General features: G+C 71.5%; 113 protein-coding genes, 1 pseudogene and 2 riboswitches (1 of these 116 cut by a window edge). Of the genes and pseudogenes, 46 read left to right on the top strand and 68 right to left on the bottom strand.

Translation table 11 applies throughout. From position 1 onward, the window contains the following. Positions 1–493, top strand: the 3' portion of a protein-coding gene (locus ACFC0G_RS05450) for a pirin family protein (RefSeq protein WP_376397602.1). Its footprint begins 470 nt before the window's first position; 493 of the gene's 963 nt are visible here — the last part of the coding sequence; the start codon falls outside the window, past its left edge; it ends in the stop codon at positions 491–493. Between the two features lie 82 nt (positions 494–575). Further along, complete coding sequence (locus tag ACFC0G_RS05445; protein ID WP_376397599.1) at positions 576–1682, top strand: AI-2E family transporter; 1107 nt, start codon at positions 576–578, stop codon at positions 1680–1682. Here the strand turns inward: ACFC0G_RS05445 and ACFC0G_RS05440 are convergent. Next, positions 1679–2494 (bottom strand): MBL fold metallo-hydrolase, encoded by an 816-nt coding sequence (locus tag ACFC0G_RS05440; protein ID WP_376397596.1) that lies wholly within the window; start codon positions 2492–2494, stop codon positions 1679–1681. The two genes, ACFC0G_RS05445 and ACFC0G_RS05440, sit on opposite strands and share 4 nt — an antisense overlap. A 192-nt stretch (positions 2495–2686) precedes the next feature. After that, positions 2687–4804: a SpoIIE family protein phosphatase gene (locus ACFC0G_RS05435; RefSeq protein WP_376397593.1), complete on the bottom strand. Its 2118-nt coding sequence runs from the start codon at positions 4802–4804 to the stop codon at positions 2687–2689. 185 nt (positions 4805–4989) lie between these two features. Between ACFC0G_RS05435 and aspS the strand changes: the two genes are divergently transcribed. Next, the gene (gene aspS, locus ACFC0G_RS05430) at positions 4990–6816 is read left to right on the top strand and encodes an aspartate--tRNA ligase (RefSeq protein WP_376397590.1); all 1827 of its coding nucleotides are present in this window, start codon (positions 4990–4992) and stop codon (positions 6814–6816) included. 327 nt (positions 6817–7143) lie between these two features. Here the strand turns inward: aspS and ACFC0G_RS05425 are convergent, their stop codons facing one another. From ACFC0G_RS05425 to ACFC0G_RS05400, 6 genes are all read right to left on the bottom strand, one after another. Further along, positions 7144–7677, bottom strand: coding sequence for an SMI1/KNR4 family protein (locus ACFC0G_RS05425; RefSeq protein WP_376397588.1), 534 nt, complete (start codon positions 7675–7677; stop codon positions 7144–7146). A 680-nt stretch (positions 7678–8357) separates the two neighbouring features. Further along, positions 8358–8720 (bottom strand): DUF6086 family protein, encoded by a 363-nt coding sequence (locus ACFC0G_RS05420; RefSeq protein ID WP_376397585.1) that lies wholly within the window; start codon positions 8718–8720, stop codon positions 8358–8360. After that, positions 8717–13369, bottom strand: coding sequence for a putative T7SS-secreted protein (locus ACFC0G_RS05415; protein WP_376397583.1), 4653 nt, complete (start codon positions 13367–13369; stop codon positions 8717–8719). Before ACFC0G_RS05415 ends, ACFC0G_RS05420 begins: the two co-directional genes overlap by 4 nt. Further along, the gene (locus tag ACFC0G_RS05410; protein ID WP_376397580.1) at positions 13369–14016 is read right to left on the bottom strand and encodes a hypothetical protein; all 648 of its coding nucleotides are present in this window, start codon (positions 14014–14016) and stop codon (positions 13369–13371) included. The genes ACFC0G_RS05415 and ACFC0G_RS05410 overlap by 1 nt, the downstream gene beginning before the upstream one ends. Further along, entirely contained in the window at positions 14013–14600 is a 588-nt protein-coding gene (locus ACFC0G_RS05405; protein WP_376397577.1) for an SseB family protein, read from the bottom strand. Before ACFC0G_RS05405 ends, ACFC0G_RS05410 begins: the two co-directional genes overlap by 4 nt. A gap of 150 nt (positions 14601–14750) precedes the next feature. Continuing rightward, positions 14751–15347 (bottom strand): TetR/AcrR family transcriptional regulator, encoded by a 597-nt coding sequence (locus ACFC0G_RS05400; protein ID WP_376397574.1) that lies wholly within the window; start codon positions 15345–15347, stop codon positions 14751–14753. A gap of 76 nt (positions 15348–15423) precedes the next feature. Here ACFC0G_RS05400 and ACFC0G_RS05395 point away from each other — a divergent pair, with 76 nt between their 5' ends. From ACFC0G_RS05395 to ACFC0G_RS05385, 3 genes are read left to right on the top strand one after another with little or no spacing between them, the layout of a single operon-like run. Continuing rightward, on the top strand, positions 15424–16116 hold the full coding sequence (locus tag ACFC0G_RS05395) for an NAD(P)-dependent oxidoreductase (protein ID WP_376397571.1): 693 nt from the start codon (positions 15424–15426) through the stop codon (positions 16114–16116). A gap of 32 nt (positions 16117–16148) precedes the next feature. After that, positions 16149–16520: a pyridoxamine 5'-phosphate oxidase family protein gene (locus ACFC0G_RS05390; RefSeq protein WP_376398430.1), complete on the top strand. Its 372-nt coding sequence runs from the start codon at positions 16149–16151 to the stop codon at positions 16518–16520. Between the two features lie 53 nt (positions 16521–16573). Further along, the gene (locus ACFC0G_RS05385; RefSeq protein WP_376397569.1) at positions 16574–17485 is read left to right on the top strand and encodes a haloalkane dehalogenase; all 912 of its coding nucleotides are present in this window, start codon (positions 16574–16576) and stop codon (positions 17483–17485) included. Between the two features lie 81 nt (positions 17486–17566). Here ACFC0G_RS05385 and ACFC0G_RS05380 read toward each other — a convergent pair whose 3' ends face one another. Both ACFC0G_RS05380 and ACFC0G_RS05375 read right to left on the bottom strand, forming a co-directional pair. Then, complete coding sequence (locus tag ACFC0G_RS05380) at positions 17567–18439, bottom strand: helix-turn-helix domain-containing protein (protein WP_376397566.1); 873 nt, start codon at positions 18437–18439, stop codon at positions 17567–17569. 311 nt (positions 18440–18750) lie between these two features. Then, on the bottom strand, positions 18751–19182 hold the full coding sequence (locus ACFC0G_RS05375) for an ATP-binding protein (protein ID WP_376397563.1): 432 nt from the start codon (positions 19180–19182) through the stop codon (positions 18751–18753). A gap of 154 nt (positions 19183–19336) precedes the next feature. On the opposite strand from ACFC0G_RS05375, the gene ACFC0G_RS05370 reads away from it, so the two are divergent. Together ACFC0G_RS05370 and ACFC0G_RS05365 are read left to right on the top strand one after the other, a co-directional pair. After that, the gene (locus ACFC0G_RS05370; protein WP_376397560.1) at positions 19337–20212 is read left to right on the top strand and encodes a helix-turn-helix domain-containing protein; all 876 of its coding nucleotides are present in this window, start codon (positions 19337–19339) and stop codon (positions 20210–20212) included. Then, the gene (locus ACFC0G_RS05365) at positions 20209–20472 is read left to right on the top strand and encodes a DUF397 domain-containing protein (protein ID WP_376397557.1); all 264 of its coding nucleotides are present in this window, start codon (positions 20209–20211) and stop codon (positions 20470–20472) included. Before ACFC0G_RS05370 ends, ACFC0G_RS05365 begins: the two co-directional genes overlap by 4 nt. A 101-nt stretch (positions 20473–20573) precedes the next feature. On the opposite strand, the gene ACFC0G_RS05360 is transcribed toward ACFC0G_RS05365, so the two are convergent. From ACFC0G_RS05360 to ACFC0G_RS05350, 3 genes are all read right to left on the bottom strand, one after another. After that, on the bottom strand, positions 20574–21236 hold the full coding sequence (locus tag ACFC0G_RS05360) for a hypothetical protein (RefSeq protein WP_376397554.1): 663 nt from the start codon (positions 21234–21236) through the stop codon (positions 20574–20576). A gap of 81 nt (positions 21237–21317) precedes the next feature. Then, the gene (locus tag ACFC0G_RS05355) at positions 21318–21476 is read right to left on the bottom strand and encodes a hypothetical protein (protein ID WP_376397551.1); all 159 of its coding nucleotides are present in this window, start codon (positions 21474–21476) and stop codon (positions 21318–21320) included. Continuing rightward, positions 21473–21709 (bottom strand): hypothetical protein, encoded by a 237-nt coding sequence (locus ACFC0G_RS05350; protein WP_376397548.1) that lies wholly within the window; start codon positions 21707–21709, stop codon positions 21473–21475. Before ACFC0G_RS05350 ends, ACFC0G_RS05355 begins: the two co-directional genes overlap by 4 nt. Positions 21710–21780: 71 nt before the next feature. On the opposite strand from ACFC0G_RS05350, the gene ACFC0G_RS05345 reads away from it, so the two are divergent. Both ACFC0G_RS05345 and ACFC0G_RS05340 read left to right on the top strand, forming a co-directional pair. Further along, entirely contained in the window at positions 21781–22425 is a 645-nt protein-coding gene (locus ACFC0G_RS05345; protein ID WP_376397545.1) for a TetR/AcrR family transcriptional regulator, read from the top strand. 109 nt (positions 22426–22534) lie between these two features. Then, complete coding sequence (locus ACFC0G_RS05340) at positions 22535–23515, top strand: intradiol ring-cleavage dioxygenase (protein WP_376397542.1); 981 nt, start codon at positions 22535–22537, stop codon at positions 23513–23515. Here ACFC0G_RS05340 and ACFC0G_RS05335 read toward each other — a convergent pair. Then, positions 23512–24099: a DinB family protein gene (locus tag ACFC0G_RS05335; protein ID WP_376397539.1), complete on the bottom strand. Its 588-nt coding sequence runs from the start codon at positions 24097–24099 to the stop codon at positions 23512–23514. The two genes, ACFC0G_RS05340 and ACFC0G_RS05335, sit on opposite strands and share 4 nt — an antisense overlap. A 75-nt stretch (positions 24100–24174) precedes the next feature. Continuing rightward, positions 24175–24471 carry a hypothetical protein gene (locus ACFC0G_RS05330; RefSeq protein WP_376397536.1) on the bottom strand — a complete coding sequence of 99 codons (297 nt, stop codon included), beginning with the start codon at positions 24469–24471 and terminating at the stop codon, positions 24175–24177. A 154-nt stretch (positions 24472–24625) separates the two neighbouring features. On the opposite strand from ACFC0G_RS05330, the gene ACFC0G_RS05325 reads away from it, so the two are divergent. Then, positions 24626–25138, top strand: a complete 513-nt coding sequence (locus tag ACFC0G_RS05325; RefSeq protein WP_376397533.1) for a hypothetical protein — start codon at positions 24626–24628, stop codon at positions 25136–25138. Positions 25139–25223: 85 nt separating this feature from the next. Here ACFC0G_RS05325 and ACFC0G_RS05320 read toward each other — a convergent pair whose 3' ends face one another. Then, positions 25224–25655 (bottom strand): VOC family protein, encoded by a 432-nt coding sequence (locus ACFC0G_RS05320; protein WP_376397530.1) that lies wholly within the window; start codon positions 25653–25655, stop codon positions 25224–25226. Between the two features lie 227 nt (positions 25656–25882). Here ACFC0G_RS05320 and ACFC0G_RS05315 point away from each other — a divergent pair, with 227 nt between their 5' ends. Then, positions 25883–26236: a DoxX family protein gene (locus ACFC0G_RS05315; RefSeq protein ID WP_376397527.1), complete on the top strand. Its 354-nt coding sequence runs from the start codon at positions 25883–25885 to the stop codon at positions 26234–26236. Between the two features lie 67 nt (positions 26237–26303). On the opposite strand, the gene metG is transcribed toward ACFC0G_RS05315, so the two are convergent. Then, a complete protein-coding gene (metG, locus tag ACFC0G_RS05310; protein WP_376397524.1) occupies positions 26304–27911 on the bottom strand; it encodes a methionine--tRNA ligase in 1608 nt (535 codons plus the stop codon). Between the two features lie 112 nt (positions 27912–28023). Here metG and ACFC0G_RS05305 point away from each other — a divergent pair, with 112 nt between their 5' ends. After that, positions 28024–28833 (top strand): response regulator transcription factor, encoded by an 810-nt coding sequence (locus ACFC0G_RS05305; RefSeq protein WP_376397522.1) that lies wholly within the window; start codon positions 28024–28026, stop codon positions 28831–28833. Continuing rightward, positions 28830–29936 carry a sensor histidine kinase gene (locus ACFC0G_RS05300; protein ID WP_376397519.1) on the top strand — a complete coding sequence of 369 codons (1107 nt, stop codon included), beginning with the start codon at positions 28830–28832 and terminating at the stop codon, positions 29934–29936. The genes ACFC0G_RS05305 and ACFC0G_RS05300 overlap by 4 nt, the downstream gene beginning before the upstream one ends. On the opposite strand, the gene ACFC0G_RS05295 is transcribed toward ACFC0G_RS05300, so the two are convergent. Further along, complete coding sequence (locus tag ACFC0G_RS05295) at positions 29933–31588, bottom strand: VWA domain-containing protein (RefSeq protein WP_376397516.1); 1656 nt, start codon at positions 31586–31588, stop codon at positions 29933–29935. The two genes, ACFC0G_RS05300 and ACFC0G_RS05295, sit on opposite strands and share 4 nt — an antisense overlap. 272 nt (positions 31589–31860) lie before the next feature. Between ACFC0G_RS05295 and ACFC0G_RS05290 the strand changes: the two genes are divergently transcribed. Next, positions 31861–33915 (top strand): PhoX family phosphatase, encoded by a 2055-nt coding sequence (locus tag ACFC0G_RS05290; RefSeq protein WP_376398427.1) that lies wholly within the window; start codon positions 31861–31863, stop codon positions 33913–33915. A gap of 31 nt (positions 33916–33946) precedes the next feature. Here ACFC0G_RS05290 and ACFC0G_RS05285 read toward each other — a convergent pair whose 3' ends face one another. The 4 genes from ACFC0G_RS05285 to ACFC0G_RS05270 form a co-directional block, all read right to left on the bottom strand. Beyond that, positions 33947–34936, bottom strand: coding sequence for a hypothetical protein (locus ACFC0G_RS05285; protein WP_376397513.1), 990 nt, complete (start codon positions 34934–34936; stop codon positions 33947–33949). 53 nt (positions 34937–34989) lie between these two features. Next, the gene (locus ACFC0G_RS05280; protein WP_376397510.1) at positions 34990–36468 is read right to left on the bottom strand and encodes an APC family permease; all 1479 of its coding nucleotides are present in this window, start codon (positions 36466–36468) and stop codon (positions 34990–34992) included. Positions 36469–36749: 281 nt separating this feature from the next. After that, a complete protein-coding gene (locus ACFC0G_RS05275) occupies positions 36750–38705 on the bottom strand; it encodes an FUSC family protein (RefSeq protein WP_376397507.1) in 1956 nt (651 codons plus the stop codon). A gap of 163 nt (positions 38706–38868) precedes the next feature. Then, positions 38869–39387 (bottom strand): hypothetical protein, encoded by a 519-nt coding sequence (locus ACFC0G_RS05270; protein WP_376397504.1) that lies wholly within the window; start codon positions 39385–39387, stop codon positions 38869–38871. Between the two features lie 181 nt (positions 39388–39568). On the opposite strand from ACFC0G_RS05270, the gene ACFC0G_RS05265 reads away from it, so the two are divergent. After that, positions 39569–39772 carry a hypothetical protein gene (locus ACFC0G_RS05265; RefSeq protein WP_376397501.1) on the top strand — a complete coding sequence of 68 codons (204 nt, stop codon included), beginning with the start codon at positions 39569–39571 and terminating at the stop codon, positions 39770–39772. A gap of 1 nt (position 39773) precedes the next feature. Here the strand turns inward: ACFC0G_RS05265 and ACFC0G_RS05260 are convergent, their stop codons facing one another. The 5 genes from ACFC0G_RS05260 to ACFC0G_RS05240 are packed head-to-tail and all read right to left on the bottom strand — an operon-like array spanning position 39774 to position 42787. Further along, positions 39774–40016 carry a DUF2630 family protein gene (locus tag ACFC0G_RS05260; protein ID WP_376397499.1) on the bottom strand — a complete coding sequence of 81 codons (243 nt, stop codon included), beginning with the start codon at positions 40014–40016 and terminating at the stop codon, positions 39774–39776. A gap of 18 nt (positions 40017–40034) precedes the next feature. Continuing rightward, the gene (locus ACFC0G_RS05255; RefSeq protein ID WP_376397496.1) at positions 40035–41066 is read right to left on the bottom strand and encodes an endonuclease/exonuclease/phosphatase family protein; all 1032 of its coding nucleotides are present in this window, start codon (positions 41064–41066) and stop codon (positions 40035–40037) included. 5 nt (positions 41067–41071) lie between these two features. Next, the gene (locus ACFC0G_RS05250) at positions 41072–41503 is read right to left on the bottom strand and encodes a hypothetical protein (RefSeq protein ID WP_376397494.1); all 432 of its coding nucleotides are present in this window, start codon (positions 41501–41503) and stop codon (positions 41072–41074) included. 11 nt (positions 41504–41514) lie between these two features. Beyond that, entirely contained in the window at positions 41515–41940 is a 426-nt protein-coding gene (locus tag ACFC0G_RS05245) for a hypothetical protein (RefSeq protein ID WP_376397491.1), read from the bottom strand. A 37-nt stretch (positions 41941–41977) separates the two neighbouring features. Continuing rightward, complete coding sequence (locus ACFC0G_RS05240) at positions 41978–42787, bottom strand: alpha/beta fold hydrolase (RefSeq protein ID WP_376397488.1); 810 nt, start codon at positions 42785–42787, stop codon at positions 41978–41980. A 77-nt stretch (positions 42788–42864) separates the two neighbouring features. On the opposite strand from ACFC0G_RS05240, the gene ACFC0G_RS05235 reads away from it, so the two are divergent. The 5 genes from ACFC0G_RS05235 to ACFC0G_RS05215 all read left to right on the top strand — a co-directional run bounded on the left by ACFC0G_RS05235 (position 42865) and on the right by ACFC0G_RS05215 (position 47043). Further along, a complete protein-coding gene (locus ACFC0G_RS05235) occupies positions 42865–44301 on the top strand; it encodes a PLP-dependent aminotransferase family protein (RefSeq protein WP_376397485.1) in 1437 nt (478 codons plus the stop codon). 68 nt (positions 44302–44369) lie between these two features. Next, positions 44370–44843, top strand: a complete 474-nt coding sequence (locus tag ACFC0G_RS05230) for an RrF2 family transcriptional regulator (RefSeq protein ID WP_376398424.1) — start codon at positions 44370–44372, stop codon at positions 44841–44843. Between the two features lie 48 nt (positions 44844–44891). Then, positions 44892–46094: an MFS transporter gene (locus ACFC0G_RS05225; RefSeq protein ID WP_376397482.1), complete on the top strand. Its 1203-nt coding sequence runs from the start codon at positions 44892–44894 to the stop codon at positions 46092–46094. Then, on the top strand, positions 46091–46528 hold the full coding sequence (locus ACFC0G_RS05220) for a RidA family protein (protein WP_376397479.1): 438 nt from the start codon (positions 46091–46093) through the stop codon (positions 46526–46528). Before ACFC0G_RS05225 ends, ACFC0G_RS05220 begins: the two co-directional genes overlap by 4 nt. A 92-nt stretch (positions 46529–46620) precedes the next feature. Beyond that, positions 46621–47043, top strand: a complete 423-nt coding sequence (locus tag ACFC0G_RS05215) for a hypothetical protein (protein ID WP_376397476.1) — start codon at positions 46621–46623, stop codon at positions 47041–47043. Here the strand turns inward: ACFC0G_RS05215 and ACFC0G_RS05210 are convergent. Beyond that, complete coding sequence (locus ACFC0G_RS05210; RefSeq protein WP_376397473.1) at positions 47001–47561, bottom strand: hypothetical protein; 561 nt, start codon at positions 47559–47561, stop codon at positions 47001–47003. The genes ACFC0G_RS05215 and ACFC0G_RS05210 overlap by 43 nt on opposite strands. Before the next feature lie 174 nt (positions 47562–47735). Here ACFC0G_RS05210 and ACFC0G_RS05205 point away from each other — a divergent pair, with 174 nt between their 5' ends. Next, a complete protein-coding gene (locus ACFC0G_RS05205) occupies positions 47736–48707 on the top strand; it encodes an ATP-binding cassette domain-containing protein (RefSeq protein ID WP_376397470.1) in 972 nt (323 codons plus the stop codon). Continuing rightward, positions 48704–49579, top strand: coding sequence for an ABC transporter permease (locus ACFC0G_RS05200; RefSeq protein WP_376397467.1), 876 nt, complete (start codon positions 48704–48706; stop codon positions 49577–49579). Before ACFC0G_RS05205 ends, ACFC0G_RS05200 begins: the two co-directional genes overlap by 4 nt. 85 nt (positions 49580–49664) lie before the next feature. Here the strand turns inward: ACFC0G_RS05200 and ACFC0G_RS05195 are convergent, their stop codons facing one another. The 4 genes from ACFC0G_RS05195 to ACFC0G_RS05180 all read right to left on the bottom strand — a co-directional run bounded on the left by ACFC0G_RS05195 (position 49665) and on the right by ACFC0G_RS05180 (position 52254). Beyond that, positions 49665–50036: a VOC family protein gene (locus ACFC0G_RS05195; protein WP_376397464.1), complete on the bottom strand. Its 372-nt coding sequence runs from the start codon at positions 50034–50036 to the stop codon at positions 49665–49667. Positions 50037–50041: 5 nt separating this feature from the next. Beyond that, complete coding sequence (locus ACFC0G_RS05190; RefSeq protein WP_376397461.1) at positions 50042–50470, bottom strand: universal stress protein; 429 nt, start codon at positions 50468–50470, stop codon at positions 50042–50044. A gap of 70 nt (positions 50471–50540) precedes the next feature. Then, on the bottom strand, positions 50541–51164 hold the full coding sequence (locus tag ACFC0G_RS05185) for an FMN reductase (protein WP_376397458.1): 624 nt from the start codon (positions 51162–51164) through the stop codon (positions 50541–50543). A gap of 4 nt (positions 51165–51168) precedes the next feature. Beyond that, on the bottom strand, positions 51169–52254 hold the full coding sequence (locus tag ACFC0G_RS05180; RefSeq protein WP_376398420.1) for an LLM class flavin-dependent oxidoreductase: 1086 nt from the start codon (positions 52252–52254) through the stop codon (positions 51169–51171). Positions 52255–52422: 168 nt separating this feature from the next. Here ACFC0G_RS05180 and ACFC0G_RS05175 point away from each other — a divergent pair, with 168 nt between their 5' ends. From ACFC0G_RS05175 to cobM, 3 genes are read left to right on the top strand one after another with little or no spacing between them, the layout of a single operon-like run. Continuing rightward, positions 52423–52563: a DUF6126 family protein gene (locus tag ACFC0G_RS05175; RefSeq protein WP_376397455.1), complete on the top strand. Its 141-nt coding sequence runs from the start codon at positions 52423–52425 to the stop codon at positions 52561–52563. A gap of 43 nt (positions 52564–52606) precedes the next feature. Beyond that, positions 52607–53842: a precorrin-6y C5,15-methyltransferase (decarboxylating) subunit CbiE gene (cbiE, locus tag ACFC0G_RS05170; protein WP_376397453.1), complete on the top strand. Its 1236-nt coding sequence runs from the start codon at positions 52607–52609 to the stop codon at positions 53840–53842. Next, positions 53839–54588 carry a precorrin-4 C(11)-methyltransferase gene (gene cobM, locus ACFC0G_RS05165; RefSeq protein WP_376397450.1) on the top strand — a complete coding sequence of 250 codons (750 nt, stop codon included), beginning with the start codon at positions 53839–53841 and terminating at the stop codon, positions 54586–54588. Before cbiE ends, cobM begins: the two co-directional genes overlap by 4 nt. Before the next feature lie 91 nt (positions 54589–54679). Here cobM and ACFC0G_RS05160 read toward each other — a convergent pair whose 3' ends face one another. Continuing rightward, positions 54680–54754, bottom strand: coding sequence for a 50S ribosomal protein bL37 (locus ACFC0G_RS05160; protein ID WP_015034725.1), 75 nt, complete (start codon positions 54752–54754; stop codon positions 54680–54682). Positions 54755–54881: 127 nt separating this feature from the next. On the opposite strand from ACFC0G_RS05160, the gene ACFC0G_RS05155 reads away from it, so the two are divergent. Beyond that, entirely contained in the window at positions 54882–55529 is a 648-nt protein-coding gene (locus tag ACFC0G_RS05155; RefSeq protein ID WP_376398418.1) for a hypothetical protein, read from the top strand. 10 nt (positions 55530–55539) lie between these two features. Here the strand turns inward: ACFC0G_RS05155 and ACFC0G_RS05150 are convergent, their stop codons facing one another. Next, complete coding sequence (locus ACFC0G_RS05150; RefSeq protein ID WP_376397447.1) at positions 55540–56112, bottom strand: GNAT family N-acetyltransferase; 573 nt, start codon at positions 56110–56112, stop codon at positions 55540–55542. 42 nt (positions 56113–56154) lie between these two features. Then, the gene (locus ACFC0G_RS05145) at positions 56155–57342 is read right to left on the bottom strand and encodes a cobalt-precorrin-5B (C(1))-methyltransferase (protein WP_376398416.1); all 1188 of its coding nucleotides are present in this window, start codon (positions 57340–57342) and stop codon (positions 56155–56157) included. Positions 57343–57390: 48 nt separating this feature from the next. Between ACFC0G_RS05145 and ACFC0G_RS05140 the strand changes: the two genes are divergently transcribed. Beyond that, a complete protein-coding gene (locus ACFC0G_RS05140; RefSeq protein ID WP_376398413.1) occupies positions 57391–58131 on the top strand; it encodes a cobalt-precorrin-6A reductase in 741 nt (246 codons plus the stop codon). A gap of 2 nt (positions 58132–58133) precedes the next feature. On the opposite strand, the gene ACFC0G_RS05135 is transcribed toward ACFC0G_RS05140, so the two are convergent. The 4 genes from ACFC0G_RS05135 to ACFC0G_RS05120 all read right to left on the bottom strand — a co-directional run bounded on the left by ACFC0G_RS05135 (position 58134) and on the right by ACFC0G_RS05120 (position 63392). Further along, positions 58134–59543 (bottom strand): fibronectin type III domain-containing protein, encoded by a 1410-nt coding sequence (locus ACFC0G_RS05135; RefSeq protein ID WP_376397444.1) that lies wholly within the window; start codon positions 59541–59543, stop codon positions 58134–58136. A gap of 314 nt (positions 59544–59857) precedes the next feature. Continuing rightward, positions 59858–61360: a precorrin-3B C(17)-methyltransferase gene (gene cobJ, locus ACFC0G_RS05130; protein ID WP_376397441.1), complete on the bottom strand. Its 1503-nt coding sequence runs from the start codon at positions 61358–61360 to the stop codon at positions 59858–59860. Then, on the bottom strand, positions 61357–62010 hold the full coding sequence (locus tag ACFC0G_RS05125) for a precorrin-8X methylmutase (protein ID WP_376397438.1): 654 nt from the start codon (positions 62008–62010) through the stop codon (positions 61357–61359). The genes cobJ and ACFC0G_RS05125 overlap by 4 nt, the downstream gene beginning before the upstream one ends. After that, complete coding sequence (locus tag ACFC0G_RS05120) at positions 62007–63392, bottom strand: cobalamin biosynthesis protein CobG (protein WP_376398410.1); 1386 nt, start codon at positions 63390–63392, stop codon at positions 62007–62009. The genes ACFC0G_RS05125 and ACFC0G_RS05120 overlap by 4 nt, the downstream gene beginning before the upstream one ends. 79 nt (positions 63393–63471) lie before the next feature. Then, positions 63472–63605: riboswitch (cobalamin riboswitch) on the top strand. Between the two features lie 40 nt (positions 63606–63645). Between ACFC0G_RS05120 and cobN the strand changes: the two genes are divergently transcribed. After that, positions 63646–67320: a cobaltochelatase subunit CobN gene (gene cobN / locus ACFC0G_RS05115; protein WP_376397435.1), complete on the top strand. Its 3675-nt coding sequence runs from the start codon at positions 63646–63648 to the stop codon at positions 67318–67320. Between the two features lie 95 nt (positions 67321–67415). On the opposite strand, the gene ACFC0G_RS05110 is transcribed toward cobN, so the two are convergent. Continuing rightward, on the bottom strand, positions 67416–67763 hold the full coding sequence (locus ACFC0G_RS05110; protein ID WP_376397432.1) for a DoxX family protein: 348 nt from the start codon (positions 67761–67763) through the stop codon (positions 67416–67418). A gap of 92 nt (positions 67764–67855) precedes the next feature. On the opposite strand from ACFC0G_RS05110, the gene ACFC0G_RS05105 reads away from it, so the two are divergent. Beyond that, the gene (locus tag ACFC0G_RS05105; RefSeq protein ID WP_376397429.1) at positions 67856–68293 is read left to right on the top strand and encodes a MarR family winged helix-turn-helix transcriptional regulator; all 438 of its coding nucleotides are present in this window, start codon (positions 67856–67858) and stop codon (positions 68291–68293) included. Positions 68294–68381: 88 nt separating this feature from the next. Here the strand turns inward: ACFC0G_RS05105 and ACFC0G_RS05100 are convergent, their stop codons facing one another. Further along, a complete protein-coding gene (locus ACFC0G_RS05100) occupies positions 68382–69362 on the bottom strand; it encodes a nucleoside hydrolase (protein WP_376397426.1) in 981 nt (326 codons plus the stop codon). 48 nt (positions 69363–69410) lie between these two features. Continuing rightward, the gene (locus ACFC0G_RS05095) at positions 69411–70415 is read right to left on the bottom strand and encodes a S8 family peptidase (protein WP_376397423.1); all 1005 of its coding nucleotides are present in this window, start codon (positions 70413–70415) and stop codon (positions 69411–69413) included. A gap of 121 nt (positions 70416–70536) precedes the next feature. Between ACFC0G_RS05095 and ACFC0G_RS05090 the strand changes: the two genes are divergently transcribed. Continuing rightward, on the top strand, positions 70537–71502 hold the full coding sequence (locus ACFC0G_RS05090) for a DUF1648 domain-containing protein (protein ID WP_376397420.1): 966 nt from the start codon (positions 70537–70539) through the stop codon (positions 71500–71502). A 2-nt stretch (positions 71503–71504) separates the two neighbouring features. Then, positions 71505–71861, top strand: coding sequence for a GntR family transcriptional regulator (locus ACFC0G_RS05085; RefSeq protein WP_056653345.1), 357 nt, complete (start codon positions 71505–71507; stop codon positions 71859–71861). Positions 71862–71964: 103 nt separating this feature from the next. Here the strand turns inward: ACFC0G_RS05085 and ACFC0G_RS05080 are convergent, their stop codons facing one another. Then, a complete protein-coding gene (locus ACFC0G_RS05080; RefSeq protein ID WP_376397416.1) occupies positions 71965–72579 on the bottom strand; it encodes a histidine phosphatase family protein in 615 nt (204 codons plus the stop codon). Between the two features lie 197 nt (positions 72580–72776). After that, a riboswitch (cobalamin riboswitch) is annotated at positions 72777–72852 on the top strand. A gap of 59 nt (positions 72853–72911) precedes the next feature. On the opposite strand from ACFC0G_RS05080, the gene ACFC0G_RS05075 reads away from it, so the two are divergent. Then, positions 72912–73139, top strand: a complete 228-nt coding sequence (locus ACFC0G_RS05075; protein WP_376397413.1) for a CbtB-domain containing protein — start codon at positions 72912–72914, stop codon at positions 73137–73139. A 23-nt stretch (positions 73140–73162) separates the two neighbouring features. Next, entirely contained in the window at positions 73163–73960 is a 798-nt protein-coding gene (locus ACFC0G_RS05070) for a CbtA family protein (RefSeq protein ID WP_376397410.1), read from the top strand. Positions 73961–74013: 53 nt separating this feature from the next. Here the strand turns inward: ACFC0G_RS05070 and ACFC0G_RS05065 are convergent, their stop codons facing one another. Continuing rightward, positions 74014–74976: a D-2-hydroxyacid dehydrogenase family protein gene (locus ACFC0G_RS05065; RefSeq protein WP_376397407.1), complete on the bottom strand. Its 963-nt coding sequence runs from the start codon at positions 74974–74976 to the stop codon at positions 74014–74016. 74 nt (positions 74977–75050) lie between these two features. Here ACFC0G_RS05065 and ACFC0G_RS05060 point away from each other — a divergent pair, with 74 nt between their 5' ends. Then, positions 75051–76451, top strand: a complete 1401-nt coding sequence (locus ACFC0G_RS05060; RefSeq protein ID WP_376397404.1) for a hypothetical protein — start codon at positions 75051–75053, stop codon at positions 76449–76451. Between the two features lie 46 nt (positions 76452–76497). On the opposite strand, the gene ACFC0G_RS05055 is transcribed toward ACFC0G_RS05060, so the two are convergent. The 3 genes from ACFC0G_RS05055 to ACFC0G_RS05045 form a co-directional block, all read right to left on the bottom strand. After that, a complete protein-coding gene (locus ACFC0G_RS05055) occupies positions 76498–76938 on the bottom strand; it encodes a hypothetical protein (protein WP_376397402.1) in 441 nt (146 codons plus the stop codon). Continuing rightward, on the bottom strand, positions 76935–78425 hold the full coding sequence (locus ACFC0G_RS05050; protein ID WP_376397399.1) for an APC family permease: 1491 nt from the start codon (positions 78423–78425) through the stop codon (positions 76935–76937). The genes ACFC0G_RS05055 and ACFC0G_RS05050 overlap by 4 nt, the downstream gene beginning before the upstream one ends. 259 nt (positions 78426–78684) lie before the next feature. Continuing rightward, complete coding sequence (locus ACFC0G_RS05045) at positions 78685–79599, bottom strand: helix-turn-helix domain-containing protein (RefSeq protein ID WP_376398408.1); 915 nt, start codon at positions 79597–79599, stop codon at positions 78685–78687. Between the two features lie 164 nt (positions 79600–79763). Between ACFC0G_RS05045 and ACFC0G_RS05040 the strand changes: the two genes are divergently transcribed. Next, positions 79764–80366 carry an MBL fold metallo-hydrolase gene (locus tag ACFC0G_RS05040; RefSeq protein ID WP_150160163.1) on the top strand — a complete coding sequence of 201 codons (603 nt, stop codon included), beginning with the start codon at positions 79764–79766 and terminating at the stop codon, positions 80364–80366. 195 nt (positions 80367–80561) lie between these two features. On the opposite strand, the gene ACFC0G_RS05035 is transcribed toward ACFC0G_RS05040, so the two are convergent. The 3 genes from ACFC0G_RS05035 to ACFC0G_RS05025 form a co-directional block, all read right to left on the bottom strand. Then, positions 80562–80750, bottom strand: coding sequence for an antitoxin (locus ACFC0G_RS05035; RefSeq protein WP_376397395.1), 189 nt, complete (start codon positions 80748–80750; stop codon positions 80562–80564). Positions 80751–80762: 12 nt separating this feature from the next. Next, entirely contained in the window at positions 80763–81443 is a 681-nt protein-coding gene (locus tag ACFC0G_RS05030) for a DUF1214 domain-containing protein (RefSeq protein WP_376397392.1), read from the bottom strand. 71 nt (positions 81444–81514) lie between these two features. Next, complete coding sequence (locus tag ACFC0G_RS05025) at positions 81515–82186, bottom strand: DNA-binding response regulator (protein WP_376397389.1); 672 nt, start codon at positions 82184–82186, stop codon at positions 81515–81517. A 57-nt stretch (positions 82187–82243) separates the two neighbouring features. Here ACFC0G_RS05025 and ACFC0G_RS05020 point away from each other — a divergent pair, with 57 nt between their 5' ends. Beyond that, complete coding sequence (locus tag ACFC0G_RS05020) at positions 82244–83137, top strand: aldo/keto reductase (protein WP_376397386.1); 894 nt, start codon at positions 82244–82246, stop codon at positions 83135–83137. A gap of 168 nt (positions 83138–83305) precedes the next feature. Beyond that, a complete protein-coding gene (locus tag ACFC0G_RS05015; RefSeq protein ID WP_376397383.1) occupies positions 83306–83641 on the top strand; it encodes a YnfA family protein in 336 nt (111 codons plus the stop codon). Between the two features lie 18 nt (positions 83642–83659). On the opposite strand, the gene ACFC0G_RS05010 is transcribed toward ACFC0G_RS05015, so the two are convergent. Then, positions 83660–84973, bottom strand: a complete 1314-nt coding sequence (locus tag ACFC0G_RS05010; RefSeq protein WP_376397380.1) for a hypothetical protein — start codon at positions 84971–84973, stop codon at positions 83660–83662. A 60-nt stretch (positions 84974–85033) separates the two neighbouring features. On the opposite strand from ACFC0G_RS05010, the gene ACFC0G_RS05005 reads away from it, so the two are divergent. Next, entirely contained in the window at positions 85034–85870 is an 837-nt protein-coding gene (locus ACFC0G_RS05005; protein ID WP_376397377.1) for a hypothetical protein, read from the top strand. 24 nt (positions 85871–85894) lie between these two features. On the opposite strand, the gene ACFC0G_RS05000 is transcribed toward ACFC0G_RS05005, so the two are convergent. Both ACFC0G_RS05000 and ACFC0G_RS04995 read right to left on the bottom strand, forming a co-directional pair. Further along, positions 85895–86224, bottom strand: coding sequence for a hypothetical protein (locus ACFC0G_RS05000; protein ID WP_376398405.1), 330 nt, complete (start codon positions 86222–86224; stop codon positions 85895–85897). A 431-nt stretch (positions 86225–86655) separates the two neighbouring features. Next, the gene (locus tag ACFC0G_RS04995) at positions 86656–87855 is read right to left on the bottom strand and encodes a PP2C family protein-serine/threonine phosphatase (protein ID WP_376397374.1); all 1200 of its coding nucleotides are present in this window, start codon (positions 87853–87855) and stop codon (positions 86656–86658) included. Positions 87856–88132: 277 nt separating this feature from the next. On the opposite strand from ACFC0G_RS04995, the gene ACFC0G_RS04990 reads away from it, so the two are divergent. Further along, on the top strand, positions 88133–89554 hold the full coding sequence (locus tag ACFC0G_RS04990) for a DUF1254 domain-containing protein (RefSeq protein WP_376397371.1): 1422 nt from the start codon (positions 88133–88135) through the stop codon (positions 89552–89554). Positions 89555–89926: 372 nt separating this feature from the next. On the opposite strand, the gene ACFC0G_RS04985 is transcribed toward ACFC0G_RS04990, so the two are convergent. Then, entirely contained in the window at positions 89927–90172 is a 246-nt protein-coding gene (locus tag ACFC0G_RS04985) for a hypothetical protein (RefSeq protein WP_376397368.1), read from the bottom strand. Positions 90173–90176: 4 nt separating this feature from the next. Beyond that, entirely contained in the window at positions 90177–90728 is a 552-nt protein-coding gene (locus tag ACFC0G_RS04980) for a DUF5994 family protein (protein ID WP_376397366.1), read from the bottom strand. A 349-nt stretch (positions 90729–91077) separates the two neighbouring features. Between ACFC0G_RS04980 and ACFC0G_RS04975 the strand changes: the two genes are divergently transcribed. Genes ACFC0G_RS04975 through ACFC0G_RS04965 form a run of 3 tightly spaced genes read left to right on the top strand, consistent with a single transcriptional unit; the run spans position 91078 to position 92126 of the window. Then, positions 91078–91572, top strand: coding sequence for a DUF5994 family protein (locus tag ACFC0G_RS04975; RefSeq protein ID WP_376397364.1), 495 nt, complete (start codon positions 91078–91080; stop codon positions 91570–91572). Continuing rightward, positions 91569–91925, top strand: a complete 357-nt coding sequence (locus ACFC0G_RS04970) for a PRC-barrel domain-containing protein (RefSeq protein ID WP_376397361.1) — start codon at positions 91569–91571, stop codon at positions 91923–91925. Before ACFC0G_RS04975 ends, ACFC0G_RS04970 begins: the two co-directional genes overlap by 4 nt. A gap of 30 nt (positions 91926–91955) precedes the next feature. Next, entirely contained in the window at positions 91956–92126 is a 171-nt protein-coding gene (locus ACFC0G_RS04965) for a hypothetical protein (protein ID WP_376397358.1), read from the top strand. A 43-nt stretch (positions 92127–92169) separates the two neighbouring features. On the opposite strand, the gene ACFC0G_RS04960 is transcribed toward ACFC0G_RS04965, so the two are convergent. The 6 genes from ACFC0G_RS04960 to ACFC0G_RS04935 all read right to left on the bottom strand — a co-directional run bounded on the left by ACFC0G_RS04960 (position 92170) and on the right by ACFC0G_RS04935 (position 97343). Continuing rightward, positions 92170–92508 carry a MerR family transcriptional regulator gene (locus ACFC0G_RS04960; protein ID WP_376397355.1) on the bottom strand — a complete coding sequence of 113 codons (339 nt, stop codon included), beginning with the start codon at positions 92506–92508 and terminating at the stop codon, positions 92170–92172. A gap of 737 nt (positions 92509–93245) precedes the next feature. Further along, positions 93246–93557, bottom strand: coding sequence for an SCO5918 family protein (locus tag ACFC0G_RS04955; RefSeq protein ID WP_376397352.1), 312 nt, complete (start codon positions 93555–93557; stop codon positions 93246–93248). A 205-nt stretch (positions 93558–93762) separates the two neighbouring features. Next, entirely contained in the window at positions 93763–95265 is a 1503-nt protein-coding gene (locus tag ACFC0G_RS04950) for a DEAD/DEAH box helicase (protein WP_376397349.1), read from the bottom strand. Positions 95266–95490: 225 nt separating this feature from the next. Then, positions 95491–95694, bottom strand: coding sequence for a cold-shock protein (locus ACFC0G_RS04945; protein WP_020133169.1), 204 nt, complete (start codon positions 95692–95694; stop codon positions 95491–95493). A gap of 787 nt (positions 95695–96481) precedes the next feature. Continuing rightward, complete coding sequence (locus ACFC0G_RS04940; RefSeq protein WP_376397346.1) at positions 96482–96871, bottom strand: VOC family protein; 390 nt, start codon at positions 96869–96871, stop codon at positions 96482–96484. 100 nt (positions 96872–96971) lie between these two features. After that, positions 96972–97343 carry a DUF1206 domain-containing protein gene (locus ACFC0G_RS04935; protein ID WP_376397343.1) on the bottom strand — a complete coding sequence of 124 codons (372 nt, stop codon included), beginning with the start codon at positions 97341–97343 and terminating at the stop codon, positions 96972–96974. 432 nt (positions 97344–97775) lie between these two features. On the opposite strand from ACFC0G_RS04935, the gene ACFC0G_RS04930 reads away from it, so the two are divergent. Then, complete coding sequence (locus ACFC0G_RS04930) at positions 97776–98561, top strand: hemolysin III family protein (RefSeq protein ID WP_376397340.1); 786 nt, start codon at positions 97776–97778, stop codon at positions 98559–98561. Positions 98562–98629: 68 nt separating this feature from the next. On the opposite strand, the gene ACFC0G_RS04925 is transcribed toward ACFC0G_RS04930, so the two are convergent. Further along, positions 98630–98974 carry a PRC-barrel domain containing protein gene (locus ACFC0G_RS04925; protein ID WP_376397337.1) on the bottom strand — a complete coding sequence of 115 codons (345 nt, stop codon included), beginning with the start codon at positions 98972–98974 and terminating at the stop codon, positions 98630–98632. Between the two features lie 62 nt (positions 98975–99036). Further along, a complete protein-coding gene (locus tag ACFC0G_RS04920) occupies positions 99037–99375 on the bottom strand; it encodes a MerR family transcriptional regulator (protein WP_190133573.1) in 339 nt (112 codons plus the stop codon). A 630-nt stretch (positions 99376–100005) separates the two neighbouring features. Here ACFC0G_RS04920 and ACFC0G_RS04915 point away from each other — a divergent pair. Beyond that, a pseudogene (locus ACFC0G_RS04915) lies at positions 100006–100197 on the top strand (ATP-binding protein); the annotation flags it as partial. A 48-nt stretch (positions 100198–100245) separates the two neighbouring features. Next, positions 100246–100605 (top strand): hypothetical protein, encoded by a 360-nt coding sequence (locus ACFC0G_RS04910; RefSeq protein WP_141303456.1) that lies wholly within the window; start codon positions 100246–100248, stop codon positions 100603–100605. Between the two features lie 102 nt (positions 100606–100707). On the opposite strand, the gene ACFC0G_RS04905 is transcribed toward ACFC0G_RS04910, so the two are convergent. The 5 genes from ACFC0G_RS04905 to ACFC0G_RS04885 all read right to left on the bottom strand — a co-directional run bounded on the left by ACFC0G_RS04905 (position 100708) and on the right by ACFC0G_RS04885 (position 108363). Further along, positions 100708–101019 (bottom strand): SCO5918 family protein, encoded by a 312-nt coding sequence (locus tag ACFC0G_RS04905; RefSeq protein ID WP_376397331.1) that lies wholly within the window; start codon positions 101017–101019, stop codon positions 100708–100710. A 52-nt stretch (positions 101020–101071) separates the two neighbouring features. After that, on the bottom strand, positions 101072–101476 hold the full coding sequence (locus tag ACFC0G_RS04900; RefSeq protein WP_376397326.1) for a CBS domain-containing protein: 405 nt from the start codon (positions 101474–101476) through the stop codon (positions 101072–101074). A gap of 46 nt (positions 101477–101522) precedes the next feature. Further along, complete coding sequence (locus tag ACFC0G_RS04895) at positions 101523–103037, bottom strand: DEAD/DEAH box helicase (RefSeq protein ID WP_376397323.1); 1515 nt, start codon at positions 103035–103037, stop codon at positions 101523–101525. Between the two features lie 309 nt (positions 103038–103346). Then, the gene (locus tag ACFC0G_RS04890) at positions 103347–103550 is read right to left on the bottom strand and encodes a cold-shock protein (RefSeq protein WP_030647895.1); all 204 of its coding nucleotides are present in this window, start codon (positions 103548–103550) and stop codon (positions 103347–103349) included. A gap of 1795 nt (positions 103551–105345) precedes the next feature. Continuing rightward, the gene (locus ACFC0G_RS04885; RefSeq protein ID WP_376397320.1) at positions 105346–108363 is read right to left on the bottom strand and encodes a CHAT domain-containing protein; all 3018 of its coding nucleotides are present in this window, start codon (positions 108361–108363) and stop codon (positions 105346–105348) included. Between the last annotated feature and the right edge of the window lie 247 nt (positions 108364–108610).

The following is a 108610-nucleotide window of genomic DNA, read 5'->3' as shown; positions in this document are numbered from 1 at the left end:
CCGCTACCAGGACATCCGCGGCGGCCAGGTCCAGCTGCTCACCTCCCCCGACGGCGGCGCGCTGCTCCGCGTCATCGCGGGCGAGCTCGACGGCCACGACGGCCCCGGCATCACCCACACCCCGATCACGATGATCCACGCCACCCTGCGGCCCGGCGCCGAGATCAGCCTGCCGTGGCGCGAGGACTTCAACGGCCTCGCGTACGTCCTCGCCGGCCGCGGCACCGTCGGCGCCGAGCGCCGGCCCGTCCACACGGGCCAGACCGCCGTCTTCGGCAAGGGCGGCGCGCTCACGGTCCGCGCGGACGAGAAGCAGGACGGCCACACGCCGGACCTGGAGGTCGTGCTCCTGGGCGGGCAGCCGATCCGCGAGCCCATGGCGCACTACGGCCCGTTCGTCATGAACACCCAGGCCGAACTCCGCCAGGCCTTCGAGGACTTCCAGGCGGGCCGGCTCGGCACGATCCCGGCCGTCCACGGCATGGGGGAGTAGTACACAGCCCGTGTTGACGGGCCGTCACCCGTACGGCCGTCAGCGCGCGACGACACGCCGACGGGCGTGGTCCGGTGGACGGGTGCAGACGACCCGAGCGCTCCTCCCCGAACCCGCCCGTCGCTTCGCCGCCTGGTGTGTCGTCCTGCTGCTCGCCGCGGGGGTCTTCGCCATCGGGATCTGGCTGTGCGTCGTCTTCCAGACGGCCGTCACCCCCGTCCTGCTCGCGATCCTCGGCACCGCGCTCCTCGGGCCGCTCTACCGGCGGCTCCTGCGCATGAAGGTGCGGAAGTCGCTCGCCGCCGGACTCACCGTCGTCGCCGTCGTCGCGGTGGTCGGCGGAGCCACGTACATCGTCGTCCTCGCGCTCATCGACACCGGCGACCAGATCATCGCCTCGCTGCGGCAGGCCGCCGCCGACATCGCGCAGCACCTCGGCGCCGCCGGGACCTCCCTCGACGACCTCGCCAAGAACGCCGAGGGCCTCCTCAAGCAGTTCGGCGGCACCGCCGCCTCCGGGGTGATCAGCGGGCTCAGCGTCGTCGCCCAGATGCTCGCCACCGCCGTCCTCGCCCTGCTCCTCATCTTCTTCTTCCTGAAGGACTCCGACCGGGCCGCCGGCGCCCTGCGCTCCCTCGCCCCCCGCGCCACCGGCGACACCGTCGAGGCCATGGCCCGACGGGCCTTCGAGGCCGTCGAGGGATACATGCGCGGCACGACCTTCGTCGCCCTCGTCGACGCCGTCATCATCGGCGCCGGACTGCTCGTCCTCTCCGTGCCCGGCGCGGTGGGACTCGCCGCGCTCGTCTTCGTCACCGCCTACATCCCGTACCTCGGCGCCTTCCTCTCCGGCGCCGTCGCCGTCCTCGTCGCCCTCGCCGACCGGGGCTTCGTCATCGCGCTGTGGGTGCTCGGCATCGTCCTCGCCGTCCAGGTCCTGGAGGGGAACGTCCTCCAGCCCTTCGTGCAGAGCAAGACCGTGCAGATGCACCCGGCCGCCGTCATGCTCGCGATCACGGCGGGCGCGTCCGTCGCGGGCATCCTGGGCATGCTCCTCGCCGTACCGCTGACCGCCGCCGCGACCGGGGTCCTCGGCGAACTGCGCGCGCGGTACGGGGCGCCCCGCGAGGCGCCCGAGGAGAGCAGCCCTCAGGGCGTATCCGACCCTGATCCGCCGGACAGGCCCTAAGCGGCCGCCATCCCGCCCGGCTCGAACGAGGCCAGCATCTGCTCGAGGGCCGCCTGGTCGGGCCCCACGAACGGGTCGGAGTCCGGGGCCATCGCGATCGTCTCCAGCATCCGGCCGGTCATCCGCACGGCCGGCGGCAGATGCGTGCACAGCACGATCTCCGGGTTCATCTCCCGCAGCGGCGCGATCGTCGCCCGGTACTTCTCCGCGTCCACGAGGTGCACCCACGGGCTGTCGAGCGTCGCCCACAGCAGCTGCGCCCGCCGCAGCTCCTCCGGCTTCAGGTCGCCCGCGTGCCCGCTCTCGGCGATCTCGACGCTCGGCATCGGGCCGCCGAAGCAGTCGGAGCTGAAGCAGATCCGGGTCCGGTCGTCGTAGAAGCCGACGGTCGCGGGGTTGTCGAAGAGCGGCGGCCGGAAGGCGTGCAGGGTGCGGTCGCCGACGTCGAGGGACTCGCCCGGGTTGAGGAAGTACACCCGGTCCATGGGCAGGGCCCGCTCGGTCATCATGATGCCGAAGCCGACGAAGGTCGTGACCACACGCGCGTCCGGGGCCGAGTCGAGCAGGTCGAAGATCCCGCCCGTGTGGTCGCGGTCGGGGTGGGTGAGCCAGATCCAGCGCACGTCCGCCGGGTCCATGATCCCGCCGAGCGCCGCGACGAAGTCACGGTCCGCGACGGAGAGACCGGTGTCGACGACGACCGGTTCGGCGGCGGTGAGGACGAAGGCGTTGACGGGGATGTGGCCGACCCCCGGTGCTTCGAGGCTGTCGGCCAGCACGGTGGTGTCACTGCCGACCTTGTGGATGTCCATGGCACGCTCCGTGGTCCCCCCGGCGGCCGTACTACACCAGTCTGCGCCGTACGAGGGGGCCGCGCGCGGCGTACGAGGGGGCCGCGCGGGCCGTACGAGGGGGCCGCGTGCGCCGTACGAGGGAGCCACGCGCGCCGTACGAGGGAGCCGCGTGCGCCGTACGGCCCACAGCGGGCAGGGCCCAGAGCCGACCTACCCGCAGCAGCCCTGCCCCGACGGCGGCTCGTTCAGCTCGAACCAGATCGACTTGCCCTCGCCCCGCGGGTCGAAGCCCCACGCGTCCGCCAGCATCTCCATCAGGAGCAGCCCGCGGCCGCTCGACGCCATCTCGCCCGGGTGCCGCTTGTGCGGCAGCTCGTCGCTCTGGTCGGAGACCTCGACGCGCAGCCGCCGCGACTCCTCGCCGCAGGCGACCTCGGCGACCAGGAGCGCGTCGCCGTCCGTGTGGACGAGGACGTTGGTGACCATCTCCGAGACCATGAGCACGGCCGAGTCGAGCTGGTCCTCGTCCTTCCAGTCGTGCAGGAGCTGGCGCAGCTGCTCGCGCGCCTCGGCGATCCGCTCCGGCTCCGCCTGGGCGATGGTCATCAGGGTCCGGCGCGGGGCCTCCGGCAGCGCGCCCCCGGGCCGGCGGGAGAGCAGCAGGACCGCGATGTCGTCCTCGCGGCGGTCGGCGAGCGGGCCCGTCGTGTGGTGCGAGCCGGGGCCGTGGACGGCCTCGACGAGGGTGTCGGCGAGCTGCTCCAGGTCCTCGCCGTCGTGGGACTCCAGGAGCGTCCTGACCCGCTCCCAGCCGGTGTCCAGGTCGTGCCCGCCGGTCTCCAGGAGGCCGTCGGTGCAGATCATCAGGGTCTCGCCGGGTTCCAGGGTGAGCCGGGTCGTGGGGTAGTCGGTGTCGGGGTCGATGCCGAGGGGCAGGCCGCCGGCCGTGGGCCTGAGGAGAACCGTTCCGTCGTTCATCCGTACGGCCGGGTCCGGATGCCCGGCCCGGGCGATGTCGACCGTGCCCGTCTCCAGGTCGACCTCCAGGTAGAGGCAGGTCGCGAAGCGCGGGCCGACGTTCTCCCCGTCGTCCCCGTCCGTGATCCCGTACAGGAAGCGCGAGGCGCGCGACAGCACCGCGTCCGGCCGGTGGCCCTCGGAGGCGTACGCGCGCAGGGCGATCCGCAGCTGCCCCATCAGGCCCGCGGCCCGCACGTCGTGGCCCTGGACGTCGCCGATGACGAGGGCGATGCGCCCGGCGCCGCGCCCGCCGGCGCGGGTGGTGCCGCCGGGCAGCCGGATCATGTCGTACCAGTCGCCGCCGACCTGGAGCCCGCCGCCGGTCGGCACGTACCGGGCGGCGACCTGGATGCCGGGGATGCCGGGGCCGAGGACCGGCATCATCGTCCGCTGGAGGCCGAGCGACAGCTCGCGCTCCGACTCGGCCACCCCGGCGCGCGCGAGGGCCTGCGCGAGCATCCGCGCGACCGTCGTGAGCACCGAGCGCTCGTCGGGCGTGAAGGCGACCGGGTGCTTGAAGGCGGCCATCCAGGCGCCCATCGTGCGCCCGGCGACGACGAGCGGCACGAACGCCCAGGAGCGGCGGCCGAAGCGCTGGGCGAGCGGCCAGGTGGTGGGGTACCGGCGCAGGTACTCCTCCGGCGTCGGCAGATAGATCGCGCGCCCGGTCCGTACGACGGCAGCCGCCGGGTAGTCGGTGTCGAGCGCCATCGACGAGAACGGCCCCTCGTCGCCCTGGCTGTGCCCGTGGTGGCCGATGACGGTCAGCCGGTCGCCGGCCACGCCGAAGACGGCGAGCCCGTCCGGCGAGAAGCCGGGCATCGACAGGGAGGCCGCCACCCGCAGCACCTCGGCCGTCGAGCGGGCCTCCGCGAGGGCCCGTCCCGCGTCGAGGAGGAAGGCCTCGCGGGAGCGGCGCCAGTCGCCGGTGATCGGGGTGTGCGCGGCGGTGCCGGGCTGCTGCTCGGCGACTTCCTGGAGGGTGCCGACGAGCTGGTAGTCGTTGCCCTCGATGAGGGGCTTGGACCTGCTCCGTACGGTACGGATCACCCGGCCGTGCTCGTCCATGATCCGCAGCCGGGCCTCGGCGAGGGTGCCCTCGGCGACGGCCAGATTGACGACCCCGTCGATCTCGTTCCAGTCGACCGGGTGAAATCGCGAGCGTACGGCCGCCTCGGTGAGCTGCACCGATGCGGCGGGCAGCCCGAGCAGCCGGGCCGCCTCGGCGTCGAGCGAGACGATCCCGGACGCGTTGTCCCAGCGCCACAGGCCGGTCGCGATCGCGGCCAGGACGTCCTCGGTGCGCATTGCCCTACTTTATGAATATCGGACAGCAGGTCGCCACTGAGAGTATTCGAAAAGGGATCATGGGGCGGCCGGTACCCTGGGTGCGTCTGTCGGCGTGTTCCTGTGACTTGCGTCCCGTAAGTGACGGGCGTGCGACGACGGCGCCCCATCCCAAGATCCCGATCCCGAAGACTGGATGAACGACGATGCATCGGTACAGGTCCCACACCTGCGGCGAGCTCCGCGCCTCTGACGTCGGCACCGACGTCCGGCTGAGCGGCTGGCTGCACAATCGGCGCGACCTGGGCGGCATCCTCTTCATCGATCTGCGCGACCACTACGGCATCACGCAGCTCGTCGCCCGCCCCGGCACCGCCGCGGCCGAGGTCCTCGACAAGCTGACGAAGGAGACCGTCGTCCGCGTCGACGGCAAGGTCGTCTCGCGTGGCGCGGAGAACGTCAACCCGGAGCTGCCCTCCGGCGAGATCGAGATCGAGGCCGTCGAGGTCGAGGTCCTGGGCGCGGCCAAGCAGATCCCCTTCACCGTCAACACCGACGACGGCGTGAACGAGGAGCGGCGCCTGGAGTACCGCTTCCTCGACCTGCGCCGCGAGCGCATGCACCGCAACATCATGCTGCGCTCCGCCGTCATCGCCTCCATCCGTTCGAAGATGGTGGCCCTCGGCTTCAACGAGATGGCGACCCCGATTCTCGCCGCGACCTCCCCCGAGGGCGCCCGCGACTTCGTCGTCCCGTCCCGTCTGAACCCGGGCAAGTTCTACGCGCTGCCGCAGGCGCCCCAGCAGTTCAAGCAGCTGCTCATGATCTCCGGCTTCGACCGCTACTTCCAGATCGCGCCCTGCTTCCGCGACGAGGACGCCCGCGCCGACCGTTCGCCGGGCGAGTTCTACCAGCTCGACGTCGAGATGAGCTTCGTCGAGCAGGAAGACGTCTTCCAGCCGATCGAGAAGCTGATGACGGAGATCTTCGAGGAGTTCGGCGGCGGGCGTCACGTCACGTCCCCGTTCCCCCGCATCCCGTTCCGCGAGTCGATGCTCAAGTACGGCAACGACAAGCCCGACCTGCGCACCGCCCTCGAACTCGTCGACATCTCCGACGTCTTCGAGGCCTCGGAGTTCAAGGCCTTCGCCGGCAAGCACGTCCGCGCGCTCGCCGTGCCGAACACGGGCGACCAGCCCCGCAAGTTCTTCGACGCGCTGGGCGACTTCGCGGTCTCCCTCGGCGCGAAGGGCCTGGCCTGGGTCCGCGTCGGCGAGGGCAACGCCCTCACCGGCCCGATCGCCAAGTTCCTCACCGAGGAGAACGTCAAGGTCCTCACCGAGCGCCTCGGCCTGGAGCCGGGCCACGCGATCTTCTTCGGCGCGGGCGAGTTCGACGAGGTCTCCAAGATCATGGGCCCGGTCCGGGTCGAGGCCGCCAAGCGCGCCGGCCAGTTCGAGGAGAACGTCTTCCGCTTCGCGTGGATCGTGGACTTCCCGATGTACGAGCGGGACGAGGAGACCGGCAAGATCGACTTCTCGCACAACCCGTTCTCCATGCCGCAGGGCGGCATCGAGGCCCTGGAGACCCAGGACCCGCTGGACGTCCTCGGCTGGCAGTACGACATCGTCTGCAACGGCATCGAGCTGTCCTCGGGCGCGATCCGGAACCACGAGCCCGAGATCATGTTCAAGGCCTTCGAGATCGCGGGCTACTCGCGCGAGACGGTCGAGCACGAGTTCGCGGGCATGCTCCGCGCCTTCGAGTACGGCGCCCCGCCGCACGGCGGCATCGCCCCCGGCGTCGACCGCATCGTCATGCTCCTCGCGGACGAGCCCAACATCCGCGAGACGATCGCCTTCCCGCTCAACGGCAACGCCCAGGACCTCCTGATGGGCGCCCCGACCGAGCTGGACGAGTCCCGCCTGCGCGAGCTGAACATCCAGCTCCGCAAGCCGGTGGAGAAGGCGACGGAAAAGCCCTCCGAAACCCGCCCGGTCACGGACGCGGTCCACCCGGACGCGGCGCGCTAGTCACCCTGACGAAGGGCCCGGGACCGCACGACGGTCCCGGGCCCTTCGTCATGAGCACGCACGCGGGACGCTTCGGCCATGGCCATGTGCGACAGCCCGTCTTCGTACTTCCCCGAGATTGCGGCCAGGGCCAGACCGCCCCATCGGAGCCTGACCTCGGCGAGGAGTTCGGAGCGTTGCATGTGCCCGACAGCGAGGTCACGCACCTGCTCCCAGCACTGCGGCGAACAGGACCTCACCCCGGGCTTCTCCAAGGACTGCTCAAGGCTCTCCAACGAGGCACGTCCGATTCCGCCGGAGCCTTGGAGCCGACAGAGCGCCGCGCCGTCACACTGCGCGGAGTCGGCGGAATTCATGCGGGGTGCGAGGGAAGGAGGAAGAGAGGATGCTCGACTGCAGCTCTCCATCAAGAGAGGAAGCGAGGAACTGTGTGCAGGATGCAGAGAAATGCTCCCATCGGTCGCCGCGCGCCTCGTTCACCATGACGGTCCATTGGTCCGGGTCAAGGTCGGGTCGAACAAGCCAGTAGAGGCATTCTCCGTTGTCCGTGGTCGCCCATGGGATGACTCGGGACCCCTCGGCCTCCAGTTCCGTCGGCTTCTCCTCGAATTCCCAAAGGGCTTCCAGGTCTTCGGCCTGGTGCTCCGCCCATTCGATGAGGTCGTAGTTCCGGTTGGGGCAGCCGGGTTCGAGTACGTACAGGTAGTCGTCCCAGTTGCTTCCTCCGTAGAGGTGGATGAGCTCCTTGTAGTCGGAGGGAAGCTCGACACCCAGGCTGCGCTCGACATCGCCCCAACCCTTCTGTCGGGGCTCACCACGCGCTGGGGCGAACTCGAGGAGACGGGCCAGGGCGTTGCTCACGGCGGGGTTCCTTTCCCTGAGGGCCAATGGGTCCGAACAACGAGAATGACTTCAGGCCGATGTGACGATGCTTTGGATCCTCTCCCGCAGCTCACTGTCCGTCAGGTCGGCGGGCTCTCTGCGGCCCTCCGGGCTTCCCGCCATCCGTCGGCGAATTCAGCAGCAGTGCATGTTCCCTGGCTAAAGGTGCTGAGCAGTGACATCAGGCGGGTAGGCGGTGGCGACCTCCTGGAGATGAGCCCACCTCTTCTTCATTTGTCGTGCGTAGCGTCCGAATTGTGCGCGTGTCGCATCGATTCCTTCAGCCACTGCGCCGGTCAGGGGCGCCTCAGTGCCGGCGATCAGTGTGTATCCCGGCTCGGGGAACAGCACGGCTCCTTGCAGGTCTGGGGTGTACAGAATCGCAGGAGGCGCAAGGCCGGCGAGGCCGGTCTCGGTGGGCCGGCGCTGTACCACCGCCGACGTGCCGGGGGCGACGGACGCAGGCGGGGCGTCGAAGGTGTGCTCCGTGCCCACGGCCCGGCACCCTGCTTCGATGCGGCGAATTGTCGCGGCGTCCAGGTGAGTGCTGCCCCGGCCGACGGCTCGACGCGCTCAAGGTTGGACCACCACCCAACCCCGTTCGCGCCTTGGGGCACCAGACCGCCAGAACCTCCTGTACGGCTGCGGGAAAGCAGTAATTACCCGCGCGGCATCGATTGCGCGAAGTTTTCACGTCTTAGTAGCCACGTATCGTCGAGTTCTACGGTCGTGTCGATTCGGTAACCCGCACGATCCAGCATGACGAGGCCGATGGCGATGACGCCTTCGAGCAGTGCCTTGAGTGGCTGATTGTTGGATCTTTCGTATCGGGCGAGCAGCTCTGTTGTGAACACGGAGAACTCGTTCGCGTCCACTTCGCATTCGTCATCGATGATCCTTCCCAGCCCGGGGTTCCGGGAGAATTCCTCACCGATTCCGTTCGCTGTGGACAGGAAAAGTCTGGCGACGCTGTTCGACGGATTCCATACGTCCTGCTCGTTCAGTCGAAAGAAGCAACTCACTCGGTCCACCTCACCACTGCTTCTACCTCGGGGTTCCTTTGGCGCCACGCCTCGACGGCAGATTCCACGGCAGCCTTGAACGTGGGCGTAGCACCTGGTTCGGTGAAGTGTAGGCCAATCGGAGAGTCCTCCCATCCTTCCAGGTGTGACCGGGCCCGGATGTACGAGTCCAGCTTTTTGTTGACGTGTTTATCGATCCAGGGTTCGATCCTCATGTGAGGATTTTGCCCCGTTGCTGTTTTCTCCTCCCAGAGCGTCCCGTTTTCTATCCTGTCGATGTCGGTGATAGTGTCCGACCAATTCGATGGATTGTCGACAATATAGTTCGTGTCCCCGTTCACCGGTGGACGCTGGCGATTGGAAGCTCCGTCCTCCGGGCACGGCGCCAGCCCCAGAGGGTCTCTCCACGTGTGCGGGTTGTGAACGTACGTAGCCGGGTTCGGAGACGGCGCCAGCCCCAGTGGATCCTGGCTCAGGTACCGCGCTGACTCCGGGTCGTAGTACCGGAAGTAGTTGTAGTGGAGGCCCGATTCCGGGTCGAAATACTGGCCAGGGAAGCGGAGTGGGGTGTACGCCGTGGCGTTCCGGTTCCACGTCGTCGTTCCCCAGAGCGATGGACGGGTTCGCCAGGCCAAGTCGCCTGATTCGTCGATGAGTTCCGTCGGCGTGCCGATGAGGTCGGTGACGATGGCGAAGAAGCGTTCGTCGGTGGAGTCCGGGCCCGTGCGGCGTTCCGTCTGGGTCAGGGGGCGTAGGCCCGTGTGGTCCCAGGTGAGGGTGATATCGGCCGTCGTCTGTTCGCAGAGGGTCGTGCCGTCCCAGGTGAAGTGGACTGTCTCCAGCGGGGATTGCTTGGATATACGGCGGCCCAGGGGGTCGTACGCGTACCGCCAGACCGTGCCATCCGGTGTCGTTACCGCCGTGAGGCGGTCCTCCGCGTCCCACTCGTAGCGCCACGTGTCCGGTTTGCGGGAGAGGCGGGTCTTCTGGCGCAGGACGGTCCGGCCCTGGGCGTCGTGTTCGTAGCGGACGGATCCCGCGTGGGAGATCCGGGTGCCCTGGTAGGCACGTGTGCCCGTCGCCGAGTGGGACGGGTGCGTGGACGGCCAGGACGCTTGTGTTTGGTTGCCGGCCTCGTCGTAGGCGTACTGCTCCGTCCAGTCGCGGGCGTGGACCGCCGTGACGCGGCCCGTCGCGTCCAGGTCGAAGCTGCGGGCGCCGGAGAGTTCGTCGGTGATGCCGACCAGGCCGCCGTCGGCGCGGTACGTGTACGCGCGGTGCTGGAGCCTGTGACCCGAGCCGCCCGTGACCTGCTGCGCCGCGAGGCGGCCCATCGGGTCGAACGACGAGGTCACGGCCGCGAAGTCGCCTATATGGCAGGTCGTTTCGCGGCCTAGGGCGTCGTGGGTGAAGGCCAGCGTCCGGCCCGAGCTCGTCAGTTCCGTTCGACGGCCCGCCGCGTCGTACGACCACGAGCTCGTCGAACCGCCCGGCGTCGTCCGGCCCGTTCGCCGCCCCACCGTGTCGTGGGTGAAGGAGAGCGTGCGGCCGTTGACCGTCTCGGAGACGAGACGGCCGTAGCGGTCCCGGAGGCGTTCCAGCGTCGCGTCCGGGCTCGTCGCCGTCGCCAGTTGGTCGAAGACGTCGTACTCGTAGGCGGTGAGTGCCCCTTCGGCGTCCTTGCGGACGATACGGCCCAGGCTGTCGCGGTCGAAGCGGATCGTCTGGCCGAGCCCGTTCGCGCGGGACGTCAGACCGCCCGCCGCGTCGTACTCATAGCTCAGCGGCCGGTCGTCGAAGTCCGTCTCCGTGACCAGTCGGCCCGCCGGGTCATAGGCGTAGTCCCAGGTCAGACCCTGCGGGTCGGTCACCCGCGTCAGTCGCAGGTTCGTGTCGTGGGCGAAGGCGTACCGGACTCCGTCCGGGCCCGTGCGGGATGTCAGGAGGTCGAAGTCGGTGTACGTGAAGCGGGTCGTGCCGCCCAGGCCGTCCGTGTGGCTGAGGCAGTTGCCCTCGCCGTCGTACGTCCAGGACTCCACCGTGCCGTCGGGCGCGGTGCGCCGGGACGGGCGGCCCTCGACCGTCCACTCCAGACGGGTCGTCGCGCCCAGAGGGTCGGTGATCCGGACCGTACGGCCGAACGCGTCGTGTTCGTAGCGGGTCGTGGATCCCAGTGGGTCGGTGATCTCGGTGGGTAGGCCGCGATCGTCCAGGACCAGTCGCGTCGTGGCGCCGAGTGCGTCCGTCATCGACGTGAGTCGGCCCCACTCGTCGTACGTGAACTCCGTGCGGGCTCCCGACGGGGCCGTCACCGACGTGCGGTTGCCGCGTTCGTCGAAGGTCTGGTGGGTGGTGTTGCCGTCGGTGCCGGTGATGCGTGTCGGGAAGCCGTTGGCGTCGTATTCGGCTCGCGTCTGCCGGCCGTCCGGGCGTTCCAGGACCGTCATGCGGCCGTGTTCGTCGTAGGTGGAGCGGCTGACGTGGCCCAGGGGGTCCGTCCGTGACAGCAGGCGGTTGTGGCGGTCGTACGCGAAGCGGGTGACCGCGCCCAGCGCGTCGATCTCGGCGACCACCTGGGAAAGGTCATTGATCAGGTACCGCTGGGTGTGCCCCAGGCCGTCGGTGAGGGTCGTGACGCGGAGTCCGGTCGCCGGGTCGACGTCGTCCCAGGTGAAGGTGGTTTCCAGGTGTCCGTTCGTGCCTGACTGGTACGTGCAGCGGTCCTGGTCGTCGTAGACGTAGTCGAAGCGGCTTCCGTTGGTGTCGGTCCACGAGGTGATGCGGCCGTGTTCGTCGCAGTCGAAGCGGACGGGGCGGCCCGAGGAACCGGTGACCTCCGTCAGGTGGCCGTCCGTGTAGCCGTAGCGCAGGATCTCCTGGTCGGAGCCGTCCGCCGCCCCACCCGCGAGGTGGAGGGCGGTGACGCGGCCCCCGTCCGTGGTGAGCTTCAGGTGGTAGCCGCCGTGGTGGACGATCGACGTCGGGGCGCCCGACTCGTCGTACTCGAAGGTGATCCAGCGGCCGTTGCGGTCGTCGATCTGGGCCAGGAGCGCGAGCCCGTCGCCGTGGTCGGTGAAGTGCCAGACCTTGCGGGTGTCGGGGTCGGTGATCGTGTAGCCGTCCTCGACCCGGTCCAGTGGCCACCGCCGGCCGTGGGTGGGCATGACCGGCACCCCGGGGGCGGGATGGGGATAGGCGAGGAGGCTGCCCTCGTCGCAGCTGAAGACGATGCCTTCCGAGTCGATCTCCAGCCGCTGGTCCACCGTCGACGACCACGCCCGGCCGAACCAGCCGCCCGAGCGGCGCGAGGAGTCGAAGCCGCGGCGGAAGACGAGAGGCAGCGAGCCGGGCAGGGCGATGTCGGTCTGTGGCAGCAGCATCCGACCCGTGGCGATGTCGATGGGATCCCGCTCGCACCGCGTCTCCTTGCCCGTCTTGCAGGTGCTGGGCGGGTTCTTCTCCTGGTCCGCGCGGCTGCCGTCCGGCTTCGTCCCGTCCGGCTTCTTCCCCTCGGGCAGGTGCTTGGTGCCGTTCCTCAGGCCGGCGCGCAGGCCTCCCCGCACCACCCCCGCGCCCTTCGTGCCGATCAGCTCGGGGAGCAGCCGGCCGAGGAACTCCGACGGGTCGCCCTTCACCGCGTCCCAGGCGTTCTTCAGCGCCCTGTCCGGGTTCGCCAGCGTGGACGTCAGGCCGGCGAGCGTCATGTTGACGCCCTTGTAGTACTCGGCCGGGTGGGTCAGGTTGTACGGGTCCACCGGGTTCACCGCGCGCACGAAGTTGAGCAGCCCCGCCGTGCCCTTGACGACACCACCGCCGAAGTGGGCCAGCTCGATGCTCTGGCCCATGTTGTAGTCCGCCAGCTCAAGCGCCGCCCTGTCGCGGCCCGTCGGCACCTTCGGCGCGTGTGCCAGCGCCGCACTGACGGCCGCCTTCGCGGTCTCCGCGGCCTCGTTGCGTGCCTTCCGCGCGTCGTTCAGGACCTCCCGGGCACGCTGCCGCTTGGCCTGGCCGGGGTCGGTGAAGGTCCCGGGGTCGGGCAGCGGACTGTCCCCGGTGCGGGCCGCGTTGTAGGCGTCGACCTTCTTGTTGTACGCGTCGACGGCCGACGTGGAGTCCTGGTCGCCCTCCTTGTACAGCGCGATCGCCTCACGCGCTTTGCCCTGCGCGCTCACGATCGCCTTGGAGTACGTCTCCAGCGCCTTGGCCGCGTTCTCCATCGCGTCCGCCGCGTGCAGCCAGTCCGTCGGCAGGGTGTGGAACTCCTCCCGGAACGCGTCGGCGGCCTCGCCCTTCCAGTGACCGGCGTCCAGTTTCCTCATCCCGCCGCCGACCAGGTCGAACGCCCGCTGGAAGTCCCGCAGGTTCTTCACCGCCGCGGCGATCTTCTCCGGCTTGCCGTGGACGAGTTCGTCGGCGTCCTCGGTCTGCCCGAGCTGCTGCTCCCCGACCTCCGCGCCGAGGGAGGACGCGGTCCGGTCGCCCCAGTCCTCGACGGCGTCCGCCCAGTCCCGCGCGCCCAGGCTCTCCAGGCCCTGACCGGCCTTGTCGGTCACATAGTCGACGCCCTCGCCCAGGCCCTCCTTGGCCTTGTCGATGCCGTCACCGACCTTGTCGATCCCCTTGTCGACCAGCCCGCCCCAGTCCACCATCAGCGGTTCTCCCCCCAACGCGGCTGTTCGGCCTGGTCGATGGTCGCCTGGTCGGGATCGAGCAGGTCCCTCAGCCTCCGGTCCGCCTCGTCCCGCCGCTCCGGGCCCATCGCACCGGAGCGTTCCAGCCCGTCGAGCATGGAGTCCTCGACGTCGTACGCGGTGTTCTTCCAGTTCTGCTTGACCTCGTCGTGGGCGTCGCTGAACGACTCCGGGCTCCAGTCCGCGCCGTCCCACATGTGCTGGTCACGGACCGTGTCCCAGCGCATCTCCTTGACCTCGTCCTCGGACAGGTGCGGGTTCCCGTTGAGGGAGTTCACGCCGATCTTGATCGAGTCCTTGATGTACTGCTCCTGCTCCGCGAACGACCCCGCGGACAGGCCCACCGCCTGCGCGAACCCGTTCCCCTGCTGGGTCAGCGCGCGGACGCCCCACTCCCACCGTTCGCAGAACGTCTCGAACTCCGCCGTCAGGCCGCCATGCCCCAGCTCAAGCCCGGACAGGGCCAGATCGGAGAACCCGCGGCCCGTCGACGCCTGACCGACGAAGCCGAGCTCCTTCAGCTCGGCATGGGCCAGGTCGATGCCCTTCGCTATCGCCGCCAGCGCCGCCGCCGGCGCCGCGAGATCCGGCTCATTCCCGCTCATCGTGCCCCCGCTCCCCTATCCCCTGTCCCTCCGAGATCCACCGCCACCTCGTCCGGGACGATCCCCGCCACCGGCGGAAACAGCGCCCCGTCCGCACTGCCCGCGTCGAGGGCGACCCCGCCCGGCCCGGGCAGCATCGGCACCATCACGTCCAGCAGCCGCGCACCCAGAACGGTCTGGTACGTCCACTCCCGCGCCGCTTCTCCCCGCGCGACCGCGAACCGCGCCAGCGCCTCCTCGTCCGAGAACGCGCAGATCCACCGGACTCCGTTGAAGTCCGCGCTCCACAGGCTCCCGGAGTCGTCGAACGGCACGAGCACGGCCGTACGCCGGAATTCGCCGAGCAAACGCGCGAATTCTCGCCGCGCCGCCGTTTCCTCTTCGCCGGCCGCCTTGGGCCGGGGCTCCGGCTCCGGCTCCGGCACGGCCCGCGCGCCCGGGCCTCCCGCGAGAGCCGCCCCCTCCGGTTCCTGTACGGCCGCCTCGGGTGCCCGCCCGGCTGCCGCCGGTGCCGATCCGTCCGCCAAATCCGCCAGCCTCGCAACCTGTCGAGGCTCCGGTATGCCGTCTCCGTTCTCCGTCACTCACGCAGCGTGCCACGCGCCCATTCACACGAGCAACGAACAAAGACCCGAGCCCGTCAGGTCGGGCCGTCGGCGTCGAGCCTCGGGACGGCGGCCGGATCGCAGACGGGTTGCCCAGGCCGAGTCAGCTCCACGACGTTCGAGCAGCCGTCACACGGTACGAGGCGGTGGGGTCAGGGCCGCGCGGAGTGCCGGGGTCAGTACGCGGCGCGTCTCGGACGGGGTGAGGGCGGCGGGGGTGGGGAGTGGGTTGAGGTAGCGGGTGTAGATGAGGCCGCCGAGGATGGTCACCACGGCCGTGGCGCGGGCGGTCGCGTGCCGACCGCCGAGAAATTCAACAAGCCGGGCCAGCAACTCGTGTTCCAGGTATTCGCGGATCACCTCGGCGGCCTCGTCGCCCTGCGCGGTGAGCCGGCGGAAGTCGGCGTCCTCCCACAGTTCCGTCACCGCGTCGATCAGGCGGCCGGGGAGAGTGGCCGGGTCGCCGCCCAGGACGTCGTCCACCGCGAGCGCGTTGGCGCACTGGAACTGCATCACGTCCGCGAACAGGCCCTTCTTCGAGCCGAAGTGATAGGCGATCAGCGCGGGGTCGACCCCCGCGAGCCCGGCCACCGCCCGCAGGGTGGTGCGCCGGTAGCCGCGCTCCAGGAACAGCGCACGGGCCGCCGAGACGATCGACTCGCGGGTCGGCGGGTTGCCTCGGGGGCGGCCTCGGGTGCGGGCGGGGGCAGAGGCGGCGTTATTCATCAGCGTTGAGCCTGCGTTTCGTGATCGGCACAGTCAATGGCGTTCCGACAATCACACGAAGGGATGGCTCGCCATCATGCGTATCGCAATATTCGGCGCCAACGGACCGACCGGCCGACACCTCACCGACCAGGCCCTCGCCGCCGGCCACGAGGTCGTGGCCGTGACCCGCCGGCCCGGCTCCCTCCCCGCACGGCCCGGTCTCACCGTCGCCGTCGCCGACGCCACCGACCCGGCTGCTGTCGACGCCGCGCTCGGCGGGACCGATGCCGTCCTGTCCGCGCTGGGTGCACGCTTCAGCAAGGAGACCATCACCACGTACTCGGCGAGCGCCACGGCCATCACCGAGGGCATGGCCCGCCACGGCATCAAGCGGCTGCTCGTCGTCAGTTCCAGCATCGCCGACCCGAACTGGCGCCCCACCGGCGCGCACTTCTTCAACCACGTGCTCGACCCGCTGGTGAACCGGCGTCTCGGCCGCACCCTCCACGAGGACATGCGCCGCATGGAGGCCGAGATCCGCGCCACGGACCTCGACTGGACCTTCGTACGGCCCTCGGGCCTCTTCGAGCACCCCGCCGTCACGGACTACCGCACTACCGAGACCAGCGCCGACGGTGTCTTCACCGCCCGCTCCGACCTCGCCGCGAGCATGCTGCGCGAGCTGGAGGAGCGGCGGTACGTCCGAACGGCCATGGGCGTCATCACCACGGCAGTGAAGCCGAACATCGCCAAGCTGATCTGGAACGAGGGCGTGAAGAAGAAGTGAGCCGGACGTCGACCATCGAACTCACGGGCGGCATGCAGGGGTTCCTCACCCGCCCCCACACGGCCACCCTGACCACCCTCCGCCCCGACGGCACCCCGCACGTCGCCCCCGTCCGCTTCACCTTCGACGCGGCCACCGGCCTGGCCCGGGTGACCACCCGGGCGGGGGCCCGCAAGGCCCAGAACGTGGCAGCAGCCGGCCCGGTGGCCCGTGTCGCGCTCTGCCAGGTGGACGGCTTCCGCTGGGCCACCCTCGAAGGCCGGGCCACCGTCACCGACGACCCCCTGCGCCTGGCTGAGGCGGTCCGCCGTTACACCGCCCGCTACCGAGCGGCCCCGCCCACCCCACCTGACCTGGCCGTGATGGAGATCGCCGTCGACCGCGTCCTGAGCCTCAACCTCTGACTTCCGGTACGAGCCCCCGGTACGAGTCTCCGACACGAATTCCCCCGCCCCCGTTGAATTTCCCGCATCCCCGAAAGCGAAGTGACACCGCCATGCCCACCATCCCCGTCCTCGACTCCACCCTTCACTACCGCGAGTCCGGCGACCCCGACGGACTGCCGTTCGTCTTCCTCCACGGCAATCCCACCTCCTCCCACCTCTGGCGCAACGTCCTGCCGGGTGTGGCCGCGCCCGGTCGCCGCCTTCTCGCCCCCGACCTCATCGGCATGGGCGACTCCGGGAAGCCCGACCTCGCCTACTCCTTCGACGACCACGCCCGCTACCTCGACGCCTGGTTCGATGCCCTCGGGCTCGACGAGGCCGTCCTCGTCGGCCACGACTGGGGCGGCGCCCTCGCGTTCGACCGCGCCGCCCGCCTCCCGGGCCGCGTCCGTGGCCTCGCCTTCACCGAGACGATCATCAAGCCGCTCGTCGGCGACGAATTCCCGGCAGCCGGGCGGGAGCTGTTCACCCTCCTGCGCACCCCCGGGGTCGGCGAGGAGATGATCCTGGAGAAGTCGCTGTTCATCGAGGGGCTCCCGGGCACGCTCGCCACCCCGCTCGACCCCGCCGACCTGGACGTCTACCGCCGCCCGTTCCCGACCCCACAGAGCCGCCGTCCGGTACTGGCGTGGACGCGCATGATGCCGCTGGACGACGAGCCGGCCGACGTCGTGGCACGCGTCGAGCGCTACGACGCCTGGCTGGCCGCCAGCCCCGAAACCCCCAAGCTGCTCGCCGCGTTCGAGCCGGGACCGGGTGCGATGACCGACGAGGGCACGGTGGCCTGGTGCGAGGAGAACATCGCCGGCCTGGAGATCTCCCGCCACGGGGTCGCCGGCCACCACTCCCCGGAGGACCGCCCCGAGGAACTGGCCGCGGCGATCAACGACTGGGCCGACCGCCACGGGCTGACGCGCCGATAGGTGTCCTCGCCGAGCGCCGAGCGCGAGGCCGACGGGGCGGCCGAGGCCCGTGTAACGAAAGGCGGTTGGTCCGTGAGGCGTTCAGCCGGACGCGCAGACGCGGCAGCTCCCCGGTTCGGGGGCTCGGTAGGCGCGGTCGCAGGTGTCGCAGTTCTGGAGGGGGTGCCGGGCGGACGGGTTCTCGGGGGCGGATCGGAAGGGTGGCAGGGGTGGGAGCTGGGCGGTGAGGCGGTGGGCCAGGAGCGCGGCCGGGCGGTGCAGGGGTTCCTGCGGGAGGCCCGTGGTCAGGGCTCGGTGGACGGCTTCGGGGGTGAGGTCGCGCTCCAGCCAGGCGGCGACACCCGGGACGAGGTGTTCGGCGTCCGTGGCGGAGATCAGGAGCCGCGGGTCGGTGCGGCGGAGGCCGGAGAGGACTCCGAGGGCGGTCTGGAGGAGGTCCGGGGCGGGGTACGCGGGCTGCGGTACGGACGGCAGGGCGCGGCGGCGCTGCGGTTTCTCGGCGGCCCGCCGGGGCCGGGGCGGGGGATTCGGCTCGGTCGGCTCGTCCCCGGCGCCCGTCCGGCCCGGCTGGTTGCAGGAGACCGTACGCGTGACGATGTGGCCCTCGTCGGTCCGTACACGGGTGCGCCGCAGGTAGCCGTGGGCCTCCAGTTCGCGCAGGGCTGCGGCGATCCGCGTCTTTCCCTCGGGGAAGCGTGCGGCGAGGCTGCCGATGTCCACCTGGGAGCCGTTCGGGAGCGACTGGATGTGAAGGGCCAGGCCGATGGCCGTCAGCGACAGGGCGTCGTGCTGGGCGAGGTGGTTGCCGACCACCGTGAAGCGGGTGGTGTGGCGGGTGTTGTCGTGGATGACGCCGCCGTAACGCGCGGCCCCACGGGCGCCCCGGGAAGGGTGGTTTTTCCCGTCGTTACGGGACTTGGCGCGCAGGTGCACGCTAGTGTTCTGGTTACCCATCGGGAAGCCTCTTACTTCCTTGATGGTCAGGCCCTCGCATTGGGATTCGCAGTCCCGGCGGGGGCCGACGCATGTCAGCGGTGATGTGGTGATGCGGTGACGTGGTGTGTCGCGCTGAGCGTAGATCAAGCAACCCGGCTCAAAGCCAGTCGACTTGGTGTTTTTCACCCGAGCGAGTGAGTCCGGCCTGCGCGGGGCGGAGGGGTGGGGCTTGGTTCGGTTCCTTTCTCTCTCTTGTCGTGTTTGAGGAGACCGTCCGCCGCACCGAACCCCGCATTCCTGGAGTTCGGTGAACCTTCGTTCTCCGCAGGTCAGGGGCGTGGCAGGTCGAGTTCGGCCCATACGGTCTTCCGGGGTACGGGACCGAGCCCGACGCCCCACCGGTCGGCGAGCGCCTCGACGAGAACCAGCCCGCGTCCGGAGTCGCCCTCGGGGCAGGGTGGTTGGAGGCGGGGGAGGTCCTCGGCCCGGGTGTCCGTCACCTCGATGCGCAGGACGCCTTCGTGGCCGAGGAGCGCGAGCCGGAAGCTTCGGCCGGCCACCCGGCCGTGCGTGGCGGCGTTCGTGGCGAGCTCGGCGACGACCTGCGTGGCGGTCTCCGTCACGCCGTACGGCACCTCGTGATCCCGCATCCACTCGACGGCGAGCAGGCGTGCGAGCCGGGCCCCGCGCGGCGTGGGTGACAGGAGCACGCTGAAGTGGCGTGTGGGTGAAGGGACTTGGGTGGTGTTCTGCTGATTCACGTCACCGAGCGTGGCCGCCCCCGGCTACCGTGAACAGTGACGGCGCCGATGCGTAGAGTCACTGTCCGGAGCTTGTCCACTGCTGTCCAGGCTGTCCGGACCTTCCTCAGGGGTAGGGGCATCGCGCCATGAAGGGGCGAGGGAAGGGTGCGGTATGTCGGTGGACGGTGGGGCGCAGCGGCTCAAGACCGAAGCGGACGAACCAGGGTGGGAGGTCGACCCGGACGACGACTGGGGCGTGGCCGTAGTCGCCACCGTGGGACGGCAGTTGAGGCTGCGGCGGGAGGCCGTGGGGATGCGGGCCGCCGAGCTCGGGGCGGCCACCGGCTACGGCGAGGACCTCATCTACAAGATCGAGAGCGGGAAGCGGATCCCGCGACCCGAGTTCCTGGACAAGGCGGACGAGGTGTTGGGGGCGGGTGGGCTGATCTCGGCGATGAAGGAGGACGTCGCGAAGGTCCGGTACCCGAAGAAGGTGCGGGATCTGGCGGATGCCGAGGCGAAGGCCGTAGAGATCGGCGTGTATGTCTGCAACAGCATCAGTGGGTTGTTGCAGACACCGGAACACGCCCGTGCAGCCTTCGAGTCGAGGCAACCTCCCTACCCGCAGGCCGAGGTGGAGCGGTTGGTGGCCGCTCGGGTGGCTCGGCAGTCCATCTTCCAGCGGGACCCGGTACCTTCGCTCGGCTTCGTGCTGGAAGAGGCGCTACTGCGACGGCCCTTGGGGGGCACAATGGTGTGGCGAGGGCAGCTCGAACGTCTTCTGGAGGTGGGCCGGTTGCGTAACGTCACCCTGCAGGTGATGCCGACGCACGTAGAGGTCCACCCCGGTCTGGACGGCAAGATCGAGCTGCTGAAGTTCGTGGACGGTACTGCGACGGGACGCTCCGACGGCGCGTTCAGCGGTCGTCCTGTCACGGACCCTAGGCATGTGCACATCCTTGAGCTGCGGTATGGCACGATCCGGGCTCAGGCTCTCCCGCCCCGGGAGTCGCTGGCCTTCATTGAGCAATTGCTGGGAGAGACATGATCCACAAGTCCTCTACCGGGGACGCCTCCGAACTGGCGTGGTTCAAGAGCAGCTACAGCGACGGCAACGAGGGTGACTCCTGCATCGAGGTCGCCTGGCGCAAGAGCAGCTACAGCAGCAGCAGCGAGGGCGACTCCTGCGTCGAGGTCGCCAGCACCCCCGCCACCGTCCACGTCCGCGACTCCAAGAACCTCGGTGGTCCCCAGCTCGCGCTGACGCCCACCGCCTGGGCGGGGTTCGTCACGTACGCGTCCAGCTGAGCCTTCACGGCACCGCACCCCGCCCCGCGGCGGCACGCCCAAACCGTGAGTGGTGCATGGCGAGTTGAGCACCTTCAGCAGCGTGCCGCCGGCGGTATGAGTTACCGCTCGGCGGTGCCGTCCTCACCGTCAAGCTCGTAGATCCGCTCCCGAAGCCGTTCGCCGGCCCACTCCAGCCCGACGCCCAGGTCGAACCAGTGCCGGTCCTTCCGCGTTGCGGGCGGTGAGAGGTTCACCGCCGCCCAGGAGAACACCCCCAGGAGGACGGAACGCCCGTGCTGCGCTGTCCGCACGGACAGCGCGAACGGCGCGGCGAGTGCGGCGCGGGTCACCAGGATGGCCTGTTCGTCCTCAGTACGTGGACGGCCGCCCGTGAGAAACCGGGGCGTTTCAAGGATCTTCACCCACTCGACCACCGCGTCTGCCACCTGGGCGCGCAGGGACTCCTCAATGCCTTCCCGGACGGCCCCCGCGGGATCATCGCCGAGCCAGCCAAGCCAGTGATCAGGGTCAGTGAGCTTGCCGAAGTCGTCCTGTGGCACCCCGTGGCGGGGATTCTCCTGGTACTCGCCCGTCAGTTTTCCGCTGCCGTCCACCACCCACGCACCGCGGATCGCCTCGGGAGGTACGTAGCCGTTCGGGTCGTCGATGTACGTCGGGTCGATCTCGGCGACGCTGCCACCGGGATTCTCGGCAGCCGCAGCCAGTAGCGCCGGCTCGTTCGGTATGTCCTTGCGTCGGCTTCGCGAACCGAAAAGTCCCACGTCCCCACCCCCACCGCTGCCCGCCTCGTCGACTCCGATTGTGCCGCAGCGGTCAGGACCGCATGAGGAGGTGTCATCAGCTCAGTCGAGACGGTCCTTTGCGCGCCCGGCCCTCCGCCAGAGCACCGTCATCCCGAGCGCCAGGATGCCCAGGGCCGCGACCACGACGGCGACCTTGATCGCGCGGTCCAGCAGCAGGTGGTGCAGGAGGTCGGGCGACTGTGCCGCGAGGCCGGTCATCGCCGACCACCCTGGCGCCGCGACCGGGACGTACCGCTCTGCCGGTCCTCGAACCGTCGGGCGGCGGCGCGCAGTCCGACCCTCACCACGGGGTCCGCGTAGCGGCGCACTTCGTCGAGCCTGCCCTTGCGCTTGAGGGTCAGGGCGATGGCGAAGACCACTAGTGCCAGCACCACGAGGCCGCCCGCGATCAGGCCGAACCTGATGAGCATGAGATTGAGGTACGTCTCCACGAAGAATCCTCCACCCGTTCTATCACGCCTGTGATAAATCCTTTGTATCACAGGCGTGATAGAACGGGGCCATGCCCAAGTACGTAGACCCGGACGCTCGCCGCCGCCTCGTCGTCGACGCGTTGTTCCGAGTCGTCGTCCGAGACGGCCTGCAGCGCACCTCGCTGCGAGCCGTCGCCGACGAGGCCCAGCTCAACATCGGGTCCCTGCGCCACTACTTCGCCAGTCAGCAGGACCTGATGCGGTTCGCGATGCAGTCGATGCTCGACCGGGTCGGCGGTCGGCTGCTCGAACACGTCGAGCGGATCGGAGACCTGGGCAGCCGCCCCCGCGCCGAACAGATCGAGCTCGCAGCCGGGCTTCTGGCCGAGCTTCTGCCGCTCGACGAACACCGCCGTGCCGAAGTCGCCGTCTTCCTGGACTTCAACGCCGCCGCCCGCACCAACCCGGCCTTCGGCGACCTGTCCCGCCAGGCCGCCGAAGGCACGAGAACGCTGATGCGCCGCGTGCTCGCCCGGCTCGACACGTCAGGAACCCTGCGCCCCGGCCTCGACCTCGACATTGAGACCGAGCAGCTGACGGCGCTCCTGGACGGACTCGGCCTCAACGCCGTCCTGCACCCCGAGATCCTGTCCGCACAGGCCTGTGTCGACGTGCTGCTCACGCATCTGGGCGATCTGGCACTGCCCATGGGGACTCCGGACACGGAGCACTGACCGCAGCGCCCTGGTGAACGAAGGCCTGACGTGCAAAGGCCTGACGTGCACAGGAACCCACAGCCCGCTCCCACGTTCCTGACAGGCGTGGTTCCTAGGGTCCTCGCCCATGAGCGAAAACCAGAAGCACAGGCGGGACATGACCCGGCGGCGGGTACTCGTCGCGGGTGGTGGGGCCGTGGTCGCGGCGGGGATCGGTGCCGGGATCGTCTCCACCGCTTCGGCGGACGGAGCTGCCGGGAAGAAGCCGGCCGCCAAGCCGACGGCCACGAAGCCGACGGCCGGCGAGGCCTGTTACCGGCTGACGTCGGAGACGACCGAAGGGCCGTACTACATCGACGCGGACAAGATCCGGAAGGACATCACGGAGGACCGGGAGGGCATCCCGATGACCGTCCGCCTCAAGGTGATCGACTCCGACACCTGCAAGCCGCTGCGGGGCGCCGCCGTCGACATCTGGCACTGCGACGCGCTCGGCATCTACTCCGGGTACGAGAGCCTGAGCACGGGTGGTGGGGGTGGGGCTCCTGGAGGCGGTACGCCCCCGACGGGTGCTCCTCCCACCGGGACCCCTCCCACCGGGACCCCTCCCACGGACGCTCCCACCGGTACGCCCCCGACCGGTGGCCCGGGCGGTGGCGCTGGCGGCGGCGGACACGAGGAACCGACCGACGACAAGCGGTACCTGCGCGGCACCCAGCTCACCGACAAGCACGGGTACGTGGAGTTCCGGACGGTCTTCCCCGGCTGGTACCGGGGGCGTTGCGTGCACGTCCACACCAAGGTGCACGTCGGCGGGAAGATGACGGCGACCGGGTACGAGGGCGGGCACACCTGCCACACGGGCCAGCTCTTCTTCGCGGAGGCCGCCGTTCTGGACTCCGCCGAGGTCGCCCCGTACTCCACGAGCACCACCGAGCGGACGACCCTCGACTCCGACACCATCTACCCCGGCAACGGCGCCGAGGGAGGCCTGCTCACCCTCAAGTACCCCAAGGGGAAGATCGCGAAGGGCGTCGTCGCCACGCTGACGATGGGCGTCGACCCGGACGAGACCCACACGGGGGCCGATGCGGGGACGGAGGACTAAGAGGCCTTGATCGGTGCGGCGGACCTGGCGGCCTGCTCGATCTTCGCGCAGTGGGCCGCACGGGCTTCCTCGTCGATCTGCTGCTCGTGTTCGGGGCGCAACCCGGTCCGGCCGTCGAGGCCCTCGCGCAGGATGTCGGCGTGCCCTGCATGCCGGACGGACTCGCCGAGGACATGGACCAGGATGGCGAACAGGTTCGTGTCCGCATGAGGCTCCGGCCACCACGGCACGTGGCCGGGGGCGTCGAGGGGAAGCGCGCTGATCGTCGCGTCCGAGTGTTCCCACGTGCGCCGGTAGAACCCGAAGATCTGGTCGCGGGTCTCGTCCTCGGTGGCCCACAGGTCGCTGCCGTCGGAGTCCTGCCACCGGGGCAGCGGTTCCGGGGAGGGGCGGTGGAAGACCTCGCCGAAGTACCTGGCCTCGACGTTGGCCAGGTGCTTGACCAGGCCGAGGAGGTTGGTCCCGGTCGCCGTCAGGGGGCGGCGGGCGTCGTATTCGGACAAGCCGTCGAGTTTCCAGAGCAGCGCCGTGCGGTCGCGCCGCAGTCTCCCGTGCAGGTTGTCCTTCGCGAATTCATCGATCATGCGGCATGAGCCTGCCACGGGCTGCTCGTGACCTCAAGATCGCGTACGTGGTCCACGTTCCACGTGAGACGACCTCTAAGCGCAGATGCGCTTGAACTCACTCGCACCCGGCCGGGCGCGGAACTTCACCTCATGGCCGGAATCGTCGGTGAAGACGGCCTCCGTCTCGGACTTCAAGGTCATGGTGCCGCGCTGGGTGGGGTTGTCCCACCCGTCGGGCGGGTTTCCCGAGCCGTCGGAGAGGGGGGTCTCCGCTTCGAAGTAGGTCGAGTCGATGCGGGCCTCGTCGATTCCGCAATGCGTATAGAGCTCGAAGGGAATCGTCCGGCCGGACGGTGTCGCCCGGACGACCTCTGCGTCCTCGTCGGCCATGGCGCAGCCCGTGAGTACCCCGGCGACAAGCGCGAGGGTGGAGATGGCCCGTCCTGCTCTCTTCGTCATGGCCTTTCGACGTCGAGGCCGATTCGGCGGTTCCGCAGGAACGGCATACTGGGCGCCACTCAGAACGCGGCCGGAAGCAGATAGCGTGAAATCCGACATACTTCGCATCGGTACAAGCCTTGCGGCTGTCACCGTGACGGCGCTCGGCCCGTCCTCGTGCGGGGCGGGCGACCCCGTCGTCACCCCCAAGGCCGTCACTCATTCCCAATTGGTCGGCCGATGGGACGGAGAGCAGCAATGCGGATCGCCGATGCTGCGGCTCCGTGACGATTACACCTTCGTCAGCAAGGACTTTCCCGTCCAATGGGACGGGCCCGTGCCGGACGCGCAGGTGACACGCCGTTCGTCCGACGGGAAATGGCACGGGGTCAACAAAGACCCCGGCCTGTCGCCCTATCTGGTACTGCGGTTCAACCATCACCACGACGTCCAGTTTCTGCACTTCTATCTGGAGCATGGAGAGCTGCGGGTAGACGGAACCGTCTACGCGGACGGCGGAGACCCCTATCCCTACGAGTGTCACTACCGGCGCAGTTCAGCCGACCCTGAGGCCAAGAACGGTTCTTTCGGATCCGACCCGCCGAAGGAAAAGGCCTAGCGGAGCCCGTCCCCACCGCAACGGTCGCACACGAGACCTGAGAGGTCCCCGGGAGACGGCTCCCCCTCGCAGTCTCGGAGGAGAATCAGGCGAGGCAGAACTCGTTGCCCTCGATGTCCTGCATCGTGATGCACGACTCGTTGTCGTCATCGGCGCGCTGCGTCAGCACGTGGTTCGCGCCGAGCGCCATCAGCCGTGCGCATTCGGCCTCAAGTGTGGCCAGGCGCTCGTCACCCACGAGCCCTGTGCCGACCCGCACATCGAGATGCACCCGGTTCTTGACGACCTTGCCTTCGGGAACTCGCTGGAAGAGCACGCGCGGGCCCACACCCGAGGGATCGGCGCACGCGAAGTAGACCTCGTCCTCAGGCGGCAGCGAGTCGTGGTACTCCTCCCACGTGGCAAAGCCCTCCGGGACTGCCGGTACGACGTACCCCAGCACCTCGCACCAGAAGGCGGCGAGGCGCGCAGGTTCCGCGCAGTCGAAGGTCACTTGGAACTGCTTGATCGTTGACATCGGCGCACGATAACAGGGGTCCTGCTCATCTCCCCGGGCGGGTGGATCCACACGTTGCCGGGAGGACGGCCCCTGCCATCCGCCCCGCGAGCCCGGTGATCTCCTCCACGGTCCCACCCGGCGCGAGCGTTTTTCGCGCGGGCCGTCACACTTCCCGGCGCCGCTCCGTCAGTGCAGTGTCCGGCTCGGTCGAGGCGGATACGGGAGAGGCTGAAGGAGCCGTCGCGATGTTCACCGAGATGTCCACCACCGCAGTCGTCGTCACCGCCGTCGCCGCGTTCATGGCCGGGTTCTCCGCCGCGGCGATCTTCTTCAGGGCCGCGTTCGTCGTCGAGCCCCTCGCCCAGTACGGCGTTCCGCGGTCCTGGTGGAACTGGCTGGGGGCCGCCAAGGCCGCCGGGGCCGCCGGGCTCGTCGTCGGGTTCTACGTGCCCGTGATCGGGACCCTCGCCGCGATCGGGCTGATCCTGTACTTCGCCGGCGCCGTCATCACCATCGTCCGGGCCCGCTCGTACGGCCACGTGCCCTTCCCGCTGGTCTACATGGCCCCCGCCGTCGCCGCCCTCGCTCTGACCTGGTGACCCACACGGAAAAGGCCGCCAGCCCTGTGAGACAGGGGTGGCGGCCTTCGCCGTACGACAGGGGACGTCAGTCCTTCTTCGGCTCCTCCAGGCGCGGGAAGAGCACCGCGCCCTTCGTCACCGTCGCGCCCGCCGGGAGCTGCCCCCACGTGGCCGCGTCCTGGACCGGCTGCGCGGCCAGGGCGCCCAGGGACGCCTCGGCGCCCAGCGAGTCCCACAGCGCCTGCGAGGTCTCCGGCATGATCGAGTTGAGCAGGACCGCGACCGCGCGGAGCGACTCGGCGGCCGTGTAGAGGATGGTCGCCAGGCGGGCCTGGCCCTCCTCGGACTCGTCCTTGGCCACCTTCCACGGCTCCTGCTCCGTGATGTAGCCGTTGACCTGCTTCACGAAGTCGAAGATCGCCAGGATGCCGCCCTGGAAGTCCAGCTCCTCGCCGATCTTGGCGTCGGCCGTCGCGACGGCCTTGGCGAGACCCTCGTGGATCGCCTTCTCCGCGTCACCGTCGGCCGTCGAGGCCGGCAGCGCGCCGCCGAAGTACTTGCCGACCATCGCCGCCACGCGCGAGGCGAGGTTGCCGTAGTCGTTCGCCAGCTCGGACGTGTAGCGGGCGGAGAAGTCCTCCCACGAGAACGAACCGTCCTGGCCGAACGCGATCGCCCGCAGGAAGTACCAGCGGTACGCGTCCACGCCGAAGTGCGAGGTCAGGTCCTGCGGCTTGATGCCCGTCAGGTTCGACTTCGACATCTTCTCGCCGCCGACCATCAGCCAGCCGTTGGCCGCGACCCGGCCGGGGACCGGCAGGCCCTGAGCCATCAGCATCGCGGGCCAGATCACCGCGTGGAAGCGCAGGATGTCCTTGCCGATGAGGTGCACGTTCGCCGGGAAGGTCTCGTCGAACTTCGCCGGGTTCTCGTTGTAGCCGACGGCCGTGGCGTAGTTCAGGAGCGCGTCGATCCACACGTAGATGACGTGCTTGTCGTCCCACGGGACCGGCACGCCCCAGTCGAACGTCGAGCGCGAGATGGAGAGGTCCTCCAGGCCCTGCTTGACGAAGTTCACGACCTCGTTGCGGGCCGACTCCGGCTGGATGAAGCCCGGGTTCGCCTCGTAGAACTCCAGCAGCTTCGGGCCGTACTCGCTCAGCTTGAAGAAGTAGTTCTCCTCCTTGAGGATCTCCACCGGCTTCTTGTGGACGGCGCACAGCTTGGTGCCGTCCTCCGCCTCGATGAGGTCGCCGGGGAGCTTGTACTCCTCACACCCCACGCAGTACGGGCCTTCGTACCCGCCCTTGTAGATCTCGTCCTTGTCGTACAGGTCCTGCACGAACTCCTGGACGCGATCGGTGTGACGCTTCTGCGTGGTGCGGATGAAGTCGTCGTTCGCGATGTTCAGGTGCTCCCAGAGGGGCTTCCAGGCCTCCTCGACGAGCTTGTCGCACCAGGCCTGGGGCGTGACGTTGTTCGCCTCGGCCGTGCGCATGATCTTCTGACCGTGCTCGTCCGTGCCGGTGAGGTACCACACCTTCTCGCCGCGCTGACGGTGCCAGCGCGTGAGCACGTCGCCTGCGACGGTCGTATAGGCGTGGCCCAGGTGAGGAGCGTCGTTGACGTAGTAAATGGGGGTCGTGACGTAGAACGCCTTCGCCCCCTGCTTCTCGGATCCAGTGGCCGCCATGGTCGAAATCCTAACGGTCGCACGAAGATCCACTCACATCGATAAGCCCGGGGTGGAGGGACGGGACCAGGGGGAGAGGTCCGCGAAACATTCGGGCGGGGAGGATGGGCCCATGCGTGTACTGGTGGCCGAGGACGAGCGCGTCCTCGCGGAGCTCGTCGCCGTCGGCCTGCGGCGGGCCGGCTTCGCCGTCGACACCGTCCACGGCGGGGACGACGCCCTGGAGCGGCTGGGCCTGGCCGCGTCCGCGTCCGCGCCCGCGCCCGCGCCCGTGTCCGTGTCCGCGTACGAGGCCGTCGGCGGTCGGCTCGCGCCGGGGCCGCTCGCATCCGGCCCGCTCGCGCCGGGCCGGTTCGCGCCGGGCCCGCTCGCGTACGGCCCGTTCGCGCCGAGTCCGTACGACGTCCTCGTCCTCGACCGCGACCTGCCCCGCGTCCACGGCGACGACGTCGCCCGGCGGCTCGTCGCCGCCGGCTCCCCCACCCGGATCCTCATGCTGACCGCCGCCACCGCCGTCGAGGACCGCGTCGAAGGCCTCGACCTCGGAGCCGACGACTACCTCGGCAAGCCCTTCGAGTTCCCCGAGCTCGTCTCCCGCGTCCGCGCCCTGCGCCGCCGCTCCGCCCGCCCCCCGCTCCCGCCCCTCCTGGAACGGGACGGGCTGCGCGTCGACACCGTCCGGCGGACCGCCACCCGCGACGGACGGGACCTCGACCTCTCCCCGAAGGAGTTCTCCGTCCTCCAGGTCCTCCTGGAAGCGGACGGCGCCGCCGTCTCCGCCGAGGAGCTCCTCGAACGCGCCTGGGACGCCCACACCGACCCCTTCACCGGAGCCGTACGCGTCTGCATGAGCAAGCTGCGCGCCAAGCTCGGGGAGCCCGGACTCATCCGGACCGTGCAGGGCGTGGGGTACCTGCTGTGAGCTCTGCGAGCGAGTCCCTGCTGGGGTCCGGCTCCACCATCCGGACCCGGATCGCGCTCGTGTACGGGGGCGTCTTCCTCGTCCTCGGCGCGGTGCTGCTCCTCGTGGTGAACCTGCTGGTCCGGGCCGGGACGGACGGGGAAGCTGACGCGATCGTCGCGCGGGCCGACGACGCCGCCGTCGTGGAGGCGTACCGGCTCGGCGACGACATCAGAGACGCCGCCGGCCAGCAGATGCTCATGTGGTCCTGCATGGCCCTGCTCGTCATGGCCTGCGGCGCCGTCGTCGTCGGCTGGTGGACCGCAGGGCGGGTCCTGCGGCCCGTGCACGAGATGACCGCCCGGGCGCGGCGGCTCTCCGAGCGGAACCTGCACGAGCGGATCGCGGCGAGCGGCCCCGACGACGAGCTGAAGGAGCTCGGCGACACGATCGACGCCCTCCTCGGACGCCTGGAGACCGCCTTCGACAGCCAGCGCCGGTTCATCGCCAACGCCTCCCACGAACTGCGGACCCCGCTCGCCACCCAGCGCGCCGCGATCCAGGTCGGGCTCGACGACGACTGCGAGGTACGGCAGGTCCTGCTCGACACCAACCGCCGCAGCGAACGCCTCATCGACGGGCTGCTCCTCCTCGCGCGGAGCGAGCGGGGGCTCGCGGAACGGGAGGACGTGCCGCTCGGGGAGGTCGTCGCGGAGGAGTACGAGGACGCGTACGTGGCGGGCGGCGGTGGCGTCGTCCGCGGAAGCCGGGTGCTGCTCGGGCAGCTCGTCCGGAACCTCGTCGCGAACGCGGTCGCGTACAACGTGCCGGGGCCGGGGAGGGGTGTGGTCGACGTACGTGTCGAGGGCGGGGTGCTGACCGTGGTCAACACCGGGCCCGTCGTCCCCCCGGACCAGGTCGCCGGGCTCTTCGAACCCTTCCGGCGCGGCGAGGGCCGCGACCGCATGGGGCCCGGCGCCGGGCTCGGCCTCTCCATCGTGCGGTCGATCGCCGCGGCGCACGGCGGCACGGTGACGGCCGTGGCGCGGCGCGCGGAGGACGGCGGCGGTCTTGTGGTGACGGTGACCCTGCCGGTCACCGCCACCCCTGCTTCCTCTTCCTAGAACTCCAGGCCGTCGAGCAGCCCGCGGTAGAACGCCGGGTGCGCCGTCTCGACCGGGGTCGCGCCGGGGAAGTACGCGGCGGTACGAGGCGTGCCGTCGAGCTTCCGGAGGAAGTCGAAGGCCTTGTTGTCCGCCTCGCCCCAGGCCACGAACCGCCAGTGCAGCGGACGGCCCGCCGCCTCGGCCAGCGCCTGCGTGGCGGCCGTCTTCGACTCGGGCGCGCCGTCGGTCTGGAACACGACCAGGGCGGGCCGCGTCGGGTCGGCCTTCTCGTGGTGGGCGAGGACCTCCTCCACCGCGCGGTGGTAGTTGGTGCGGCCCAGGCGGCCGAGCGTGCCGTTGATCTCCTCGACGCGGGTGGGCGTGAGGTCGGCGGGCGTGAGGTCGACGGTGCCGTCGATGTCCGTGGAGAAGAACACGGTCGTGACGGTGGCGTCCTCGTCCAGGTGCGCGGCGAGCGCGACGGTCTGCTCGGCGAGGCGCTGCACGGAGCCGTCCTTGAAGTACCCGCGCATCGAACCGGACCGGTCCACCACGAGGTACACGGCGGCCCGCGCCCCGGTCAGCCCCTGCTTCTTGAGCACGGCACCGGCGGCCTTGTAGGCGTCGGCGAGGTGCGGGGCGGCGGCCTTCACCTTGGCGAGGGGGAAGGCGGACACGGCGGCGGAATCGGTGTCCGAGTCGGTGTCCGGGTCGGTGGCGGACACGGTGTCCGAGTCGTCGTCGGCGTCGATGTCGGCTTCGACGGTGACGACCTCGGCCTCGGCGTCGGCGGTGACGACCTCGGCTTCGGCTTCGACCTCGACCGGGCTCGCGTCGTCGGCGGCGACCGCCTCCGGCTCCGCCGGGGTCTCGGTCGCGGGCTCCGCCGCGCTCTCCTGCTCCTCCGGAGCGTCGGTGGCGACGACCGCCTCGGCTTCGGCTTCGACCTCGACCTCGGCCTCGACCTCGACCGGGCTCGCGTCGTCGGCCGCGACGACCGCCTCCGGCTCGCCCTGGGCCTCCGGCTGCTCCTCCGGAGCGTCGTCGGTGGCGACCGCCTCGGGCTCCACCTCGCGCTCCTGCGGGGCGGTTTCGGACACGGCAGCGTCCTCCGTGACCGGCGCCGCCTCCGCCTCGACCGCTTCCGCCTCGGCGGCGGGCTCCTCGGCGGCGGGCTCTTCGGCGGTCGCCGCCTCCGGCTCCGCCGGGTCGGCCTCGACGTCGGCCGTGACCTCGGCCTCGACGTCGGCCGTGACCTCGGCCTCGACGTCGGCCGTGACCTCTGCCTCGACCGCGACCTCTGCCTCGGCCTCGACGACCTCGGCCTCGACCTCGACGGCCTCGACCTCGACGGCCTCGACCTCAGCGGCGGCCGGTTCGGCAGCCTCGACCGTGGCGGCCGGGGTCTCCGCCTCCGGCGCCTCGACGACCGGCGTCTCCGTCTCCGACGTCTCCGTCGCCTCCGCCGTCTCCCCGCTCCGTGCCTTCGGCACCTGCGGGTTGTCGAACGACGCCGCCACCAGGTCGTCCGCCGCGCGCTGGGCGGCGGCTTCCTTGGTGTCCGTGGACGTGGAAGCGGACGTGTCCGTGGACGAGCCCTCACGCGTCTGGGGCGGGACGGAGGTCGCCGGGGAGTCCTCGCGGTCCCGGCCGAATACCTTGCGCAGCATGCTCCGAATACCCATGGGCGAACCCTTTCGCATGAGTGGGTGCAGTGTGAATGTCCGTACTGGGCGTTTCGGGACGTTCATCCCTGGCCAGGGCGGACACGTAAGGTTAGCGGCCACCCCCTCCCTCCTTCGTGACCCGGTCGCCCCCGGTTGCCGTGCATTCATTCGGCGTTCATTCCGGCGCCGCCCCTGTGCAGATGTGCGCACATAGCGTCGCGGCCGAAGGATGACCCGACACCATGTCGGCGCAGTGTGCGCCGGAGGAGGACGAAGTGCGCAAACTGCTGCCGCTCCTGAGCACGAACCCCCACGGAGGCGGCCGTTCCGCTCTCACCTGCCGCTTCCGGTGTGGTGATGCCTGCTTCCACGAGGTGCCCAACACCAGCGACAACGCGTACGTCGGCGACGTCATAGCCGGTGTGCTGTCCCGCCGTTCGGCCCTCCGCGCCGCGGCCGTCGTGACCGTCGCCTCCGCCGTCGGCGGCGCCGTCGTCCTCGGCGGTGCGCCCGAGGCCGCCGCCCACTCGCAGAAGCCGGGCCACGGCGACGGCAAGGCCGACGGGGCCCGCGGCCTCCGGTTCACCGCCGTCGCGCCGAACACCGCCGACCAGGTCACCGTCCCCGCCGGCTACGCACAGAACGTGGTCATCCGCTGGGGCGAGCCGATCCTCCGCGGCACGCCCGCCTTCGACTCCGAGAAGCAGACCGCGAAGGCCCAGGCCGGCCAGTTCGGCTACAACAACGACTTCCTCTCCCTGCTGCCGCTGCGCGGGGAGCACCACCGTCAGGTCCTCGTCGCCAACCACGAGTACACCGACGAAGTCCTCATGTTCCGTGGGTACGACGCCGAGAACCCGACCCGCGAGCAGGTCGAGATCGCCTGGGCCGCGCACGGCCTGTCGGTCGTCGTCGTCCAGGAGGAGCACCGCTCCGGCAAGCTGACGCCCGTGACCCGCCACCACCTCAACCGGCGGCTGCACACCACGAGCGAGTTCGAGCTGACCGGCCCCGCCGCCGGCAGCGCCTTCGTGAGGACGAGCGCCGACCCCGAGGGCCGTACCGTCCTCGGCACGCTCAACAACTGCGCCGGCGGCACCACCCCGTGGGGCACCACCCTCCACGGCGAGGAGAACTTCAACCAGTACTTCGCGTACGGATCGACGCCGACCGACAAGCGGTACGGGGTCGGGACCGGCGCCTCCGAGCGCAAGTGGGAGCGGTTCGACAAGCGCTTCGACCTCCGCCAGGAGCCCAACGAGGTGCACCGCCAGGGCTGGGTCGTCGAGCTCGACCCGTACGACCCGGACTCCACGCCCCGCAAGCGCACCGCGCTCGGCCGCTTCAAGCACGAGGCCGCGCAGCCCCGTCTCACCGAGGACGGCCGCCCGGTCGTCTACATGGGCGACGACGAGCGCTTCGACTACTTCTACAAGTTCGTGTCGAGCAAGCGGATGAAGAAGGGGAACTCGCGCAGCGCCCGCGAGCACAACCTCACGCTCCTCGACGAGGGCACGCTGTACGTCGCCAAGCTGACCGGCGACTCCCCGGCCGCCGAGATCGACGGCACGGGCAAGCTGCCCAACGACGGCGAGTTCGACGGCTCCGGCCAGTGGATCCCGCTCGCCACCGGCGACGTCTCGCACGTCCCCGGCATGACCGCCGAAGAGGTGTACGTCTTCACCCGTCTCGCCGGTGACAAGGTCGGGGCGACGAAGATGGACCGCCCCGAGGACGTCGAGCCGTCCCCGCGCAGCGGCCGCGTCTACATCGCGCTCACCAACAACTCCAACCGCGGCAAGACGGGTTACGCCCCCGCCGACGAGGCCAACCCGCGCAACCTCAACAAGCACGGGCAGATCCTGGAGCTCGCCGAGCACTGGGACGACCCGGCCGCCGACGGCTTCGCCTGGCGTCTCTTCCTCGTCGCCGGCGACCCGAACGACCCGGCCACCTACTTCGCCGGCTTCCCCAAGGAGAAGGTCTCCCCGATCTCCTGCCCGGACAACGTCGCCTTCGACCCGCACGGCAACCTGTGGATCTCCACCGACGGCAACCAGCTCGGCTCGCACGACGGCCTGTTCGGCGTCGCCACGCAGGGCGAGCGGCGCGGTGAGCTGAAGCAGTTCCTGACCGTCCCGAAGGGCGCCGAGACCTGCGGCCCGCTCATCCAGGACCGCCGCGTCCTGGTCTCGGTGCAGCACCCGGGCGAGATCGACGGCGCCTCCGTCGAGAACCCGAAGTCGGAGTGGCCCGACGGACCCGGCAAGATCGTCCGCCCGTCGGTCGTCTCCGTCTGGCGCACGGACGGCCGCGACATCGGCGTCTGATCCGCGGTGAGCCGGGGGTGGAGCGGGCGTCTCACTCCACCCCCAGGCCCTCCCTGAACCGTACGAACTGCTCCTCCGGGTCCCCCGTGTACGCCCACGGCACCCACGCCGCCCGCGCGCCGAGCATCCCGAGCAGCTCCCGGGCGATCTCCACCTGGCCCGCGTAACAGGCCGCGTGCGCCAGGAAGTTGAGGTCGCCGACCTCCTCCGGCGCCACCGGGCGCTCCGGGTCCCTGCCCCCGATCCAGCGCGCGTGCGTGCGGCGCAGCTCCGTCACCGCCAGCTCGTGCTTCCAGTGCTGGTCGAAGCCCCGCACCGGACCCCGGCCGAGCGCCCCGTCCGCGATGTACCGGTACTCCTCGACCCGGGCGACCTGCACCAGGACCGGCAGCGGGGAGCCGGGCGGCGCCACGCCCGCCGCGTCGCGCGCGAAGTCGTACATGCTGCCGTGCGTGCCGTGCCACCGCGCCGACCAGTAGCGCAGCACCTGGATGTGCCCCTCGGTGTTGTACGGGTCGCGGCGCCGCAACTCGTCGAACCAGTGACGCAGCTCGCGGCGGGCCACCCCGCCCTCGTACAGCCTGGCCACCGACAGCAGGGACACCCACGGCATGGGGTCGGCGGGGGCCGCCTCGGCCGCGCCCCGGCAGGCGTCGACGGCGGCGTCGATCCGGCCCCGTTCGACGGTGGCGCCCCGGCCGGCCGCGATGGCCGCGTCGAAGACCCGGACGACCTCGGTCGCGGCCCGCAGCACGGCGGCGTCGGGGTTGCCGGGCTCGGCCGCCCGCCAGGTCTCGACGGTGGAGCTGCCGGCGGCGGCGTGCGAGAGGAGCCGCAGCCGGTGGGTGCGGCGCGCCCAGTCGTCGCCGGTGGCGGCGAGCAGGTCGCGGACCCCCTGCCAGCGGCCGATGACGATGTCGTGGCGTGCCTCGGTGAGCGCGCGGTCGCCGAAGTCCGGGTCGAAGTCGGGCGCGAAGCGCTCCGCTCGCGCCGTGCGCGCGGAGCGGCGGCGTACGGCCATGGGGCCTCCTTCGGTTCGGCTGCCGGCGGGTCGTGGCGACAACTCGTACGGGCTCAGAAGTCGGTGGCGTAGCTCTTGTCGTGGGCGCCGGTGCGGGCGTGCGGTGTGGCCGGGCCGGAGTCCTCGGTGGCGGCGAGCGCGCGGACGGCGTCCAGGCGGGCCGGACGGTAGTAGTCGCTGCCCTTGCGCCAGTACACGAGCAGCGGGACGACGCCGAGGAGGAGTCCGCCGAGGCCGATGGTGAGGGCGGTCGTGGAGAGTTCGCCGAGGGACTCGACGAAGCACCAGAGCATGAAGCCGGAGCCGAGCAGCGGCCACAGGCCGCCGAGGACGAAGTTCCGTACGGAGCGCAGCAGGAGCGACTTGTACGCGACGACGGCGGCGATGCCCGCGAGGCCGTAGTAGAACGCGATCTGGAGTCCGATCGCGGCGACGGCGTCGCTGAGGATCCGCTGGACGGAGTCGGCGGTCGCGGCGGCGACGAACATGAGGAGCGCGGCGCCGCCGACGGTGGCGATCGCGACCCACGGGGTGTTCCAGCGGCGGTGCACGCTGCCGAGCGCGGCGGGCAGGGTCCGGTCGCGGCCCATCGCGAAGAGCGAGCGGGTGACCTGGAGGAGGGTGGTCTCCAGGGTGGCGACGGTGGACAGGACGACGGCCACGACGAGGAGTTTCCCGCCGACGCCGGGCCAGATCTCCTGCCCGAGGACGGCGAGGACGTTGGGTCCCGCGGTGCGGATCTCGTCGGCGGTCAGCAGGACGTTCACGGCGACGGTGAACGCCTCGAAGAGGACGAAGACGAAGCCGACGCCGACGAGCGCGGCCAGTCCCGCCGTACGGCGGCTGTTCCGGGTCTCCTCGCTGAGGTTGCTGGTGACGTCCCAGCCCCAGTAGTAGAACGCGGCGATGAGGGCGCCGGCGGCGAAGCCCTGGGTGCCGTGGAACTGGTCGAGGCCGAACCAGGACCAGTCGAAGGCGGTGGCCCGTCCCCGGTGCAGGACGGCGGCGAGGACGAAGCCGATGAGGATGATCATTTCGACGCCGGACATCACGAGTTGGGCCCGCACGGTGAGGCGGGCGCCGCCGAGGACGACGAGCAGCATCATCAGGAACCAGCCGGCGCCGACGGCCGCCGCGAGCGGGGTGTCGTCCGCGAGGTCCGGGTCGATCAGGGAGAGCGTGAGGGAGCCGGCGGGGAGCGAGCCCGCCACCATGAAGACGGTGGCGGCGAAGACGAGCGCCCAGCCGGAGAGGAAGCCGAGGAAGGGGTGGAGGGTGCGGCCCACCCAGGAGTAGCCGGCGCCGGCGTTGACGTCGATCCGGCCGAGGCGGGCGTAGGCGAGGACGATGCCGAGCATCGGTATCGCGCAGTAGAGCAGGGCGGCGGGTCCGGCGTAGCCGACCGCGCCGAAGAGGACGGCGGTGGTCGCGGCCAGCGAGTAGGCGGGCGCGCTGCCGGCCACGGCCATCACGATCGTGTCGAACGTGCCGAGGACATTGGGCTGGAGCCCTCTGCTGTGGGTGGTGCGCATGGCGGAGTCCTCGGGGCGCGGGGGGTGAGGTGGTGCGGTGGTGGAGCGGGTGGTGCGGGGGTGGTGCGGGGGTCGTGCGGTGGCAGGTCGAAGTGGCCCGTCCGCCGGGTCGGTTGTGCGACGGCGGCGGGCGCGGAACACGGTGGATCGCTGTGATTCCCGGCGAAAATCGGCGAGATCGAGCGCATCGTAGTCGCCCGGATGGCGTTCGGTAACGGCGGTGGGGAGGGTTCCGTTCCGTGACCGCCGGTAAGTCCTCCCGTACGCCCCTCGGGAGAGGTTTACCGCAGGTCGGGACCGGCGATGGCGCGGGCCGCGCGGACCTCCTGGCGGAGGGGTGCGAGGACTCCGTTCTCGTCGCCGGGGAGCTCCGCGCGGACCTCCACGAGCGTGTCGGTGGAGCGCAGTCCTTCGGAGAGCTCGCGCAACTCCCGCTCGACTTCGGCGACCTCGGCCGCGTCGGGGGCCGGGGCGCCGTGGGCGACGCGGATCCGGGCCGCGGTCGTCGCGTCGACGATCCGCTCGACGGCGACGACGAGCGGCCACCAGGCGGCGGCGCGCGGGCCGGTGGGCGGCGGTTCGGTCAGGGCGCGCTGGAACTCGGAGCGGACGGTCGACAGGTCCCGGTAGAGCTTCCGCCGGGCCCGGTGCCGGGCCGTCCGGTCGTCCGCCGAGAAGGCGCCGTTCACGTACGCGGCGGTGTCGGCGACGGCGTCCGCGAGGCGGTCCCCGATGCGGGTGTGCCAGGACTCGGGCCAGAGGAGGTAGCCGGCGACCAGGGTGATCGCGCAGCCGATGAGCGAGTCGTAGAGGCGGGGCAGGACGAGGTCGAAGCCCTGCTGGTTGAGCATGTCGGAGAGCAGCAGGATGACGGGGGTGATGGCCGCGGTCTGGAAGGCGTACCCCTTCGCCGAGAACGCCGGGATCAGGGCCGCGAGCACCATCATCACCGGCACGTCCCACCAGCCGCGCGGGACTTCGGCGAGGACGAGCGCGGCGAGGACGAGGCCGGCGGCGGTGCCGAGGGCGCGGAGCACGGCCCGGGAGAAGACCGAGCCGAAGTCGGGCTTCATGACGAAGGTGACGGTGAGCGCGACCCAGTACGAGCGGGGGACGGCGATCAGCGAGACGAGGGCCTGGGCGAGGCCGATGCAGAGCGCGAGCCGCAGCCCGTACCGCCAGGACGCCTCGGAGAACAGGACGGCGCGGGCGGCCCGGCGGGCCCGGACGCGGAGGGCGGCGGGGCGGCCGAGCCGGTCGTCGACGTTGTACGGGTCGGGTTCCGCCTGGTGGACGACGGTCGCCGCGTAGCGCAGGGCGTGGTCGACGGCCTTCTCCGCGGGCCGTTCGGGCTCCGGCAGGTCGAGGACGGGGGTGCCGGTGCGGCCCTCCTCGACGGCGTCGGCGAGCTCCCGTACGGCCGCGGGGATCGCGGCGGGCAGCGGGCCGAGGAGCCGGACGCGGAGGTGGGCGGCGGGGGCGGCTTCGAGGAGCGGCACGAGGGCGTTGAGCTGGGAGAGGAGCCGGACCAGGTGGGGCGCGCGGCCGTGCTGGCGGGCGCGGCGGGCGAGGACCAGGTCGTAGGACTGGTTCAGGGAGGCGGTGACGGCGTGCCGCTGTTCGTCGTACGCGGCGGTGGTGGCTCCGGTGGCCTCGTACAGCTCGGCGACGGCCCGGTAGGTGGCGGCGACGGCGGCGCGTTCGGGGGCGGTGCGGCGCAGGGGCCAGCCGAGGAGGGCGAGGAAGAGGACGAAGAGCCCGCCGAGGGAGAGGAGCAGGGGCGCCGTCCACCACGGTTCCGGCATGGGGAGGCCCGCGCCGACCACGCAGTTGAGGAGGAGGAGCAGTCCCGACACGGAGGCGACCGCGCCGATCGACGAGATCATCCCGGAGACGAGCGCGACGAGGGTGACGGCGCCGACGGCGAGCCAGCCCTGGCCGTAGACGAGGGTGCCGAGGGTGACGCCGAGGGCGCCGAAGAGCTGCGGCACGGCGATGTTGAAGATCCGCATCCGGTACGCGTCGGCGGTGTCGCCGATGACGCCGGAGAGGGCGCCCATGGAGACGAGGGCGCCGTAGACGGGTTGTCCGACGGCGAGTCCGACGGCGATCGGCGCGGAGAGCGCGACGGACGCGCGGAGGACGGCGGCCCAGGGGATGGGGGTGGGGGCGGGCTTGAGCCCGGACGTGAGCCAGGTGGGCGGGGAGAGCCGTACGGGCCGAGCGGGGCGTGCCATGCCTCTTAACCTACGTCTCTGGCGCGTGGTCAGGAGGCGAGCCCGGGCGGTGAGCTCGGGCGATGCGGTCGGGCGGAGAGGTCGGGCGCGGCGAGGTCGGGCGGTGCGGTCGGGCGGAGAGGTCGGGCGGCGCGGTCAGGCGCGGCGAGGTCGGGCGGTGAGCTCAGGCGGCGCGGCAGAGCTCCGTGCGGTCGGCCGGTGCCGAGGGGCGGGGCACGCTCGTGTGCACGGGGCGGGTGCCGGCCGTGGTGCGCGAGCGGTTCCGGGCGAAGACGACGAGGCGCAGCACCGCGAACCGCGCGACACCGGCGAGCGCGGAGGCCGACAGGTAGACGACCTGTTCGAGCATCGCGCCGGGCGCCGCCACCAGCTGCTGGAGCAGGAACATCGCCGCGCAGGTCACCGCGTACGCGGCCCCGGCCGACCCGGCCGACTGCGTGTGCTGGCGCCAGGTGGCGCGGCCGCCCTTGCCGAAGGTGAAGCGGGCGTGCAGTTCGGTGGAGAGGAGCGTGGACGCCACGGCGATCAGGGCGTTGGCGAGGAACCAGGGGAGCCAGGAGGCGAGGCCGGTCACGGCGAAGCTGGAGGCGATTCCGACCCCGCCGCCGCAGAGCACGAAGCGGGCGAAGGCGGTGAAGGCGCCGGGTGCCGTCTGTTGTCGGCTCTGCCCTGCTGTCTCCATGGTCCGACCCCTCCGCTGGCTCACTCCCCGAAACGCGGGCTCCTCGGCCTTCGGGGCCGTGGGGGCGCGTCACTCATGGCGCCATCATGGCACATGGATGGCGCCATGGCGAGCCACGTGTGGCGCCGATGGTGCCATCGGTGGCGCCACGGTGTGGCGGGAGTTCCTCATCGTGGGGTCAGTGACTGGAGCGGCGCACGGGGCGTACTCGACGCACGGGATGTACGCGATGCCGCGCGGGGGCGTGCTCGACGTGCGGGCGTACCCGACGCGCGGGACGTACGCGATGCCGCGCGGGACGTACGCGATGCCGCGCGGGACGTACGCGATGCCGCGCGGGGGACGGCGAGCGGCGGGCGCGGGGGTCGGGGAGGCTCAGGCGTAGGTCAGTTGCGGTAGGACTCGACCTCCGCGGCCGGGCGGAGGGCAGCCGTGTCCGGGTCCTCGCCGAATTCGCTCTTCGCACGGCGCTGGCGCAGCAGGTCCCAGCACTGGTCGAGCCTGACCTCAAGGTCGGCGAGGCGGGCGCGTTCCTCCGGGGGGAGGCCGCCCGTGCCCGCGCGCTGCCGCAGGGCGCGTTCCTCCTCGACGAGGGCGCCGATGTCGCCCAGGATCTCCTCGTTGTCCATGCTTTCCAGCGTGGCCGATCAGCGCTCTCCGCGCAGGTCGAGATCGGCGAGGACGGCCCGGTGGTCGGAGCCCGAGAGGTCGAGGAAGCGGATGTCGCGGACGGTGAAGTCCCGGCTGACCAGGACGTGGTCGATCTGGGTGAACGGCGGCAGGGGGCCTTCCATGGGCCAGGTCGGCGTGCGGCTCGCGTCCGCGAGGCGGGCGGAGTCCTGGAGGTGGCCGGCGTCCAGGATCGCGCGGAAGGCGGCGTGGTCCTGGGAGGCGTTGAAGTCCCCGGCGACCAGGAGGGGCCCGGTGTGGTGCCCGGCGGCGGCGTCCCTGATCCGGCCGAGCTCCCGCTTCCACGCGTCCACCTGGCGCGGCAGCGGCGGCAGCGGGTGGGCGAGTTGGAGGCGTACGGGAACGCCGGCGATCTCGGCGGTGGCGCCCGGCATGCCCATCACCGCCGGGACGACCCGCTCGTCGGTGAGCGGATAGGCGCTCAGCAGGACGGAGCCGACGGAGCCGTCGGCGTCGACCGAGGTGTGGTGGGGGAGTTCGGCGGCGAACGTCGTGGTCAGGGCGCGGCCGCAGGCGCGGTCGCACTCCGAGACGAAGACCAGCCGGGGGCGTTCGCGGCGGATCGTGGCGATCAGCGCCTCGGTGCCCTCGCTGAACTCGACGTTGGCGGCGAGGACGGTGACCCGGGTGATCGGCAGCCCGTACGACGTGACGAGCTGCGGCATGTACGGCAGGGAGCTCCAGCCGACCGCGCCGAGGACGACGACGGCGAGCAGGGTGAGCGCGCGGCGGCGGGCGACGGCGGCGAGGACCGCCCCGAGCCCGGCGGGCACGGCGAGCCACGGCAGGAGGGAGAGCAGCTGCGGTACGGGGGTGATCCCGTCCGTGTCGAGGAAGCGGCAGGCGCTGATCAGTGCGGGGACGACCAGGAGCAGCCCTGCGGCCCAGGCGGTGAGGCGGTGCCTGGGCCGGAGGGGCGGCTCGGAGTGCGTCGCGGAGTGCGGCGCGGAGGCGTCGTTCACGGGCTCGGCGGTCAGGGCTCGGTCCACGCCCCTCAGTGTCGCAGGGCCTGTGCGATCTCCGCCGTCGTGGTGCCCGAGAGCGTCCGATTGCTGCGGGCCGTACCGGACTTGGCGGTGCCGGGCTCGACGCCGTCGATGTTCAGGACGACCGAGTCGAGGAGATTCCCGCCGTCGTCACGGAAGTTGACCATGATCGTGTAGTCGGCGTTCTTGTCCTTCGGGTTGGTCGCCGTGATCTGGGCGACCGTGCGGTCCCCGTCGGTGCTCGTCTCCCCGGCCTTCACGTCGGCGGTGGCGTTCACCCCGTCCTTGACCTCGTCCATCTTCTCCTGGGCCGCCGAGGCGACGGCGGCCGTCGCGGAGGAGACGACGTCGCCCGCCTTCTCCGAGACGGCGTCGCAGCCGGTGAGGGCGAGGACGGCCGTGGCGGCGAGGGAGAGCACGACTCCGGTGGTGCGTCTCATGCGCGGCCGCCTCAGAACTTCTCTTCGCGGCCGTACGCCTCGTCCGTGGCCAGCGCCCAGATCACGAAGATCGAGATGGCCATGGAGAAGAGCGCCCACCACGGCTGGTACGGCAGGAAGAGGAACTGGAAGAGGACGTTGAGGGAGGCCAGCGCGATGCCGGCGACCCGGCCCCACTCGGCGCCCTTGAGGATGCCGTAGCCGGCGATGGCGAGGATGACGCCGAGGATCAGGTGGATCCAGCCCCAGGTGGTCAGGTTGAACTTGAAGACGTAGTCGCCGACCCGGGTGTAGACGTCGTCCTCGGCGATCCCGGCGATGCCCTGGAAGACGTCCATGAATCCGGTGACCAGCATGAGGACACCGGCGAAGAGGGTGCCGCCGGTGGCCCAGGCGCCGGAGGTGCTCGGCTTGCGGGGTGCGGTGTTCTGGCTCATGACCCCATCGTCGGAGCGTTTGTACGATTCCGAACTTTCAGCTGGGCCGAACGAGTGAGCGGAGGTAGGAATCGAGTACGGAGTCGAACTCCTCGGGCCGTTCCAGGTTGGGCAGGTGCGCGGCCCGCTCGATCACGGCGAGCGTGGAGTCGGGCAGCAGCGCGTGCATCTCCTCCGCGTCCGCGACCGGGGTGTACGTGTCGTCCCGGCCGACCACGACGAGTGCGGGCACGGCGACGGTGGTCAGCGACTCGCGGTAGTCGGGCCGTTCGGCCCGGCCGCGCAGGGCCGCGGCGGCGCCGACCGGGTCGGTCGCGCACATCATGCGGTGGACGTGCGGCGCGGCATGGGTGTTGTACGGGGCGACCATCCGGTCCAGGACCTCGTCGGCGTACTCCCGCATGGCGCCCGCCCCGCCGGCGAGCAGCCGGTCGGCCATGGCGTTCCGCGCGGCCTTGCCGTCCTCGGTCTCGGCGGCGGGGAAGGTGTCGGCGAGGACGAGGCCCCGGACGCGCTCCGGGTGGCGGCGGTGCAGCTCCATGGCGATCTGGCCGCCCATGGAGAGACCGGCGACGACGCACTCCTGGATCTTCAGGTGGCCGAGGAGGTCGACGAGGTCCTCGGCGAAGTCCCCGAGGTCGGTGAAGTCGGGGCGCGCGCCGAGCGGCGTGATGCCGTAGCCGCGGAGGTCGGGGGCGAGGACCCGGTGCGTGCGCGAGAAGCGGTCGATCTGCGGCTGCCACATCGTGTGGTCGAAGGGGTGGCCGTGGACGAGGAGGAGCGCGGGGCCGCTGCCCCGGTCCTCGTAGGCGAGCGGGATGCCGTCGGTCATCTCTGCGAAGTCCATGGTCAGAGGCTAGGCAGGGGCAATTGCTCGGTGCAATAAGATCTTTGCTCTCGGTGCAATGGGAGGGGCGGGCGGCCATGGAGGAGTACCGGAGGATCGCGGACCGGGTCGAGGCGGCCGTACGGGACGGACGGCTGCGGCCCGGTGACCGGCTGCCGCCGCAGCGGGTCTTCGCCCGCCGCCACCGGATCGCGAACTCGACGGCCATCCGCGTCTACGGCGAGCTCGCCCGCCGCGGCCTGGTCGTCGGGGAGGTCGGCCGCGGCACCTTCGTCCGCGCCGCGCCCCCGCTGCCCGGGCCCGCGCTGGCCGAGGCCACCGGGGCCGCGCCCGTCGACCTCCAGCTCAACTACCCCTTCGTGGAAGGGCAGTCGGAACTGATGGCCCGCGCGCTCGCGTCGCTCGCCCGGCCCGACGTGCTGGCCGATTCCGTCGCGCGGCCGGCCGCCGCCACCGGCACCCCGGAGGCCCGGGAGGCGGCGGTGTCCGTCCTCGCCCGGTCCGGCTGGGCGCCGGACCCCGAGAACGTCCTCTTCGCGGGAAACGGCCGCCAGGCCATCGCCGCCGCGCTCTCCGCACTCGTCCCGCCCGGCGGCCGACTGGGCGTCGAGGAGCTCACGTATCCGCTGGTCAAGGCGGTGGCCGACCGGCTCGGCATCCGACTCGTACCGCTCGCCCTCGACGACGAGGGGGTACGGCCCGAGGCGCTCGCGGCGATGCACCGGGCGACGCCGCTGGCCGCCGTCTACCTCCAGCCGACCCTGCACAACCCGCTCTCCACGACCATGGGCCGGACGCGACGGGCCGAACTGGCCGAGCTGCTGCGCCGCTTGGACCTGACGGCGGTCGAGGACACGACGTGGGCCTTTCTCGTGCCGGATGAGGGCGCGGATGTGGGTGTGGGCGGTGCTGCGGGTGCGGGTGTGGGCGGGGGCGCGGGTGTGGGCGGGGGCGCGGGCGCGGGCGCGGGCGCGGGTCCGTCCGGGCCGCCCCCACCGCTCGCCGCCTTCGCGCCCGAGCGGGTCCTGCTCGTGGACAGCCTCTCCAAGCGGCTCGCGCCCGGTCTGACCGTCGGCTACCTCGTCGTGCCCGGGCGGCTGCGGGCGGCGGCGGCCGAGGCGCTGCGCTCCGGCGCATGGACGGCGGGCGGGCTCGCGCTCGCGGCGGCGACCCGCTGGGCCGGGGACGGCACCGTCGCCGAGGTCGTCGCCGCCAAGCGCGCGGACACGGAGGCCCGGCACGCCCTGATCCGGCGGCACCTCGGGGAGTACGGGATCCGGACCTCCCCGCACGCCTACTACTGCTGGTGGGAGCTGCCCGTGCCCTGGCGGGCGGAGACCTTCGCGGCGGCGGCGGCCGGGCGCGCGGGCGTGGCGGTCACCCCCGGGAGCGCCTTCGCGGTCGGCCCGGGCACGGCCCCGGACGCGATCCGGGTGGGCCTCGCGTCACCGCCCCGCGCGGTGCTGGACGGGGCGCTCGCCCGCCTCGCGGCACTGGCGGCGGAAGGGGTCTGAGGCCGGGCGGGGTTCGGGGCCGTCCTTGCCTCCCCTATTCGAGACATGTAGAGTCCTGAATCATGAGGATGAGCGAAGGCGTGGAGTGGGCGCTGCACAGCTGCCTGAACCTGGCCTGGATCGGGCCGGAGCGGGCGGTCACCTCCGCGCGGCTCGCGGCCTATCACGAGCTGCCCGCCGCGTACCTCACCAAGCAGCTCCAGGCGCTCGCCCGGGCCGGGATCGTCACCTCGGTCTCCGGACCGAAGGGCGGCTTCCGGCTCGCCCGCGCCCTGGACCGGATCACGCTCATGGACGTCGTCGCCGCCGTCGAAGGCCCCGACGAGGCCTTCCGCTGCACCGAGATCCGGCAGCAGGGGCCGGGGGCGGGGCCCGCGGGGTCGTACGCCGCCGAGTGCGCCATCGCCGGCGCCATGGGACGGGCCGAACTGGCCTGGCGGCGCGAGCTCATGGCCCAGACCCTGGACGACGTCCGGGAGCGGGCGGAGCTCCAGGCGCCGGCCGCGCCCGACCGGATCCGCCACTGGTTCGCCAACGTCTGACACGACCGCCCTCCTGCCTTGGAGGGCTTCTCAAGGGGGTGATTCTGGATGTTAGATATCCAGGTTGAAGAACGCGGTGCCGGCGTCACGCGCCACCGGTCCGGACGGCCCGCCGTCGCCGCCGTCACGCTCGGCATCTTCACCGTCATGACCGCCGAACTCCTGCCGGTCGGACTGCTCACCCCGGCCGCCGCCGACCTGTCCGTCACCGAGGGCACAGCGGCCCTCATGGTGACCGTGCCCGGCCTCGTCGCCGCCGTCGCCGCGCCCCTCGTCACGGCCCGCGCGGCCGGCGCCGACCGCCGGACGCTCCTCGTCGCGCTCATGGTCCTCGCCGCCGTCGCCAACCTCGTCTCGGCGGCCGCCGGCCACCTCGCGGTCGTCCTCGCCGCCCGGACGCTCCTCGGCCTCGCGATCGGCGGGTTCTGGGCCCTCGCCGGCGGCCTCGCGCCCCGGCTCGTCCCGCCCGCCGCCGTCGGCCGGGCCACCGCCGTGGTCTTCGGCGGGGTCTCGGCCGCCTCGGTCCTCGGCGTCCCCGCCGCCACCGTGCTCGCCGAACGGGCGGGCTGGCGCTGGGCGTTCGCCGCCACCGGCCTCCTCTCCCTGCTCGCCGCGGCAGCCCTCCTGGCCCTGCTGCCCCGCCTCCCCGGACGGGCCCCGGGAACGGAAGGCCGCACCGGGCTCCGCGCACTCGCCGCGCTGCCCCGCCGCAACCGACGCGTGCGGGCCGGGCTGCTGCTCACCCTCGCGCTCGTGACCGGCCACTTCCTCGCGTACTCCTTCGTCCGCCCGCTGCTCACCGAGCACGCCCGCGTCCCCGAGACGCTCCTCGGCGTCCTGCTCCTCGGCTACGGCCTCGCGGGCGTCGCCGGGAACTTCCTCGCCGGCTCCCGGGCGGCCCGCTCCCCCCGCCGTACGCTCGCGGTCATCGCCGCCGCGCTCGGCGCCGTCCTCCTCGCGGCCTTCGCGGTCCCCGCCGCGGCCGCCGGACTGCTGATCCTCTGGGGGCTCGCCTACGGCGGGGTCTCGGTCGCCCTCCAGTCCTGGTTCATGGCCGCGGCCCCCGACGACGTCGAGTCCGCCACCGGCCTCAACGTCAGCGCCTTCTGCCTCGCGATCGCCCTCGGCGCCCTCCTCGGCGGGCTCCTGACCGACGCGTACGACCTCACCGCGGTCCTCCTGGCGGGCGCCGCGCTCACCCTGGCCGCCGTCCCGGTGGCCGCCCTCTCCGGAAGGAACACCCACTCATGAACGACTACACCCCCGCCGACGACCAGCGCGTCATCACCAACCCCGCCACGCTCCACGACCCCACCCCCTTCGGCTACAGCCACGCCGTGTCCGCGCCCGGAGAGCTCGTCTTCATCGGCGGCCAGTACGCCTCCGACGCCACCGGAGCCCCCGTCCCCGGGGACTTCGCCGCCCAGGTCGAGCTGTCCCTCACCAACCTGCGGCTCGCCCTGGAGGGCGTCGGCCTCGGCCTCGCCCACGTCGTCCGCCTCGGCTCGTACATCGTCGAGCACGACCTCGCCAAGCTGGAGGTCCTCGGCAAGGCCCTGCACGCGCACTTCGGCGAGCGGCTGCCCGCGCAGACCCTCAGCGGGGTCGCGGCGCTCGCCCTGCCGGGCATGCTCTTCGAGATCGACGCCGTCGCCGTACGGCCCGCGGGTCCCCACGGGGCCTGATCCACTTGCGGGGCGCCGGGCGCGGGTGTGCCCTGGAGGGTGCGGGAACCAAGGGGGTCGGACCCCGGGGGCGAGACGAAGGAGCTCCAGCCATGGCCGCACACGCAGCGGTACCGGCCCGAGGCCGGGCGACCAGCACCCGAGCGAGTAGCACCTGGGCCTGGGTACTCCCGGCCACGCTCGGCGTGATCTACGGCTGGTACGCGGCCTTCATCCAGAAGTCCGGCGCCCCGGTCACCTGGGGACTGTTCTGGCTCGGACTGATCTCGGCGGTCGTGCTCGGCGGGGCCGTGTACGGGCTCCACCGCGTCGGCCGCAGGCTGCCGCGCGAGGTCCACGCGGCCGCCTGGGGCAGCCTCGCGGGCATCGCGGTCGGCTTCCTCTACAGCCTGTCCGACGTGAGCATCCTGTCGGCGCTCGTCCTCGGCCTGATCGTCGGGGGAGTCGTCACCGTCGGCGCCTTCTACCTGTACTACACCCACGAGGACGCCGCGGGCCGCCCGGCGCCGTACTGACCCCCCGAGGTCCGGTTCCGGGTCCTGCGCCGGTAGTACGAGGCCGCCACGGCGGCGACGAGCACCGGCCAGGCCAGCAGGGGCGTGTAGCAGGCGGTCAGCAGGGCCTCCTGGGCCGCGGAGGCGGGAATGCCGGGGCCCAGGTCCGCGACCGAGGCGTACACGAACCACCCGGTGAGCGCGCACAGCCCCGCCACCCCGGCGAAGGCCGCGCCGGTCGCGGCGGCCGGATTCACCCGGCGCCCGCCCAGGAAGGGCATCCACCGGGGGAAGACCTCGCCCCAGGAGCGGACGAGCCCCAGGGTGAGGAAGGCCAGCAGCTCGGAGACGACGCTGAGGCAGACGACGTACACGGACTCGCCGACGCCCATCGTGCCGAACTCGGCGTCCTGCGTGACCGGGAGCCCGGCGACGAGAGCGAGGCGCCACAGCCCGGAGGGGAGCGTGACGAGCGGCACGGCGTGGGCGGCGAGGACGGCCCAACGAGGCACGCCGGGCAGGGCCTTGATCTTCATCATGCGACCAGCGTCCCGCCGGGCCCGGGGGCGGGGCGTCGCCCCGGGGACGGGTCCGTCTCCGCCGCGCGGGGGAGACGGCGCTCGTCCGCGCGGACCCGTCCGCCGTGGCGAGAAGCGGTGGTCCGACGGAGACTGGGAGAAGCGCTCTCTTTCCGACAGCCGCGGAGGAACGGCATGACCACCGACCTCGCCATCGAGACCGAGGGCCTGGTCAAGGTCTTCGGTACGAACCGCGCCGTCGACGGCATCGACCTGCGCGTCCCCGCCGGCACCGTCTACGGCGTCCTCGGCCCCAACGGCGCCGGCAAGACCACCGCCGTCAAGATGCTCGCGACCCTCCTCCGCCCCGACGGCGGCCGGGCCAGCGTCTTCGGCAAGGACGTCGTCAAGGACGCCGACACCGTGCGCGGCCGGGTCAGCCTCACCGGCCAGTACGCCTCCGTCGACGAGGACCTCACCGGCACCGAGAACCTGGTCCTGCTCGGCAGGCTGCTCGGCCACACCCGCCCCGACGCCCGCGAACGCTCCGGGCAGCTGCTCGCCGCGTTCGGGCTCGCGGACGCGGCGGACAAGCAGATCAAGAACTACTCGGGCGGCATGCGGCGCCGCATCGACATCGCCGCGTCCATCCTCAACACCCCCGACCTGCTCTTCCTCGACGAACCGACGACCGGCCTCGACCCGCGCAGCCGCAACCAGGTCTGGGACATCGTCCGCGCGGTCGTCGCCCAGGGCACCACGGTCCTCCTCACCACCCAGTACCTGGACGAGGCGGACCAGCTGGCGTCCCGCATCGCCGTCATCGACCACGGCAAGGTCATCGCGGAGGGCACCAAGGGCGAGCTGAAGGCCTCCGTCGGCTCGGGTTCGGTGCACGTACGCCTCCGGGACCCCGAGCAGCGCCCGGAGGCCGAGCGGGTCCTGCGGGACGCCCTGAACGCCACCGTCACGATCGACCCCGACCCCGTCGCGCTCACCGCCACCGTCAACGGCCACGGCACGGACCTGGGCGCCGCCGAGCAGGCCGCCCGCGCCCTGGCGGAGCTGTCACGGGCCGGGATCACGGTCGACAACTTCGCGCTCGGGCAGCCCAGCCTCGACGAGGTCTTCCTCGCCCTCACCGACCGGAAGGGAACGACGGCATGACCACCGGCACGACCGTCACCACCGGCAAGGACACGCAGACGACCGACGCCCTCGACTTCGTCGCCCCGAAGGCGGACGAACTCGCGGCGCTGTTCACGGGCCGGTCCCGTCCGCCGCGCCCCGGTGCGCTCGCCGCGTCGCTGACCTTCGGCTGGCGGGCCATGCTGAAGATCAAGCACGTGCCGGAGCAGCTGTTCGACGTGACGGCGTTCCCGATCATGATGGTGCTGATGTACACGTACCTCTTCGGGGGCGCGCTGGCCGGCTCGGTCGACGCGTACATCCAGTTCCTGCTGCCGGGCATCCTCGTGATGAGCGTCGTGATGATCACGATGTACACGGGCGTCTCGGTCAACACCGACATCGAGAAAGGCGTCTTCGACCGCTTCCGCACCCTGCCGATCTGGCGGCCGGCGCCGATGGTCGGCTACCTCCTCGGCGACGTCGTCCGCTATCTGATCGCCTCGGCGGTCATGCTCACGGTCGGCGTGATCATCGGCTACCGCCCGGACGGCGGGGTGGCGGGCATCCTGCTCGGGGTCGCGCTGCTGCTGGTCTTCTCGTTCGCGTTCTCGTGGATCTGGACGATGTTCGGCCTGCTGCTGCGCAGCGAGAAGTCCGTCATGGGCGTCTCGATGATGGTGATCTTCCCGCTCACCTTCCTCTCCAACGTCTTCGTCGACCCGAAGACGATGCCCGGCTGGCTCCAGGCCTTCGTCAACAACAACCCGGTCACCCATCTCGCCACGGCGGTCCGCGACCTGATGGCGGGCCGCTGGCCGGGCGCGGACATCGCCTGGACGCTGGGCTGGTCGGCGCTGTTCGTCCTGGTCTTCGGCTGGGTCACGATGAGGCTGTACAACCGGAAGTAGGGGCGTAGGCCGCGAGGTGCCGGCCGCGAATCAGGGCCTGTCCGGCGCTGGTTCGCCGGACAGGCCCTGATCCGCCGGACAGGCCCTAGGCTCCGCGCGGGGTCGTCTGCTGGACCGACCAGCGGTTGCCGTCGGGGTCGGCGAAGTAGACGAAGGAGCCCCAGGGCTGGTCGTCGATGCCGCTGACCTCGATTCCGCGGGCGGTGAGGTCGGCGTGGGCCTCCTCGATGTCGGTGACGACGACCTGCATGTTGTCGAGGGAGCCCGGGGGCATCTCCGTGATGCCCTTGCCGAAGGCGATCGAGCAGGCCGAGCCGGGCGGGGTCATCTGGACGAAGCGGATGTCCTCGCTGACCGGGATGTCGTGGTCGGCGTGGAATCCCACCCGCTCGTAGAAGGCCTTCGCCCGGTCGATGTCGGTGACGGGCACGCCGATCAGTTCCAGCTTGATGTCCATGGCGGTCACTCTCCGCGGACGACGACGACGGGGCAGGGGGAGTGCTGGGTGACGTGGGACGAGACCGAGCCCAGGACCGCCGCCTTGAAGCCGCTGTAGCCGCGGTCGCCGACGACGAGGAGCGTCGCGTCCTTCGCCGCGTCGAGCAGGGCCTGCGGGGCGTTGCCGCCGACCACCGTGCGGGTGGTCGCGGCGGCGACCTGCGGGTCGAGGGCCTTGTCCAGGGACTCGTCCAGGATCTGCTTGGCGAGCCGCTCGGGGTCGAACTCCGGCGGCACGCCCGGCATCAGCGTCGCCCACGAGGCCGGGTACTCCCAGCTGATCACCGCCTGGAGGGAGTCCCCGGTGAGGGCGGCCTGCGCGGCCGCCCACTTCAGCGCCCTCAGGGAAGGCGCCGATCCGTCCACACCCACCACGATCCTGCCGCCGGCCATCGCCGACCTCCGTTCGTTGTCGGGAACCCCAGGGAACTCAGGGAGGCTCCCCCACAACGTAACAAAGAGGTCAATCCAGCCGCAGGTCGGCCAACTGCTTCTCGAAGGGGACGATCCCGTCCTCCTCGGCCGACCGGGACGGCCGCGCCGCGACCGCGTCCGCCAGCTCGTGGCCCGCCCGGGTGATCCGGGACGGCAGCCCGTCCGTGTATTCGTCGCCGCCGGAGCCCCAGTCCTCCGAGGCCGCGTAGACGGCGGTCGGGATCGTGTGGGCCCGCAGGTAGGAGAAGAGCGGCCGCAGGGCGTGGTCCAGGACGAGCGAGTGGCGGGCCGTGCCGCCGGTCGCCCCGATCAGGACCGGGGTGCCGGCCAGCGCGGTCGGGTCGATCAGGTCGAAGAACGACTTGAACAGACCGCTGTACGAGGCCGTGAAGACCGGGGTCACCGCGACGACCCCGTCCGCGCCGGTCACCGTGTCGATCGCCTCCTGGAGCTTCTCCGAGGGGAAGCCGCTCACGAAGTTCTTCGCGATGTCGAGGGCCAGGTCGCGCAGTTCGACGACCTGGACGTCGACGGCGTACTCCTGCTCGGCCAGCCGGTAACGGGCCGCCTGGAGCAGCCGGTCGGCGAGCAGCCGGGTGGACGAGGGCGCGCTGAGTCCGGCGGAGACGGCGACCAGCTTCAGGGTCTGCATGACGTCAGGCCTCCTTGGCGGCGGTGCGGGTGACGGCGGGGTGGAGCGGGGCGGTGTCGGGGACGCCGGCCGGGCGCAGGTTCGCGAACTCCTTGCGCAGGACCGGGACGACCTCCTCGCCGAGGATGTCGAGCTGCTCCAGGACGGTCTTGAGGGGCAGTCCGGCGTGGTCGACGAGGAACAGCTGGCGCTGGTAGTCGCCCACGTAGTCGCGGAAGGACAGGGTGCGCTCGATGACCTCCTGCGGGGAGCCGACGGTCAGCGGGGTCTCCCGGGAGAACTCCTCCAGGGACGGGCCGTGGCCGTAGACGGGCGCGTTGTCGAAGTAGGGGCGGAACTCCCGTACCGCGTCCTGGGAGTTCTTGCGCATGAAGATCTGGCCGCCGAGGCCGACGATCGCCTGCTCGGGGGTGCCGTGGCCGTAGTGCGCGTACCGCTGCCGGTAGAGCCGGACCATCTTCTCGGTGTGCTGCTTGGGCCAGAAGATGTGGTTCGCGAAGAAGCCGTCGCCGTAGTAGGCGGCCTGCTCGGCGATCTCGGCGGAGCGGATGGAGCCGTGCCAGACGAACGGCGGGACGCCGTCGAGCGGGCGCGGGGTGGAGGTGAAGCCCTGGAGGGCCGTGCGGAACTTGCCCTCCCAGTCGACGACGTCCTCCCTCCACAGCTTGTGGAGGAGCGCGTAGTTCTCGATGGCGAGCGGGATGCCCTGGCGGATGTCCTGCCCGAACCACGGGTAGACCGGCCCGGTGTTGCCGCGGCCCATCATCAGGTCCACCCGGCCCTCGGCGAGGTGCTGGAGGGTCGCGTAGTCCTCGGCGATCTTCACCGGGTCGTTGGTGGTGATGAGGGTCGTGGAGGTGGAGAGGATCAGGTTCTCGGTGCGGGCGGCTATGTGCCCGAGGAGGGTCGTGGGGGAGGAGGGCACGAACGGCGGGTTGTGGTGCTCCCCGGTGGCGAAGACGTCGAGCCCGACCTCCTCGGCCTTGAGCGCGATGGCGACGGTGTCCTTGATCCGCTCGTGCTCGGTGGGGGTGCGGCCGGTGGTGGGGTCGGCCGTCACGTCGCCGACGGTGAAGATCCCGAACTGCATCGTGCTCACCTCTCGCGTTCCTGGAGTAGTTGTTGAAGCTTAAACTAACACGTCCAACGGCGCGACCCCCCGACGTATTCCGGCCCTGTACGCCGACCGCATTCCGGCCTGTACGCCGGACCGCATTCCGGCCCGCCCGTACCCCCGACCGCCCGTACCCTGGAGCGCATGACCGAGAAGACGTACGACAACGAGCGCTGGAAGGAGCGGGGCGTCATGCTCCGCGTCTTCGTGTACGTCTTCGCGACCCACGCCTTCGCCGGCTTCGTCTGGATCCTCTTCTACGTGGGGCAGAACGCCCAGAAGTAGGGACCCACGAGGCGCCGCCGAGGGCTCACGTAGAGTCCCCGACGTGAACGCTGCGATATCGGTCGTCGGAATCGGCGCGGACGGCTGGGACGGACTTCCCGAGCGCTCCCGCCGCGTTCTGCGCGCCGCCGAGGTCCTCATCGGCGCCCCCCGCCAGCTCGACCTCCTCCCCGCCGGAGAGTGCCCCGGCGAGCGGATCGCCTGGCCGTCACCCCTCCGGCCGGCCGTCCCCGGACTGCTCGCCGCCCACGAGGGCCGCGCGATCGCCGTCCTCGCCAGCGGGGACCCGTCGTACTACGGCATCGCCCGCACCCTGGCCGAGACGCTCGACGCCGACGGCTCCAGCGCCCTCCGGGTCTACCCGCACCCCTCCTCCGTCTCGTACGCCTGCGCCCGCCTCGGCTGGCCCCTGGAGGCCGTCGAGACCGTCTCCCTCGTCGCCAGGCCGCTCGCCGCGCTCTCCGCCGCCCTCCACCCCGGCCGCCGGCTCCTCGTCCTCGGCGAAGGCCCCGGCACCCCCGCGGAGGTCGCCGCGCTGCTGCGCCGCACCGGCTGGGGCGGCACCCGCATCCGCGTCCTCGAACAGCTCGGCGGGCCCGCCGAGCGGCTCCTCGACGCGACCGCGGCCGACTGGCCGCACGAGCGGACCGACGCCCTCCACGTCCTCGCCCTCGACTGCGTACGCGACCCGGACACCCTCCGGCTCGGCGCCGCGCCCGGCCTGCCCGACGAGGCGTACGAGCACGACGGACAGCTCACCAAGCGGTACGTCCGCGCCGCCACGCTCGCCGCACTCGCCCCCGCCCCCGGCGAACTCCTCTGGGACATCGGCGGCGGCTCCGGCTCCATCGGCATCGAATGGATGCGGACCCACCGCTCCTGCCGGGCGGTCGCGGTGGAGAAGTCCCCGGAGCGCGCCGCGCGCATCACCCGCAACGCCGACACCCTCGGCGTCCCCGCCCTCCGCGTCGTCACCGGACCGGCCCCGTCGGCGCTCACCGGCCTCCCCACCCCCGACGCCGTCTTCATCGGCGGCGGCCTCACCGTCCCCGGCCTGCTCGACGCCTGCTGGGACGCGCTCCCGGCCGGCGGCCGGCTCGTCGCCAACACCGTGACCCTCGAATCCGAGGCACTGCTCGCCGACCGCTACCGCCGCCACGGCGGCGAACTGGTCCGGCTCGCCGTCGCGGCGGCCGTGCCGGTGGGCGGGTTCACGGGCTGGCGCCAGGCGATGCCCGTCACGCAGTGGTCCGTCACCAAGTCAGGAGAACGAGCATGACCGTCTACTTCATCGGCGCGGGCCCCGGCGCGGCCGACCTGATCACCGTGCGCGGCGCGCGGACCCTCGCGCGGTGCGGGGTCTGTCTCTACGCCGGCTCCCTCGTCCCCACCGAGCTGCTCGCCGAGTGCCCGCCGGACGCCAGGCTCGTCGACACCGCCCAGCTCGACCTGGACCGGATCGTCGCGGAGATCGCCGCCGCCCACGAGGCCGGCCAGGACGTCGCCCGCCTGCACTCCGGCGACCCGTCCGTCTTCAGCGCGGTGGCGGAGCAGATGCGCCGACTCGACGCGCTGGAGATCCCGTACGAGGTCGTGCCGGGCGTCCCGGCGTTCGCGGCGGCGGCCGCGGCGCTGAAGCGGGAGCTGACCGTCCCCACCGTCGGCCAGACGGTGATCCTCACCCGGATCGCCCAGCAGGCCACCCCGATGCCCGAGGGCGAGGACCTGGCGACGCTCGGCCGCAGCGGCGCCCTGCTCGTCCTCCACCTCGGCGCCCGCTACGTCGACCGGATCGTCTCCGAGCTCGTCCCCCACTACGGCGCGGACTGCCCGGCGGCCGTCGTGGCGATGGCCAGCCGCCCCGACGAGCTCGTCCTGCGGGGCACCCTGGAGGACATCGCGGGCCAGGTGAAGGACGCCGGCATCACGAAGACGGCGGTGATCCTGGTCGGTCGCACGCTCGCGGCGAAGGAGTTCCGCGACAGCCACCTGTACGACCCGGCGCGCGACCGTCACGTCTGCTGACCGTCGTATCCGGCCGACGGCCCCGTCTGCTGACCGCGCGCGGCGGGGCCCCGAAGAGTCCGATCCCCGGGGCCCCGCCGCGTCTGCTGCCCTACGCGTTCGGCCGCTTGCCGTGATTCGCGTTCTTCTTCTTGCGGGCGCGCCGCTTGTTGCCTCGCTTCGCCATGGGACTCCCTCTCGCTCGTGGGGGGTATGTCCCGGTAAGCCTAGATTCGGGCCGAGGGGGCCGCACGTCGGCCGTCGGAGCCGTGTTGTCTCATGGACCGGTGACTGTCTACGACGTGGCCCGGGCGATGCCGGGCATCGAGGAACTGCGCGACCACTCCCGGGGGCTCGCGATGCTGGACGCCGTCCTCTGCCCGGAGTGGGAGGGCCGGTACTACTCCTTCGACGCGCACTGGTCGGAGAGCGAGCAGCTGGCGTCGATGAAGAACGGTTCGGGCGACGAGTACACGATCGTCCTCTCGCCGGCGGGGGCGTACGCGAGGGTCTTCGACCACGAGTCGCCGCTGAGCCCGTTCGGGCCGCTCGCGGACGGGCAGACCTGGCCCGGGGTGCTCGACGGGGTCCCGGAGGCCTTCCGTGAGTACCTGACGGAGCCCGCGTTCACGGACGAGGACGGGGTGCACGTGACCACCGCCTGCCTGTGGCGCGAGCCCGCGGACACGGCCTGGCGCACGGGATCGGTCGCCTTCCCGTACCTGGACGGCCACGAGGACCCGGACGGCTCCGGCCGCCTCCTCCGCCTCCTCACGGACCGCTCGGCGGAGGCGTACGCGGAGTGGGCCGCGGACCACTACGAACGCCCCGTCGACCTCGAAGCCGTACGCCACGTCCTCGCCCTCCGGCCGCTGACCCCGGAGCTCGTGGCGACCCTCAACCCGGAGACGGACCTCGCCGCCCTCGCGGAGGACGTGCGGGAGATCGGCTACCCGGGCTGAGAGGTCCGGCTCAGACCGCCGCCCCCTCAGCCGCTCCCTGTGACGCCCATTCCGGTGCCAGGATCGACATCACCGTCGCGTCGACCCGCTCGCCCTGCCACAGCAGGGCCCCGCGCAGGACGCCCTCGGCGGTGAAGCCGGCCTTCTCGTAGGCGCGGCGGGCGCGGGGGTTGAAGGCGTAGACCTCCAGATGGACGCGGTAGAGGCCGAGGGCATCGAAGCCGTGGCCGACGATCAGGCGCGTCGCCTCCGTGCCGAGGCCGCGGCCGACCGCGTCCGGGACGAAGACGATGCGGAACGAGCAGCTCTCGTTCTCCTCGTCCCATTCGTTGAGCACGGCCTCGCCGACGACCCGGCCCGTCGCCCGCTCCACCACCGCGAGGTCGAGGCGGTCGTCCTGGGCGCCCCGGGAGGCGTACCACTTCCGCAGCGCCGGCTCCTCGAAGTGCGTGTGGCAGCCGGTCAGCCGCATGACCTCCGCGTCCTCGTAGAGCGGCAGCAGCGCCGGTACGTCGTCCTCCGTGACGGGACGGAGGGTCACGAGGTCGCCGGTGAGCGTGGGCTTGTGCGAGAAGTCGGTCATCCCGGGATTCTCGGCGGCGGGGCCGGGCGCTGTCGCGGCGTTTTACGCGTCGCCCGGGCCGAGCTGTACGTCCCCGGGGCCGAGCCGCGCGTCGCTCGGGCCGAGTGCCGCGTCGCCCGGGCCCCGTACCGACGAGCGGCCCACGACCGTGCCCGCGCGGTCGATGCAGATCACGTCCACCGCGACGGGCGCGCCGCGCAGGACCGCGAGGGACTCGTCGCGGGCGCGGGCGGCGACCAGGTCGCCGAGGGGGACGCCGGCGGCCTCGCAGAGGCGGAGGGCGGCGAGGCCCGTGTTCGCCCCGGCGATCTCCGCGGCCAGGGACTCCGAGGCGCCGCCGGTGCGGGCCAGGTCGGCGAGGAAGCCCTTGTCGACCTGGGAGCGGGCCGAGTGGAGGTCCAGATGGCCCGCGGCCAGCTTGGACAGCTTGGCGAAGCCGCCGCAGACCGTGAGCCGGTCCACGGGGTGGCGCCGGATGTACTTGAGGACCGCGCCCGCGAAGTCGCCCATGTCGAGGAGGGCGATCTCCGGCAGCTCGTACATCCCCGCGACCGTCTTCTCGGAGGTCGAGCCGGTGCAGCCGGCGACGTGCGTGAGGCCGCCCGCGCGGGCCACGTCCACGCCCCGCCGGATGGAGTCGATCCAGGCCGAGCAGGAGTACGGGACGACGACGCCGGTCGTGCCGAGGATCGACAGGCCGCCGAGGATGCCGATCCGTGGGTTCCAGGTGGAGCGGGCGATCTCGGCGCCGTTGTCGACGGAGACGGTGATCTCGACGTCCCCGGGCGCCCCGTGCCGGGCGGCGACCGCGGCGACGTGCTCGCGCATCAGCTGCCGGGGCACGGGGTTGATCGCGGGTTCGCCGACCTCCAGGGGAAGGCCGGGGAGCGTGACCGTGCCGACGCCCTCGCCCGCCCGGAAGACGACGCCGGAACCGGGCGGCAGGAGCCGTACCGTCGAGCGGATCACGGCGCCGTGGGTGACGTCGGGGTCGTCGCCGGCGTCCTTCACGACGGCCGCCATGGCCGAACCGGCCGCCAGGGACTCGCCCGTCAGCGCGAAGGCCGGCGTCTGTCCCTTCGGGAGCGTGATCGTCACCGGGTCCGGGAACTCGCCGGTGAGGAGCGCCGTGTACGCGGCGGTCGTCGCCGCCGTCGCACAGGCACCGGTCGTCCACCCCGGGCGCAGACCGGTGTGCTTGAGTTGGGCCTCGCGCCCGCCGCCCGGCATCCCGCCGCCCGCTGTCCCGCTGCCCGACTTCACGAAGAGGCTCCTGTGCTGCACATACTCATTCTCGGGGGGACGACCGAGGCCCGCGCGCTCGCCGGACTGCTGCACGGCGAGCACGGCGAGGTCCGGGTCACCAGTTCCCTCGCGGGGCGGGTGGCGAACCCCCGGCTGCCGGCCGGCGAGGTCCGGATCGGCGGGTTCGGCGGTGCGGACGGTCTCGCGGCCTGGCTGCGCGAGCACGCCGTGGACGCGGTCATCGACGCCACCCATCCCTTCGCCGAGCGGATCAGCTTCAACGCGGCCCGGGCGGCCGCCACCGCCCATGTTCCCCTGCTGGCGCTGCGCCGTCCCGGCTGGGTCCCGGTGGCGGGCGACGACTGGCACTCCGCGGCCTCCCTGGAGGAGGCGGCCGGGGCGCTGGACGGCCTCGGCGACCGGGTCTTCCTGACCACGGGCCGCCTGGGCCTCGCGTCCTTCGCGGACCGCCCCGAGTGGTTCCTGGTCCGCTCGGTCGACGCCCCGGACGCCCCGATGCCGGCCCGCACCGAGATCCTCCTCGACCGGGGTCCCTTCACCCTGGACGGCGAGCGGGAGCTCCTGGCCCGCCACCGGATCGACGTCCTGGTGACGAAGGACAGCGGCGGCGCGGCGACCGCCCCGAAACTGACCGCGGCCCGCGAGGCGGGCATCCCGGTCGTGGTGGTCCGCCGCCCCCCGGTCCCGGAGGGCGTCCCCACGGCGGCGACCCCCGAGGAGGCCGCCGCCTGGGCGCAGGCGCTGCCCGCCTAGGGCTACGGGGCCTCGGGCGTGCCGAGTTCGGTGACCTCGACCCAGTTCATGGCCGGGTCCGTCGCGTCGAGCGCGTTGCCCCAGGCGTCGATGGCGACGACGCCGTAGAGCACGTTCTCGCCGTCCGCCGCGCTCTCGTGGAGGTACGAGTCCGCGTCCTTCGTGAGGAGCTCGACATCGTGCGCGAGCCAGCCCGTGGTGCCCTCGCCGTCGTCGTACCACTCGGCCTTGTAGATCTTGTAGAGCTTGACGTCCGGCTCCGGGTTGGGCGTCCACTCCAGGAACACACCGTCTTCGCGCGGGGTCGCCTTCAGGCCGGTGACCGGCGCCGGGGCGACGCGGTCGCCGGAGGTCGTGAACGAGGTCGCCGCGGCGGCGGAGGCGTTGCCCGCGCGGTCCACGGCCTTGACCGTGAACTGGTACGTCGTGCCGTAGTCGCCCCAGGGGTGGACGTACCGGGTGTCGGTGACCGTCTCGGTGAGGACACCGTCGACGTAGACGCGGTACGCGGCCACGTCCGTCGCGGAGGGCGCGGTCCAGGTGAGGACGGCGTCCCCGGTCGACGCCCGCACGGCCTTCAGGCCCGTCGGCGCGCCCGGAGCCGTACGGTCCACGGAGGTGACGGGGAGGTCGACGGTGCCGAGGGACTCGTTGCCCGCCTTGTCCACGGCACGGATCTCGTACGCGTACGCCTGCCCCGTGGGCGGAGGGCTGTTGGTGAACGTGGTGGTGGTGAGCGGTGAGGTGGTGCCGCCGACGCGGGACCAGGCGGTGGTGCCGGTGAGGCGCCGGTAGACGCGGTAACCGGCGAGGTCCATCTCCTTGTTCGCCGTCCAGCGCGTGGTGACCTTGTTGAGGGTCTTGTCGTAGGCGGTCGTGAAGCCGGCCGGCGCGAGGGGCCGGACCTTGTCGACGGTCGCCGAAGTGCGGGGCGCGTAGCCGACCTTGACGTTCGCGGCGCCCGTCCAGGTCACGTAGTGGACCGTGAGGGTGTGGCGGCCCGCCGGGATCGTGAGGTCGACCGTCTTCTTCTGGGTGGTGGAGTTGTTCTTCCAGAGGTCGATCTTGCGGACGCCGTCGAGGCTGACGCGGATGCCGTCCTGGGCCTCGGCGGTGAAGGTGAAGGGGCCGCCGGAGCCGAAGTCGCGGCTGAGGGTCCAGCGGACGCCGAAGTTGTCCTTCGGCAGCGTGGTGACGGCCGGGTCGCCGAGGCCGTAGTTCTCGGCGATGACGCTGTCGCAGGTGGTCAGCTTGGGCGTGCCCGTGAGGGTGGTGTTGGCGTAGTACTCCGCCTTCCACAGCGGGGACGCGCAGGTGACGGCCGCGGCGGCCGGGGTGGCGGTCAGCAGGCCGCCGGATGCGACGAGGGCGGCCGTGGTGGCCAGCGCGCTCAGCCGGGTACGAGTGATCACGAAGAGTGGGGCCCTTTCCGGACCTGCGGGAACAGATGGCGCGTGGGGGAAGGGGCGGTGCGGGTGGGGCCGGTGTTCCGCCGGTGGGGGACTCTACCGGCGGGTTCCTTCCGCGCGACAGGGGATTCGGTCCGGCGTTCAAGGGATACGGCGTCCGCGAGGTCGGCAAGGCGGCCCGGGGCGCCGCCGACACCGTCTTCCCACCGGCCTCCGCGTCGAAGCCGGGGCCCCCGTCGTACCGCCTCACGCACTACGACGGGAGCCCCCGTCGTACCGCCTCACGCACTACGACGGGAACACGAGCGGCCAGGGCGTCAGCCGTAGCGGCGCGGGGTCCAGGCGATCGTTCGGCCGTCCGCCCGCTCCACCGCCCGCGTCTGCGACGAGCCGACGAGCAGCAGGGTGCGCATGTCGACCTCGGACGGGTCCAGGGTCTTCAGCGTCAGGACGCGCACCGACTGCTCCGGGCCGCCCACGTCACGGGCGACGACCACCGGGGTCTCCGGGGCGCGCAGCTCCAGGAGGAGGTCGCGGGCCGCGGCCACCTGGTGCGTACGGGACTTGGAGCCCGGGTTGTAGAGGGCGATGACCAGGTCGGCGCCGGCGGCGGCCCGCAGCCGGGCCTCGATGACGTCCCACGGCTTGAGCCGGTCGGAGAGCGAGATGGTGGCGTAGTCGTGGCCGAGCGGGGCGCCCGCGGCGGCGGCGGCCGCGTTGGCCGCGGTCACGCCGGGCAGGACCCGCACGGGCACGTCCGCGTACTCCGGTTCGCAGGCGACCTCCAGGACCGCGGTGGCCATGGCGAAGACGCCCGGGTCGCCGCCGGAGACGACCGCGACCTTGCGCCCGCGCCGGGCCAGGTCGAGCGCGAACTCGGCGCGCTCCGACTCGACCTTGTTGTCGGAGCCGTGCCGGATCTGCCCGGGGCGCAGCTCGGGCACCCGGTCCAGGTAGGTGGTGTAGCCGACGAGGACGTCGGCGTTGACGAGCGCGCCGCGCGACTCGGGCGTCAGCCAGGGCGCGCCGGCGGGGCCGGTGCCGACGACGACGACCTCGCCCCGTTCCCGTACCGGGGGTTCCTGGTCGACGCGGGAGGGGAGGACCGCGACCGAGAAGTACGGGACGGACTCGGGGTCGATGCCGGCGAGGTCGCCGGTCCGCTCGCCCGCCATGAACGCTCGCTCCACGTACCGCGCGTCGTCCAGCCGGCCCGCCCGCTCCAGGGCGCGCTTCACGGTGGGGAAGGTGCGGCCGAGCTTCATCACGACCGCCGAGTCGGTGCCCGCGAGACGGGCCGTCAGCTCGTCCTCCGGCAGCGTGCCGGGGATGATCGTGAGGACCTCCTCCGCCTCGCACAGCGGCTCGCCGAGCCGGGCGGCGGCGGCGCTCACCGAGGTGACGCCGGGGATGACGGTCGTGTCGTAGCGGTCCGCGAGCCGCTTGTGCATGTGCTGGTACGAGCCGTAGAAGAGCGGGTCGCCCTCGGCGAGGACGGCGACCGTGCGGCCGGCGTCGAGGTGGGCGGCGAGCCGGGCCGCGGCCTCCTCGTAGAAGTCGTTCAGGGCGCCCCGGTAGCCGCCGGGGTGGTCCGTGGTCTCCACCGTGAGCGGGTACATCAGCCGCTCCTCGACGTGGTCCTCGCGGATGTGCTCGGCGGCGATGGAGCGCGCGATGGAGCGGCCGTGGCGGGCCGAGTGGTACGCGATGACGTCGGCGGCGGCGATGGCCTTCACGGCGGCGACCGTCATCAGGTTCGGGTCGCCGGGGCCGAGCCCGACCCCGTACAGCTTGCCGGTCACGGCGTCCGTCCCGCTCATGCCTGGATCTCCGCTTCGTGGGCGAGGGCGTTGATCGCGGCGGCGGTCATCGCGCTGCCGCCGCGCCGGCCCCGTACGACGAGGTAGTCGAGGTCCAGGACGTTGGCGGCGAGCGCGTCCTTGGACTCGGCGGCGCCGATGAAGCCGACCGGTATGCCGAGGACGGCGGCGGGCTTCCCGGCGCCCTTCGCGATCATCTCCAGGAGGTGGAAGAGCGCGGTGGGGGCGTTGCCGATGGCGACGACGGAGCCTTCGAGGCGGTCCCGCCAGAGTTCGAGCGCGGCGGCGGAGCGGGTGGTGCCGAGCTCGGCGGCGAGGCCCGGTACGGCCGGGTCGGAGAGCGCGCAGATCACCTCGTTGTCGGCGGGCAGCCGCTTGCGGGTGACGCCGCTGGCGACCATCTGCGCGTCGCAGAGGATCGGCGCTCCGGCGCGCAGGGCCTCGCGGGCGTTCGCCACGACCTGGGGGGAGTACGCGATGTCCTGGACGAGATCGGTCATGCCGCAGGCGTGGATCATCCGGACCGCCACCTGGGCGACGTCGGCGGGCAGGCCCGCGAGCTCCGCCTCGGCGCGGATCGTGGCAAAGGACCGACGGTAGATCTCCGCCCCGTCCTTCTCGTAGTCGAACATCCTGGTGCTCTCGCTCATCTCGTCGTCGTGGTGGCGGGGTTCGTGCGGGCGTGGGTCACCGCTTCGGGCAGGGCGGTACGGGGGGTGGGGACGCCGTCCACCAGATAGGCGCCGTCGGCGGTGGCGACGACGTCGACCCAGGCGCCGTGCGGGTGCCCGCAGCGGCGCTCGCACCCGGAGTAGTGGACGGGGAGGAGCCCGGCGGAACCCGGGTGGGGCCCGGCGGACGGGAGCGGCCCGGCGGAACCCGGGTGGGGCCCGGTGGACGGGAGCGGCCTTGCGGACCCCGGGTGCGCGTCGGCGCGGACGTCCGCGAGGGACTTGGCGCAGCCGGGGCGCCCGGTGCAGGCGCCGACGCCCGCCCAGGGGGAGTCGGGGCGGGTGATCAGCCCGTACGAGGCGAGGTCCGTGAGCCGGTCCGGGAGCTGGTCCCCGAGCCGGTCCGGGAGCCGCTCCCCGAGCCGGTCCGCGTCCGTCGCCCGCGCCCGCGCCCCGACGACGACGGCACCGCGCCACGGCGTCAGCCGTACCTCGTCGGCGGGCAGCAGCGCGCGCAGCTGGGCGGCGGTGAGGCGGCCGAGGGGCACGAGGACGTACAGGGCGGTGGCGCCGAGGGGCCCGGGGGCGAGGGGCGCGCGCTCACGTAGGTGTGGCGCGGGTACGGGCTCCGCCGCGATCCCCGCGCGGGCGAGCGCGCCCGCGACGTCCGGGGCGTGGTCCTCCGGCAGCTCCCGCACCCGCCAGGCGCCGTTTCCGGCCGTGCGGGCGGCGTCCAGGAAGGCCCCGGCGGCGGCGAGCGCGGCCCGGGGCGCGTCGGCTCCGCCGACCCGGAAGGCCCGCCCGCCGACGTACAGGACCGCCGTCCCCGGCTCCACTGCGACCAAGGTCACATCGCCGCCGAGCCCCGCCACGTCACCGCGCCCGTCGTCGAGCACGAACAGGAAACGGCCGGAAAGCGCCGCGGCCCACGGCTCGCCGCACAGCAGCCCGTCGAGCTCGCGGGCCCACAACTGGACCTCGGGGCCGCCGAGTCCGTCGAGACCGGCGGCGGGCGAGGCGACGATGTTGCGGACGCGTTCGTGGGTGGGGGAGGGCAGCAGGCCCGCCTCCGCGAGCAGTGCGGCGAGCTCCGCCCCGCACTCCTCCGTGAGGCCGCGCAGCTCCGCGTTCCCCCGGGAGGTGAGGCTGATCCGCCCGTCGCCCAGGGACTCCGCGGCCGTCGCCAGAGCCTCGACCTGACGAGACGTCAGACGTCCTGCGGGCAGCCGCAGTCGGGCCAGCCGGCCGTCGTCGGCGGCGTGCAGGCGCAGCGCCCCGGGGCAGGCGTCGCCACGGTCCCGTATGCGAGCTTCGTCCCGTTCGGGCGTCGGGGGAGGGGTGGGCGGCATGGCGGCGAGCATACCCACGGGGCACCGGGCCGCCACCGAGTGTGATCCGGCCGACTCCACGGCCCGCCCCGCCCCGACGACGCCACGATCTAGGATGCAGATCGGCATGGGGTCCCAGGGCCCCGGGGAGGAAGCCCGGTGAGAATCCGGCGCGGTCCCGCCACTGTGAGCCCGTACCAGCGATGGCACGGGTGAGCCAGGAACTCCCGCCGTCCACACGACCACCCGGGGCGCGGACAACCCCGAGGAAGGGCCTGCGCACGCCATGCTTCTGCTGCTGTCGCACTCCGACACCGACCTGCTCAGTGCCCGCGCGGCGAACGCCGCCTCGGCCGAGGGCCCGGTGGAGTACCGCTTCGCCAACCCCTCCCGGCTGCCCCTCGCCGAACTGCCCGCCCTCCTCGACGGCGTCGAGCTCGTCGTCGTCCGCCTCCTCGGCGGCCTCCGTTCCTGGGAGGAGGGGATCGACGCGATCCGCGCCACCGGGAAGCCGGTCGTCGTGCTCAGCGGCGAACAGGCCCCCGACGCGCAGCTGATGGAGACCTCGACGGTCCCCGTCGGCGTCGCCACCGAGGCGCACGCCTACCTCGCGCACGGCGGCCCCTCGAACCTGGAGCAGCTCGCCCGCTTCCTCTCCGACACCGTCCTCCTCACCGGCCACGGCTTCGAGGCCCCGGCCGCCGCCCCCACCTGGGGCCCCCTGGAGCGCACGGCCCGTACCGAGAGCGGCCCGACGATCGCGGTGCTCTACTACCGCGCCCACCACATGAGCGGGAACACCGCCTTCGTGGACACCCTGTGCGAGGCGATCGAGGACACGGGCGCCCAGGCGCTCCCGCTGTACGTGGCGTCCCTGCGCGCCCCCGAGGCGGAGCTGCTCGACCGGCTCCGTACCGCCGACGCGATCGTCACCACCGTCCTCGCCGCGGGCGGCACCAAGCCCGCCGAGGCGCAGGCCGGCGGCGACGAGGAGGCCTGGGACGCGGGCGCGCTCGCCGCGCTCGACGTGCCGATCCTCCAGGCGCTGTGCCTGACCGGTTCGCGCGAGAACTGGGAGGAGAACGACGAGGGCCTGTCGCCGCTGGACGCGGCCAGCCAGGTCGCCGTCCCCGAGTTCGACGGCCGGCTCATCACCGTCCCGTTCTCCTTCAAGGAGATCGACGCGGACGGCCTGCCCGCATACGTCGCGGACGCCGAGCGCGCCGCCCGGGTCGCCGGAATCGCGGTCCGCCACGCGCGGCTCCGCCACATCCCGAACGCCGAGAAGAAGCTGGCGCTCGTCCTCTCCGCGTACCCGACGAAGCACTCCCGCATCGGCAACGCGGTCGGCCTGGACACCCCGGCCTCCGCCGTCTCCCTCCTCCGCCGCCTGATCGCGGAGGGATACGACTTCGGCCCGACCGAGGAGCTCCCCGGTCTCGTCTCCGGCGACGGCGACGAGCTGATCTACGCCCTCATCGAGGCCGGCGGCCACGACCAGGACTGGCTCACCGAGGAGCAGCTCGCCCGCAACCCGGTCCGGATCCCGGCCGCCGACTACAAGCGCTGGTACGCCGAACTCCCCGCCGAGCTCCGCGCGTCCGTCGAGGAGCACTGGGGCCCGGCGCCCGGCGAGATGTTCCTCGACCGCTCCCGCAACCCGGAGGGCGACATCGTGCTCGCCGCCCTGCGCCGCGGGAACCTGCTGGTCCTCATCCAGCCGCCGCGCGGCTTCGGCGAGAACCCGATCGCGATCTACCACGACCCCGATCTGCCGCCGTCCCACCACTACCTGGCGGCCTACCGCTGGATCGCCGCCCGCGCCGAGGACGGCGGCTTCGGCGCCGACGCCATGGTCCACCTGGGCAAGCACGGCAACCTGGAGTGGCTGCCCGGGAAGAACGCCGGCCTGTCCGCCGCCTGCGGCCCCGACGCGGCCCTCGGCGACATCCCCCTGATCTACCCCTTCCTCGTCAACGACCCGGGCGAGGGCACGCAGGCCAAGCGGCGCGTGCACGCGACGCTCGTCGACCACCTGGTGCCGCCGATGGCGCGCGCCGAGTCGTACGGCGACATCGCGCGCCTGGAGCAGCTGCTCGACGAGTACGCGCAGATCTCTTCCATGGACCCGTCGAAGCTGCCGGCGATCCGCGCCCAGATCTGGACGCTGATCCAGGCGGCGAAGCTGGACCACGACCTGGGGCTCCAGGACCGCCCGGAGGACGACGGCTTCGACGACTTCCTGCTGCACGTCGACGGCTGGCTGTGCGAGGTCAAGGACGCCCAGATCCGCGACGGCCTGCACGTCCTGGGCGGCGCCCCGGAAGGCGAGGCCCGCGTCAACCTGGTCCTCTCCATCCTCAGGGCCCGCCAGATCTGGGGCGGTACGCAGGCGCTGCCGGGCCTGCGCGAGGCACTGGGCCTGGACGAGTCGGCCATGGACCGGGCCCGGACCGACGACATCGAGGAGCGCGCCCGCCGGGTGGTCGAGGCGATGGAGGCCGCCGGCTGGTCCGTGGACGCGATCACGGACGCCGCCGTCCTGGGCCTGGGCGCCCCGCCGATGGGCGGCACCGCGTACGGCATGCAGCTGGAGTCCGTGAAGACGGTCCTCCGCTTCGCCTGCGAGCAGGTGGTTCCCCGCCTGGCCGGCACCACGAACGAACTGACCCACGCGGTCCACGCCCTGAACGGCGGCTTCGTCCCGGCCGGACCGTCGGGCTCGCCGCTCCGCGGCCTGGTCAACGTCCTGCCGACGGGCCGCAACTTCTACTCGGTCGACCCGAAGGCCGTCCCCTCCCGCCTGGCGTGGGAAACGGGCCAGGCCCTCGCCGACTCGCTCCTGGAGCGCTACCGCACGGACAACGGCGAGTGGCCCACCTCCGTCGGACTCTCCCTCTGGGGTACGAGCGCGATGCGCACCGCGGGCGACGACGTGGCAGAGGCGCTCGCCCTGCTCGGCGTCCGCCCGCTCTGGGACGACGCCTCGCGCCGGGTGAACGGCCTGGAGGCCATCCCCCTCGCCGAACTGAACCGCCCCCGAGTGGACGTCACCCTCCGCATCAGCGGCTTCTTCCGGGACGCGTTCCCGCACGTCATCGGCCTCCTGGACGACGCGGTACGCCTGGTGGCGTCGCTCGACGAGCCGGCCGCCGACAACTACGTCCGGGCACACGCGCAGGCCGACCTGGCCGAGCACGGCGACGAGCGGCGCGCCACGACCCGCATCTTCGGCTCCCGTCCCGGGACGTACGGCGCGGGCATCCTCCAGCTGATCGACAGCCGCGACTGGCGCACGGACGCCGACCTCGCGGAGGTCTACACGGTCTGGGGCGGCTACGCCTACGGCCGCGGCCTCGAAGGCCGCCCGGCGCGCGCCGAGATGGAGACGGCGTACAAGCGCATCGCGGTCGCCGCGAAGAACACGGACACCCGCGAGCACGACATCGCCGACTCGGACGACTACTTCCAGTACCACGGCGGCATGGTGGCGACCGTCCGCGCGCTGAAGGGCACGGCCCCCGAGGCGTACATCGGCGACTCCACCCGCCCGGAGACGGTCCGCACCCGCACGCTGGTCGAGGAGACCTCCCGGGTCTTCCGCGCCCGCGTGGTCAACCCGCGCTGGATCGAGGCGATGCGCCGCCACGGCTACAAGGGCGCGTTCGAGCTGGCGGCGACGGTCGACTACCTCTTCGGCTACGACGCCACGACGGGCGTGGTCGCCGACTGGATGTACGACAAGCTCACCCAGGAGTACGTCCTCGACGCCGACAACCAGGCCTTCCTCAAGGAGGCCAACCCCTGGGCCCTGCACGGCATCGCGGAGCGCCTCCTCGAAGCCGAGTCCCGCGGCATGTGGGAGAAGCCGGACCCGGAGACCCTGGCCGCCCTGCGCCAGGTCTTCCTGGAGACGGAAGGCGACCTCGAAGGCGCCGCAGGGTCCGACGGCGAGGAGTAACCCTCCTCCACGTCCGCGCGGTCTCCGAAGGCCCCGCTCACCGCACGGGGGTCGGTGGACGGGGCCTTCGGCATGCCCGCGCACGCCCTGCCCGCTCAGGCGGAGGCTATGCGCAGGATCAGGGCGGCCGTCGCGACGAGGGTGAGGACCGCCGGCGGGGCCAGTTCGTAGTCCTTCGCGCGGAGGTGGGTGATCACGGCGCCCGCGAAGTAGAGCGTCACGCCGATGGCCGCCGCCACGCCGAGCGCGGGGACGGCGAGGCCTGCGAGGAGGCCGAGTGCGCCGGCCGACTTCGCCGTCGCGAGCCAGGGGAGCCAGGACTCGGGCACTCCCAGCTTGGTCATGTTGCCGGCGATCTGCGGGTTGCGCGTGAAGGTCAGGAAGGCCGAGGCGGAGAGGGCGAAGGCGAGCAGCGCGGCGACGACGGCGTAGCCGATGAACATGGACGGGCTCCTATGGTGGCGGCAGGACAATCGTTGAACGGTATCAACGATTGTCCTGGCTCCACAATGGGGCCGCTGTTACCGTGGACGGCATGGCAGCACATCCCACCGATCGCCTCGGCTTCCTCCTCTCCTTCCGGGGGGAGCTCACCGGTGCGCGCATTCGCGCGGCCCTGGGTGTCGTGGGCCTGCACCCGCGGAACGCGATGACGTTGATGCAGCTCGCCCCGGGGGCCATGAGCCAGCGCGAGCTGGCCTCCGTGATGGAGATCGACCCCAGTCAACTCGTCGCGATTCTCAATGAGTTGGAGATTGACGGCCTGGCCGAGCGGCGGCGCGATCCCGCCGACCGGCGGCGGCACATCGTCGAGATCACCCCGGCGGGCACCGAGGCCCTCGAACGGGTCGACGCGGCGGTGGGCGCCGCGGAGCGCGAGCTGTTCGGGGATCTGACCGAGGCCGAACAGGTCCTGCTGCGCGGTCTGTTGGACCGCGTCGTCGTCGATCCCGCCGATCACGAGTGCGGGTAGGCGGGTAGGCGGGACGGACCGATGGACGTCGGAGGGTAGATGTCTTGTGGTGGGTGCCTTGTAGTGGGTGCCTTCTAGGGGGTGCCTTCTAGGGGGTGCCCAGGACCCTTACCGCTTCCACGATCAGGTCCCAGAAGCCCGCCGCGTCGACCTCCATCCCCACCTCCGCGTTCGGAGGCAGGCCCGTCACGCCGTTCAGGTCGACGACCGTCGCGCCCCGCGTCCACGTCCCCGTCAGTTCCACCCGCACCGCCGCCCGGACCAGGCTGACCAGTGACGGGTCGATGAGGTGGGCCACCGTCAGCGGGTCGTGCAGCGGGGGTGCGTCGAAGCCGTACACCTCGCGGTAGGTCGACGCGAAGTAGGTGAGCAGCTCCACGCACAGCCGGCTCAGCGGGGTGCCGAGAGCCGCGATCCGGGCGATGACCTCGGGGGTGGCCCGCACCTGGTGGGTGGCGTTGAGGCCGAACATCGTCACCGGCACTCCGCAGGCGAAGACGATGTCCGCCGCCTCCGGGTCGCAGAGGATGTTGAACTCGGCGGCGGGCGTGGTGTTTCCGCGCTCCACCGACCCGCCCATCAGGACGATCCGCTCGATGCGGTCCGTCAGCCGCGGGTGCGCGAGGAGCAGCGTCGCGATGTTCGTCAGGGGGCCCGTCGGGACGAGGGTGACGGGGGCCGGGTGGCGCATCAGGGTGTCCCGGAGGAGCGTGAGCGCGTCGCGCGGGTCCTGCGGCACGGTCGGCTCGCCCGTGCCGAAGCCCGCGCCCGGGCCGGACTCCCAGTTCGGGCCGTCGAGCCCCGAGCCGCCGTGGATGTTCTCGGCGATGAGCGGCGCGCCCCGCTGCCGGGCGTGCAGGGGGCCCGCCGCGCCCGCCGCGATCGGCACGCCCCTGATTCCGGCGGCCTCGCACATCCGGCGCGCGTTGAGCGTGGTCTTGTCGACCGACTGGTTGCCCGCGACGGTGGTGATCGCGAGGAGGTCCACGCCGGGGTGGGCGGCGGCCAGCAGGATGTTGAAGGCGTCGTCGTGGCCGGGATCGCAGTCGAGGATCACGGGTACGGGCATGTCTCCACCGTCCCACAGGGAGCGGGCGCCGTCACGGACCCTTCCGGGTCATCCCTTGTTCTTGGCGGCCTGCGCCGTCTGCGCCGACTTCACCGCCGCCGCCGCGTCGACGTTCCCGAGGCCCAGTTTGGCGAGCTTCTGCGGGTTGGCCGCCGTGTCGCGGATGGTCTGCATGATCGCGGCGGGGTCCAGGCCCTGGTGGTGCAGGAGCGCGGCCACGGCGGAGACGTACGGCGTGGCCATCGACGTACCGGAGAGCTTTCCGTACCCGGAGAGGTTCTTCAGGGTCTCCTTCGACGTGTAGGTGGGGAGCGTGGAGAGGATGTCGACGCCGGGGGCCGTCACGGCGTTCTGCGCGCCGAAGTTGGTGAAGGACGCGGGGGAGCCGGTCTGGTCGGCGGCGTTGACGACGAGGACCGGGGTGTCGATCTTGTACGGCTGGAGCGCGGTGGAGTCGTTGCCCGCTGCGGCGACCACGACCGCGCCCTTGTTGTTGGCGTGGGTGATGGCCTGGTTGAGGACGCCGCCCTTGAGGAGGCGGGCCATCAGGCCGGACTCGCCCAGGGAGAGGTTGATGACGTGGGCGCCGTGGTCGGCGGCCCACACGATGCCCTTGGTGATGTTGGCATCGGTCCCGCTGCCGTCGGCGCCGAGCACCCGCACCGGCATGATCTTGGGGCCGGGCGCGCCGCCCGCGACCCCGATGCCGTTCTCGGTGTGGGCGGCGGCGATGCCGGAGACATGGGTGCCGTGGCCGTTGAGGTCCTTCGGCTCCGTGTCGTCGTCGACGAAGTCGTAGCCGTCGACGAGGCGCCCCTTGAGGTCCGGGTGGTCGAGGTCGACACCGGTGTCGACGACGGCGATGACCGTGTCCTCGCCCTTCGACACGGACCACGCGTCCGGCATGTTGAGCGCGTCGAGCCCCCATTGCTGGCCCCGCAGCGGGTCGGGCTTGTCGTCGTCGCTGCCGCAGCCGGTGGCGAACGCGGCGGTGAGCGCGGCGAGGGCGGTGAGGGCGGCAAAGGTGGCGGTGGCGGGCCGGCGGCGGCGCATGAAGTCTCCCCATTTGTCGGCGTTTGGGACAGTCAACAACCCGTTCGGAGTGCTCGCATCTCGAAGATCCTTCGACAGAAACCCGCATTGTTCTAGTAGAGTGCGAACAAGGGAGGTTTTCATGCACCGTGCCACACCTCGTCTCCGCGCGCTCGCCGCGCTCCCCTTCGTCCTCGCCCTCGCCGTCCACCTGCTGCTCCTCGCCCGCCGGCGCGACGAGTTGCCCGCCGAGCTCGCCACCCACTTCTCCTTCAGGGGAGAGGCCGACGGCTGGACCGGCACGACCGCCTACGTCCTCATCACCACGGCCCTGTTCCTCGGCCTCGCCACCGGCGCGGCCCTGATCGTCCGGCGCCGGTTCCTGTGGACGGCCTGGGCCACCGCGGGCTTCGCCGGCGGACTCTTCGTCCAAGTCCTCCGCGCCAACCTCGTCGACGACGCGGATGCCGTGGTCTTTGCCGCCGGTACCGGCCTCGGGCTGGCACTGGTCGTGGCGGTCGTGACCGGTGTCGCGGGGTGGGCGCTGACCGCACTCGTCCCCGACGAGCCCGAGAAGGGCGTGGAGTCCGGGGAGGCTGCGGAGGGGGCGGCCGGTGGTCCCCGGCTTCCGCTCGCCGCCGGCGAGGCCGCCGGGTGGTCCAAGGACACCGGCTCGCGGGCGCTCACCGTCCTCGCCGTCCTCGTCCTCGCCTCCGCCCCGGCCGTCCTGCTCGTCGCCACCTGGCCCGGCGCCCTGATCGGCCTGCTCGGTCTCGTCATCGGCGTGCCGGGGCTCGCCCTCGCCCGGGTCCGGGTCGTCGTCGACCGGCACGGCCTCACCGTCCGCTCCGCCCTCGTCCCCCGCCCCCGGGTCCGCGTCCCGCTCGACGCGGTGGAGGGCGCGAGCGTCCGCGAGATCGACGCCGTCGCCGATTTCGGCGGCTGGGGCTACCGCGTCCGGGCCCACCGGACGGGCGTCGTGCTGCGCTCCGGCGAGGCCCTCGTCGTCCGCAGGGGGAGCGGCCGCGAGTTCGCGGTGACCGTGCCCGACGCCCGGACCGCCGCCGCCCTCCTGAACACGCTGGTCGAGCGGCATGGGAGGGTCTGACCGTGCTCTTCCGCGTCGACCCCGCCTCCTCCGTCCCCCTCGGCGACCAGATCGCCGCGTGCGTCCGCGGGGCGCTCGCCGACGGTTCCGCCGAGCCCGGTGAACGCCTCCCGGCCGCCCGGGAGCTCGCGGACTCCCTCGGGGTCAACGTCCACACCGTCCTCCGCGGCTACCAGCGGCTCCGCGAGGAGGGCCTCATCGAACTCCGCCGGGGCCGCGGCGCCGTCATCGTCCCCGGCGTCGCCGCGCCCGACCGCGCCCGTCTGGTCTCCCGGCTGCGCGAGGCGGCGGCGGAGGCCCGCGAACTGGGCCTGACGGAGGCGGAGTTCCTGGAGCTGGCGCGTACGAGCCTCGGCTGAGGCGCGTACCGGCGTCAGCTGAGGCCGCGTACCGGTCTCGGCTGAGGCGCGTACCGGCGTCAGCTGAGGCCGCGTACCAGCCTCGACTGAGACGCGTACAACCTCAGCCGAGTACGGAGCCGATCCCGACGTTCCAGCGGCCCGAGCGGCCGGTGAGCTCGACGGACGACCGGGGGCGCACGTCCAGACGCCAGAAGGCCGCCCCGGGCGCGCCGAGGGCGTGCGCGGCGGCCGCCCGGATCACGTCCGGCTCGGCGACGGCCCAGACGGTGCCCGGCTCCAGGGCGTCCATCCAGGCGGCGACCCGGTCCCACAGGGAGCGCAGGGACTCGCCGCCGTGCGGGACGGCGTCGGGGTCGGCGAGCCAGGCCGCCACCGACTCCGGCTCCTCGGCGGCGAGTTCGTCCAGGCGGCGGCCCCGCCACCGGCCCATCGCGCAGCCCGCGAGCGCCGGTTCGGCGACGGCTCCCGTGAGGCCGAGGAGTTCGGCCGTGCCCCGGCAGCGCGGGGACGGCGAGGTGAACAGCCGGACCCCCCGTCCGAGGCACACCCGGTCGGCGCTCGCCGGCTCCACCGGGGAGCCGTCGTCGAAGCGGGCCTCGCGCAGGGCCGCGTTCATCGCGGGGGCGACGAGAACGAGCCGTACGGTCCGCTCGGGCGGAGGCGGGCCGGCGGGTGACGCATCACCGGCGGAGGCGTCCGCGGGTGATGCGTCCACTGGTGGCGCGCCCGCGGGTGGCGCGTCCGCGGGTGGCGCGTCCGCTGGTGGTGCGTTCACGGAGGAAGCGTTCACGGGTGGTGCGTTCACGGGTGATTCATCCCTCAGTGGTCGATCGGGCGCCCATGCGCCCTTCCCGCGCTGCGGCCCGCGCGGTACGGTCACGGCGACAATTCCACAACCGACGACGGCGAGACGGAAGTCCGGTGAGAAACCGGCACGGTCGCGCCACTGTGAGCCGACCCGGCATGCCCGGGACCCGGCGAGTCAGACCCGACGACCGTCGTCGCGCACCACCGTTATGGGACGCGAGTTCCCGAGGAGGTTCCGCCATGGCCGAGGCCGTCGCCCCGTCCGTCATCCCCACCACCCCCGTCGCGCTGCCGGTTTCCCTGCCGGTCCGCACCGTGCTGCCCTGGGCCCTGTTCGCCGGGCTCCTGGCACTGGTCGCGCTCTACTTCGTCGGCGCCGAGCAGGGCGCCCTCTCCGTCTTCGCGGGCAGCGATGTCCACGAGTGGGTCCACGACGGTCGTCATCTGCTCGGCTTCCCCTGCCACTGATCGCGGTAGAGGAGCTCACGCACATGTCTGACACCTCGTCCTCCACCGTGAGGAGACTCCTGGTCCGCGGCATGCTCGCGGGCCTGATCGCCGGATTGTTCGCCTTCGTCGTCGCGTACGCCGTCGGCGAGCCGTCCGTCGACGCCTCGATCGCCGTCGAGGAGGCCGCCGCCCAGGCCGCGCACGCGGGCCACGGGGCGGCGGCCGCCGCCGGGGAGGCGGAGGAGGAGCTCGTCAGCCGGGACGTCCAGTCCACGGCCGGGCTCGCCACCGGCGTCCTCGTCTACGGTGTCGCGCTCGGCGGCATCGCCTCCCTCGCGTTCTCCTTCGTCCTGGGACGCGTCGGCCGGTTCACGCCGAAGGCGACCGCCGCGCTCGTCGCGGCCGCCGCCTTCACGACCGTGTACCTCGTGCCGTTCCTGAAGTACCCGGCGACCCCGCCGGCCGTCGGCAACCCGGACACCATCGGGAAGCGCACCACGCTCTTCTTCCTGATGATCCTGCTGAGCGTGCTGCTCGGCGTCGCCGCCGTCATCGCCGGCCGCCGCCTCGCCCCGCGCCTCGGCAACTGGAACGCGACCCTCGTCGCCGGCGCCGGTTTCGTCGCCGCCGTCGCCCTCGCCTGCGCGGTCCTGCCGGGCAACGACGACGCGGTGCAGGCCGGCTTCCCGGCAGTCGTGCTGTGGGAGTTCCGGCTCGCCACCCTCGGGATCCAGGCGGTCCTGTGGGCGGTCTTCGCCGTCGCCTTCGGCACCCTGGCGGAGCGGCTGCTCGCCCCGGCCGCGCCCCGCGCCGCGACCGCGGAGACGGTCCCGGCCTGAGACACGGCATGGTGCCCTGTCCCGCACGTGTACGGGGCAGGGCACCCGTGCGTTCAGCCCAGTTCGCGCACCGGAGCGCCCGCCAGGTACGCCTCGATGTCCTCGACCGCCTGCCCGAAGTAGCGGGCGTAGTTGCCCTCCGTCACGTACCCGAGGTGGGGCAGCGCCAGGACGTTCGGCAGCGACCGCAGCGGGTCGTCGGCCGGCAGTGGCTCCGTCGCGAAGACGTCGAGCCCGGCCCCCGCGATCCACCCCTCGCGCAGCGCCCGCAGCAGCGCCCCGCCGTCGACGAGCCCCGCCCGTGAGGTGTTGACGAGGTACGCGGACGGGCGCATCGCCCGCAGCTCCGGCTCCCCGATCAGGCCCCGCGTGCGGTCGGACAGCACCAGGTGCAGGGAGACGAAGTCGCTGCTCCCGAGCAGCTCCCGCCGGTCCTTCGCGAGCCGTACGCCGTGCTCCGCGGCCCGCTCCTCCGTCAGGTTCGGGCTCCAGGCGAGGACGTCCATGCCGAAGGCGAGACCGATCCGGGCGACCCGGCCGCCGATCTTGCCGAGTCCGACGAGGCCGAGGGTCCGGCCGGCCAGGTCGGCGCCGACGGTGGACTGCCAGGGCCCGCCCTCGCGCAGCGCCTGCGCCTCGGTCCGTACGTGCCGGGCGAGGCCCAGGAGCAGGGCCCAGGTGAGCTCGGTGGGCGGCTCGGGACTGCTGGCCGTCCCGCAGACGGTGATGCCCCGGGCGCGGGCGGCGGCGACGTCGATCGAGGCGTTGCGCAGCCCGGAGGTGACGAGCAGCCGGAGCCGGGGGAGCCGGTCGAGGAGGGCGGCGTCGACGGGGGTCCGCTCCCGCATGACGACGAGGATCTCGCAGTCCTCGACGGCGGCGACGAGCGCGTCCCGGTCGGCGAGGTGCTCGCGCAGCGCGCGGACCTCGACCCGGCCGGCGAGCGGGCTCCAGTCGGCGGAGGAGAGGGCGACACCCTGGTAGTCGTCGAGTACGGCGCAGCGCGGCAGGTTCATGACCGCATGATCGCCCTCCGCGCGACAAAGCCGCTCACCCCACGGAGAATTGCTCTGATTTGTCTCTCTGTGGGATGTCGCTGCGAGGAGTGGGTGCCGTGGATGCCAAGGACAGGGGTGCCGACGGTGCTGACGGTGACGGCGGTGACGGCGGTGCCGACCGTGCCGGCGGTGACGATCTGGCGGCGCTCCGGGCCCGGATCGCGGCCCTTGAGGCGAGTGCGGCGAGTGCGGCGAGTGCGCAGACGCCCCGGCCGCCCCATCACCGCCTCCGCTCGTTCTGCGCCGCCCTGCTCGTCGTCATCGGCTGCGTCCTGACGCCGCTGGGCATCGTCGCCGCCTGGACGTCGGACATCGTCGGCGACACCGACCGGTACGTGCAGACGGTCACCCCGCTCGCCTCCGACCCGGCCGTCCAGGAGGCCGTCGCGAACCGGGTGACGACCGCCGTCATGGAGCACATCGACCTGAACTCGCTCCTGGAGGGCGTGGCCCCGGAGCAGCGGCCGCTCCTGGAGAAGGCCCTGGGCAAACTGGGGGACTCCCTGGAGAGCGCGGTCGGCAGCTTCGTCCACGACCGGGCGCAGGACGTGGTGGCCTCCCCGGCCTTCGAGACGATCTGGATCGATGCCAACCGGGCGATCCACACCTCCCTCGACCGGGCCCTGACCGGCAGTGACGACGGCGCCGTGAAGATCGAGACGGACAAGGTCACGATCGACCTGGCGCCCGTGATCGACCGGGTGAAGGAGCGGCTCGTCGACTCGGGTCTGACGGTCGCGGGGAAGATCCCCGAGGTCCACACCGACTTCACCGTGCTCCAGGCCGACGACATCGGCAAGGTGAAGACGGGCTTCTCCCTGCTCCAGGTGATGGGCGTGTGGCTGCCGGTGATCTCGGTGCTGCTGGTCGCCGGCGGTGTCCTGCTGGCCGTGCGCCGGCGCCGCGCCCTGGTCGCCGGGGCGCTGGGGATCGCGGTGGCGGCCCTGGTCCTCGGCATCGCCCTCACCGTCTTCCGTACGGTCTATCTCAACGCCCTGCCGTCCGGGGTCTCCCCGGCCGCCGCCGGTGCCGTCTACGACACCCTGGTCCGGTATCTCCGCACCTCGGTGCGGGTGTTCGTGACGCTGGGCGTGCTGATCGCGCTCGCCGCCTGGATCTCCGGGCCCAGCCGCCCGGCGACCCTCGCCCGCGGCCTCTGGGACTCGGGCATCTCCGCGACCCGCGGCACCGCGGACCGCGCGGGCCTGCGGACGGGCCCGGTGGGGCCGTTCGTCCGCCGGTACCGCACCTGGATCACCTGGATCCTCGTCGCGGCGGCGGCCCTGTCCTGCGTCTTCTGGCCGCACCCCACGGGCTGGGTCGTGCTGGGCCTCGCCCTCGGTCTGCTCTTCGCGCTGGCGGTGGTGGCCTTCCTGGCGGAGGAGTCGCACGACGGGGACGCGCATGAGAAGGAGCCTCAGCCGGTGGCGTGAGGCTCCTTCTTCGGGGGGTGTCCGGGATCAGCGCCGTACGGCGGTGTCAGCGCCGTACGGTGTCGTCCGTCTTCAGGTCCTCCACGGCGTCGTCGAAGTCGTCGAGCTGGTCGGGGCAGTAAACCTGGAGCACGATCCGCTCGGCCTCGATGGCCTTCGTGTCGGAGATGACGGGCCGCTGGCCGGGGCCGGTGGTGCCGTTCGACTGGCCGATCTTCCAGAGCGCGGTCTGCAGGGCGTTGCCCGGCGCCTCGCAGACCGGACCGCCGTTCGTGCCGAGCAGCGCCTCGATGGTGTCGGTGTCGGGCGGCGCGGAGTAGCCGGCCTCAAGGAGTTCGTTCTGGAGCTGGTTGGCCTTGGCGAGGGACTCGTTGCTCGTCGTGACAGCCGTGTACTTGATCACCCCGGTGACGGCGAGGCCGACGAGGATCACGATCGCGCCCCAGTAGATCCACTTGTGCTCGGAGGCGTATCGGGTGGGGCTCATGACCGGTCTCCCTCGGTCGACGCGCCCGCGCCCGACGGGCCGGCCGCGGCTTCGACGGTGCGCCAGCTCGGCTTGCGGAACTTCAGGAAGGCCCAGGGGATGAGGAACCCGAGGACGAGCAGGCCGCTGGCGATGAAGAGGGCGTACGCCCAGACGCTGCCGCCGCCGAACTGGGACGGCGGTACGAAGCCGATGGCGAGGGCCGCGAGCGAGGAGAGCAGGCCGACCGTGCAGATCAGTCCGAGGGCGGGTGCCCGGTAGCCGCGCGGATGGTCGGGATGGGTCTTCCGCAGCCGCATCGCGGCGGCGAACATCAGCAGGTAGACGATGAGATAGACCTGCGTGGTGATGGTGGAGAAGATCCAGTAGACGCTCGACACGTTGGGGATGAGCGCGTACATCAGGGCGATGATCGAGGTCACGACGCCCTGGGTGACCAGGATGTTCTGCTGGACGCCGAACTTGTTGAGCTGCTGTAGGAACGGCGGCAGGTAGCCCTCGTGGCGGGAGATCTCCAGGAGGCCCTTCGACGGCCCGGCGAGCCAGGTGAGCATGCCGGCCAGGGACGCGGAGATCAGCATGACGGCGGCGATCGGCGTCATCCAGCCGATGTCGAAGTACGAGAAGAACGCGTCGAAGGCCTGCATGACGCCCGCGGTGAGGCTGAGCTGGTCCGCGGGGACGACCCAGCTGATCGCGAGCGCGGGCAGGATGAAGATCAGCAGCACCAGGCACACGGCCAGGAACATCGACTTCGGGTACTCCTTGCCGGGGTTCTTCAGCGAGGAGACGTGGACGGCGTTCATCTCCATGCCGGAGTACGACAGGAAGTTGTTGACGATCAGGACGAGGCTGGCGAGGCCCGTCCACTGCGGCAGCAGGTGGTCGGCGTTCATGGGGGCGGCCGACGGGTTGCCCTGGCCCAGGAAGACCATGCCGAGGACGACGAGGATCGTGCCGGGTACGAGCGTCCCGATGATCAGGCCCCAACTGGACAGTCCCGCGAGGGCCTTCGTCCCGCGTGAGGAGACCCAGACGCCGGTCCAGTACAGGACCATGATGACGATCGCGGTGTAGACGCCGTTGGAGGCCAGGGACGGGTCGATGACGTACGCGATCGTGGAGGCCACGAAGGCCAGCAGGCTCGGGTAATAGAAGATCGTCATCGCGAACTGGCACCAGACCGCGAGGAATCCGAGCGGCTTGGACAGCCCCTCGGAGACCCAGCGGTAGACGCCGCCGTTCCAGCCGGAGGCGAGCTCGGCGGAGACCAGCGCCGTCGGCAGCAGGAAGACCACGGCCGGGACGAGGTAGAGGAAGACGCACGCCAGGCCGTAGATGGCCATGGTGGGCGCGGCCCGCAGGCTCGCCACCGAGGCGGTCGTCATCAGGGCGAGTGTCACCCAGGTCATGGTGGTGGGCGCGGCGGGCGTCGCCGCCGCCGCACGCGGTCTGGGCACTTCGGCCGGGGTGTCGAGACTGCTCATGGGCCCTCCCATCGGTCACACGATCCCCCCAGGCTCGATCGGCGGGTGGGGTGCGGCAACCGGTGGCACCCGTCCGGGCTAGCCCTTCGGCGTGTTGCCCCTCGGGCGGCCCTTCGGGCGGGTCTTGGGCGGCCTTCGGGCGGGTCTTGGGCGGCCTTCGGGCGGGTCTTGGGCGGCCTTCGGGCGGGTCTCGGGCGGCCCCCAGGCGACCCCTCGGCCGGGCCTCAGCACCGGCCTCAGCAAGGGCCTCGGCCGGGCCTCAGCCGGCGGGCGTGCGGGTGAAGGACCGGCGGTACGAGCGGGGCGGGACGCCCCGGCGGCGGACGAACTGGGCGCGCAGCACGGCCGCGCTGCCGAAGCCGACCGCGCGGGCGATCTCCTCGACCGGCAGGTCCGTCGTCTCCAGGAGCTCCTCGGCGCGGCTGAGGCGCAGCCCGAGCAGCCAGGCGTGCGGGGTGGTCCCCGTGGAGGCGGCGAACCGGCGGGCGAAGGAACGCCGGCTCATCAGGGCCCGGCGGGCCAACTCGGCGACGGGGAGCGGCTCGTGGAGATGCTCCCGGGCCCAGGCGAGGACCTCGGAGAGCCGCTCGTCCTGACTGTCCTCGGGTACGGGGGTGGCCAGGTACTGGGCCTGGCCGCCGTCCCGGTGGGAGGGAAGCACCAGGTCCCGGGCGATGGCGTTGGCCGTCGTGGCGCCGTACTCGCGGCGCAGGAGGTGCAGGCACAGGTCGAAGCCGGCGGCGGCGCCCGCGCCCGTGGCGACGCTGCCCTCGTCCACGTACAGGGCGTCGGGGTCGACGGTGACGTCCGGGTGGCGCTCGGCGAGGAGGCCGGCGAACCGCCAGTGGGTGGTCGCCCGCCGGCCGTCGAGGAGCCCGGCCGCGGCGAGCGCGAAGGCGCCGACGCAGTGGGCCGCGACCAGCGCGCCGCGCCCGTGGGCGGTGGTCAGCGCGTCGAGCACGGCGGGTGCCGGGGGCGTACGGAAGTCGGCCCAGGGCAGGGCGATGACGAGGTCGGCCGAGGCGAGCCGGTCCAGGCCGTCCTCGACGACGAGCGGCAGTCCGACATCGGTGCGGACCCGGCCGGGCCGGTCGGTGCAGAGGGCGAAGTCGAAGCGCGGCAGGCCCTGTCCGCGGAAGTCGAACACCTCGGAGACGATGCCGGCGCCGAGCATGCCGACGCCGGGCGGGGCGTAGGCGGCGACGGTCACGAAGGGCGGCACTCCAGGAGTGTGGCACGGCCCCGGGCCGGACCGGCCGGCCCGGCTGGCACGATTCACGCGATCGGTGGCAGCACGGCCACTCGTGAAGGGGCCGCCGGAAGCGAAGACTTGGGTCCATGAACACCAACGACGACGCACTGCGCGGCCGCACCGCCCGCTACACGGTCCTGACCACCGGCTACACCCTCTCCACCGGCCCGGGGGTCGCCGCCACCGTCTCCTACGTGCACGACGGCGACCGGCACGTGATCGTCGACCCCGGCATGGTCGCCGGCCGCGACCGGATCCTCGGCCCGCTCGCCGAACTGGGCCTCGGCCCCGACGACATCACCGACGTCGTGCTCAGCCACCACCACCCGGACAACACCATGAACGTCGGCCTCTTCGGCCGGGCGCGCGTCCACGACCACCACGCGATCTACGAGAACGACCAGTGGACCGACCGGGACGCCGAGGGCTACGAACTCACCCCGTCGCTCCGCCTGATCCGGACGCCCGGCCACAGCCGCGAGGACATCACGCTCCTCGCGGGCACCGACACGGACGTCGTCGCCTTCGTGGGCGACCTGTGGTGGCGGCCGAACGGCCCCGTGGACGACCCGGTCGCCCCGGACCACACGGTCCTGCGCGACTCCCGACTCCGGGTGCTCGCCGCCGCGGACGTCATCGTCCCCGGCCACGGCCCGGCCTTCCCGGCGGACGACACGGCGCCGCGCTGACACAGCGGACAGAAACGACCGAGGCCCCGGGGGACTGCCCCGGGGCCTCGTCGGTCGTTCGGGCGGAGGGCCGCTCCTGGCCGGGCTACTCCCCGGCCGGGCTGCTCCTTGGCCGGGCCAGTCCTGGCCGGGCCAGTCCCCGGCCGGGCTACTCCTTGGCCGGGCCAGTCCTGGCCGGGCCAGTCCCCGGCCGGGCTACTCCTTGGCCGGTGGCTGCTCCTGCGTGCCCAGCTGCTCGTTGATCTTCTGCTGGGCCGTATCGACCTGGCCCGCGTACTTGTTGCCCGTCTTGGCGTCGATGGCGTCGCCCGCCTTCTCGACACCCTGACGTGCGGTGTCCTCATGGCCCTTGAGCATGCCCTTGAGCTTGTCGAGCATGGACATTGCGTGTCCTCCTCATGAAAAGCCGACGCCCCCAGCATCGCGGCCATGCGGAACTTCCGCATCTGGAGACGTGATGTCGCCGAGCTTCCAGGACCGCTCGAAGTACGGCTCCAGGGGCCCGTAGAAGCGGGTGTAGGCGAACCAGTGGCGGCCGGGGACGGTCTGCACCCAGTTCGTCTCGCCGGACGCGGGCGGCTCGGGCCCGAAGTGGAGGAGGACGGAGCCGTCGTCCTCGTACACCAGCTCGTCGTCGCGCGAACCGCGGTCACCCCGCTGGTCGGAGCGGTCCATCATCTGGACGAGGTCCCATTGCCGGTCGGGCCAGTAGCGGGCACCGGGGAAGCGCTTGGCGAAGGAGTTCGTCTTCGCCATGAGCTCGCCGACCGCGCTCGCCCGGGTCAGGATGCGGACCAGCCGCTCGTCGGGCGCGAACGGCTTCCCCTTCTCGATGCCGAGCTGCTTCAGCATGGCGAGGAAGAACCGGTCGCGTTCGTCGACGGTCTCGCGCTGGTAGATGTCGTGCAGCCGCTCCCAGTACTCCAGACCGCCCGGCTGGTCCCCGGACCAGGGACGGCCCTCCGGGGAGACCAGCCGGGTCGTGGCGCTCTCGTCGCCGTACGGGTGGATGCGGACGGCGTCGACGAGGGCCTTGGCCCGTATGGGGTCGGGGTCGAGGGTGCGGAAGCCGACCACGCTAGACGCGACTCCGCCGCCCCGCCTGACGAGGCATCCACGTGTCCAGCCACCAGGGCCCGGCGGCCTCCTCAGACGTCCGAAAGGCCGCCGTCGCCGAGGATCTCGCGGGCCCGCAGACCGGCCTGGAAGCGGGAGCGGGCGTCGAGGGCGGTCATCAGGGACGCGACCCGGCGCCGATAGGTCCGCAAGGACACCCCGAGGAGACGGGAGGCCGTCTCGTCCGTGTGGCCGGTGGCCAGGGAGCGCAGCACGGCCCGATCGTCGCCGCCGAGCGGAGGAAACGGGCGACGGCGGTACGCGGCGAGGTCCGTCGCGGTCTCCCAGGCCGTCTCGAACAGGGCCCGGACCCCGGCCACGGCGCCCGGCTCCTGGACGACGCTGTACGTACGGACTCCGCCCGCGGCGGACCGCGGGGCCGCGAGAACCGCCAGGCGCCCGTCGACGACGATCGCCTCGTGGGCCGGCGGCGCGGGCGAGATCCGGACCTCCGCGCCGGCCGCCGCGAGCCGGTCGAGCAGCTCCGGGCCGCCGGGGGCCACGAAGACACCGGGCCCGTACAGCTTGCGCACCACGAGCCCCGGCGCGGGGGAGCGCCGCACGCCCGAGGCCGCGGCCGCCGACCACGTACCGAGGTCTCCGGCGACGCACAGGAACTCCCGCCGCACCCCGTCGAAGAGGGCGCCCGCGCGCCGTACCAGCTCGGCCTCGCCCCGCAGGGTCACGATCCCGGTCGTCGTCATGGCACCAAGCTGCCAGGAGTTCGCCCGAGGCGGGAGCGCCCCGGAGGATCGGGCCTCATGACCACCCACAGCGCGCCCCGACCACCCCTCACCTCTCCCTACCTCCTGGGCGGCGACCTCCCGGTCGCCCGCATGGGCTTCGGCACCATGAGGCTGCCGGCGAGCAGTTTGGGCGGCCCGGCGAACGACCCGGAGACGTCGGCCGCCGTCCTGAGGCGAGCCGTCGACCTCGGGGTGAACCACCTGGACACCGCCTGGTTCTACTTCCACGGCGACCTCTCGGCGAACGGCCTGATCCGCAGCGTCCTGCACCCGTACCCCGACGACCTGGTCCTCGCGGCGAAGGTCGGCCCGGTCCGGCACCCCGACGGCAGCTGGGGCGCCCAGGCCACCCCCGGCGAGCTGGCGGCGCACGTCCACCGCACGCTGCGGGAACTGGGCCGGGACCGCCTGGACCTCGTCTACCTCCGCCTGCAGGACAGCGAGGCGGACAAGGCGGACGACTCACTGGCCGACCGCTTCGGCGCACTGGCCGCCCTGCGGGAGGAGGGCCTGATCCGCCACCTCGGCCTGAGCAACACGACCACCGACGAGCTCGCCAGGGCCCAGCGCATCGCCCCGGTGGCGGCCGTACAGAACATGTACGGCCTCTTCCACCGCCAGGACCAGACGGTCCTCGACGCCTGCACCCGGCAGGGCATCGCCTTCGTCCCGTTCTTCTCTCTGGAGACCCTGGGCCGCCCCGAACCGACCGAGCCGCTCGCCCGCGTGGCGGCCCGGCACGGCGCCTCCCCCCAACAGGTCAAGCTGGCCTGGACGATGGCCCGGTCGCCGGTGGTCCTCCCGATCCCCGGCACCTCTTCGCCGGCACACGTCGAGGACAACATCGCGGCGGCGTCCCTCCACCTCACCGAGGAGGACCTGACCGAACTGACCGCCGCGACGGCGTGAACGGCACCCGGCAGCCGGTTCGGGCGCGGGGCTGGGGCCCTCGCGCCGTGTGACACCCGGGCGTCCGGACGTCCGGGTGCGTCCACGGGGGCCGACGCGCATCGGCGTCGGCCCACGGACAGGGCCGCCGCCAAGGCCGCCGCCAGGGCCGCCGCTAGGGTCGGCGGCATGACCGTCGCTCGTTCCCTCGCCCTCTTCGCCGTCGCCGCACTCTTCGAGATCGGCGGCGCCTGGCTGGTCTGGCAGGGCATCCGCGAGCACAAGGGCTGGATCTGGATCGGCGCCGGCGTCATCGCGCTCGGTCTGTACGGGGTGGTGGCCACGCTCCAGTCCGACGACAACTTCGGCCGCGTCCTCGCCGCCTACGGCGGCATCTTCGTCGCCGGATCCATCGCCTGGGGCGTGGTCGCCGACGGCTACCGCCCCGACCGCTACGACGTCATCGGCGCCCTGATCTGCCTCGCCGGCATGGCCGTGATCATGTACGCACCCCGCAGCCACTGACGCGTCAGGAGTACCGGCTCAGGCCCCCTGCGGGCGCCCCTTCCCGGTCGGGGGCACGCGGGCAGGGGTGAAGGTGCGGGTCACCAAGAGCGGCCCTTCCGTCGTCCCCTCCGCTGCCGTCGCTGCCCTGACTGCCCTGCTGACGAAGGCCAACTCGGCACCGTCGTAGGGCGCGCCGAGCATGACGGCCTCATGCAAATCGGCCCCCACCCGCTCCTCCACGTCCCGGGACACCGGCACGCAGGCGCAGACGAGCAGCGGTGTGCTCCCGGCGGGGTCGTCGGCCGCGTAGACCCAGGTCCGGCCCTCCTCGTCCAGCCGCTCCAGCACCCGCAGGGCGGGCACCGGTCCGCGGCGCAGCGCGGTGCCACGCCGACGTGCCAGAAGTCCCGTCGTCAGCAACGAGAGCCCGGGCAGTCCGCCGGCCAGGCCCAGCAGCTGCCAGCCGAGCGCGTCGTACGGCTCGGCGACCAGCCGCCGCCACTTCTCGTCCTCCAGCACCACCACCCGGGTGCCGAGGCGATAGTCCTCGGGGAAGAGGGCGTCGACGGAGATGCGCCGTCCGTCATCGGTACGGACCCGCAGAGACAAGTCCGTACGGCCGGTGACCTCGGCCTCGGTACGCGTCGCCCGGGCGGCCTGCTGCTCGTCCCCGTGGACGGCGCGCAAGCCCGTGACGATCGCGCCGACGGCCACGGCGCACAGCAGCAGCCCGGCGACGACGGGGATCGTGCCCCGTCCGACAGGACCGGCGAACTCCAGCCGCCGGCCCTGTGCGGCGTCCACCCGGTCGACGAGCCGCCGCTGCTTCCGCCGCGCGGCCAGCCTCGCCCACGACGCTGCCGAGCCGAGGCCGAGGGCCGCGATGACCGCCAGATTCGCCGCCCGGGACACCCATCCGTCGGAGGAGAGCTCCTCCCACGCCACGATGACCGCGAGCACCGGTGCGGCGGCGAGGGCGAGCTCGGGCAGCCGCGCGAACCAGTACAACAAGCCGACGGCCAGGCCGACTTGCGCCATGCCGACCCAGTCCGTTCCGCACGGCGCCACGTCGCTGCACACCGGCGCGGGCTCGGTGACGATCGCGGCGACGACCGTCACCAGCAGCGCGAGGACGGACCAGAACGGCCTCGCCCACGAGCCGGGGCGTGCGCCGGTCCAGGCCGCCGCATCATCGGACAACCAGGCGCGAACGTCTCCGGAGTCGGAGTCGGAGTCGGGGCCGGTGTCGGGGCCGGAGTCGGAAACAGAGACGGAGTCGGAGACGGAGCCGGAAACGGAGACGGAGCCGGAGCCGGAACGGGGCGGTATCGGTACCGAGTTCGTGGACACCCGAGGATTATGCGCCGACCCTCCCCGGTGCCGGGGCTTTCCACGACTAGCCTCCGGAGCATGCTGCGCATCGTCGACGCCCGTACCGGCCACCTGGTGGAGATTCCCTCCGTACGACGCCATCTCCTGAGCATCTGCGTCCACCTGCCGGCCGGCGACGCCCGGATCGGCATGACGGACCTGCGGCTGCTCCTGGTCGGTGACGTACTGGCGCGGACGGCGGAGCTGCACGGCCTGCAGTCCCGCATGTTCCTCACCACGCCGGACCTGCCGCAGGAGCAGTCCGAGGCGCTGGGCCGCGCCATGTCCGCCCTTGGCGTCCACCCGCCCGCCGACGCCGGTGTCCACCCTCCGAACGGAACGCTCTGCGCCGCTGCCGACGTGCACGTCCGCGCGTACGACCCCGCCGCACCGAACGAGGTCGGCGGGGTCCGCATCGACGTGGGCCGGGTCGGCCTGACATCCCGGGAGAGGGACGTCCCGGACCGTGCCCGACCCCACGTCCTGGCATCAGGGCTCCTGGACGCCGTCGCCCCGGAGGGGACCGATCCGCTGGCGGTGAGGCTGCTGATGCTCGGCCACGCTCACCGCACGCCGGTCACGTTCACCGGTACGGCGCTCGACGAGGCCCGGCGGACGCTGGGCGACTGGCGGGAGCTGGTGGCGGACTGGGCGCAGGAGCCGTCCAGGCCGGTCCCTGCCGATGTGCTGCGCCACGCCCATGACGTGCTGGCCGAGGATCTCGGCGTACCCGCCGTCCTGGACGGGCTGGTCACCGTGGCGACGCGCCCCGACGTACCGGCCGGTGCCAAGTTCGAGACGTTCGCCTTCCTCGACCGCGTCCTCGGGCTGGACCTCGCGCGCGAAGTGGGACACCAGCACCGGCCGGCGACCTGACGTCGGGTGCGGGGGCCGTCCGGCTCAGCCGCGTTCTTCCTCTTCGGCCTCCATGCGGCGGATTCCCTGGTGCGTGAGGGAGACCATCGCGGGTGTGTTGCCCGGCTCCCAGTCGACGGTGATCAGCTCCTCGCCGGCCAGGTAGGTGCAGGCGGCGGCCAGGTCCTCCTCCGGGATGCGAAGGTCGTTTCGCAGCTTCCGCCCCGGGACTCCGAGGAGGCGGTTGCCTTCGGTGGCTTCGTAGAGGGCGTTCAGGACCCGTTCGCGGTAGACCTGTCGCTCGCGGAGAGTCGCCATGATCAAGTCCCTTGGTTCGTCGAGGTCACGCGAGCACGGCCACCAGGCGCCGTCCAACAGGCCGGCGAGGGTGGTCTTCGGTGTCAGCGACAGGCGCACCGAAAGCGGGGGGTGCGAGGGGGACGGTCATGATCGCGGACCCGTCTCCGGGCCGCTCTGCAGGGCGGCCCAGTGTCTTGATCGCCGGGAACGACGTCCGCGTGGGAGCGGGTGCTCGGGTTACTCCCGGTATCTTCAGCCTACTCCGCTCCGTGGTCGGACGAGCCGGTCCGACCAGGCGATTTCCCACCGGGAACACCGCGCGATCGGGCCGGCGCAGCCTCTTTCGCCCGGCGAACCGCCCTGCCTGTGCCGCCCTGCCCGTGCCGCTCTGCCCGTGCCGCCCTGTCTGTGCCGCTCTGCCCGTGCCGCTCTGCCCGTGCCGCCCTGTCCGTACTACCCTGCCCGTACCGCCCTGTCCGTGCCGCACCTCACGGCACGTCCCCGCGTCATCCGCGCCACTCGACCAGGACGAGGGTGGCGTCGTCCGAAGTGGCTTCGCCACGTGCCCGCTTGAGCGTGTGGGACAGGTCCCGTGCCACCGCGCGGACCCCTCGGTCCGCCTTCTCCAGCTGATTCACCCAGTCGATCAGCTGGTCCTCGCCGAACTGTTCCTGCCCGCTCTCGTGTTCCTCGACCAGCCCGTCGGTGAACCAGAGGACGCGATCCCCCCGTTCGAGCGTCACGCCGCTGACCTGAGGCTGTGCTCCTCCGAAGCCGACGGGAAGCGTCGTGGGGCTGTCCAGGCGGCGTACGACGCGGTGTTCGCGGATCAGCATGGGGGCCGGATGCCCCGCGTTGACCCACTGGAGGCGGCCGGTGACGGTGTCCAGCCGCATCATCTGCGCGGTCACGAAGTGGTCGGGTTCGAACTGCTCGGCCACGGCCCGGTCCATGAAGAGGTAGATCTCGGACAGTTCGATGCTGATCCGGCGGGCGTGCCGGTACGCGCCGATGGCCACGGTGGCCATCGTGGCCGCGTCCAGTCCGTGGCCCATGGCATCGACCATCGCGAGGTGGAAGGTGTCCTCGTTCAGGGCGTAGTCGAAGCTGTCGCCCGCCACGTCGTACGCGGGCTCCAGCACGCCGGCGACGGCGACGCGCGGCGTCACCATCGACAGGGGTGGCAGCAGCGACCACTGGATCTCGGCGGCGACGCTCATCGGCTCGCTGCGGCGGGTGCGGAAGAAGAGGTCGGTGTGGCTGTGCTTGGTCTGCATCATGCCGGCGATCAGACCCGCGATCCTTCGCAGCAGGCGGCGGTCGTCGTCGTCGACGGTGTCCAGGGTGACGGCCAGGATGCCCGCCTGGTCGCCCCCGTCCAGCAAGGGCAGCAGAACCCGTACGCCGTCGGGCAGGACGAGTTCGACCGGGCGCGAGGCGAGGAAGCACCGGCCGGCGTCGGAGTGGTCGATGGACTGCGGTTCGCCGCCCGCCAGCCCTTCGCCCGGGAGGGGGACCAGCTTCCGTTGCCCGTAGTCCTGGAGCAGGATCTGCGGATCCCGTCCCCCCAGCCGGGCCACCGTGTCGGCGAGGACGGGCCCGACCAGATGGGGCGCCAGCTCGTGGACACGGTCCACGAGCCCGCCCAGCAGCCCCTCTCCGAAGCTCTCCGAGCGATCCGGAGGCCCGGGCTGTCCGGCTGCCATCCAGTTGCCTCCCACCGGGCAGGCTGCGGAACCCTCGTCGGGCGCTGCCGTACGAGCGCAGGCGCCGAGGGTCTCGTCATCAAGAATGCGCCTCGGCGGCCGGGCGGGCCACATGTGACGACCGCCCCTCCACCGGACTGCGTGACGAGCGCCGTCGGTCTGGACGACGAAGAAGGCCCAGGTCGCCGACGGCACACGCGGTGCCCGGCCTGGAGCCGTCCCCCATATGGCCCAGCACAGCAGGGCGGCAGCGGGGTGGCGTCCGTAGGTTCGGGCCATGTCGCCCTTCGGACCCACCTCCGCCGCCGCCCCCTCCGACTCCTCCGCCGCGCTCGCGCCCCCGGTTCCCGGGTCGCGGATGACCGACGCGTACCTGCGGGCGATGGGCCGGGTGGCCTATCTGTGGGGCTGGCCGCTGGTGAACATGCACAACCGGCTCTCGATCATGGAGCAGGTGCCCGCGCCCGGGCTGCTGGGCGGGGTGGTCCCGGTCGGACCGCCGGGGACGCTGGGCATGCTGCACGACTACATCACCCCGGACGAGCGGCTCGTGGCCTGCCCCAATCAGGACGTCGTCTACGGCTTCGGGATCCTCGACGCGCGGCGCGGCCCTTCGGTGATCCAGGTCCCCGACTTCGGCGGCCGGTTCTGGGTGTACCAGGTCGTCGACCAGCGGACGGAGTCGGTCGCGCGGCTCGGCGCGATGTACGACACCAAGCCGGGCCACTACCTGCTCGCGCCGACCGGATGGGACGGCGAGGTCCCCGCGGGCATCGAGGGCGTGTTCCGCTTCGACACCCGGATCGCCGTCTGCATCCCCCGCGTCTTCATGAACGACACCGACGAGGACCGGGCCGCCGTCCAGCCGCTGATCGACCAGATCGTCGCCTACCCGCTCGCCGAGTACACCGGAGAGCCGCACACCACCGACTGGTCGCAGGCGCCGTCCTACCCGGCGGGGGACTCGACCAGCGGCGAGCAGGAGACCCAGTGGGTCGACCCGAGGACGTTCTTCGACATCCTCCCCGCCGTCCTGGACGAAGTGCCCCCGCGCCCGGGCGAGGAGGCACTGTACGGACTCTTCCGCTCCCTCGTGGAGGAGGCCGCCGCCGACCCGCAGTCGGCCGAGGTGCTCCGGGCGGAGGCGGTCGACGCGAACGCCACCCTGGTGCAGGAGCTCTTCCAGTTCCGCAACATCGGCGTCCCCCTCGACCACCACTGGAGCACCCAGCGCAACGGCGCGGCGTTCGGCGGCGACTACCTCAGTCGCACCGCCATGGGCAAGGCCAACATCTTCGTGAACGCCCCCACCGAGACGACGTACTTCTACCAGGACCAGGACGCGACCGGGGAACCGCTCACCGGCGAACACGGCTACACGCTCACCTTCCCCGCCGGCGCCCTGCCCCCGGTGAAGGGCTTCTGGTCGGTGACGCTCTACAACGAGCACCACTTCTTCCACCGCAACGACCTGCACCGCTACTCGCTCGGCACCAAGAACACCGGCCTGCGCCTCGGCGCCGACGGCTCCCTGACCCTGTACGCCGGAGCCCGCCCGCCCGCGGCCCCGGAGGACCTGCCCAACTGGCTCCCCGCCCCCGCCGGCCACTTCGCGCTCTACCTCCGCGCCTACTGGCCCGACCCCGCCGCCCTCGACGGCACCTGGCGCCCCCCGGCCGTCACCAGGACCACGGACTGACGTTCCCGGCCGGGCGCGGCCTGGCGCGCCCGGGGTGCGCGGGCCTCATGGCGGCGGTCGTCACAACGGCCCCAGCGCATGTACTCCGCCGAGGCCGCCCTTCCGGATCGTCACACGTGAGAGTGCTCGATCCATGTTCAATTGTACGGCTGTGGGCCGGGCGCGCCAGGAGTGCAGCGGGCCGTCGGGCAGTCCGGCTCAGTCGCGTTCCGCGTGTCCGGCCGAGGGCACGATCGCGGTGTCGGTGGGGTAGATCGCGGGGGTACAGGGTGCGAGGTTCCTCCACGGCGAGCGAGAGGCCGGGCGGGTGGGTTGTCCCGGGTGTCGGGTGCCCCACCCGCGGCCTTCGGTCGGAGGAGTGGTCCGAGGTGGTCAGGGCCAGGTGCCCGTGACCCGGCGGGGGGCGGCTTGCCCTGTCGAGGTGTCCTGCCCCGTCGAGGTGTCTCGTTCTGTCGGCGGGTGGGGGCTGTGACCGGGCGGCCGGAAGACGGCCGGGAACGGTTCACTGAAGTGGTGGGCCGCGATGCGTGCGTCGTGCTGGGCGTTGAGCCGGTGGATCAGGCGCATGCCGAGCACGATCAGCAGGGCGACTGCCGCGAGCGTGATCAGGGTTCCCATGACGTCACCTCCGCATGTCCCTCGGCAGCGGGATCATCCGCGCGCCGACGACCGGGTGCCGGAGCGGCGCCAGGGCGGTCCCTCCGTCCGTCTCCCAGGAGTCCTCGCTGCTTCGGGCGTCCCGCATACGGCGGCCGGTGGCGGCTTCGTCGGACATCAGGACACCGGCGGTGAGGATGCTGCCGGGGAGGGCGGCGGCGGTCATGAGCCGGGCGGCTGCGGCGGGTTCGGTCTCGGGCGGGATCACCAGCAGGTCGCAGCGGCCGACGGCGTAGGAGAGCAGGATCATCTTGTCGGCGTCCTGTTCGGTGAACCAGCCCACGTGCACGGTGTGCCCGGTGGCGGGAATCTTGTGCGGGACGACGGGCCAGCGGCCGGGGTTCACCGCGACGCGCGTGATGCGCCCGTAGTGCTCCTCCAGCGCGTCGACCAAGGGCGGAAGCTCAGCGGTGAGGTCACGCGAGCGAGGCCACCAGGCGCCGTCCAACAGGCCGGCGAGGGTGGTCTTCGGCGTCAGCGAAAGGCGCGCCGAAAGCAGGGGTGCGATGGTGGTCATGATCGCGGACCCGTCCCCGGGCCGCCCTGCAGGGCGGCCCAGTGTCTTGATCGCCGGAAACGACGTCCGCGTGGGAGCGGGTGCTCGGGTTACTCCCGGTATCTTCAGCGTACTCCGCCGCGTGGCCGAACGGGCCGGTCCGACCAGGCGATTTCCCACCGGGAACACCGCCCGGCGGCCGATGCTCGCGGGCGCGAGTCTCCGGGCGCCCGGAGTCGACGGGTGCTCGGATTCGAGGGGCCCGGAGTCGCGGGGCCCGGAGTCGCGGGCGCCCGGAGTACCGTGAGACCACGGCGGTTTCTCGTCGGCTTTGAGGTGTCGGCGGCCCCGCGCAGGCAGGCGGACCACCATGGCCGAATCTGACACACCCACCCCTCGGGGGCTTCTTCCGGACGAGATCCACCGAGCGGCGAGGCCCGGAACGGCCCTGCTGAGGCTGGAGACGACGCACTCCCGCGAAGGCGTCCTCGACGGCGCCTGGTGGCCCCGCTCCCGGGACGTCGCGACCGAGCTGCCCGCCCTGATCCAGGCGCTCACCACCCACCTCGGCCCCATCGCGAGGGTCGGCCTGGACACCGACGCCTGGGGTGAGGTCCCGACGCGTCTGGTCGTCGACGACCAGGTCGTCCGTCTGGACTCGTATCCCGTCGGTGACGACACCGTCCTCATCACCCGTGGCGACAACGACCACTTCGCCCTGCTGGTGATCCCGCCGCACACCACGGCGGACGCGGCCCGCGCGGCGATGGCCCGTGCGGTCGACGCCGGCAACGTCACCCAGGCGGCCGAGATCCTCGTCGCCACGCTGCCCGAACCGGTGACCGACCGCGAGGAGTCGGAATGATGCAGATGGCGGACATCCGTGAGTGGCGAACCCGCGACGTCGTGGACACGCGGGGCCACAGGATCGGAGAGCTGGAGGCGATCTACGTCGACACCAGCACCGACGAGCCGTTCATGGCCACGGTCCGGGTCGGCCTGCCCACCCGTCACCGTCTGGTGTTCGTCCCCCTGGACGGTGCGACGGTGGGGCCGGGCTATGTGAAGGTCGCCCACGACAAGGCTCTGGTGAAGCAGTGCCCTTCGATCGGCACCGACGACGTACTTCCCGCCGAGGACGAGGAAGCGGTCTTCCGGCACTACGAACTCCCCTACGAGCCCGGGGCGAACGGCGAACGGCAACTGGCACGGCGCTGAGCTCCCCAACCGACCGAGGAGGCAGCCCTCATGACGCTCTTCCTGGCCCTGATCATCATCGCGATCGTGCTGGGCATCATCGGTGCCACCGCCGACGGACTGCTCTTCCTGCTGGTCGTCGGCATCGTGCTGCTCGTGGCGGACCTCGTCTACATCGCCGTGCGCATGCGCCGCTCCGCCCACCGCCGCCCAGTCCGATGACCCGCCCCGCCCCGCCCCGCCGTTGCCGACGGGCGCACTCGACTCAGTCCGAGGCCGGCGGAGGGGATGATTCGGCGGCGCGGCGGTACTCGGCGTTGATGCGTTGGGCTTCCTCGAGCTGGTCTTCGAGGATGATGATGCGGCAGGCGGCCTCGATGGGGGTGCCCTGGTCGACGAGTTCCCGGGCGCGGGCGGCGATGCGCAGCTGGTAGCGGGAGTAGCGGCGGTGGCCGCCGCCGGAGCGGAGCGGCGTGATGAGGCGCGCTTCGCCCAGGGCGCGCAGGAAGCCCTGGGTGGTGCCGATCATCTCGGCGGCCCGGCCCATCGTGTAGGCGGGGTAGTCGTCGTCATCGAGACGGTCGAAGGAGTCGTCTGCTGTCACTTGCACCTCTCTGGTGAACGCGTTGAGGGGCCCTGGTGCCGTACTGGCACCAGGGCCCCGAAGGAACTACTACACCATCCGCCGGTCCTGATACTGCACCGGCCTTCTGTTTCCGCCGACCCGACCGAGATGCTGTCGGGCACGCGGGGATCGCGGTTGCTTGACCGGAGACCACCTCACTATCGATGTCCTGCGGTACCCGGGCTCGAGATTTCCGCCCGGGCGATCCTGATGGCGCTCGGCTCCTCCGTTCTTCCCTCGGTGATCAACTGCTACCCAACGGGGGACTGTGTACTGCTGGTGCCGCTGGTACAGCTCTCCTGCGTACTGCACTCACGGGTACCGCCACTGTCATGACAGCGGTCCCGCTCACGGCGGCCCCTGATCACTGCGGGCCACCCGGTCCGGTCGTCAGCCCCGTCGCCGTCCTGCGACAACCCTGGCTTCGGAACTCCACCACCGCACCGTCCTGCCGACTGCACCTGCGGGTACTCCTGCCCGGCAGTTCGTCTCTGCCAGGCCCTCTTGTCTCGCTGGGCTACGAGAGAAACCATAATCACGCCACCACCCAATGTCTACTCCGGCCGCTATAGATTTTCGCGTGTCGGGAGGAGAGCTAGTGCTTTGCGGCCGGTCCAGGACGTGCAGAGCCGCCTGCACGGCAGGAGGGCCCGACCAGCGTGCGCTGGTCGGGCCCTCCTGGCTGTTCCGGTGGCGGCTCGCGCCCGTCCCGTCGGTCAGACGGTGACCGGGGTGCCGAGCATCGCGGACGCCCGCTGGACCGGGGTGAGGCCGTGTGCGGGGGCGTCGGCGTGGGGAAGCCCGCGGCAGGTGAAGCCGAGCGAGGTCATGGCCCGCACGACCTCGCCGGCGCTGAAGTCGCGGCGGTCCTGGCGGGTGACGACCTGGCCGACCTGCTTGACGGGGTAGGTGCGGCGGCCGATGATCACGGACTCGCCGGTGACGGGCTCGGGCTTGACGCCCTTCATGGATTCCAGGACGCCGCTCTTGGTCAGATCGAACGGGAACCGGGCGATGACGCAGCGCATGATGCCTCACAGGGAGAAGGGTGGAAGGGGCCGGCCGCGGTGAGTCGGTTCAGGCGGGGGTGAGGACGTCCCGAGTGCTGCCGTGTCCGGCCGCGACGGGCGGGGCGTCGAGCCGGCTGTGGCTCATCGGGTGTTCCTGTTCACGTGGCGTGCGGACCGCCGGGCCGACGGCGGCCGCGGGCTCACGCGCCGGACCGCCGTGGGCTCACTCGCCGGACTGTCGTGCGGCGCGCCGGGCCGCGGAGGCGGCACTGCGGCGACCGCGGGACACCGGGCCGCGCTTGCGCTGCTCGGCCGCCGGCGCGGTGATGGTGACCGGGATGCCGGAGGGGGTCCGGGCGCCGGTGATCCGGTGGAGGGCTTCCTCGCCGGAGCGGACCTGGGTGGTCTGGGGCACGATGCCGGCGTCGGCCATGAGGCGGGTCAGGCCGCGGCGCTGCTGGGAGGTGACCAGGGTGACGACGCTGCCGGACTCACCCGCGCGGGCGGTGCGGCCGCCGCGGTGGAGGTAGTCCTTGTGGTCGGTCGGCGGGTCCACGTTGACGACGAGGTCGAGGTTGTCGACGTGGATGCCGCGGGCGGCGACGTTCGTGGCGACCAGGACGGTGACGTGTCCGGTCTTGAACCGGGCGAGGGTGCGGGTGCGCTGGGGCTGGGACTTGCCGCCGTGGAGTGCCGCGGCGCGGACGCCGCTGTCGAGGAGGTCCTGGGTGAGCCGGTCCACGGCGTGCTTGGTGTCCAGGAACATGATCACCCGGCCCTCGCGCGCCGCGATCTCCGTCGTCACCCGGTGCTTGTCGGTGCCGTGCACGTGCAGGAGGTGGTGCTCCATCGTGGTGACCGCGCCCTGGGAGGGGTCGACGGAGTGGACGACGGGGTCGCTGAGGTAGCGGCGGACCAGGAGGTCGACGTTGCGGTCGAGGGTGGCGGAGAACAGCATCCGCTGGCCTTCGGGGCGGACCTGGTCCAGGAGGGCGGTCACCTGGGGCATGAAGCCCATGTCGGCCATCTGGTCGGCCTCGTCCAGGACGGAGATCGCGACCTGGCTCAGCCCGCAGTCACCTCGGTCGATGAGGTCCTTGAGACGGCCGGGGGTGGCGACGACGACTTCGGCGCCGGCGCGCAGGGCGCCGGCCTGGCGTCCGATGGGCATGCCGCCGACCACGGTCGCCAGACGCAGCTTGACGGCGCGGGCGTACGGCGTGAGGGCGTCGGTCACCTGCTGGGCCAGCTCGCGGGTGGGGACGAGGACGAGGGCGAGCGGTCGGCGTGGTTCGGCGCGCTGCCCGGCGGTGCGGGCCAGGAGGGCCAGGCCGAAGGCGAGGGTCTTGCCGGAGCCGGTCCGGCCGCGGCCCAGCACGTCACGGCCCACGAGGGAGTTCGGCAGGGTCGCGCCCTGGATCGGGAACGGCACGGACACGCCCTGCGCGGTGAGGGCAGCCAGGAGCTCCCTGGGCATGTCGAGTTCGTCGAACGTCTCGACGCCGGGCAGTGAGGGGGTGATCGTCTTCGGGAGGGCGAACTCTCCCTGTACCGCGGCGGGCCTGCGGCCGTGGCCGCCCGAGCGGCTCGGGCCGCCTCCCGTACGGCTGGGGGCGGAGGAGCCGAAGCGACCGGTCCGAGCCGGGGCGGCGGTGGAGCCGAAACCGGAGCCGCCGGTGCTGCGGCGGTCGCGGGAGGAGCGGCGGTTCGTACGTGTGGGGTTCATTCAGAACCTTCCTTGATGCGGCACGTCATCAAGGAATTCCCGCAGCGTTGGATCGCGGGTAACCAAAAGAACGGGCCGAGGGAATGCGATGGCGAATCTCGCCCGCATGGAATCCGTATCGGCGCAGTCGCTGAAATCTCAGATGAAACCGCTGCCGGAAAATGCGTATAGCTGGGGCCCGCACCCCGAGGGATGCGGGCCCCAGCTACGAACTGCGCGTCAGCTTCAGGCGGGAACGATGTTCTCGGCCGTCGGGCCCTTCTGGCCCTGCGCGATGTCGAAGGTGACCTTCTGGCCTTCCTGCAGCTCGCGGAAGCCCTGGGCGGCGATGTTCGAGTAGTGGGCGAACACGTCGGGGCCGCCACCGTCCTGCTCGATGAAGCCGAAGCCCTTTTCCGCGTTGAACCACTTCACGGTGCCAGCAGCCATGTCATATCTCCTTTGGGCAGTACACCGGAATCCGCACTTTACGGACGCCGTGTCGCCGCGATGATGCCCTGCCCGGAAAATGACCGGAAATAAAAAGCGCTCCTGTGTGGCGGAAGGCCACCTGGAGACGCTTGAAGTCTTTGGGTACCAAAACTGCAACTGATATCGACAGTAGCACGCCACAGCGGCTTTTGCGCGTGGATCAATCCCTCTCTGCGCGTTGCGGTAAAAACTCTCCCGGCGGGGCCCGGTAAAGTCTGAGCCCGCGGTCACAGATATTGATTCACCCCGAGTGCAGCATTTCGGAATCCGGCGCGCGAGTCCCGAGAGCTCCGGACAACGACGAAGCCCCAGGTCGCCGAGCCTGACCTGGGGCTTCGCGGAAGAGCGGTCGGATGACGGGAATCGAACCCGCGCCACAAGTGGGGGAATCACTCGGAGCTTGGGCAAGCGGATGGCCGCTGATCTGCAGAAATGGATGCCACTTCGACCGCGACCGCGCGGCTGGCGCCGCCCGCGCGCGCCGAGGTGTCCGCGGTTCGCCTCCGAGCCTTCACGGAGGCATGGGCCGTCGAGGTGGCCATCGCCGGCACCCGGAGACCGTCGCCCGGCTCCGTGCGCTTGAAGCTCGCGCCGGAGGGATCACCGACGGCCGATTTCTCTGGCGCCGATGATGCCCGCCAGGCGGCGGGCCCGCTGTCGCAGGGCGCCAGCGGCGATCGCATGGGGCACAGACCGCGGTCGAGGACCGCAATCCGCAATGGAGTGCGGTCCTCGAGGGATGCGGTTACGAGGTCCAGCCGCCGTACGGCACGGTGATGAGTTCCATGGCGTGACCCGCCGGATCCATGAAGTACACGCCGTGGCCACCGTCGTTGTGATTGACCGTGCCGGGCTGCTTCCGGTGGGGGTCGGCGTAGTGCTCGATGCCGCGCTGTCTGATCTGCGCGTACGCCGCTTCGAACTCCTCCTCGGAGATCAAGAAGGCGTAGTGCTGGGGGGTGATGCTGTCCGGGGGGACGGTGGCGAAGTCCAGCGTGACGCCGTTACCCAGGCCGACCGCGATGAACGGACCCCACTCGGCGGTGATCTCAAGATTGAGAAGGTCCGCGAAGAACTCAGCGGACTCCCGGTTGTCCCGGGCATGGACGATCGTGTGATTCAACTCGACTGACAAGGAATGCCTCCGAAGGCATGTCCCGACACCTCCATGTCTCACCCAGCCGGTGACCGACACGCGATGTTGCCGTAGATCGTATCTTCATCTATCCGGCGAATCAAGGGCATTTGAGGTGGGCTGCGGCTGTACTGCTGCGCACCAGTATCACCGCGCCCACGACGATCAGGACGGCCCCGAACACGCCGACGATCACCCGGCCGCCCGGCCAGTCCAGCAGCCTGGCGGTGTACTCCTTCGACGTCTCGTCACCGGGGCGGCCCCCGGCGGATCCGCAGACCAGCGCCGTCTGCATCACGCCGACACAGATCGCGGCGTAGAACACCGCCATCCCCAGAGAACCCAGACGACGAGACCACTTCTCACCGCCCTCCACTGTCTGCCCGAACGCCGCCTCGCACAGCCGCCAGAGCGTCATCGCCGCCAGCCCCAGCAGAGCCTGGCCGAACAGCTGCTCGCCGAGGGTCTCCACCCCCCCCGGACCGGTCGGCCTCCTGGCCGCTGTCGCTGCCGAGGCCGATCCGCACAGCCAGAATCCCCACCAGTACGTAGATCACTCCCCGGGCACAGAGCCCAACCCTGGACGCGACCTCCACCACACGACTGTCGGCCAGACGCCGCCCCCGCGAGCTGAGCCGCACTGTCCTGACTGCGCTCCATGTCTGGCACCTCCATGGGCCGGACCCCACTGCACAGCGAACCGTCGGCCGGGGCGGGCGTCGCGGGTCGGAGCCGGTGTCCGGCGGCGTCCCTGGTGCGCCCGCTGTTTGCGGACCGCGGTGCCACGCCGGCCGATGCGGCGGCAGCGATGAGGTGGGCCTCTGGGAATTCGGTGCGGGCAGGTTCCTAGCATGGAGGCATGGTTGCCCGTGATACCCAGCAGTCCGGTGCGGGAGGGGAAGCAGTGTCCCGAGACGACGCCGAAGCCTGCAGTGTTTCTTCCCCACCGACGATCAAGGGACGCGACTCGACCGGCCTGTCTTCGGGATCGCAACGCGACGGGGCCGCCGAGAACTCCCGCCCGGTGGCCGACCTGGTCGAGCGGGCGGCCGATCTGGTGGAACCCGTCAAGCCGAGGCTACGCGGCTGGCTTCACGCCGGCATGGTCCCCGCGTCGCTGGCCGCGGGCATCGTCCTCATCTGCCTGGCAGGGACGCCTCAGGCCGTGCTGGCCTGCACCGTGTACTCCGTCACGGCCTGGCTGCTGTTCGGGACCAGCGCCGTCTACCACCTCGGCTCCTGGGGACCACTCGGCGAGGCCGTTCTGCGCCGCCTCGACCACGCCAACATCTTCCTGATCATCGCCGGCACGTGCACCCCACTCGCCGTGCTCCTGCTCTCCCGCGACCAGTGGACCTTCCTGCTGTGGATCGTGTGGACGGGCGCTCTGGTCGGCATCGCATTCCGTGTCCTGTGGGTCGGAGCTCCCCGCTGGCTGTACACCCCCTGCTACCTGGCCTTGGGCTGGGCGCCCGTGCGGTACCTGCCCGACTTCCTGCACAACGGCGGGGCGGCCGTAGTCTCCTTGATCGTGACGGGCGGGCTTCTCTACAGCGCGGGCGCGGTCGTCTACGCCCTCCAGCGCCCCAACCCCTCACCCCGCTGGTTCGGCTTCCACGAGGTGTTCCACGCCCTGACCGTCGCAGCCTTCACCGCGCACTACATCGCCATCTCCTTCACCGTCTACTGAGCACGGCAATGTTCTGCCCGGGGGCTGCTGTCGCCCTGGGGCGGGCGAGTTGCCTTGCTGGCTTCGGGTCAGGGTGCGAGGGGGCGGCGCAGGGAGAGGTAGTAGTTGCCGACGGCGGACAGGTAGCGGTGGTCAGCCATTTCGCTGTCGGTGGTGAACCGGGGAGCGGCTTTGATCTCTTCCCGGGTCCCTGACACCTTTACCGTCCGTGCTTCGGTGTCGATACCGGCGACGGCGCCGGCCGGGATCAGAATGCTCCTGCCGAACATCCACACGCTGGTGTCGACGACCAGGTGTTGCATGCCGGGCTGGTCCTGCCGGCGGTCCACGTGCCCGATGGTTCCGTCAGCCGCCTCAACCGTGAACCCCACCAGTGTCTGCCGGGACGTGTAGCCGCTGTCCTGCACGTACATCCACACACCGCTCACAATCGCGCGTACGGGCGATCTCCACCCCCGCGAGGCCTCCGCTCGGTTCAGGCCGAGGGCGGCGGAGGGGATGACTCGGCGGCGCGGCGGTACTCGGCGTTGATGCGCTGGGCTTCTTCGAGCTGGTCTTCGAGGATGATGATGCGGCAGGCGGCCTCGATGGGGGTGCCCTGGTCGACGAGTTCCCGGGCGCGGGCGGCGATGCGCAGCTGGTAGCGGGAGTAGCGGCGGTGGCCGCCCTCGGAGCGGAGCGGGGTGATCAGGCGGGCCTCTCCGAGGGCACGGAGGAAGCCCTGGGTGGTGCCGAGCATGTCTGCCGCCCGGCCCATGGTGTAGGCGGGGTAATCGTCGTCGTCAAGACGGCCGAACGAGTCGTCTGCTGTCATTGAACCTCTCTCATGGAACGCGTGGAGGGGCCCTGGTGCCGTACGGCACCAGGGCCCCGAAGGAACTACTACACCATCTGTCGGCCCTGATACTGCGCCGACCCTGTGTTTCCGCCGACCCGACCGAGATGCTGCCGGGAGTGCGGGGATCGCGGTTGCTTGACCGGAGACCACCTCACTATCGATGTCCTGCGGTACCCGGGCTCAAGGCTTCCGCCCGGGCGATCCTGATGGTGCTCGGCTCCTCCGTTCTTCCCTCGGTGATCAACTGCGTACTGCTGGTACTGCTCTACTGCGTACTGCTGGTGGCCTGCGTCAGCGCCACTCTTCGGCAGCCAGCCCCGTTGCCCGTCCTGCGTCTGCTCTGGCTTGGAACCCCACTGTCGAACTTCCCGGTGCGCGCGTCCGCAGCCGACGCCTTCACCGAGGTGCTGCTCACTTACTTCACTGCTGCGTACTGCTCACGGCGGCCCCTGATCACTGCGGGCCACCCGGTCCGGTCGTCAGTCCCGTCGCCGTCCTGCAACAACCCTGGCTTCGGAACTCCACCACCGCACCGTCCTGCGAACTGCGACTGCGGGTACTACTGCCCGGCAGTTCGTCTCTGCCAGGCCCTGCGGTCTTTGACGGGCCCACGCGGAGAGCATCGAAGTGGCCGTTCACGACTCCAGCTCGTACGCGCCGCGTATGCGCACCCCTGACCTGTACGGCGGTACCGGTGGATCCGGCTGGCCCATGGTCAACCTCCTCGCCCGAGCGACCGCTGTCACCCGTAGGGCCTCCGGCGGGAAGAAGACGGTGAGTGCTCTTCTCGACCGGTAGTCCTCCCGGTCGAGAGAACGGGACGACCGGTGCATAAAATCGGCTCTCATGTCGAAGCCTGACGAGCTGCTCGTTGACGTCGCTGCCTTGGTGGAGTCCGGGCAGAGCAATCAGATGTCCCTGACCGTGGTCACCGGTGGTGCTGTCATCACCGGTCGGCTGGCTCCCGAAGCCGTGTGGAGGCAGCGGGTGTCGGAGGTCCTGACGGACTCGGCCCGCTTGGGCGAGTTCTCCGCCGTCTTCACCGCCACGACACCCCAAGAGGGGCCGCCCACTCATCTGCACTTCCATGTGGCCCGCATCCTTCAGGGCACGGTGGGGATCCCGGAGACGGGTGGGATGTATCGCGTCTCGATCGCGGATGTCAGTGCCTGGACCATGGGCGACTTCAGCTACTCCGACCACTGACCCGACATTCGCGTAACCCCCGGTATACGGGAGGGCCCGACCGGCGCGTGCCGGTCGGGCCCTCCTCGCTGTTCGGGTGTCGGCTCGCGCCGGTCCTGTCCGTCAGACGGTCACCGGGGTGCCGAGCATCGCGGAGGCCTGCTGGAGCGGGCCGAGGACGCGCGTGGGCACGGCGGCCCGGGGGAGGCCGCGGCAGGTGAACCCGAGCTGGTTCATGGCCCGGAGGACTTCACCGGCGCTGAAGTCACGGCGGTCCTGCCGAGTGATGACCTGGCCGACCTGCTTCACGGGGTAGGTACGGCGCCCGATGATCACTGACTCGCCGACGACCTGCTCGGGCTTGATGCCCTTCATCGACTCCAGGACACCGCTCTTGGTCAGGTCGAACGGGAAACGGGCGATGACACAGCGCATGTTGCCTCACAGGAAGAAGAAAAGGGGGACGGTCGTGCCGTGGTGAGGCCGTTCAGCGGGCAAGGGCGAGGACGCCCCGAGCACTGCCCTGGTCATCGATGACCGGCAGGGCATCGAGCCGGCGGTAGCGCATCGCGTGTTCGGCTTCGGCCATCGTGGTCACGGGTGAGGCGACCGGCCCGCGGTCCCCCAGCAGGTCGCGGAGACGGACCCGGTCGGTGTACGCCGTGCTGTCGCGGATGGCGGTGAGCTGGGCCTGCGTGACCAGCCCGGTGCACAGGCCGTCCTCGTCGCAGACGAGCAGATGACCCACGCGGGCGCCGGCCATGACGGCCAGGGCCACCTCGACCGTCATGTCGTCACAGATCTGTGGACCGTCCGCCTCCATCGCGTCGTCCACCGTCCGGTGCACAGGGTTGGTGTTCGCCGAGCGGGGCTGCATCTGTACCAGCGTCAAAACGTGCCTCCTGCAGAGATGGGTCAGTTTCCTGATCACGTGGTTCTCAGGCCGCCGCATCGAAGGCGGACTGCCGCACGCTCACGCGCCGGACGGTCGAAGCGGGCCGACGCCTGCCACGGGAGGCCGCGCCGCGCTTGGCGCGTTCGACGACCGGTGCGGTGATGACGACGGGGACACCGGAGGGGGCCTGGGCGCCGGTGATCCGGTTCAGGGCCTCTTCGCCGGAGCGGACCTGGGTGGTCTGCGGGGTGATGCCGGCGGCCTGCATGAGGCGGGTCATGTCGCGGCGCTGGTTGGGGGTGACGAGGGTGACGACGCTGCCGGACTCGCCCGCGCGGGCGGTGCGGCCGCCGCGGTGGAGGTAGTCCTTGTGGTCGGTCGGCGGGTCGACGTTCACGACGAGGTCGAGGTTGTCGACGTGGATGCCGCGGGCGGCGACGTTCGTGGCGACCAGCACGGTGACGTGTCCGGTCTTGAACTGCGCGAGGGTCCGGGTGCGCTGCGGCTGCGACTTCCCGCCGTGAAGGGCGGCGGCCCGGACACCGCTGTTCAGCAGGTCCTGCGTCAGCCGGTCGACGGCGTGCTTGGTGTCCAGGAACATGATCACCCGGCTCTCGCGCGCCGCGATCTCCGTCGTCGTCCGGTGCTTGTCGGAGCCGTGGACGTGCAACACGTGGTGCTCCATCGTGGTGACCGCACCGGCCGAGGGGTCCACCGAGTGCACGACCGGGTCGGTCAGGTATCGGCGCACCAGCAGGTCGACGTTGCGGTCCAGGGTGGCGGAGAACAGCATCCGCTGCCCCTCGGGACGCACCTGGTCCAAGAGAGCGGTGACCTGCGGCATGAAGCCCATGTCGGCCATCTGGTCGGCTTCGTCCAGGACGCTGATTGCGACCTGGTTCAGCCGGCAGTCACCACGGTCGATGAGGTCCTTCAACCGGCCGGGCGTGGCCACGACGACCTCCGCGCCTCCGCGCAGCGCTCCGGCCTGCTTGCCGATCGACATGCCGCCGACGACCGTGGTCAGACGCAGCTTCACGGCGCGGGCGTACGGGGTGAGGGCGTCGGTCACCTGCTGGGCCAGCTCGCGGGTGGGGACGAGGACGAGGGCCAGCGGCTTGCGGGGCTCGGCGCGCTGCCCGGCGGTGCGAGCCAGCAGGGCGAGGCCGAAGGCCAGAGTCTTGCCGGAGCCGGTGCGGCCGCGGCCGAGGACGTCGCGGCCTGCGAGGGTGTTGGGCAGGGTGGCTCCCTGGATCGGGAACGGCACGCTCAGGCCCTGCGCGCCAAGGGCCGCCAACAGCTCGGCCGGCATGTCGAGATCGGCGAAAGCCTCGACGGCGGGCAGAGCGGGAGTGATCGTCTTCGGCAGGGCGAACTCGCCTTGGATCGCGGCGGGCCGGCGGCCGTAGCCGCCGGAGCGGCTCGGACCTCCGGAACGGCTCGGGGTCGACGAGCCGAAGCGGCTGCCCCGCTCCGAACCGGTGGCAGCGCCGAAAGCGGGGCCGCCGGTGCGGCTGCGGGTGCGAGAGGAACGGTCGTTCGTACGTGTGCGGTTCATTCAGAACCTTCCTTGATACGGCACATATCAAGGAATTCCGGCAGCAGAAACGCGGCGCGGGGAATCACAAGAACGGGCCGAATGGAATGCGAAAGCGACTCTGGCCTACAGAGATTCTGTACGGGCGCATGCGCTGAGATGGGGTGGCGTCATGTGGACGCGAAACCAAGAAAAATCTAGGGGGTGAAGCGCCGAGCAGGCTGTGACCCTGAATACTTCGTCACGCAGGTGACACCACTGCGGGAAATGCGTGCAGCTGGGGCCCGCACCCCAAGGATGCGGGCCCCAGCTACGAAATGTGCGTCAGCTTCAGGCGGGAACGATGTTCTCGGCCGTCGGGCCCTTCTGGCCCTGTGCGATGTCGAAGGTGACCTTCTGGCCTTCCAGCAGCTCGCGGAAGCCCTGGGCGGCGATGTTCGAGAAGTGGGCGAAGACGTCGTCGCCGCCACCGTCCTGCTCGATGAAGCCGAAACCCTTTGCCGCGTTGAACCACTTCACGGTGCCAGATGCCATGCCATATCTCCTTTGGGGCAGTACACCAGCATCCGCGCTGTACGGACACCGTGTCGCCGCGATGATGCCCCGCCGGAAAAATGACCGGAAATATAAAGCGCTCGAATGTGGCACGGAGGCCGACTGGAGCGCCTGAAGTTTTTGGGTACCAAGACTGCAACCGAGATCGACAGTAGCACGCTGCAGCGGTTTGTGTGCGTGGAATATCTCCATCGTGTGCGGTGCGGAAAAACTCTCCCTGCGGGGTCCATTAAACTCTCTGATCGCGGGGATAGATATTGATTCCCCCCGAGAGCAGCGTTCCGGGAGCAAGGCGTCCGCCGGCTGCGACGTGCAGCCAGTGGGGACCGGTGTGTGAAGCCTGTCCCGCTGGGAGACGTGGCACCCTCGTCGCGAGCACCGTTGGCGGGGAGGGTGGCGTAGGTGATGGCTGAGCTGAAGTTCGAAACCGTCGTGTGCCCGCACTGTGCGGCCTGCCCGGCCACTGGGCAGGCCCGTGCCATCGCCGCCGACCGGCGCCGGGTGACGGTGACGTGGCACCTCCCTTCCTGCCCGCACTGCGCCGCCGATCGCGTGTTGGCGGGGAAGGAGGGCCAGGTGGTCCCGAGGGTCGGAGTCAACCCCTCCGGCCAACCGCCCCCTTTTGAAAGCGAATTCACGCGACGGAGGCAGCGGTGTGACGCAGGGCATCGAGAACGCGTCTCGCGACGCGAGGCCGGCGAGGGCCGAGAGCTCCGGACAACGACGAAGCCCCAGGTCGCTGACCTGGGGCTTCGTGGAAGAGCGGATGACGGGAATCGAACCCGCGCTATAAGCTTGGGAATCACCCGGCACTTGGGCTGTCGAAGTGCTGCTGACCTGCGGAAACATACTTGCGTGGGTTGATCGTGGGGGCCCAGGAATGGCCCCGGTTGACCGCTGTTTACCGCCCCGACTGGCACGTAGTGGCACGCACCGTACTGAGCCTGCCCACGTTGATCGCCGAGCGGTTCTCCTTCGGAAGGGCCAGCTCAGTGCTGGGTCGGCCCCTGGATGAAGATGACCTGCTCCAGCGGCGCACGGGTCTGCGGAAACCGCGGTCGTGGGCTTGGGCGCCTCGGAGGTGAACTGGGGCTCCGAGGTGAAGCGGGCATAGGTCTCGCCGATCACGACGGCGTCCTCGCCGGGCCGATCCAGGACTGGCAGGACGGTGTCGGCCTGGACTTCCGTCTTGCCGTCGAACAGGGAGGCTGCCTATACGTCCTGGACCTGCTGCCGGAAGAAGCGCAGCCCGTATCGCTGCTCGGTGACGGTCTTGATGGCGACGTCGATCTTCGCGATGCTGGAGTTGGCGTCGATTGCCGTCATCACGTTCACAGGGCCAGCTACCTGCGCACCCGCCCCGTGGGCCCCGGGCGCTGCCGCTTCGCTGGCGAAGAGGTGCCGGATGGCGGTGGCAAAGATGTTCACCGCGAGCGCCTCGTTGGTGTGCCCCGACGTGGACCCTGGTGTCGGCCGGCGCCTCGATGAGGGTTGGACCGCCCGTCTCCCTGTCGACGACGGTCAGCGTGCGTGTTCTGTTGGAATTGGCCTGGCCCGCGGTCGGTCGATCGCGTCAGCCAGTTGGTCGATCTGGATCGTGGACCGCTCCTCCTCCGTATAAGTCCCGTTCGTGCTCCGGGTGGAGAGCACCCGCAGCATTCGATGCCCGATGCGCTGCCATCCACTCCCGACACCGCCGTACGACGCTTTCCGCATTCAGCGCTGGTCCTGAAGTCCACCTGAACGAGGTCGAAACCTGCGGCGGCCTTCGGCGTCAAGCACCGGAGTGCACGTATGCGGCCCACAGCGACGGCGCAGCGCGGTATCGGTCCCGCAGCATGTGCACTGTCCGGTGGAGGGCCTCAGCGGATCGGGGGATGGCGAGGTCGCCCGACTCGTTCCCGAGTATGTCGTAGAACGACCTCGCGGCCTGTTCCGCGACGGCGTCATCGATCTCCCAGAGCGTCCCGATGACATGCCGGAAGCCAGCCAACTGGAATGCGCTGGTCAGTTGGATGGCTTCATCCATGAGCTCGGTGTTGGTGTTCGCCGCGGTGCTGCAGGCCGAGAGATAGGCAAGGTCTGCGGAGTCGAGGTTGATCCGAGCGAGGCTCGCAACGGTCAACGGGGCGGATCGGTGGTCGCTGAGCAAGAGCCGGCTCCGTGACGGGTCCATCCGGTCGGTGATCCCGTGACAGGCAAAATGAACGATGGCGCTCTGTTCAAGCGCGACGAGGACCTTCTCCTTCGTCGGGTCATCAGTGCCGGCCCGGCCGTCCGGAGGTGCGGTGGCGATAAAGGTATGCGGGGAGGGCAGGCGAGCGCTCACCCAGTCCGCCTCGGCCGCAGCCTTACTAAGTGGGGCACCGTTCGGTAGACCGGGTGTGACGGGCATGGCCACGACCAGCGACCGACGGTCGACGGTCGAAACCGCTCGCTCGGCTCTCCGCGCATACCGCAGCGAACGTATGCTCGGCGCGTACGAGGAGATCGCGCGGTCCAACACGGTGCGGCTGTCCTGCTGGTCTCGGTGGTACCCGGCCGCATGGAGGGGCAGGAGTCCGAGAATCCCGCCGGGAAGCCACCAGACGCGCGGCATCGGCGAATCGGGTGACGGCGGGGAATCCAGGCCGAGGCTCATGAGAACCGGTTCAGCTACGACGTCCCAGAGCCACTCCAGGACCGCCGACACATCACGTTGCGCCTGGACCCTCTCGGCCCGGGCAGCTTGCGGGTCGCCGACCGTAGCTAGGGCCGCGTAAAAGGCGTTGATTCGGGCGCTGAGTGACTTAGTGTCAAGGTTTTTGAGGTGGATCCTGTTGACGCCATTCTCCGTCACCGCAATGGCATCGCTGCCATACCTGCTGACGTTGAAGAGCACCACGGGGCCCGACCGAGCTTCCTTGATCAGGTCCTCGGCGACCGGTTGGCGCAGGAAGTCTGCGAAACCGTCCAACGAGCGCACCTGGTCAATGAGCTCGGCAAGGTCCAAGGCTGCCCGGTGCCTGCCAAATGGCCGAGACGCTCCCAGCGCGCCGACGCGCGTGGAAGCCTGGCCTGCCGCAGTCGGCGGCGCAGGAACATCGGAGTCGAGCACGTCGGTCAGCTGGACAAACCGATCAGCCATGCGCGGATGAGTTTGGCGAAGGATCGTCAGATCCGTCCTGTTCTCTAGCGCTTGGCCCAGCAGGACCGCGCGCCCCGACTCCAGCACGACCAGTGCGCGCTCGAGCACCGGAAGGGCAGGCGGTACCGAGCCGGAGCAGCCCAGCAGCAGCGCTGCGGCATCACCGGCGAGTCCGGATAGTTCACCGAGCTCGTGCTGCTGGTCGCTTCGCCTGAGCCACCGTTCTGCGACGGTCGGCAACAGCGCGACTGCGGCAGCGAGCAGCTCGGCTCCCCGGGCAGGTTCCGACTCGGCGAGCAGCGCCGTGGCCGCCCTCGCCGCGCGGATTCGAGTGGACGGCGCACCGGAGGTGAGTTTCAGCGTCGCCTCGAAGGCGTTGACTGCCTCCTCCCTGCCGTGGCCGGTCGCTCGGAACCGGGCGCCCAGGGAGATCCCGAGATTTGCCAGCACCGCCGTCCGGGAGGGTTGGTCCGCCGGACTGGCTGCCACCGCCTGCTGGCCAGCTTCGATCGCGGACTCAAGGTCACGCCGATCACCGGTGGCCGTGAACCTTGAGCGCAGTGCGCCGCCCAGATTGGAGATGAACCCTGCGCGGTCGGGGTGGCCGACCGGCGTGACATCCGCAGCCTGGCCGAGCAGCTCGACGGCGTCATCCAGGTCCCGCAGGTCGCCGGTGAGCCCGTACCTGGCTTCCAAGGACATCCCATGGTTGGACAGAAGCAACCCACGATCGGGATGGTTGGCCGCCGCACGGCGCGCGGCCTCGGCGTTCGCCCGAACCGCCGCCTCCAGGTCTGCTTCCGCGCCGGTACGCCAGAATCGCGTCTGCAGGGCGCCCGCGAGATTGGAGAGGTACCTGGGTCGGTCCGAGTGGTCCGGCTGAGTGGCCGAGACAGCCCGCTCTCCGTACGAGATGGCGGCGTCCAGGTCCGCCGTTGTGCCGGACCGCCTGAATCTCTCGGTCAGGGAAAGGGCCACGTTGGACAGGTACCCCGGCAGGCCCGGATGGTTCTCCGGCGTAGCCTTGACTGCCTGCTCCCCGAAAGCGATCGCAGCTTCCAGATCCGCGACTTCTCCAACGGATCGGAACCGGGTGTTCAATGCGATGCCGAGATTGGACAGGTGGTTCGCGCGCTCGACATGGCGGTCCGGCGCGAGCTCGACCGCCTCTCGCAGAGCTTCGATGCCAAGCTCCAGGTCGACAGACTCCGCCGTCAGCCGGAACCGCGCCAGCAACGCACCGCCGTAGTTGGACAGCGCATCTGGTCGCTCGGAGTGTCCGATTGGAGTGATCGCCAGGGCTTTCCCCAGGGCGTCGACGGCTTCGGAGATGTCCTGTACCGCCCCGCCGGCTTCGAATTTGGTCTGCGTGGCGTGTCCGAGGTTGCCGAGAACCCCGCGCAGCAACTGGGAGTCGGTCGGCGCACAGTCGGCCGCGCGTCGACTCAATAGGACGGCCTCAGCCAGATCCTCCACCTTCCCGGATTGCTCGAACCTGATCCGATGAGCACTTCCGAGATTGGACAGAAATCCGGCAAAGGCTGGGTCTTCCGGCTCGGCGAGTTCCATCGCCTGCCGATGCCTGTGGATGGCCTCGTCCAGGTCCTCCAGGTCCCCGCTGTGTCCGAAGACGATCAGCAGCACCTCGCCCAGGTTCGCCGACAAGGGCGGAGTGAGGGCGTCTACGCGGATGGCTTGGTCGACGCCTTGCCGAGCAGCGCCGAGGGATTCCTTCAGATCTGCTGACGTGCCGGCAGATCTGAATCGGGTGCACAGTGCCTGGCTCAGTAGCGCCAGCGCGGTGCCGTGTTGTGGGGGGGGGGGGCCGGGGGGGGCCCCCCGGCCGGGGTAAACAAAAAAAACACCCCCCCCCCCCACCCAACCAACGGGGTGAGGGGGGGGGGGGGGAGGT

Source organism: Streptomyces sp. NPDC056169, from assembly GCF_042268445.1.
Classification (GTDB): Bacteria; Actinomycetota; Actinomycetes; order Streptomycetales; family Streptomycetaceae; genus Streptomyces.
The sequence above is the reverse complement of the archived record's forward strand: the minus strand, read 5'-3'. Positions and strand labels throughout refer to the sequence as shown.

Bases quoted from the DNA above. Each gene is read 5' to 3' on its own strand.
- ACFC0G_RS05440 (WP_376397596.1), bottom strand. From the start codon at position 2,494: ATGGACATCCACAAGGTCGGCAGTGACACCACCGTGCTGGCCGACAGC.
- ACFC0G_RS05435 (WP_376397593.1), bottom strand. From the start codon at position 4,804: ATGCGCACCGAGGACGTCCTGGCCGCGATCGCGACCGGCCTGTGGCGC.
- aspS (WP_376397590.1), top strand. From the start codon at position 4,990: ATGCATCGGTACAGGTCCCACACCTGCGGCGAGCTCCGCGCCTCTGAC.
- ACFC0G_RS05415 (WP_376397583.1), bottom strand. From the start codon at position 13,369: ATGGTGGACTGGGGCGGGCTGGTCGACAAGGGGATCGACAAGGTCGGT.
- ACFC0G_RS05410 (WP_376397580.1), bottom strand. From the start codon at position 14,016: ATGAGCGGGAATGAGCCGGATCTCGCGGCGCCGGCGGCGGCGCTGGCG.
- ACFC0G_RS05400 (WP_376397574.1), bottom strand. From the start codon at position 15,347: ATGAATAACGCCGCCTCTGCCCCCGCCCGCACCCGAGGCCGCCCCCGA.
- ACFC0G_RS05395 (WP_376397571.1), top strand. From the start codon at position 15,424: ATGCGTATCGCAATATTCGGCGCCAACGGACCGACCGGCCGACACCTC.
- ACFC0G_RS05390 (WP_376398430.1), top strand. From the start codon at position 16,149: ATGCAGGGGTTCCTCACCCGCCCCCACACGGCCACCCTGACCACCCTC.
- ACFC0G_RS05380 (WP_376397566.1), bottom strand. From the start codon at position 18,439: ATGGGTAACCAGAACACTAGCGTGCACCTGCGCGCCAAGTCCCGTAAC.
- ACFC0G_RS05370 (WP_376397560.1), top strand. From the start codon at position 19,337: ATGTCGGTGGACGGTGGGGCGCAGCGGCTCAAGACCGAAGCGGACGAA.
- ACFC0G_RS05365 (WP_376397557.1), top strand. From the start codon at position 20,209: ATGATCCACAAGTCCTCTACCGGGGACGCCTCCGAACTGGCGTGGTTC.
- ACFC0G_RS05355 (WP_376397551.1), bottom strand. From the start codon at position 21,476: ATGACCGGCCTCGCGGCACAGTCGCCCGACCTCCTGCACCACCTGCTG.
- ACFC0G_RS05345 (WP_376397545.1), top strand. From the start codon at position 21,781: ATGCCCAAGTACGTAGACCCGGACGCTCGCCGCCGCCTCGTCGTCGAC.
- ACFC0G_RS05340 (WP_376397542.1), top strand. From the start codon at position 22,535: ATGAGCGAAAACCAGAAGCACAGGCGGGACATGACCCGGCGGCGGGTA.
- ACFC0G_RS05335 (WP_376397539.1), bottom strand. From the start codon at position 24,099: ATGATCGATGAATTCGCGAAGGACAACCTGCACGGGAGACTGCGGCGC.
- ACFC0G_RS05330 (WP_376397536.1), bottom strand. From the start codon at position 24,471: ATGGCCGACGAGGACGCAGAGGTCGTCCGGGCGACACCGTCCGGCCGG.
- ACFC0G_RS05320 (WP_376397530.1), bottom strand. From the start codon at position 25,655: ATGTCAACGATCAAGCAGTTCCAAGTGACCTTCGACTGCGCGGAACCT.
- ACFC0G_RS05315 (WP_376397527.1), top strand. From the start codon at position 25,883: ATGTTCACCGAGATGTCCACCACCGCAGTCGTCGTCACCGCCGTCGCC.
- metG (WP_376397524.1), bottom strand. From the start codon at position 27,911: ATGGCGGCCACTGGATCCGAGAAGCAGGGGGCGAAGGCGTTCTACGTC.
- ACFC0G_RS05305 (WP_376397522.1), top strand. From the start codon at position 28,024: ATGCGTGTACTGGTGGCCGAGGACGAGCGCGTCCTCGCGGAGCTCGTC.
- ACFC0G_RS05295 (WP_376397516.1), bottom strand. From the start codon at position 31,588: ATGCTGCGCAAGGTATTCGGCCGGGACCGCGAGGACTCCCCGGCGACC.
- ACFC0G_RS05285 (WP_376397513.1), bottom strand. From the start codon at position 34,936: ATGGCCGTACGCCGCCGCTCCGCGCGCACGGCGCGAGCGGAGCGCTTC.
- ACFC0G_RS05280 (WP_376397510.1), bottom strand. From the start codon at position 36,468: ATGCGCACCACCCACAGCAGAGGGCTCCAGCCCAATGTCCTCGGCACG.
- ACFC0G_RS05275 (WP_376397507.1), bottom strand. From the start codon at position 38,705: ATGGCACGCCCCGCTCGGCCCGTACGGCTCTCCCCGCCCACCTGGCTC.
- ACFC0G_RS05270 (WP_376397504.1), bottom strand. From the start codon at position 39,387: ATGGAGACAGCAGGGCAGAGCCGACAACAGACGGCACCCGGCGCCTTC.
- ACFC0G_RS05260 (WP_376397499.1), bottom strand. From the start codon at position 40,016: ATGGACAACGAGGAGATCCTGGGCGACATCGGCGCCCTCGTCGAGGAG.
- ACFC0G_RS05250 (WP_376397494.1), bottom strand. From the start codon at position 41,503: ATGAGACGCACCACCGGAGTCGTGCTCTCCCTCGCCGCCACGGCCGTC.
- ACFC0G_RS05245 (WP_376397491.1), bottom strand. From the start codon at position 41,940: ATGAGCCAGAACACCGCACCCCGCAAGCCGAGCACCTCCGGCGCCTGG.
- ACFC0G_RS05240 (WP_376397488.1), bottom strand. From the start codon at position 42,787: ATGGACTTCGCAGAGATGACCGACGGCATCCCGCTCGCCTACGAGGAC.
- ACFC0G_RS05235 (WP_376397485.1), top strand. From the start codon at position 42,865: ATGGAGGAGTACCGGAGGATCGCGGACCGGGTCGAGGCGGCCGTACGG.
- ACFC0G_RS05230 (WP_376398424.1), top strand. From the start codon at position 44,370: ATGAGCGAAGGCGTGGAGTGGGCGCTGCACAGCTGCCTGAACCTGGCC.
- ACFC0G_RS05225 (WP_376397482.1), top strand. From the start codon at position 44,892: ATGTTAGATATCCAGGTTGAAGAACGCGGTGCCGGCGTCACGCGCCAC.
- ACFC0G_RS05220 (WP_376397479.1), top strand. From the start codon at position 46,091: ATGAACGACTACACCCCCGCCGACGACCAGCGCGTCATCACCAACCCC.
- ACFC0G_RS05215 (WP_376397476.1), top strand. From the start codon at position 46,621: ATGGCCGCACACGCAGCGGTACCGGCCCGAGGCCGGGCGACCAGCACC.
- ACFC0G_RS05210 (WP_376397473.1), bottom strand. From the start codon at position 47,561: ATGATGAAGATCAAGGCCCTGCCCGGCGTGCCTCGTTGGGCCGTCCTC.
- ACFC0G_RS05205 (WP_376397470.1), top strand. From the start codon at position 47,736: ATGACCACCGACCTCGCCATCGAGACCGAGGGCCTGGTCAAGGTCTTC.
- ACFC0G_RS05200 (WP_376397467.1), top strand. From the start codon at position 48,704: ATGACCACCGGCACGACCGTCACCACCGGCAAGGACACGCAGACGACC.
- ACFC0G_RS05195 (WP_376397464.1), bottom strand. From the start codon at position 50,036: ATGGACATCAAGCTGGAACTGATCGGCGTGCCCGTCACCGACATCGAC.
- ACFC0G_RS05190 (WP_376397461.1), bottom strand. From the start codon at position 50,470: ATGGCCGGCGGCAGGATCGTGGTGGGTGTGGACGGATCGGCGCCTTCC.
- ACFC0G_RS05185 (WP_376397458.1), bottom strand. From the start codon at position 51,164: ATGCAGACCCTGAAGCTGGTCGCCGTCTCCGCCGGACTCAGCGCGCCC.
- ACFC0G_RS05180 (WP_376398420.1), bottom strand. From the start codon at position 52,254: ATGCAGTTCGGGATCTTCACCGTCGGCGACGTGACGGCCGACCCCACC.
- ACFC0G_RS05175 (WP_376397455.1), top strand. From the start codon at position 52,423: ATGACCGAGAAGACGTACGACAACGAGCGCTGGAAGGAGCGGGGCGTC.
- cobM (WP_376397450.1), top strand. From the start codon at position 53,839: ATGACCGTCTACTTCATCGGCGCGGGCCCCGGCGCGGCCGACCTGATC.
- ACFC0G_RS05155 (WP_376398418.1), top strand. From the start codon at position 54,882: ATGCCGGGCATCGAGGAACTGCGCGACCACTCCCGGGGGCTCGCGATG.
- ACFC0G_RS05150 (WP_376397447.1), bottom strand. From the start codon at position 56,112: ATGACCGACTTCTCGCACAAGCCCACGCTCACCGGCGACCTCGTGACC.
- ACFC0G_RS05145 (WP_376398416.1), bottom strand. From the start codon at position 57,342: ATGCCGGGCGGCGGGCGCGAGGCCCAACTCAAGCACACCGGTCTGCGC.
- cobJ (WP_376397441.1), bottom strand. From the start codon at position 61,360: ATGAGCGGGACGGACGCCGTGACCGGCAAGCTGTACGGGGTCGGGCTC.
- ACFC0G_RS05125 (WP_376397438.1), bottom strand. From the start codon at position 62,010: ATGAGCGAGAGCACCAGGATGTTCGACTACGAGAAGGACGGGGCGGAG.
- ACFC0G_RS05120 (WP_376398410.1), bottom strand. From the start codon at position 63,392: ATGCTCGCCGCCATGCCGCCCACCCCTCCCCCGACGCCCGAACGGGAC.
- cobN (WP_376397435.1), top strand. From the start codon at position 63,646: ATGCTTCTGCTGCTGTCGCACTCCGACACCGACCTGCTCAGTGCCCGC.
- ACFC0G_RS05110 (WP_376397432.1), bottom strand. From the start codon at position 67,763: ATGTTCATCGGCTACGCCGTCGTCGCCGCGCTGCTCGCCTTCGCCCTC.
- ACFC0G_RS05105 (WP_376397429.1), top strand. From the start codon at position 67,856: ATGGCAGCACATCCCACCGATCGCCTCGGCTTCCTCCTCTCCTTCCGG.
- ACFC0G_RS05100 (WP_376397426.1), bottom strand. From the start codon at position 69,362: ATGCCCGTACCCGTGATCCTCGACTGCGATCCCGGCCACGACGACGCC.
- ACFC0G_RS05095 (WP_376397423.1), bottom strand. From the start codon at position 70,415: ATGCGCCGCCGCCGGCCCGCCACCGCCACCTTTGCCGCCCTCACCGCC.
- ACFC0G_RS05090 (WP_376397420.1), top strand. From the start codon at position 70,537: ATGCACCGTGCCACACCTCGTCTCCGCGCGCTCGCCGCGCTCCCCTTC.
- ACFC0G_RS05075 (WP_376397413.1), top strand. From the start codon at position 72,912: ATGGCCGAGGCCGTCGCCCCGTCCGTCATCCCCACCACCCCCGTCGCG.
- ACFC0G_RS05070 (WP_376397410.1), top strand. From the start codon at position 73,163: ATGTCTGACACCTCGTCCTCCACCGTGAGGAGACTCCTGGTCCGCGGC.
- ACFC0G_RS05065 (WP_376397407.1), bottom strand. From the start codon at position 74,976: ATGAACCTGCCGCGCTGCGCCGTACTCGACGACTACCAGGGTGTCGCC.
- ACFC0G_RS05060 (WP_376397404.1), top strand. From the start codon at position 75,051: ATGTCGCTGCGAGGAGTGGGTGCCGTGGATGCCAAGGACAGGGGTGCC.
- ACFC0G_RS05055 (WP_376397402.1), bottom strand. From the start codon at position 76,938: ATGAGCCCCACCCGATACGCCTCCGAGCACAAGTGGATCTACTGGGGC.
- ACFC0G_RS05050 (WP_376397399.1), bottom strand. From the start codon at position 78,425: ATGAGCAGTCTCGACACCCCGGCCGAAGTGCCCAGACCGCGTGCGGCG.
- ACFC0G_RS05045 (WP_376398408.1), bottom strand. From the start codon at position 79,599: ATGCTCGGCGCCGGCATCGTCTCCGAGGTGTTCGACTTCCGCGGACAG.
- ACFC0G_RS05040 (WP_150160163.1), top strand. From the start codon at position 79,764: ATGAACACCAACGACGACGCACTGCGCGGCCGCACCGCCCGCTACACG.
- ACFC0G_RS05035 (WP_376397395.1), bottom strand. From the start codon at position 80,750: ATGTCCATGCTCGACAAGCTCAAGGGCATGCTCAAGGGCCATGAGGAC.
- ACFC0G_RS05025 (WP_376397389.1), bottom strand. From the start codon at position 82,186: ATGACGACGACCGGGATCGTGACCCTGCGGGGCGAGGCCGAGCTGGTA.
- ACFC0G_RS05020 (WP_376397386.1), top strand. From the start codon at position 82,244: ATGACCACCCACAGCGCGCCCCGACCACCCCTCACCTCTCCCTACCTC.
- ACFC0G_RS05015 (WP_376397383.1), top strand. From the start codon at position 83,306: ATGACCGTCGCTCGTTCCCTCGCCCTCTTCGCCGTCGCCGCACTCTTC.
- ACFC0G_RS05005 (WP_376397377.1), top strand. From the start codon at position 85,034: ATGCTGCGCATCGTCGACGCCCGTACCGGCCACCTGGTGGAGATTCCC.
- ACFC0G_RS04995 (WP_376397374.1), bottom strand. From the start codon at position 87,855: ATGGCAGCCGGACAGCCCGGGCCTCCGGATCGCTCGGAGAGCTTCGGA.
- ACFC0G_RS04990 (WP_376397371.1), top strand. From the start codon at position 88,133: ATGTCGCCCTTCGGACCCACCTCCGCCGCCGCCCCCTCCGACTCCTCC.
- ACFC0G_RS04985 (WP_376397368.1), bottom strand. From the start codon at position 90,172: ATGGGAACCCTGATCACGCTCGCGGCAGTCGCCCTGCTGATCGTGCTC.
- ACFC0G_RS04980 (WP_376397366.1), bottom strand. From the start codon at position 90,728: ATGACCACCATCGCACCCCTGCTTTCGGCGCGCCTTTCGCTGACGCCG.
- ACFC0G_RS04975 (WP_376397364.1), top strand. From the start codon at position 91,078: ATGGCCGAATCTGACACACCCACCCCTCGGGGGCTTCTTCCGGACGAG.
- ACFC0G_RS04970 (WP_376397361.1), top strand. From the start codon at position 91,569: ATGATGCAGATGGCGGACATCCGTGAGTGGCGAACCCGCGACGTCGTG.
- ACFC0G_RS04965 (WP_376397358.1), top strand. From the start codon at position 91,956: ATGACGCTCTTCCTGGCCCTGATCATCATCGCGATCGTGCTGGGCATC.
- ACFC0G_RS04955 (WP_376397352.1), bottom strand. From the start codon at position 93,557: ATGCGCTGCGTCATCGCCCGGTTCCCGTTCGATCTGACCAAGAGCGGC.
- ACFC0G_RS04950 (WP_376397349.1), bottom strand. From the start codon at position 95,265: ATGAACCCCACACGTACGAACCGCCGCTCCTCCCGCGACCGCCGCAGC.
- ACFC0G_RS04945 (WP_020133169.1), bottom strand. From the start codon at position 95,694: ATGGCTGCTGGCACCGTGAAGTGGTTCAACGCGGAAAAGGGCTTCGGC.
- ACFC0G_RS04925 (WP_376397337.1), bottom strand. From the start codon at position 98,974: ATGTACGTGCAGGACAGCGGCTACACGTCCCGGCAGACACTGGTGGGG.
- ACFC0G_RS04920 (WP_190133573.1), bottom strand. From the start codon at position 99,375: ATGACAGCAGACGACTCGTTCGGCCGTCTTGACGACGACGATTACCCC.
- ACFC0G_RS04910 (WP_141303456.1), top strand. From the start codon at position 100,246: ATGTCGAAGCCTGACGAGCTGCTCGTTGACGTCGCTGCCTTGGTGGAG.
- ACFC0G_RS04905 (WP_376397331.1), bottom strand. From the start codon at position 101,019: ATGCGCTGTGTCATCGCCCGTTTCCCGTTCGACCTGACCAAGAGCGGT.
- ACFC0G_RS04895 (WP_376397323.1), bottom strand. From the start codon at position 103,037: ATGAACCGCACACGTACGAACGACCGTTCCTCTCGCACCCGCAGCCGC.
- ACFC0G_RS04890 (WP_030647895.1), bottom strand. From the start codon at position 103,550: ATGGCATCTGGCACCGTGAAGTGGTTCAACGCGGCAAAGGGTTTCGGC.